Annotated in this window: 107 protein-coding genes and 1 pseudogene; 67 read left to right on the top strand and 41 right to left on the bottom strand. The window is 40.3% G+C overall.

The annotated features are described in order from the left end of the window. From IC572_RS05225 to IC572_RS05185, 9 genes are all read left to right on the top strand, one after another. A partial coding sequence (locus tag IC572_RS05225) for a hypothetical protein (protein ID WP_232263344.1) occupies positions 1-253 on the top strand: 253 nt, incomplete at its 5' end. Between the two features lie 110 nt (positions 254-363). Beyond that, positions 364-1,728 (top strand): S41 family peptidase, encoded by a 1,365-nt coding sequence (locus IC572_RS05220; RefSeq protein WP_164863311.1) that lies wholly within the window; start codon positions 364-366, stop codon positions 1,726-1,728. Between the two features lie 6 nt (positions 1,729-1,734). After that, positions 1,735-2,898: an SH3 domain-containing protein gene (locus IC572_RS05215; RefSeq protein WP_187855287.1), complete on the top strand. Its 1,164-nt coding sequence runs from the start codon at positions 1,735-1,737 to the stop codon at positions 2,896-2,898. After that, a complete protein-coding gene (locus tag IC572_RS05210; RefSeq protein WP_187855286.1) occupies positions 2,885-3,595 on the top strand; it encodes a 1-acyl-sn-glycerol-3-phosphate acyltransferase in 711 nt (236 codons plus the stop codon). The genes IC572_RS05215 and IC572_RS05210 overlap by 14 nt, the downstream gene beginning before the upstream one ends. Next, complete coding sequence (gene ung, locus IC572_RS05205; protein ID WP_187855285.1) at positions 3,592-4,293, top strand: uracil-DNA glycosylase; 702 nt, start codon at positions 3,592-3,594, stop codon at positions 4,291-4,293. Before IC572_RS05210 ends, ung begins: the two co-directional genes overlap by 4 nt. Positions 4,294-4,381: 88 nt before the next feature. Next, positions 4,382-5,374 carry a type I glyceraldehyde-3-phosphate dehydrogenase gene (gap, locus tag IC572_RS05200; protein ID WP_187855284.1) on the top strand — a complete coding sequence of 331 codons (993 nt, stop codon included), beginning with the start codon at positions 4,382-4,384 and terminating at the stop codon, positions 5,372-5,374. A 15-nt stretch (positions 5,375-5,389) separates the two neighbouring features. Further along, positions 5,390-6,598 carry a phosphoglycerate kinase gene (locus IC572_RS05195; RefSeq protein WP_187855283.1) on the top strand — a complete coding sequence of 403 codons (1,209 nt, stop codon included), beginning with the start codon at positions 5,390-5,392 and terminating at the stop codon, positions 6,596-6,598. A gap of 15 nt (positions 6,599-6,613) precedes the next feature. Then, positions 6,614-7,570: a magnesium/cobalt transporter CorA gene (gene corA / locus IC572_RS05190; RefSeq protein ID WP_000248511.1), complete on the top strand. Its 957-nt coding sequence runs from the start codon at positions 6,614-6,616 to the stop codon at positions 7,568-7,570. Positions 7,571-7,576: 6 nt separating this feature from the next. Next, entirely contained in the window at positions 7,577-8,305 is a 729-nt protein-coding gene (locus IC572_RS05185; protein ID WP_187855282.1) for a TerC family protein, read from the top strand. 143 nt (positions 8,306-8,448) lie between these two features. On the opposite strand, the gene sabA is transcribed toward IC572_RS05185, so the two are convergent. The 4 genes from sabA to exbB form a co-directional block, all read right to left on the bottom strand. Further along, a complete protein-coding gene (gene sabA / locus IC572_RS05180) occupies positions 8,449-10,530 on the bottom strand; it encodes a Hop family adhesin SabA/HopD (protein ID WP_232263343.1) in 2,082 nt (693 codons plus the stop codon). Between the two features lie 189 nt (positions 10,531-10,719). Further along, positions 10,720-11,577 carry an energy transducer TonB family protein gene (locus IC572_RS05175; RefSeq protein ID WP_187855281.1) on the bottom strand — a complete coding sequence of 286 codons (858 nt, stop codon included), beginning with the start codon at positions 11,575-11,577 and terminating at the stop codon, positions 10,720-10,722. Next, complete coding sequence (gene exbD, locus IC572_RS05170) at positions 11,543-11,932, bottom strand: TonB system transport protein ExbD (protein ID WP_000836377.1); 390 nt, start codon at positions 11,930-11,932, stop codon at positions 11,543-11,545. The genes IC572_RS05175 and exbD overlap by 35 nt, the downstream gene beginning before the upstream one ends. Continuing rightward, the gene (gene exbB, locus IC572_RS05165) at positions 11,929-12,366 is read right to left on the bottom strand and encodes a TonB-system energizer ExbB (protein WP_001862479.1); all 438 of its coding nucleotides are present in this window, start codon (positions 12,364-12,366) and stop codon (positions 11,929-11,931) included. The genes exbD and exbB overlap by 4 nt, the downstream gene beginning before the upstream one ends. A 324-nt stretch (positions 12,367-12,690) precedes the next feature. Between exbB and nikR the strand changes: the two genes are divergently transcribed. Further along, positions 12,691-13,137, top strand: a complete 447-nt coding sequence (nikR, locus tag IC572_RS05160; protein ID WP_000380787.1) for a nickel-responsive transcriptional regulator NikR — start codon at positions 12,691-12,693, stop codon at positions 13,135-13,137. Then, positions 13,130-13,645: a nicotinate (nicotinamide) nucleotide adenylyltransferase gene (gene nadD / locus IC572_RS05155; RefSeq protein ID WP_187855290.1), complete on the top strand. Its 516-nt coding sequence runs from the start codon at positions 13,130-13,132 to the stop codon at positions 13,643-13,645. Before nikR ends, nadD begins: the two co-directional genes overlap by 8 nt. Here the strand turns inward: nadD and IC572_RS05150 are convergent. Next, positions 13,642-14,403 (bottom strand): J domain-containing protein, encoded by a 762-nt coding sequence (locus IC572_RS05150; protein ID WP_187855280.1) that lies wholly within the window; start codon positions 14,401-14,403, stop codon positions 13,642-13,644. The two genes, nadD and IC572_RS05150, sit on opposite strands and share 4 nt — an antisense overlap. Before the next feature lie 138 nt (positions 14,404-14,541). Here IC572_RS05150 and mnmA point away from each other — a divergent pair, with 138 nt between their 5' ends. Continuing rightward, on the top strand, positions 14,542-15,570 hold the full coding sequence (gene mnmA, locus IC572_RS05145; RefSeq protein ID WP_187855279.1) for a tRNA 2-thiouridine(34) synthase MnmA: 1,029 nt from the start codon (positions 14,542-14,544) through the stop codon (positions 15,568-15,570). A gap of 42 nt (positions 15,571-15,612) precedes the next feature. Here the strand turns inward: mnmA and IC572_RS05140 are convergent, their stop codons facing one another. Continuing rightward, on the bottom strand, positions 15,613-16,755 hold the full coding sequence (locus IC572_RS05140; protein WP_187855278.1) for a hypothetical protein: 1,143 nt from the start codon (positions 16,753-16,755) through the stop codon (positions 15,613-15,615). 124 nt (positions 16,756-16,879) lie between these two features. On the opposite strand from IC572_RS05140, the gene dnaJ reads away from it, so the two are divergent. From dnaJ to IC572_RS05125, 3 genes are read left to right on the top strand one after another with little or no spacing between them, the layout of a single operon-like run. Next, complete coding sequence (gene dnaJ, locus IC572_RS05135; protein WP_187855277.1) at positions 16,880-17,989, top strand: molecular chaperone DnaJ; 1,110 nt, start codon at positions 16,880-16,882, stop codon at positions 17,987-17,989. Positions 17,990-17,999: 10 nt separating this feature from the next. Beyond that, positions 18,000-18,686: an azaleucine resistance protein AzlC gene (gene azlC, locus IC572_RS05130; protein WP_187855276.1), complete on the top strand. Its 687-nt coding sequence runs from the start codon at positions 18,000-18,002 to the stop codon at positions 18,684-18,686. Further along, positions 18,680-19,021, top strand: a complete 342-nt coding sequence (locus IC572_RS05125; protein WP_187855275.1) for a branched-chain amino acid transporter permease — start codon at positions 18,680-18,682, stop codon at positions 19,019-19,021. Before azlC ends, IC572_RS05125 begins: the two co-directional genes overlap by 7 nt. Here the strand turns inward: IC572_RS05125 and IC572_RS05120 are convergent. From IC572_RS05120 to crdA, 4 genes are read right to left on the bottom strand one after another with little or no spacing between them, the layout of a single operon-like run. Beyond that, positions 19,018-22,125, bottom strand: a complete 3,108-nt coding sequence (locus IC572_RS05120) for an efflux RND transporter permease subunit (protein WP_187855274.1) — start codon at positions 22,123-22,125, stop codon at positions 19,018-19,020. The genes IC572_RS05125 and IC572_RS05120 overlap by 4 nt on opposite strands. Before the next feature lie 2 nt (positions 22,126-22,127). Next, positions 22,128-23,153, bottom strand: coding sequence for an efflux RND transporter periplasmic adaptor subunit (locus tag IC572_RS05115; protein WP_187855273.1), 1,026 nt, complete (start codon positions 23,151-23,153; stop codon positions 22,128-22,130). Then, the gene (crdB, locus tag IC572_RS05110; RefSeq protein ID WP_187855272.1) at positions 23,150-24,388 is read right to left on the bottom strand and encodes a copper resistance outer membrane protein CrdB; all 1,239 of its coding nucleotides are present in this window, start codon (positions 24,386-24,388) and stop codon (positions 23,150-23,152) included. Before crdB ends, IC572_RS05115 begins: the two co-directional genes overlap by 4 nt. A gap of 4 nt (positions 24,389-24,392) precedes the next feature. Continuing rightward, the gene (gene crdA / locus IC572_RS05105) at positions 24,393-24,770 is read right to left on the bottom strand and encodes a copper resistance determinant CrdA (RefSeq protein ID WP_000731590.1); all 378 of its coding nucleotides are present in this window, start codon (positions 24,768-24,770) and stop codon (positions 24,393-24,395) included. A 173-nt stretch (positions 24,771-24,943) separates the two neighbouring features. On the opposite strand from crdA, the gene fumC reads away from it, so the two are divergent. The 3 genes and pseudogenes from fumC (at position 24,944) to IC572_RS05090 (ending at position 27,258) form a co-directional block, all read left to right on the top strand. Continuing rightward, on the top strand, positions 24,944-26,335 hold the full coding sequence (fumC, locus tag IC572_RS05100) for a class II fumarate hydratase (RefSeq protein WP_187855271.1): 1,392 nt from the start codon (positions 24,944-24,946) through the stop codon (positions 26,333-26,335). 22 nt (positions 26,336-26,357) lie between these two features. Next, positions 26,358-26,609: a hypothetical protein gene (locus tag IC572_RS05095; protein WP_187855270.1), complete on the top strand. Its 252-nt coding sequence runs from the start codon at positions 26,358-26,360 to the stop codon at positions 26,607-26,609. Between the two features lie 30 nt (positions 26,610-26,639). Then, positions 26,640-27,258 (top strand): annotated as a pseudogene (locus tag IC572_RS05090) (ribonuclease HII). Here IC572_RS05090 and IC572_RS05085 read toward each other — a convergent pair. After that, positions 27,232-27,810, bottom strand: coding sequence for a hypothetical protein (locus tag IC572_RS05085; RefSeq protein WP_187855269.1), 579 nt, complete (start codon positions 27,808-27,810; stop codon positions 27,232-27,234). The pseudogene IC572_RS05090 and the gene IC572_RS05085 sit on opposite strands and share 27 nt — an antisense overlap. Positions 27,811-28,130: 320 nt before the next feature. Continuing rightward, positions 28,131-29,162, bottom strand: coding sequence for an ATP-binding protein (locus IC572_RS05080; protein WP_332246575.1), 1,032 nt, complete (start codon positions 29,160-29,162; stop codon positions 28,131-28,133). A gap of 266 nt (positions 29,163-29,428) precedes the next feature. On the opposite strand from IC572_RS05080, the gene rpsJ reads away from it, so the two are divergent. From rpsJ to rplQ, 29 genes are all read left to right on the top strand, one after another. Continuing rightward, positions 29,429-29,743, top strand: coding sequence for a 30S ribosomal protein S10 (gene rpsJ / locus IC572_RS05075; protein ID WP_000411561.1), 315 nt, complete (start codon positions 29,429-29,431; stop codon positions 29,741-29,743). A gap of 36 nt (positions 29,744-29,779) precedes the next feature. Then, entirely contained in the window at positions 29,780-30,355 is a 576-nt protein-coding gene (gene rplC, locus IC572_RS05070) for a 50S ribosomal protein L3 (protein WP_000395323.1), read from the top strand. Positions 30,356-30,389: 34 nt separating this feature from the next. After that, a complete protein-coding gene (rplD, locus tag IC572_RS05065; protein WP_000030132.1) occupies positions 30,390-31,037 on the top strand; it encodes a 50S ribosomal protein L4 in 648 nt (215 codons plus the stop codon). A 3-nt stretch (positions 31,038-31,040) separates the two neighbouring features. After that, positions 31,041-31,322 carry a 50S ribosomal protein L23 gene (locus tag IC572_RS05060; protein ID WP_000763613.1) on the top strand — a complete coding sequence of 94 codons (282 nt, stop codon included), beginning with the start codon at positions 31,041-31,043 and terminating at the stop codon, positions 31,320-31,322. A 15-nt stretch (positions 31,323-31,337) separates the two neighbouring features. Continuing rightward, positions 31,338-32,168, top strand: coding sequence for a 50S ribosomal protein L2 (rplB, locus tag IC572_RS05055; RefSeq protein WP_000985818.1), 831 nt, complete (start codon positions 31,338-31,340; stop codon positions 32,166-32,168). Positions 32,169-32,179: 11 nt separating this feature from the next. After that, a complete protein-coding gene (rpsS, locus tag IC572_RS05050) occupies positions 32,180-32,461 on the top strand; it encodes a 30S ribosomal protein S19 (protein ID WP_000091385.1) in 282 nt (93 codons plus the stop codon). Positions 32,462-32,470: 9 nt separating this feature from the next. After that, positions 32,471-32,839, top strand: a complete 369-nt coding sequence (gene rplV, locus IC572_RS05045) for a 50S ribosomal protein L22 (protein ID WP_000030375.1) — start codon at positions 32,471-32,473, stop codon at positions 32,837-32,839. Positions 32,840-32,842: 3 nt separating this feature from the next. Beyond that, positions 32,843-33,547 carry a 30S ribosomal protein S3 gene (gene rpsC, locus IC572_RS05040; RefSeq protein WP_000529972.1) on the top strand — a complete coding sequence of 235 codons (705 nt, stop codon included), beginning with the start codon at positions 32,843-32,845 and terminating at the stop codon, positions 33,545-33,547. A gap of 2 nt (positions 33,548-33,549) precedes the next feature. Continuing rightward, positions 33,550-33,975 carry a 50S ribosomal protein L16 gene (gene rplP / locus IC572_RS05035; RefSeq protein ID WP_000928961.1) on the top strand — a complete coding sequence of 142 codons (426 nt, stop codon included), beginning with the start codon at positions 33,550-33,552 and terminating at the stop codon, positions 33,973-33,975. Continuing rightward, on the top strand, positions 33,962-34,162 hold the full coding sequence (rpmC, locus tag IC572_RS05030; RefSeq protein ID WP_000877877.1) for a 50S ribosomal protein L29: 201 nt from the start codon (positions 33,962-33,964) through the stop codon (positions 34,160-34,162). The genes rplP and rpmC overlap by 14 nt, the downstream gene beginning before the upstream one ends. A 13-nt stretch (positions 34,163-34,175) precedes the next feature. Then, complete coding sequence (gene rpsQ / locus IC572_RS05025) at positions 34,176-34,436, top strand: 30S ribosomal protein S17 (protein ID WP_001092746.1); 261 nt, start codon at positions 34,176-34,178, stop codon at positions 34,434-34,436. 2 nt (positions 34,437-34,438) lie between these two features. Then, positions 34,439-34,807, top strand: coding sequence for a 50S ribosomal protein L14 (gene rplN, locus IC572_RS05020; protein WP_077643097.1), 369 nt, complete (start codon positions 34,439-34,441; stop codon positions 34,805-34,807). Further along, on the top strand, positions 34,807-35,028 hold the full coding sequence (gene rplX, locus IC572_RS05015) for a 50S ribosomal protein L24 (RefSeq protein ID WP_000834238.1): 222 nt from the start codon (positions 34,807-34,809) through the stop codon (positions 35,026-35,028). The genes rplN and rplX overlap by 1 nt, the downstream gene beginning before the upstream one ends. A gap of 12 nt (positions 35,029-35,040) precedes the next feature. Continuing rightward, the gene (gene rplE, locus IC572_RS05010) at positions 35,041-35,586 is read left to right on the top strand and encodes a 50S ribosomal protein L5 (protein ID WP_000467354.1); all 546 of its coding nucleotides are present in this window, start codon (positions 35,041-35,043) and stop codon (positions 35,584-35,586) included. A gap of 9 nt (positions 35,587-35,595) precedes the next feature. Next, positions 35,596-35,781, top strand: a complete 186-nt coding sequence (locus tag IC572_RS05005) for a type Z 30S ribosomal protein S14 (protein ID WP_001085694.1) — start codon at positions 35,596-35,598, stop codon at positions 35,779-35,781. A gap of 9 nt (positions 35,782-35,790) precedes the next feature. Next, positions 35,791-36,186, top strand: a complete 396-nt coding sequence (rpsH, locus tag IC572_RS05000) for a 30S ribosomal protein S8 (RefSeq protein ID WP_000245805.1) — start codon at positions 35,791-35,793, stop codon at positions 36,184-36,186. 10 nt (positions 36,187-36,196) lie between these two features. Next, positions 36,197-36,733: a 50S ribosomal protein L6 gene (rplF, locus tag IC572_RS04995; protein WP_187855267.1), complete on the top strand. Its 537-nt coding sequence runs from the start codon at positions 36,197-36,199 to the stop codon at positions 36,731-36,733. A gap of 13 nt (positions 36,734-36,746) precedes the next feature. Next, positions 36,747-37,103 (top strand): 50S ribosomal protein L18, encoded by a 357-nt coding sequence (gene rplR / locus IC572_RS04990; protein ID WP_000991857.1) that lies wholly within the window; start codon positions 36,747-36,749, stop codon positions 37,101-37,103. A 14-nt stretch (positions 37,104-37,117) separates the two neighbouring features. Further along, positions 37,118-37,561, top strand: a complete 444-nt coding sequence (rpsE, locus tag IC572_RS04985; protein WP_001860543.1) for a 30S ribosomal protein S5 — start codon at positions 37,118-37,120, stop codon at positions 37,559-37,561. A gap of 17 nt (positions 37,562-37,578) precedes the next feature. Next, positions 37,579-37,980, top strand: coding sequence for a 50S ribosomal protein L15 (rplO, locus tag IC572_RS04980; protein WP_000522153.1), 402 nt, complete (start codon positions 37,579-37,581; stop codon positions 37,978-37,980). Between the two features lie 42 nt (positions 37,981-38,022). Continuing rightward, entirely contained in the window at positions 38,023-39,285 is a 1,263-nt protein-coding gene (gene secY, locus IC572_RS04975; protein WP_187855266.1) for a preprotein translocase subunit SecY, read from the top strand. After that, a complete protein-coding gene (gene map, locus IC572_RS04970) occupies positions 39,285-40,046 on the top strand; it encodes a type I methionyl aminopeptidase (RefSeq protein WP_039081851.1) in 762 nt (253 codons plus the stop codon). The genes secY and map overlap by 1 nt, the downstream gene beginning before the upstream one ends. Beyond that, positions 40,046-40,264: a translation initiation factor IF-1 gene (gene infA / locus IC572_RS04965; protein WP_000090248.1), complete on the top strand. Its 219-nt coding sequence runs from the start codon at positions 40,046-40,048 to the stop codon at positions 40,262-40,264. Before map ends, infA begins: the two co-directional genes overlap by 1 nt. Before the next feature lie 78 nt (positions 40,265-40,342). Next, positions 40,343-40,456, top strand: coding sequence for a 50S ribosomal protein L36 (gene rpmJ, locus IC572_RS04960; protein WP_000868339.1), 114 nt, complete (start codon positions 40,343-40,345; stop codon positions 40,454-40,456). 3 nt (positions 40,457-40,459) lie between these two features. After that, entirely contained in the window at positions 40,460-40,822 is a 363-nt protein-coding gene (gene rpsM, locus IC572_RS04955) for a 30S ribosomal protein S13 (protein ID WP_000090809.1), read from the top strand. Positions 40,823-40,844: 22 nt separating this feature from the next. Next, positions 40,845-41,240 (top strand): 30S ribosomal protein S11, encoded by a 396-nt coding sequence (gene rpsK, locus IC572_RS04950; protein ID WP_001129297.1) that lies wholly within the window; start codon positions 40,845-40,847, stop codon positions 41,238-41,240. Positions 41,241-41,249: 9 nt separating this feature from the next. After that, a complete protein-coding gene (gene rpsD / locus IC572_RS04945) occupies positions 41,250-41,876 on the top strand; it encodes a 30S ribosomal protein S4 (RefSeq protein WP_187855265.1) in 627 nt (208 codons plus the stop codon). A gap of 11 nt (positions 41,877-41,887) precedes the next feature. Continuing rightward, positions 41,888-42,922: a DNA-directed RNA polymerase subunit alpha gene (locus tag IC572_RS04940; protein WP_000864546.1), complete on the top strand. Its 1,035-nt coding sequence runs from the start codon at positions 41,888-41,890 to the stop codon at positions 42,920-42,922. Then, positions 42,922-43,272 (top strand): 50S ribosomal protein L17, encoded by a 351-nt coding sequence (gene rplQ, locus IC572_RS04935; RefSeq protein WP_001216119.1) that lies wholly within the window; start codon positions 42,922-42,924, stop codon positions 43,270-43,272. Before IC572_RS04940 ends, rplQ begins: the two co-directional genes overlap by 1 nt. Positions 43,273-43,961: 689 nt before the next feature. Here rplQ and IC572_RS04930 read toward each other — a convergent pair. The 4 genes from IC572_RS04930 to IC572_RS04915 form a co-directional block, all read right to left on the bottom strand. Then, positions 43,962-44,576: a thiamine diphosphokinase gene (locus IC572_RS04930; protein ID WP_187855264.1), complete on the bottom strand. Its 615-nt coding sequence runs from the start codon at positions 44,574-44,576 to the stop codon at positions 43,962-43,964. Further along, on the bottom strand, positions 44,564-45,226 hold the full coding sequence (pnuC, locus tag IC572_RS04925; RefSeq protein ID WP_120853992.1) for a nicotinamide riboside transporter PnuC: 663 nt from the start codon (positions 45,224-45,226) through the stop codon (positions 44,564-44,566). Before pnuC ends, IC572_RS04930 begins: the two co-directional genes overlap by 13 nt. A 186-nt stretch (positions 45,227-45,412) precedes the next feature. Beyond that, positions 45,413-45,883: a hypothetical protein gene (locus tag IC572_RS04920; protein WP_147746384.1), complete on the bottom strand. Its 471-nt coding sequence runs from the start codon at positions 45,881-45,883 to the stop codon at positions 45,413-45,415. A gap of 23 nt (positions 45,884-45,906) precedes the next feature. After that, positions 45,907-46,236, bottom strand: coding sequence for a pantothenate kinase (locus IC572_RS04915; RefSeq protein WP_187855263.1), 330 nt, complete (start codon positions 46,234-46,236; stop codon positions 45,907-45,909). A gap of 701 nt (positions 46,237-46,937) precedes the next feature. Between IC572_RS04915 and tenA the strand changes: the two genes are divergently transcribed. Then, positions 46,938-47,591, top strand: coding sequence for a thiaminase II (gene tenA, locus IC572_RS04910; protein ID WP_187855262.1), 654 nt, complete (start codon positions 46,938-46,940; stop codon positions 47,589-47,591). A 64-nt stretch (positions 47,592-47,655) separates the two neighbouring features. Here the strand turns inward: tenA and IC572_RS04905 are convergent, their stop codons facing one another. After that, complete coding sequence (locus IC572_RS04905; RefSeq protein WP_187855261.1) at positions 47,656-48,204, bottom strand: YceI family protein; 549 nt, start codon at positions 48,202-48,204, stop codon at positions 47,656-47,658. 123 nt (positions 48,205-48,327) lie between these two features. Here IC572_RS04905 and IC572_RS04900 point away from each other — a divergent pair, with 123 nt between their 5' ends. Both IC572_RS04900 and IC572_RS04895 read left to right on the top strand, forming a co-directional pair. After that, on the top strand, positions 48,328-49,065 hold the full coding sequence (locus tag IC572_RS04900; protein WP_025461113.1) for a 5'-nucleotidase, lipoprotein e(P4) family: 738 nt from the start codon (positions 48,328-48,330) through the stop codon (positions 49,063-49,065). Between the two features lie 67 nt (positions 49,066-49,132). Further along, positions 49,133-50,191: a glycosyltransferase family 9 protein gene (locus IC572_RS04895; RefSeq protein ID WP_187855260.1), complete on the top strand. Its 1,059-nt coding sequence runs from the start codon at positions 49,133-49,135 to the stop codon at positions 50,189-50,191. On the opposite strand, the gene IC572_RS04890 is transcribed toward IC572_RS04895, so the two are convergent. Then, positions 50,151-50,291, bottom strand: coding sequence for a hypothetical protein (locus IC572_RS04890; protein WP_162968290.1), 141 nt, complete (start codon positions 50,289-50,291; stop codon positions 50,151-50,153). The two genes, IC572_RS04895 and IC572_RS04890, sit on opposite strands and share 41 nt — an antisense overlap. Positions 50,292-50,423: 132 nt before the next feature. Here IC572_RS04890 and trpE point away from each other — a divergent pair, with 132 nt between their 5' ends. Genes trpE through trpA form a run of 6 tightly spaced genes read left to right on the top strand, consistent with a single transcriptional unit; the run spans position 50,424 to position 56,830 of the window. Continuing rightward, positions 50,424-51,926, top strand: coding sequence for an anthranilate synthase component I (trpE, locus tag IC572_RS04885; protein WP_187855259.1), 1,503 nt, complete (start codon positions 50,424-50,426; stop codon positions 51,924-51,926). After that, positions 51,923-52,507 carry an aminodeoxychorismate/anthranilate synthase component II gene (locus tag IC572_RS04880; protein ID WP_121013794.1) on the top strand — a complete coding sequence of 195 codons (585 nt, stop codon included), beginning with the start codon at positions 51,923-51,925 and terminating at the stop codon, positions 52,505-52,507. The genes trpE and IC572_RS04880 overlap by 4 nt, the downstream gene beginning before the upstream one ends. Next, a complete protein-coding gene (gene trpD / locus IC572_RS04875; protein ID WP_187855258.1) occupies positions 52,504-53,511 on the top strand; it encodes an anthranilate phosphoribosyltransferase in 1,008 nt (335 codons plus the stop codon). Before IC572_RS04880 ends, trpD begins: the two co-directional genes overlap by 4 nt. Continuing rightward, the gene (trpCF, locus tag IC572_RS04870; RefSeq protein WP_187855257.1) at positions 53,504-54,862 is read left to right on the top strand and encodes a bifunctional indole-3-glycerol-phosphate synthase TrpC/phosphoribosylanthranilate isomerase TrpF; all 1,359 of its coding nucleotides are present in this window, start codon (positions 53,504-53,506) and stop codon (positions 54,860-54,862) included. Before trpD ends, trpCF begins: the two co-directional genes overlap by 8 nt. A 1-nt stretch (position 54,863) precedes the next feature. Continuing rightward, a complete protein-coding gene (gene trpB / locus IC572_RS04865; RefSeq protein ID WP_187855256.1) occupies positions 54,864-56,045 on the top strand; it encodes a tryptophan synthase subunit beta in 1,182 nt (393 codons plus the stop codon). Beyond that, a complete protein-coding gene (gene trpA, locus IC572_RS04860; RefSeq protein WP_187855255.1) occupies positions 56,042-56,830 on the top strand; it encodes a tryptophan synthase subunit alpha in 789 nt (262 codons plus the stop codon). The genes trpB and trpA overlap by 4 nt, the downstream gene beginning before the upstream one ends. Before the next feature lie 253 nt (positions 56,831-57,083). Here the strand turns inward: trpA and IC572_RS04855 are convergent, their stop codons facing one another. The 22 genes from IC572_RS04855 to secG form a co-directional block, all read right to left on the bottom strand. Further along, the gene (locus IC572_RS04855; protein WP_187855254.1) at positions 57,084-57,371 is read right to left on the bottom strand and encodes a hypothetical protein; all 288 of its coding nucleotides are present in this window, start codon (positions 57,369-57,371) and stop codon (positions 57,084-57,086) included. A gap of 211 nt (positions 57,372-57,582) precedes the next feature. Further along, complete coding sequence (locus IC572_RS04850; protein WP_187855253.1) at positions 57,583-58,959, bottom strand: phosphomannomutase/phosphoglucomutase; 1,377 nt, start codon at positions 58,957-58,959, stop codon at positions 57,583-57,585. After that, on the bottom strand, positions 58,960-61,365 hold the full coding sequence (locus tag IC572_RS04845; RefSeq protein ID WP_187855252.1) for a DUF7494 domain-containing protein: 2,406 nt from the start codon (positions 61,363-61,365) through the stop codon (positions 58,960-58,962). It abuts the gene before it with no gap. After that, positions 61,355-62,833 carry an NADH-quinone oxidoreductase subunit NuoN gene (gene nuoN / locus IC572_RS04840; protein ID WP_187855251.1) on the bottom strand — a complete coding sequence of 493 codons (1,479 nt, stop codon included), beginning with the start codon at positions 62,831-62,833 and terminating at the stop codon, positions 61,355-61,357. The genes IC572_RS04845 and nuoN overlap by 11 nt, the downstream gene beginning before the upstream one ends. Then, entirely contained in the window at positions 62,820-64,358 is a 1,539-nt protein-coding gene (locus IC572_RS04835) for an NADH-quinone oxidoreductase subunit M (protein ID WP_187855250.1), read from the bottom strand. Before IC572_RS04835 ends, nuoN begins: the two co-directional genes overlap by 14 nt. Positions 64,359-64,361: 3 nt before the next feature. Continuing rightward, positions 64,362-66,200, bottom strand: a complete 1,839-nt coding sequence (gene nuoL, locus IC572_RS04830) for an NADH-quinone oxidoreductase subunit L (protein ID WP_187855249.1) — start codon at positions 66,198-66,200, stop codon at positions 64,362-64,364. Positions 66,201-66,202: 2 nt separating this feature from the next. Then, complete coding sequence (gene nuoK, locus IC572_RS04825; RefSeq protein WP_000579767.1) at positions 66,203-66,505, bottom strand: NADH-quinone oxidoreductase subunit NuoK; 303 nt, start codon at positions 66,503-66,505, stop codon at positions 66,203-66,205. Then, positions 66,502-67,050 (bottom strand): NADH-quinone oxidoreductase subunit J, encoded by a 549-nt coding sequence (locus tag IC572_RS04820; RefSeq protein WP_000464198.1) that lies wholly within the window; start codon positions 67,048-67,050, stop codon positions 66,502-66,504. Before IC572_RS04820 ends, nuoK begins: the two co-directional genes overlap by 4 nt. Then, complete coding sequence (gene nuoI, locus IC572_RS04815; protein ID WP_024118641.1) at positions 67,043-67,705, bottom strand: NADH-quinone oxidoreductase subunit NuoI; 663 nt, start codon at positions 67,703-67,705, stop codon at positions 67,043-67,045. Before nuoI ends, IC572_RS04820 begins: the two co-directional genes overlap by 8 nt. Before the next feature lie 10 nt (positions 67,706-67,715). Further along, complete coding sequence (nuoH, locus tag IC572_RS04810) at positions 67,716-68,705, bottom strand: NADH-quinone oxidoreductase subunit NuoH (RefSeq protein ID WP_001277305.1); 990 nt, start codon at positions 68,703-68,705, stop codon at positions 67,716-67,718. Next, positions 68,702-71,266 (bottom strand): NADH-quinone oxidoreductase subunit G, encoded by a 2,565-nt coding sequence (locus tag IC572_RS04805; protein ID WP_187855248.1) that lies wholly within the window; start codon positions 71,264-71,266, stop codon positions 68,702-68,704. The genes nuoH and IC572_RS04805 overlap by 4 nt, the downstream gene beginning before the upstream one ends. Further along, the gene (locus IC572_RS04800) at positions 71,263-72,249 is read right to left on the bottom strand and encodes a hypothetical protein (RefSeq protein ID WP_187855289.1); all 987 of its coding nucleotides are present in this window, start codon (positions 72,247-72,249) and stop codon (positions 71,263-71,265) included. The genes IC572_RS04805 and IC572_RS04800 overlap by 4 nt, the downstream gene beginning before the upstream one ends. A 2-nt stretch (positions 72,250-72,251) precedes the next feature. Further along, positions 72,252-72,482: an NADH-ubiquinone oxidoreductase subunit E family protein gene (locus tag IC572_RS04795; RefSeq protein WP_000819164.1), complete on the bottom strand. Its 231-nt coding sequence runs from the start codon at positions 72,480-72,482 to the stop codon at positions 72,252-72,254. After that, positions 72,479-73,708, bottom strand: a complete 1,230-nt coding sequence (gene nuoD, locus IC572_RS04790) for an NADH dehydrogenase (quinone) subunit D (protein ID WP_000068229.1) — start codon at positions 73,706-73,708, stop codon at positions 72,479-72,481. Before nuoD ends, IC572_RS04795 begins: the two co-directional genes overlap by 4 nt. A gap of 1 nt (position 73,709) precedes the next feature. Then, complete coding sequence (locus IC572_RS04785; RefSeq protein WP_187855247.1) at positions 73,710-74,507, bottom strand: NADH-quinone oxidoreductase subunit C; 798 nt, start codon at positions 74,505-74,507, stop codon at positions 73,710-73,712. Beyond that, positions 74,507-74,986 (bottom strand): NuoB/complex I 20 kDa subunit family protein, encoded by a 480-nt coding sequence (locus IC572_RS04780; RefSeq protein ID WP_001183508.1) that lies wholly within the window; start codon positions 74,984-74,986, stop codon positions 74,507-74,509. Before IC572_RS04780 ends, IC572_RS04785 begins: the two co-directional genes overlap by 1 nt. Next, positions 74,986-75,387, bottom strand: coding sequence for an NAD(P)H-quinone oxidoreductase subunit 3 (locus IC572_RS04775; protein ID WP_120881473.1), 402 nt, complete (start codon positions 75,385-75,387; stop codon positions 74,986-74,988). The genes IC572_RS04780 and IC572_RS04775 overlap by 1 nt, the downstream gene beginning before the upstream one ends. 107 nt (positions 75,388-75,494) lie before the next feature. After that, positions 75,495-76,184 carry an SIR2 family NAD-dependent protein deacylase gene (locus tag IC572_RS04770; protein WP_120901701.1) on the bottom strand — a complete coding sequence of 230 codons (690 nt, stop codon included), beginning with the start codon at positions 76,182-76,184 and terminating at the stop codon, positions 75,495-75,497. After that, entirely contained in the window at positions 76,181-76,645 is a 465-nt protein-coding gene (locus IC572_RS04765; RefSeq protein ID WP_187855246.1) for an RDD family protein, read from the bottom strand. The genes IC572_RS04770 and IC572_RS04765 overlap by 4 nt, the downstream gene beginning before the upstream one ends. Continuing rightward, positions 76,635-77,240, bottom strand: a complete 606-nt coding sequence (gene pyrE / locus IC572_RS04760) for an orotate phosphoribosyltransferase (protein WP_187855245.1) — start codon at positions 77,238-77,240, stop codon at positions 76,635-76,637. Before pyrE ends, IC572_RS04765 begins: the two co-directional genes overlap by 11 nt. 3 nt (positions 77,241-77,243) lie before the next feature. Next, positions 77,244-77,801, bottom strand: coding sequence for a ribosome recycling factor (frr, locus tag IC572_RS04755; protein WP_187855244.1), 558 nt, complete (start codon positions 77,799-77,801; stop codon positions 77,244-77,246). A 5-nt stretch (positions 77,802-77,806) separates the two neighbouring features. Continuing rightward, complete coding sequence (gene secG / locus IC572_RS04750; protein WP_187855243.1) at positions 77,807-78,391, bottom strand: preprotein translocase subunit SecG; 585 nt, start codon at positions 78,389-78,391, stop codon at positions 77,807-77,809. Positions 78,392-78,514: 123 nt separating this feature from the next. Here secG and IC572_RS04745 point away from each other — a divergent pair, with 123 nt between their 5' ends. The 8 genes from IC572_RS04745 to holA all read left to right on the top strand — a co-directional run bounded on the left by IC572_RS04745 (position 78,515) and on the right by holA (position 87,454). Next, on the top strand, positions 78,515-79,237 hold the full coding sequence (locus IC572_RS04745; RefSeq protein WP_187855242.1) for a methyltransferase: 723 nt from the start codon (positions 78,515-78,517) through the stop codon (positions 79,235-79,237). A 70-nt stretch (positions 79,238-79,307) separates the two neighbouring features. Next, positions 79,308-80,288, top strand: a complete 981-nt coding sequence (gene trpS, locus IC572_RS04740) for a tryptophan--tRNA ligase (protein ID WP_187855241.1) — start codon at positions 79,308-79,310, stop codon at positions 80,286-80,288. After that, on the top strand, positions 80,289-82,070 hold the full coding sequence (locus IC572_RS04735) for an extracellular solute-binding protein (protein WP_187855240.1): 1,782 nt from the start codon (positions 80,289-80,291) through the stop codon (positions 82,068-82,070). It begins immediately after the preceding gene. Then, positions 82,067-83,113, top strand: coding sequence for a microcin C ABC transporter permease YejB (locus IC572_RS04730; protein WP_127938181.1), 1,047 nt, complete (start codon positions 82,067-82,069; stop codon positions 83,111-83,113). The genes IC572_RS04735 and IC572_RS04730 overlap by 4 nt, the downstream gene beginning before the upstream one ends. An 8-nt stretch (positions 83,114-83,121) precedes the next feature. Next, a complete protein-coding gene (locus tag IC572_RS04725) occupies positions 83,122-83,709 on the top strand; it encodes an SH3 domain-containing protein (protein ID WP_187855239.1) in 588 nt (195 codons plus the stop codon). A 7-nt stretch (positions 83,710-83,716) separates the two neighbouring features. Continuing rightward, entirely contained in the window at positions 83,717-84,508 is a 792-nt protein-coding gene (locus IC572_RS04720) for a shikimate dehydrogenase (RefSeq protein WP_187855238.1), read from the top strand. Continuing rightward, positions 84,508-86,442 carry an RNB domain-containing ribonuclease gene (locus tag IC572_RS04715; protein WP_187855237.1) on the top strand — a complete coding sequence of 645 codons (1,935 nt, stop codon included), beginning with the start codon at positions 84,508-84,510 and terminating at the stop codon, positions 86,440-86,442. Before IC572_RS04720 ends, IC572_RS04715 begins: the two co-directional genes overlap by 1 nt. Continuing rightward, a complete protein-coding gene (gene holA, locus IC572_RS04710) occupies positions 86,432-87,454 on the top strand; it encodes a DNA polymerase III subunit delta (RefSeq protein WP_187855236.1) in 1,023 nt (340 codons plus the stop codon). Before IC572_RS04715 ends, holA begins: the two co-directional genes overlap by 11 nt. Here the strand turns inward: holA and IC572_RS07930 are convergent. Then, entirely contained in the window at positions 87,433-87,615 is a 183-nt protein-coding gene (locus IC572_RS07930) for a hypothetical protein (protein WP_001120514.1), read from the bottom strand. The two genes, holA and IC572_RS07930, sit on opposite strands and share 22 nt — an antisense overlap. On the opposite strand from IC572_RS07930, the gene rpsF reads away from it, so the two are divergent. The 3 genes from rpsF to rpsR are packed head-to-tail and all read left to right on the top strand — an operon-like array spanning position 87,607 to position 88,870. Further along, entirely contained in the window at positions 87,607-88,035 is a 429-nt protein-coding gene (rpsF, locus tag IC572_RS04705) for a 30S ribosomal protein S6 (RefSeq protein ID WP_001216748.1), read from the top strand. The two genes, IC572_RS07930 and rpsF, sit on opposite strands and share 9 nt — an antisense overlap. A 9-nt stretch (positions 88,036-88,044) precedes the next feature. Then, entirely contained in the window at positions 88,045-88,590 is a 546-nt protein-coding gene (locus tag IC572_RS04700) for a single-stranded DNA-binding protein (RefSeq protein WP_077652170.1), read from the top strand. 22 nt (positions 88,591-88,612) lie between these two features. Next, complete coding sequence (rpsR, locus tag IC572_RS04695; RefSeq protein ID WP_000440196.1) at positions 88,613-88,870, top strand: 30S ribosomal protein S18; 258 nt, start codon at positions 88,613-88,615, stop codon at positions 88,868-88,870. Positions 88,871-89,547 lie beyond the last annotated feature (677 nt).

The following is an 89,547-nucleotide window of genomic DNA, read 5'->3' as shown; positions in this document are numbered from 1 at the left end:
GCCAAAGCCATCGGAGATTTTGACTTTAATGCCGCATTCATCAGCAAAGAAGCGAGCGATCTCAACATCTACCGCAGAAGCGGAGGTTCAGCCTTCCCTTTATTCTGCCTTGCCTAATCTCGCTCTAGTTTGCGATAGAGGCTCTAAAATAAGCCCCATTTCTAATGTTTTTGTAACGGGCATGCTTTGCGATTTGCATGTGAATGGATCGGGGAGTTATGCGTTTTTGTTGTATCGTTTAGGCTCAAAATGAGTGAATGAATGGGCATGTTATCTAAATTTTAGATAGAATAAACGCAAAAAATTGAATAAAACCTTAAAGGTGATTCTTTCTAATCTCAAAAATGGGTGGTGCTATTAACAATGACAAAACGACTTTTTAAAGGGTTGTTAGCGATTTCTCTTGCTGTGAGTTTGCATGGTGGTGAAGTTAAGGAAAAAAAGCCGGTCAAGCCGGTTAAAGAAGATCCGCAAGAATTAGCGGCTAAAAGGGTGGAAGCGTTCAGTCGTTTCTCTAATGTGGTTTCAGAAATTGAAAAAAAGTATGTGGATAAAATCAGTATTTCTGAGATCATGACTAAAGCGATTGAAGGCTTGCTCTCTAATTTGGACGCGCATTCAGCGTATTTGAATGAAAAGAAGTTTAAGGAATTTCAAGCCCAAACCGAGGGCGAATTTGGGGGGCTTGGGATCACGGTGGGCATGCGCGATGGCGTTTTGACCGTGATCGCTCCTTTAGAAGGCACTCCCGCTTACAAGGCTGGGGTTAAATCAGGCGATAACATTTTAAAAATCAATAACGAAAGCACGCTGAGCATGAGCATTGATGATGCGATCAATCTCATGAGAGGCAAGCCAAAGACCCCTATTCAGATCACCGTTGTGAGAAAAAACGAGCCAAAACCCTTGGTGTTTAACATCATTAGAGACATCATTAAACTCCCCTCTGTCTATGTGAAAAAGATTGAAAAAACCCCTTATCTGTATGTGAGAGTGAGTGGTTTTGACAAGAATGTTACCAAATCGGTTTTAGAAGGCTTAAAAGCTAACCCTAAGGCTAAGGGGATCGTGTTGGATTTAAGGGGGAATCCTGGAGGGTTGTTAAACCAAGCGGTGGGCTTGTCTAATCTCTTTATTAAAGAGGGGGTTTTAGTCTCTCAAAAAGGCAAAAATAAAGAAGAAAATTTAGAATACAAGGCTAACGGCAGAGCCCCTTATACCAATTTGCCTATTGCGGTGTTAGTCAATGGCGGTTCAGCGAGCGCGAGCGAGATCGTAGCAGGAGCTTTACAAGATCATAAGCGAGCCGTGATTATCGGTGAAAAAACCTTTGGTAAGGGAAGCGTGCAGATGCTGCTCCCTGTCAATAAAGATGAAGCCATTAAAATCACGACCGCACGCTACTATTTGCCGAGCGGGCGCACCATTCAAGCTAAGGGGATCACGCCTGATATTGTGATTTATCCGGGTAAAGCGCCAGAAAATGAAAATAAATTCAGCTTGAAAGAAGCGGATCTAAAACACCATTTAGAGCAAGAGCTTAAAAAACTTGATGATAAAACCCCTAATTCCAAAGAAGCTGATAAAGACAAGAAAAATGAAGAGGAAAAAGAGGTTACTCCTAAAATGATCAATGATGATATTCAGCTAAAAACCGCTATTGACAGCTTGAAAACCTGGTCTATCGTTGATGAGAAAATGGATGAAAAAGCGCCTAAGAAGAAATAAAAACTCATGGGGTTTTTATTTGAAAAATCGTTAATGAGTTTTTTCGCTCATCCAATCAAAATCCTTAAAATCATCAGTTTGATTTTAAGCTTTTTGATAAGCTTTTTGGTTGCCGAGAACGCTAATGAGCCAGAAGAGATCAAGGCTAAAGTGGCTTATGTGAAAATCCCCCAATTAGAAGATTTGGAAAACAATCCGGTTTATATCGGTCAAATTATAGGCGTAACTTATGATTTATTGTTGTTTGACGCTGAGTTTTTGGAAGCCAAAATCAAAGATGGGTTGGATAAAACCCAAATTGAGCTTTTAAGCAAAATGCCTAAATGGAAAAAGGTGGAAAAAGAGCTTTTCAGAGCGACTTATTATTACAAGATTAAGGGCGTAAAAGCGAGTATCCCGTCCTTAGAAGTGAGCGCGTTTTCCAATAAAGACAAATACATCGATCATTCCATAGCCCCAAAAGTTGCCTTGCAAGTAACGGATTTGTCAAAAAACCCTCGTTACGCAAAAATCATGGCTAAAGATTTACAAGTTGTGCAATACAAAACCAAAGATTATGACGATAAAAACAATATTTTGGTGATGGAAATAGCGTTCAAAGAAGCCACTTGGGAAGATTTTCACATCAAAGAAGCGATCAAACAAGGGTTTGATAACGCCTCTTTAAACCAGATCAAGGCTAAAGAAGGGAGCGTTTTTTATTATTGCGTGTTGCCTAAGACTATTCAAAACCTTTCTTTTGATTATTTCTCGCTTTCAAATAAGCAATTTAAGACCTTATCTTTTTCAGCCATTCCCACTCAAGACACTACCGGTATTCAAAGCGATCTCATCCCTAAAAACAATTTTTTAGTCTTTTCTAATGTGGCGCTGCTCGCTTTGTGCGTGTTTTTCTTGGCGCTGTTCTTCATTTTTGGGCGCAAACTCATTTTTTTAGGGCTTGGGATTTTGTGCTTAGGGTTTGTTTTGTATCACCTTTTATTCACGCAAAAATCAGCCATTTTGCTCGCTCATAAAAAAATCCGCATTCTGCCCACGCAAAATTCCACCATTTTAGGGCTTTCTAAAAATGAAATGCCGATTAAAATCTTAGGTTCGCATGATGATTATTACAAAATCCTAACGCCGCATGAACAAATAGGATGGGTCAAAAAAAATGAAGTCAAATAGTTTAAGAGCGATTTATAGAGCTTTAGTGATCGCTATAGGACTAGCTGTTATCATTGTTTTCAATTATTTTAACCGCAAAAACAATAACGCGCGCTCTAGCCGTAAAACTTGCGCGTGTTTTTTCACGCTCACTGGGGTTCATTTAGAAAAAATAGGCGCTTTTGATACGGACGCTAAACTCATTGTCTTAAACCACCAAAGCTTACTAGACATCATTTATTTAGAAGCCTACCACCCTAGTAATATTTGCTGGATTGCTAAAAAAGAGCTGGGTGAAATCCCCTTTTATGGGCATGCCTTAACCGATACCGGAATGATTTTAATTGACAGAGAGGATAAAAAGGGGATTGTGAGCCTTTTGAAAGCGTGTAAAGAAAAGTTAGATCAAAACCGCCCCTTAGTGATTTTCCCTGAAGGCACTAGAGGCAAAGGAGGAGAAAAATTCCTCCCTTTCAAGCAAGGGGCTAAAATCATCGCTGAAAAATTCCAGCTCAAAATCCAGCCCATGGTGTTAATCAATTCCATTAAAATCTTTAATTCCAAACCCCTAGAAGCCTATAAAGCGCGCACCCGTTTAGTCATGCTAGAAAGCTATACGCCTGATTTTAACTCGCCCACCTGGTATGAAGAATTAGAAGAACGCATGCAAAAAGAGTATTTAAAACACTATCATGAATTAAACCCTAGCGAACAATGAAGCTTTTTGACTACGCTCCTTTGAGTTTAGCTTGGCGGGAGTTTTTGCAAAGCGAATTTAAAAAGCCTTATTTTTTAGAAATAGAAAAACGCTACTTAGAAGCCCTAAAAAGCCCTAAAACCATTTTCCCTAGAAGCTCTAATCTGTTTTATGCACTCAATCTAACGCCCCCTAGCGCGGTTAAAATCATCCTTTTAGGGCAAGACCCCTACCATTCCACCTACCTAGACAATGAGCAAGAATTGCCGGTGGCGATGGGCTTGAGCTTTAGCGTGGAAAAAAACGCCCCCATCCCCCCAAGCTTAAAAAATATTTTTAAAGAATTGCATGCGAATTTAGGCGTGCCTGTGCCTTGTTGCGGGGATTTGAGCGCGTGGGCTAAAAGGGGTGTGCTGCTATTGAACGCCATTTTAAGCGTGGAAAAAAATAAGGCCGCTTCGCACAAATATATTGGCTGGGAAGCTTTTAGCGATCAAATACTGATACGCCTTTTTGAAACGATCTCCCCTTTAATCGTGGTGTTATTAGGGAAAGTCGCCCAAAAAAAGATCGCGCTAATTCCCAAAAACAAGCACATCATCATCACAGCTCCTCACCCAAGCCCATTATCTAGGGGGTTTTTAGGGAGTGGGGTTTTTTCAAGCGTTCAAAAAGCTTACCGAGAGGTTTATCGCAAGAATTTTGATTTCAGTTTGTGATTGATATTTAATGAGGCAGAACCCCTTGAGAATGCCTTGATTTAAAAGCATTTGTGATAAAATATCAATTTTTAAATAAAGGGAAAACATGCCAATTAGAATCGCTATCAATGGGACTGGGCGCATTGGTTTGTGCGCTATAAGAGTCGCTAGCCAAAGAAAGGATATAGAAATTGTCGCCATCAATTCTACCGCTGAATTAGAAACTCTTTTGCATTTGATCCGCCATGACAGCGTGCATGGGTATTTTGAAGCCCAATTAAACGCCAATAGAACCCTAAATATCGGGCATAGTAAAAATATTTTAGTGTTGAGCGAGCGAGATATTAACAAGCTTGATTTTTCTGTCGCTAACGCAGAAATCATCATAGAATGCACGGGGAAATTCAATTCCTTAGAAGCTTCAAGCGCTCATCTTAAAAACAGCGTGAAAAAAGTCATCATCTCCGCCCCCACACAAAACGCCCCCACCTTTGTCTATGGGGTGAATCACACTAATTACCATAATGAAAGCGTGATTTCTAACGCCTCTTGCACGACTAATGCTAGCGCTCCTTTATTAAAAATCTTAGATGAAGCCTTTAAAGTAGAAAATGCGCTTTTAACCACCATCCACAGCTACACTAACGATCAAAACCTTTTAGACACCAAGCACAAAGACATCCGCCGCGCTAGAGCGGCCGGCCTTAATCTCATCCCCACAAGCACCGGCGTGAGCAAAGCCATTTCGCTAGTCTTACCGCATTTAGGCCCTAAAGTTACAGGCCTTGCGATTAGAGTGCCTACCCCCAATGTGAGTTTGGTGGATCTATCTTTAAATTTTAAAAAAGTTGTGAGTAAAGCAAGCGTTCAGCATGCACTTAAAGACGCTTGTAAGCATGCCTTTAAAGGGGTTGTAAGCATTGATGAAGAAAGGCTCGTTTCAAGCGATTTTATTTCTTCGCCTTTTAGCGCGATCGTGATTGATGATCAAATCATGACAATAGGCGAAAAAAATGCTAAAGTATTGGCATGGTATGATAATGAGATGGGTTATAGCGAGCGCTTGATAGACATGGCGCAATATATAGCGCAAAATTAAAAGAAAGGATTTTTCATGTTAGCTAAAATGTCGTTTATGCAAAACGTTAAAAACATTCAAGAAGTGGAAGTGAGCCATAAAAGGGTGCTTATTAGAGTGGATTTTAATGTGCCTTTAGATGAAAATTTGAATATTACCGATGATACGCGCATTAGAGAGAGCTTGCCTACCATCCAATTTTGTATTGACAATAAGGCTAAAGATATTATTTTAGTGAGCCATTTGGGCCGCCCTAAAGGGGTTGAAGAAAAATTGAGCTTGAAACCCTTTTTAAAACGCCTTGAAAGACTCTTAAATCATGAAGTGGTTTTTTCTCAAAATATCGCGCAACTCAAGCAAGCCCTAAGCGAAAACGCGCCCACAAGGATTTTTCTTTTAGAAAATATCCGCTTTTTAAAAGGCGAAGAAGAAAATGATGAAAATCTGGCTAAAGATTTAGCAAGCTTGTGCGATGTGTTTGTGAATGACGCTTTTGGCACGAGCCACAGAAAACATGCCAGCACTTATGGCACCGCACAATTCGCCCCTGTTAAAGTGAGTGGGTTTTTACTCAAAAAAGAAATTGATTCGTTTTATCAAGCGTTTAACCACCCTTTACGCCCTCTATTGTTGATTGTAGGGGGGGCTAAAGTCAGCTCCAAACTCACCCTATTAAAAAACATTTTAGATCTCATTGACAAGCTCATCATTGCCGGGGCGATGAGCAACACCTTCTTAAAAGCCTTAGGCTATGATGTGCAAGATTCTTCTGTAGAAGACGCTTTGATAAAAGATGCCTTAGAGTTATTGCAAAGCGCGAAAGAAAAAAAAGTCAAAGTCTATTTACCCATAGACGCTGTAACCACTGATGACATTCTTAACCCCAAACACATCAAAATTTCACCCGTCCAAGACATTGAACCTAAACACAAGATCGCTGATATAGGACCTGCGAGCCTGAAATTATTTTCTGAAGTCATAGAGAGCGCACCCACGATCCTATGGAATGGCCCCTTAGGCGTGCATGAAAAACAAGAATTTGCTAGAGGCACAACCTTTTTAGCCCATAAGATCGCTGACACTTACGCTTTCTCGCTCATTGGTGGGGGCGATACCATTGATGCGATCAACCGCGCGGGTGAAAAGGATAACATGAGTTTTATTTCTACCGGTGGGGGAGCGAGTTTGGAATTATTAGAGGGCAAAATTTTACCTTGTTTTGAAGTTTTGGACAAACGCCATTAACTCTAAGGATCGCTTATGGTGAACGTGTTTTTCAAACAGCAAAAATTTGTCATTAAAAAACGCTTTAATGATTTTAATGGTTTTGATATAGAAGAAAATGAAGTGTTGTGGTTTGAATTAATCAACCCTACGCCCAATGAATTAGCCACTCTAAGCCAAGAATACGCTATCCACTACAACACAGACCATTCCCAACGAGTCTCATCAGTTACCAAATATTGGGAAGACAGCTCCAGCGTTACGATCAACGCCTTTTTCACTAACCAGGATGAAAATGAGACTTTCCACACGGAAATGGCGACCTTTATTTTGTCTAATAACATTCTTTTCACGATTTATTATGGGACTTTAGAAATCTTTGATTCTATCCAAAAAAAGGTTTTGGCTAGCCCTAAAAAATTTGAAGACGGGTTTGATATTCTGACCAAAATCTTTGAAGTGTATTTTGAAAAAGGCGTGGAATGTTTGGAGTGGATCAACAAACAAACGAGCCTGTTGCGTAAAAACATCATTTTCAAAGAAACTTCTACGCATGATGATATTTTAGTGCGCTTGTCCAATTTGCAAGAATTTAATGTGGCTTTGAGGGATTCTTTTTTTGACAAACGGCGCATTATCACCGCTTTATTAAGGAGCAATAAAGTGGATAGCGATACTAAAAATAATTTAAATATCATTTTAACCGATTTTAGCTCTTTGGTGGAGTCTACAACGGTCAATCTCAACTCGCTTGATAACATTCAAAACCTGTTCGCTTCTCAAGTCAATGTGGAGCAAAATAAAATCATCAAGCTCTTCACTGTGGCGACTATGGCGATGATGCCCCCCACTTTGATTGGCACGATTTATGGCATGAATTTTAAATTCATGCCGGAGTTAGAATGGCAATACGGGTATCTTTTCGCGCTGATTGTCATGGCGATTTCTACGATTTTGCCTGTGCTCTATTTTAAAAAGAAAGGCTGGTTGTAGCCTTTTATGGAATTTTTATCCTCACTCTTAGACGCTCTTTCTACACCGCATGGCATAGTCTCCTTGGCTACGCTCACGCTTTTAGAGATTATTTTGGGGATTGATAATATCATTTTTATCACGGTGATGGTCTATAAACTCCCCAAACACCAGCAAAATAAGGCCATGATTTTAGGCTTGGGCTTAGCGATGATCGCTCGTATAGGGCTTTTAGGGAGCTTGTTTTTTATCAGCCATTTGCAAAAGCCTTTATTCACTATAGCGGGCATGAGCTTTTCATGGCGTGATGTGGTGCTGCTTGTAGGGGGGGCGTTTTTGGCTTTTAAAGCGTTAGTGGAATTAAAAGAGCAGATCTACCCTAAAGAAAAACACCAAGAAAAAGCGTTTGGCTTTTTCATCACTTTAATAGAAATCATGTTTTTAGACATTGTCTTTTCTTTAGACTCCGTGATCACGGCTATTGGGATCGCTAAACACCTAGAAGTCATGGCGCTTGCTATTATTTTATCTGTGATCGTGATGATGTTTTTTTCCAAAATCGTTGGCAATTTTATTGAAAAGCACTACCGCATCAAAACTTTAGCCTTTGTTTTTTTGCTCGTTGTGGGCGTGTTTTTGTTTTTAGAAGGATTGCATTTGCATGTTGATAAAAATTATTTGTATGCGGGTATTGGTTTTGCCTTGCTCATAGAATGCTTGAACATTTTCATAGAAAAGAAAATGAAAAAAAGTTAAAAAGCGTTTTTTAAAAACAAAATTAAAGGAGTTATTTGTAAAAGGCTTTCATGTTTTTATGAACAACTAAATTTTAATCAAAATTCATAAGTGCATAGGGGCATTTCGCAATGAAGCCCCCTTAAAAAGAGAATTTGTGCCATTTAGTAAGCAAAAACATAATTGAGATACACGCTATAGAGCCTTCTGTATTTGAGTTCAGCCCCCATGAAAGAGTAATAATCCGTGTTAATGGTAGGGATTTTCACGCCCAATTCCATGCCATGCTGAGCGGCATGATCGCTTTTCTTAGGCCTAGCGAGGTTCATTCTCAAGCCTAGATTGAATAAAAATTGGAAATTAGCCACATTCATCTTAGCGCTATAGATATTGCCCACCATGTTCAAATTCACGAATTCAGAATTAAGCCACGAAGTCCCGGCTAGCGCAAAACCACCAAAAAGCCCCACAGAAAGCTTGTTATTCTTGCCTAAGAAGTTGGTGTTTTTATCGTTGATGAAGTTATAAAGCGCATCCATTCCCACCCCATAAGTCCACACATCAGAAGCCGAGTTGAAGAAGTTGGATTTAATGAACGCATGGTTGTAATCAAAGAAACCATAATACCTTAACCCCCAATTCCTTTTTTTACCAAAGAATTGCTTATAGCCCACTTGCACGCCAATGCCGTTCATTGCGCCGTTATTGGTTTGAGAACTGATCATGCCAAAGCGCCTGAAAGGGTTTTTGCCTAGTTCTTGCGTGGTGGTTTGGAGCTGGTTGTATTTGTTGGTATCCAAAGAATAAGTGAGCAAACCTTCTGGGGAATTAGGGTTTTGAGTGGAATGCGTCATGTTTTGAAGAGGCTTGGCGTTAGGCAAGTGAGAGATACCATTATTGATCGCTGTTGAGTCTTTGTTTAGAGTGTTGAGAGCTTCTTTAAAGTTCAAAATGGTTTGAGCTAAAGCTTTCTCTTGATTGACCTGATTGCCATAATAAGCGGTGTGTTGCTCTAAGGAATTGAGAGTTTCTTTCACAAACGCGCAACCTGAACCATAAGTGTTGTCGTTAATCACACCAGCCGATCCTGCGGTGCATTCTTCTAGATCTTGTTGGATAGGCCCTTGAATGCTGTGGAAATTGTCCGCTACTTGCTTAGCTAAACCTAAAATCTCTGCTTGAGCGTTAGCTCTATTGAGCATTTCTTGAGCGAACCCTTTGTCTTCAGAAGTGTAGGGGTTGAAATTGTTTGGTTGCGTGATTTGGGTGTTTTCGTTAGCGTTAAGCTGTTTGGTTTTTGCTAGGGCTGTTTGAGCGTTTTTAATCATCTCATTAATTGCGTTAAAACTATCGCCAAAAATATCCATCACATTCCCGGTCTTGCCGCTAAACCCCCATGCCCCACCGCCACCATTCACATGCGGATTTTGAGTGGTAAGGACATTGATGATAGTAGCGGCTTGTTGCAAAAGGTTTTCAGCGTCATTGACGCTGCTAATCTTTAGCTGGATTGGGATTGATGAACCGCCTGAATAATAATTGCCATTCCCATCGGGGTAAGTGTATTCTGTTGTAGGGTTTCTTGTGAAAGTTTGATTGATATTGACTACCATATTTTTAGAGCTATTCAAGGCAGGCATCCCGCCTCCTTGGTTTTGGTTTAAAGCGGTTTGGATAGTTTGATAAGCTTGGTTGAGTTTTTGGTATTCGCTGCTAGATAGGATACCATTGGGCCCTACATTACTAGCCCCATTGCAAGTGGTGGTGGTCGTTCCGCTACCGGTGTTGTAGCTGTAGTTTGGCGTGTTGTCAAACGATCGAACGCCCCCATTTTCTAAATGTTCTGGGCCAAGATTGGGGCCAGGGCCGCAACTGATGCCAAAGGCTATGACTTGCCACATGCCCACAGCGGCATTGAGTGCTAAAGCCACAGCTTGATAGGCGGGGGAAGTGGTGGTAGCGCTAGTGAGGTTAATGGCGCTTGAGCTTAGATTGTCAATCGCACCCGTGATTGCGCTTGGTGTGCTGGCTAGATTGACTAAAGAGTTAAGGTAGTTGTATTGGTTTAAAAGGTTGCTTAAGTTATCGTATCTGTCTGCAAGGTTTTGCAACGCTCCTGTGTTTTTCACTTGTTGGACCGCTTCACCGATTTGATAGCCCACACTCGTATAAAATCCATCGTCTTCAGCCCTTGATAATGAGAGCATGAGAGAAAGAGAGAGCAAGAGGGATTTTTTGATTTTCATGTATTCTCCTTTTATTAGATTTTTCTTTGATACAAAGAAACTTCATATTATAAGCAATAAATGGAATTTTATGGCTAATTCTAGCTCTAAATTTTAGAGATTTTGTTTTTTTTTTTTTTGTAATTGCGAAAAATGGGGGGTTTGATTCAGCTTTTAAGGCTTAAAAACCGCCCTTAAAAGAAAGACTAGTTAGTCTTCTTTCAAGCTATAAGCGATAGGGATTTTTAGATGCACGGTTTCTTCTGGTTTAGGGAATAGATGCGTCGCGCTTTTAATGGCTTCTAAAGCCGCATGGTTTAAAATATCCGTCGTGTTGCTTTTGACCACTTTAATGTCTGTAACGCTCCCATCAGCATTGATCGTAAAGCTCACTAACACTTCGCCCTCAATGCCCCTAATTTGCGCCATTTTGGGATAGCGGTTCTTAGAAGAAATAGCGGTTTGGATCTTCATTAAAAATTCGTTGCTCACCCCTGGGTTATACGCTTGAGCTTCAGAAGTTGCACCCTCAGAGGTTTTGTTAGACTCTTCTTGCTTGTCTTTTTCTTTGACTATATCTTTAGTCGTTACTTGTTTAGGAGCGCTTTTTTCTTTAGCCTCCTCTTTAGCTTCTTCTTTTTTGGGTTCTTCTTTAGGCTCTTCTTTCTTAGGTTCTTCAACTTTAGGCTCAGGCTTAGGCTCTGGTTTTGGCTTGGGCTCGGGTTTGGGTTCAGGCTTGGGTTTTGGTTTTGGCTTGGGTTTGGGTTTAGGCTTAGGCTTTGTAACCTCTTTTTTGGGTTCTTCTTTTTTGGGTTCTTCTTTCTTGGGTTTTTCTTTAGGCTCTTCTTTGGGTTTAGCCGACTCAGCATTGGTCTTTGTATTGGAATTAGTGTTAATGCTGGCTAAACTCATGGTAACCTTAGTGGTCCCCGCTTGCGCTAAAGGCTCTGGGGCGTCTTCGCGCAGTAAAAAATAGCCAAACCCTATGGCGTATAGGGTAAAAGAGATTAAAAAGCTAACACTCGTTGAAACTTTACTGAGCTTGCGTGGAGATGGAGAAATTTTCATGATTATGCTCTTTTAAAATATCCATAATGCTGATAAAAGTTTCAAAACGAGAGCTTTTGTCGCTTTTTAAGTCTATAAGGGTTTTAGGGTCTGTTTGTTTGACTACAGCGCTCAAAGCTTCTAAATTCGTCGGTTTGTCATCTACGAAAATATTGTCATGCTCATCTACGGAGATGACCACCACTTTTTGATCGTTTGGCTGGGATTTTTCCGCATTTTTAGCGTTAGGGAGACTGACTTTAATCTTACCTTGCGCGATAAAAGTAGAAACGCTTAACACAATCGCTAACAAAACGAGCATAATATCAATGAAAGGGACAACATTCAGCCCATCGCCTCTTCTGATGCTTTTCATTTTTTCATGATCCTGAATTTTTCACTCAAAACATCGGATTTTCTCAACAAGCTATTGTAAGCGATCAAAGTAGGGATCGCCACAGCAAGCCCTAGAGCGGTCGCTTTTAAAGCCAAAGACAAACCTACCATGATCGTTTTAGCGTCCATCCCGCCGCTCACGCCCATGTCATAGAAAATCACCATGATCCCTAAAACCGTCCCTAATAAGCCCACATAAGGCGCGTTAGAAAAAATCACATAGAGAATGGTTAGATTCTTGGTTAAATCCAAATTCAGGGCATCTATATCGTCATAAGCCTTCAAATCGACTTTAGAATAAAAAATAACCCTTTCAATCGCAAACCACAAAGCTAAAAAACTGGCCACGCCAAGCACCGCAAAAACGAATATGTCCACATAATCTTTCAACATTCCCACTGAAAAACCGCCCATAAAAACTCCTTGTCTATGATAAAACAATTCCCTTAAGATTAAAGCAACATGCGATACAGACATACTCTAAAGAGCATGCACCCTTTAAGAAGCATTCGTTCGCATAAATGCTCCAAAATGATAAAAGAATGTTAGTTTGTTGATTATATTGTTTTAATAATAACAAGTCAATAATGATTAAGCTAATAATTACAATCAAATTCAAACGCTCTTATGGCCAACCATTTAAATCCAATCTGTATTATAATTGTTTATTTTAAATTAATTCAATCATACTAGCATGAGCGGCTTTTAACAAACTCATGCCAAAAAGGATTTTTCTCAATGGATACACCCAATAAAGACGATTCAATCATCCGCTTTTCGGTTTCTTTACAACAAAATTTATTAGACGAATTAGACAACCGCATCATTAAAAACGGCTATTCTTCTCGCTCAGAATTAGTGCGCGACATGATCAGAGAAAAATTAGTAGAAGACAATTGGGCAGAAGATAACCCTAATGATGAGAGCAAGATCGCCGTGCTTGTGGTGATTTATGACCACCACCAAAGGGAATTGAACCAGCGCATGATAGACATCCAGCATGCCAGCGGGACGCATGTTTTATGCACCACGCACATTCATATGGATGAGCATAATTGTTTGGAGACGATCATTTTACAAGGCAATTCGTTTGAAATCCAACGCTTGCAACTAGAAATTGGGGGGCTTAGGGGGGTTAAATTCGCTAAATTGACTAAGGCGTCTAGCTTTGAATACAATGAATAATGTCTTAAAATACAAAGAATTAGCGCTCTATGGAGGGAGTTTTGATCCCTTGCACAAGGCTCATTTAGCCATTATTGAGCAAACTTTAGAATTACTGCCCTTCGCTCAGCTGATTGTCTTGCCCGCTTATCAAAACCCTTTTAAAAAGCCATGTTTTTTGGACGCACAAACCCGTTTTAAGGAATTAGAAAGAGCTTTAAAGGGAATGCCTAGGGTGCTGTTGAGCGATTTTGAAATCAAGCAAGAAAGGGCTGTGCCTACGATAGAAAGCGTTCTTCATTTTCAAAAACTCTACCGCCCTAAAACGCTTTATTTAGTCATAGGAGCGGATTGCTTGAGGCATCTTTCTTCTTGGACTAATGCTACAGAGCTTTTAAAAAGGGTGGAATTAGTGGTTTTTGAAAGGATTGGCTATGAAGAGATCCAGTTTAAGGGACACTACCACCCTTTAAAGGGCATTGACGCGCCGATTTCTTCTAGCGCGATTAGGGCTGGTTTGGGGGTTTAAGCGTGTTTTTTAATGTGGCTATAGGCTTCTTGAATGATAGCGAAGCGTTTGGCATAAAGAGCCTTTTTTTCTTTCAGATCGCACAAATCAGGGTGGTAGGTTTTAGCCAACTCCAAATAGCGCTTTTTCACTTCGCTAAAATTTTCATGTTTGATAAACCCTAGCGTTTTATAGCATTCTTTTAATTTGCGTTCAGCCATAGTGGTGTAGCTGTCCTTGCCAAAGCCATTAGGGTAGATGAAATCTAAGCATGCGTTATGGACGATTCTATTTTCATTGAGCGTTACAATGAGTTCCCAAAAACGCTCTGAGTCGCCTCTTATATGCAATTCATCTTGGGTTTCTAAAAACACATAGCCGCTGAATTTTTGGCGTAAAAACCGCTTAGCGATAGGGTGCTTGGTGATAAAAAGCGCGTATTCTGCCCCAAAGGTTAAAACTTTCACTTCTATTTTTTCTAAAAGCGTGTTTTGATTGATGATTTTGATGCGTATGGGCAGGTGGCTTTTTTGTAAAACCTCTTCTAAAGAATGCACGCTAATATCTTTTTCATGCGCGCATTCAAGGGCATGATAAACCCAATTGAGCAAGTAGTTTTTTTTAAAACATTCCGTGTCGTTTAAAATGAGTAACGATGAAGAGAGCATGTGGCACTGGCTGAAATGCTTTTTGGCGTAGTGTAAAACTTTTTTCAACAAAGGGTGGCTGTTAGGGAGCGCGATTTGCGTGAATTTGGCTAACAATTCAATTTTGGCCATTACCCTTATTTCTCCATGCGTTTTGATGCGATTTTAAAAAATCTTTAGGTATTTTAGCATGCCAATGGTTAAAAAAAGGTGGTTATGAATGGTTTTTGCGCTAGACTACGAGCCATAACTCATAATGAAAGACTAAAAATGAAAATAGCGGTATTACTCAGTGGGGGGGTGGATAGCTCTTATAGCGCTTATAGCTTAAAAGAGCAAGGGCATGAATTGGTGGGGATTTATTTAAAACTCCATGCGAGTGAAAAAAAGCATGATTTATACATCAAAAACGCTCAAAAAGCATGCGAGTTTTTAGGCATTCCTTTAGAAGTGTTGGATTTTCAAAAGGATTTTAAAAGCGCGGTTTATGATGAATTTATCAGCGCGTATGAAGAGGGACAAACCCCTAACCCATGCGCGTTGTGCAACCCTTTAATGAAATTTGGGCTAGCTTTAGATCACGCTTTACAATTAGGGTGTGAAAAGATCGCTACCGGGCATTATGCGAGGGTCAAAGAAATTGACAAGGTAAGTTATATTCAAGAGGCTGTGGATAAAACTAAAGATCAGAGCTATTTTTTATACGCTTTAGAGCATGAAGTGATCGCTAAATTGGTGTTCCCTTTAGGGGATTTGTTAAAAAAAGACATTAAGCCTTTAGCCTTGAATGCGATGCCTTTTTTAGGCACTTTAGAGACTTATAAGGAATCTCAAGAAATTTGCTTTGTGGAAAAAAGCTACATTGACACTTTAAAAAAGCATGTTGAAGTGGAAAAAGAGGGCGTGGTGAAAAACCTACAAGGCGAAGTCATTGGCACGCATAAAGGTTATATGCAATACACGATTGGCAAACGCAAAGGCTTTAGTGTTAAAGGCGCGTTAGAGCCGCATTTTGTGGTGGGGATTGACGCTAAAAAGAACGAGTTGATTGTGGGCAAAAAAGAAGATCTCGCCACGCATTCGCTTAAGGCTAAAAACAAATCTTTAATGAAAGATTTTAAAAGCGGCGAATATTCTATCAAGGCTCGTTACAGGAGCGTACCTGTTAAAGCACATGTGAGCTTGAGAGACGAGATGATTGAAGTGGAATTTAAAGAGCCTTTTTACGGCGTGGCTAAAGGGCAAGCCTTAGTCGTTTATAAAGATGATATTTTGCTTGGCGGGGGCGTGATTGTTTAGGGCTTTTGCGCTTATAGCCTGATTGATCGCTTTTTTAAACACTCATTCTCGCTTAAAATTTTTAAAGCTAGGGAATCCATGCGGATCTAAGCGGATATTTTTAATAAGAGCTTTTCCACCGCTCAAATCACCGCTTAAACCACCGCTCACATTGAAGGGCTTTTTAGTCTGTTGTTGGGCTAAAAGGGCTAAAACTCGGGCGTTTAACGCCATGGTTTCATTCAAAAACGCCATTTGCTTATTTAATTCGCTTAAAAATTCTATATTCAAGGTTTTTAAAGTGTGTTCGTAATTGGCTAAGATTAAAGCATGCTTTTCTTTATTATCTTTAGCGTTTTTTAATTCTTTATCTCGCTCTATAAGGGCGTTTTGGTAGCGTTGGTGCAATTCTTTAGCGCATGATTTGAGATTTTCTTTATCGCATAAAAAATGCGTTTTTAAAGTTTCTAGGCGTTTTTCTAGAGGCAAAAAGGTTTTTAGGGCGTCTTCTTTGGCTTGGATTTGGCTTTGAATCTTGTTTTTAAATTTTTTCAAACGCATGGCTTTATAGGCTTGAAAATCATGGTTTTTAAGAGCGTTGTATTCTAGGGTTTTGTTATGGGATTGTTGATCCTGTATTTCATTTTCTAAAACCTGATCGCACAAGGCGTTTAAAGCGCTCATCAGATCCAATTGTGAGAGCAAATGGGCGAGTTTAGGCTCTTTGAGCAAGAAAAGGGCGTTGTTTTGCTCTTGAACTTCTAAAGCGTTTGAAGCCTCTTCTAAATTCTTAACACCGCTCAAATAAGGGCAATGTTCTTGCAAGAAAAGCGTTTGAGATTCTTTGATTAAGCGTTCATGCTCCATGCTCTCTTTTAAGCGTTTTTCTAAAGCTTGTAATTTTTCTAATTCCAAAGCGCTTTGTTTCAATAACGCATCAGTGTCCATAAGGCGGATCTGGCTGGCGTTAAAAAAACGCCTCTGGCTATTTAGGGTGCTGTTAGCTTTTTTGATTTCTTTGAGTTGATCCTGGTTGTTGGAAAGCACGCTTTGATAGATTCTTAAACTTTCATTGAGTTTGTAAAGCATGTCAGAAAGCTGTTCGTTAGAGCGTGAGAGTTTGGCGTTAGTTTGAGAATCAAAAGTCATCATTATCTGCGCGTTTGAAAAAGTTAGAAAAAATAAGAAAAAGCAAAAAAATCTCATGGGGTTATCTTTATTACTATAGTTTCATCGTGTTATTTTATCTAAGTTTTGGCATGCACTAAAACACGCAAAATTATCGCTTTTAAGATAAAATAAGCGTTTTGATGCCATTTTTGGAGCGATCGTGGAATTGAGTTATTATGAAATTTTAGAAGTGGAAAAACACAGCAACCAAGAGACCATTAAAAAGTCTTACAGAAAGCTGGCTTTAAAATACCACCCAGACAGAAACGCCGGCGATAAAGAAGCCGAAGAAAAATTCAAGCTCATCAATGAAGCTTATGGGGTGTTAAGCGATGAAAAGAAGCGGGCCTTATACGACAGGTATGGTAAAAAAGGCTTAAACCAAGCCGGCGCGAGCCAGAGCGATTTTTCTGATTTTTTTGAAGATTTAGGCTCGTTTTTTGAAGACGCTTTTGGGTTTGGCACTAGGGGGAGTAAAAGGCAAAAAAGCTCTATCGCACCGGATTATTTGCAAACCATTGAATTGAGTTTTAAAGAAGCGGTTTTTGGCTGTAAAAAAACCATTAAAGTCCAATACCAGAGCGTCTGTGAAAGTTGCGATGGCACGGGCGCCAAAGATAAAGCCCTAGAGACTTGCAAGCAGTGTAATGGGCAGGGGCAGGTGTTCATGCGTCAAGGTTTTATGAGTTTCGCGCAAACTTGTGGGGCGTGTCAAGGCAAGGGCAAAATCATTAAAACCCCATGTCAAGCGTGTAAGGGTAAAACCTACATTCTTAAAGATGAAGAAATTGATGCGATAATCCCTGAGGGCATTGATGATCAAAACCGCATGGTGCTTAAAAATAAAGGCAATGAATACGAGAAGGGGAAAAGAGGGGATTTGTATTTGGAAGCGCGAGTCAAAGAAGATGAGCATTTCAAGCGCGAAGGCTGTGATTTGTTCATTGAAGCGCCGGTGTTTTTCACCACTATCGCTTTAGGGCATACGATTAAAGTGCCGTCTTTAAGAGGAGGCGAATTGGAATTAAAAATCCCTAGAAACGCCAAAGATAGGCAAACTTTTGCGTTTAGAAACGAGGGCGTGAAGCACCCCGAAAGCTCTTATAGGGGGAGTTTGATCGTGGTGTTGCAAGTGATTTATCCTAAAAGCTTGAATAAAGAGCAGCAAGGGTTATTGGAAAAATTGCATGCGAGTTTTGGCTATGAGAGCGAACCGCATAAAAGCGTTTTAGAAACCTGTATTTCTAAAATTAAAGACTGGTTTAAATAAAAGGTTGTTGATGCATGATTTTCTAAAAGCCTTTAAAGACGCTTTCCCTCATACCATTTCTATCTTTTTAGGGTATTTGCTTATGGGAATGACTTTTGGAATGCTTTTAGTCCAGCATGGCTATGATTATAAAGTCGCCTTGTTCATGTCGTTATTCATCTATGCTGGGGCGGTGCAGTTTGTAGCGATCACGCTTTTAAGCGCGCAAGCGAGCTTGATAAATGTCGTTATTGTGAGCTTGTTAGTGAATGCGAGACAGACTTGTTATGCACTTTCTATGCTAGATCGATTTAAAAACACCCAATGGCGTTTGCCCTATTTAGCGCATGCGCTCACGGATGAAACCTTTGCACTATTGAATTTATACGCTCCTAAAGAGGGGGTGAGTGAAAAAGACTTCATTTTTAGTATTTCCTTACTCAACCATTCTTATTGGATTTTTGGCTCGTTAGTGGGTTCGTTGGTGGGTTCACATTTTTCTTTTGACACTCAAGGCATGGAATTTGTGATGACAGCGATTTTTATCGTGCTGTTTATGGAGCAATACAAACGAGACACGAATCATAAAAACGCATGGCTTGGGATCGTTATTGCGGTCGTTTGTTTGGCACTCTTTGGGACTGAATACTTTTTGCTCATCGCTTTGGTTTTAATGGTGCTTGCCCTCATTGTTTTTAGAAAGCAGTTAGAATGTTAACGCATTCTATACTCATTCTTTTAGTCATCATAATAACGACTTATTTCACGCGCATTTGGCCTTTTATGGTGTTTAACGCTAAAAACCCGCCTAACGACTTTGTGCGTTATTTGGGTAGGGCTTTATCATGCTCAGTGATAGGCATGCTCGTGATCTATTGTTTAAAAGACATTCACATTTTAAAACCCCCTTATGGGATCAATGAAATCACCGCTTTTTTATCCGTTATCCTTTTGCACCGCATTTTTAAAGTGTTTGTTTTAAGCATCACGCTCCCTACCATTCTTTATATGGTTTTAGTCCAAAGCCATGCGTTAGAAAAGGCTTTTTTTTAATATTCATGTTTCCTAACCCTAGCGTTTTTGATCACAAAATACGCCGTAGGGATAATAAAAAGCGTTAAAACAACGCTACTTATCATGCCCCCTAGCATGGGCGCGGCGATGGATTTCATGATTTCACTTCCTGTGCCATGGCTATACATGATAGGAATGAGTGAAGCTAAAATGCTAAAAAAGGTCATCAGCTTGGGCCTTACCCTAAGCACCGCCCCATGCATGATGGCTTCTTTTAAGGCGGCAGTCGTTCGCTCTTTTAAGGGGGTTTTGATGAATTTTTGAAACGCATCCTCTAAATAAATGATCATCACAATAGCCGTTTCGCTCGCTACCCCCAAAAGGGCTAAAAAGCCCACTAACGCCGCCACGCTCATGTTAAAGCCCATGAGATTCATAAAAATTAACCCCCCCAAAAACGCAAAAGGCAGAGTGAAAAAGCATAATAAGGAATTAGTGAGATTCTTTAAAGCAAAGACAATTAAAATAAAAATGATAAACACGCTCACCGGCACGATGTATTGTAAGGTTTTAAACGCTTCTTCTAAATACTGGCTTTCGCCGCTAAATTCATAATAATACCCGTTAGGCAATTGGATTTTTTCTAGCGTTTTTTGAGCCAGTTGCCTGTAAGTATCAGAGCTGATACCATTTTGCGGCACAATATAAATAAAATTCACGTTCAAGCCCTTTTCGCTCTTTAACACCGCCGGCGAGTTGTCGTAATACACATGGGCTAATTCCCTTAAGGGCATGTAATTGTAAGCGGTTTTGATGTAGAGGTTTTTTAATTTTTCAATGGTGTTTCTTTCGGTGTCTTCTAAGCGTAAAGAAATAGGGTAACTTTCTACGCCTTTAATCATGGTCGTGAGCGTGGCTCCTCCCAAAGCGAATTTAATCGCATCTAACACGGCGCTTTTATTGATGCCATAACGAGCCAGATTTTCATCGTTCAAATCCAGCGTGATGTAGTAACCATTATTAGATCGCTCGGCAAAGACGGATAAACTCTCTTTTAGGGTTTTGAGCTGTTGTTCCATAAGGATCGCTAATTCTTGCAATTTATCCGTGTCGTTACCATAGAGCTTGATGCCTAGGGGCGTTCTAATGCCGGTTAAGAGCATGTCCGTCCTCCCACGAATGGGGTAAGTCCATGAATTAGTCAAGCCTTTTAATTGCAGGGTTTTTTCTAATTTATCCCTAACTTCCTTATAACTGAGCTTTTCTTTCCATTCGTTTTTTGGCTTTAATTCAATGTAGGTTTCTATCATTCCTAAACCGGCGGCATCGGTGCTGGTGTTAGCGCGCCCCACTTTACCAAAAACCTGTTTGACAAAATCCAATCGCTTGATAGCGGCATTACTTTTTTTCAAATATTCTAAAGCGGTGTCAATGCCCACGCCATTAAGCGTTACAGGCATATACATGATTACCCCTTCATTGATTTGAGGGATAAATTCCCAGTTGAGTTTTTTATACGCTACATACAAGCCCCCTAAACCTAAGACGCTCGCTATTAAAAAAGCGTATCTGAACTTAAGCACAAAATCCAAACTCGCACCATAAATTTTCATGAAAAAAGCGTTAATGGGGTTTTTAGACTCTTCTAAAATCCGCCCTTTAATGAGCCATACCATTAAAACAGGGACTATCGTAATAGAAAGCAGCGCTCCTACTAACATGGCAAAGGTTTTGGTGTAAGCTAAAGGGGCAAAAAGCTTTTCTTCTTGACCGGTGAGCGCAAAAATTGGCAAGAAAGAAACCACAATGATCATTAAAGCAAAAAATATCGCGCCCCCCACATGCTTAACCCCTTCTATAATGCCATTAACCCTTTGAATATTGTCTTTCGTATCAATGTGTTGCAAGTGCTTGTGAGCGTTCTCCACCATCACAATAGCCGCATCCACCATCGCCCCTATAGCGATCGCAATGCCCCCTAAACTCATGATACTCGCTTCAATATTGAAATAACGCATGAGCAAAAAACTGATGCACACGCTTAAAGGCAGAGTGATAATCACCACTAAAGCGCTCCTGAAATGCAGTAAGAAAATTGCAATAATGATTAACACAATGACGCTTTCTTCTATGAGCGTGTGGATCAAATTGTCAATGCCTTTTTCAATCAATTCGCTCCTGTCATACACGCTGGTGATTTTCACATCAGGGTTGCTCGCTTGTAGGGTAGCGATTTTTTCTTTAATGGCTTTAAGCACCTTATAAGTGTCAGCGTGATAGCGCACCATCACAATCCCGCCCACCACTTCCTTATCGCCATTGAGATTAGCTGCCCCTCTGCGTGGTTTTGGCGCTAGCCTAACGCTGGCTATATCTTTGATTTTTAAAGGGATAGCCCCTTCTTTTTTAACCACAATTTCTTCTAAATCCTTCAAAGATTGGATATAGCCATGCGATCTTATAATTTTTTCAAACCCGTTTTCTAAAATAACCCCCCCACCGGTATCGTTATTGGAATTTTTAATCGCGTTAGCGACTTGTTCCAAACTCAAGTTATAGCGGATCAGAGAATCGTTTTGAAGCGTTACTTCATAATCCTTCACAAAGCCCCCCACACTCGCAACCTCACTCACCCCATCAACCCCTAAAAGCGCATAGCGGTAATAAAAATCTTGCAAGACTTTCAAATCGCTTAAATTCTTGCTATCGCTAGATAAGGCGTATTGATACGCCCAACCAATAGAAGTGGAATCGCTCCCTATTTCCACTTTAGCATCTTTGGGTAGATTGCTCACTCGGTTTAATTGCTCTAAAACCCTATCCCTAGCCCAATACAGATTGACGCCGTCTTTAAAAATGATGTAAATCAAGCCGCTTTCATAGCTAGAAATCCCCCTAACCGTGTCAATGTTAGCGATACTCATGAAAGTAGAAACCAACGGGTAAGTAACCTGCTCTTGCACGATTTTAGGGCTTTGATTGGGGTAAGTGATTTGCACGACCACTTGAGCGGGGCTTAAATCCGGCAAAGCGTCTAAACGAACGCTTTTTACCGCCCACAAAGAGGCTAAAAAAATGAGTAGAGTGACTAAAGTGGTAAGGAGTTTGTTTTTAACGCTTAAATCAATGATTTTTTCTATCATTTTTAATAATCCCCATTGTTTTGAGCGTCAGCGTCTAGCACGAATAAAGCGTTATTAGCGACTTCTTCACCCGCTTCTAAACCCTCTAAAATTTCATAACTCCCATCGCTCAAGCGGACGGCTTTAATTTCTAACGGGCTTAAGCCAAAATCGTCTTTTTTAAACACGATAGCTTTCCCCCCCTTAATCAAAACCGCTTCTTTAGGCAAAATCTTCATTTTTTGTGGTTTGTGAAAGATTTCTACTTGAGCGAACATGTTAGGGTAATAAAGCAATTTAAGATTAGGCACATTGAAGCGCGCTTCTAGCATTTTATCTTGCGCATTTATGATGGGGTTGATGTTTTCAAGCGTGATTTCTTGCTTGCCTTTAACCCCTTCTACGAACAAAATCGCTTGATGCGTGTTTTTTAAAAACTCTAAATCCTCTTGATTGACTTTAACAAGCGCCCACAATTGGCTTAAATCTATGATCTGAAACAGCTCCTGCCCTTTTTTAATGAAACTCCCTTCATTTAAATCCGGGCTTTTTTTAAAAATAACGCCACTGAAACGAGAGTAAATAGTCATTGCATTTTGGACTTTATGGCTGCTAATGATTTTTTCAATGCTAAAGTTTTCTAGCCCTAGTAGTTTTAATTTTTCTTTAATCGCTCCCACTTGCTGGTTGAATTTCAATGACGATAACAATTCGCTTTGAACGCCCGCTAATTCAGGGGAATACACGCTCAATAACCTGTCGCCCTTTTTAATGGGGGTATAGGTTTTATTCGCATAAAGCTTTTCCACATAGCCATCAAAACGCAGGGTTTGAGAAAAAATCAGCGCTTCATTAGGCTCTAAAATCGCATAATAGCGCCGGCTTTGGGCGAATTCTTTTTCTATGACCTTAGTGGTGGAAATGTTAAAACGGGTTTGGCTTTTAGTTTCTTTAGTTTTTTTAGTCTCTTGAGTCTCTTTAATTTCTTGAGCGTTAGCGAATAAGAGGCTAAAAAAGAGGGCCAAGGCTAACAATAAAAGCCGTTTCATTCTAATCCTTTGAGGTTTTGTAAGGACAAATAAGCGCTATTTAGAGCGCTCAAGGTTTCAAGCTGGGTGATTTGCATGGTGATTTTGTCATTCAAGGCGTTGTAATAAGCGTTGTAATCGCCATTAGATTTCAAATCAAGCGCATAAATTTGTGCGATTTTTTCATTCTGTTTTACAATTTTATTGATCGATTCCAGGTTTTTTTGCAAGGTTTCTAATTTTTTAAGGAGTTTTAGGGCCAGGTGGTGGGTTTTGTTTTTGGTGTTTTCCACTTCGCTTTTAAACACTAAGCTTTCTTTTTTCTTTTGCTCCACTAATTTAGCCTGCTTGCCATAAAGAGGCAAGGGGATAGACAAAGCGACGCTAAACATGTCGTAGTTATAGTATTGTTTGGAGCGGAAATAATACACCCCAGTAACGTTTACGTCTTCTAAAAAGCTTTTTTTAGCCAAAGTGATGTCTTTTTGCGCTTTTTCTTCATCAAGCCTGGCGATCGCAATATCGTAATTAGTGGCGCTAATGTTATACAGCTCTTGCTCCTTATTAAATTCAAAATTTTTAGGGGCAATGCTTAAAAGCTCGTTTTCCTTAAAAGTCAATTCGCCCATGGAATAATGGCTGCTAGACAAGGCTTCTTCTAAATTGTTTTTTTTGATTTCTAATTGCGATTTTAAAATTTCTAACTTGGCGATCGCTATTAAATCGGGCGAACTGGAATGGTTGGCTTGATAGAGGGTGTTTTCTAAATTTTTAATCGCTGTGTTTAAAAGCTCTATTTCTTGTTGGTTTTTATAATTTTCAATGCCGTTTATCATTAAATTAATCACCAATTGCTGCTTGGTTTTTTTAAGCTCTAATATCTTTTTTTGTTTTTCTAAATTGATCATTTTAGATTGCGTGAGTTTTTTACCATTTAAATCCACTTTTTGAGACAAACCCAAGCTCATGTTTTGCATTAAAGTGCTATCCAGCCTGAAAAAATCGCTCACATTAGCGTTGTTATAGCCTAAATACAAAATGGGGTTATCCCATTTGCTAACGACTTTTTCTTGAGAACTTAAGGCGTCAATTTGCTCTTGTAGGGCTTGTATTTTTTGATTTTTAGAAAGGTATTTAGCCACAAAAGTTCGGATTTCTAAATCTTTAGCCAAACCCAAACTAAAGAGCAGTAAAAAAGCTGTTAGAAGGCGTATTGACACGCCCCCCTTATAGAACGCGCTTATAAAAGACAGCATGCGCTCATAAATCCAGGCTTGTTTTAGCGCGATAAACTTGGCCTTCTTTGGATTTAATATCCACCCTAACTTGCCATGTCCCGTTCATAGAAAGATTGGTTTTAGCTTCATAAAGGCCGTTTTTTTCACTCACTTGCGCCATTTCTTTCATCGCTGGCATGCCGGGCATTTCAGGCATCATAAACTGCACCCTAACGATAGCTTTTTCTAAAGCCTTACCTTTTAAAGTGGGGCTGAGAATGAAAGTGTTATCGCCTTTAATAGGGTTACCCACGGATTTGATTTTCACTTCCAAATCATTAGCTTTTAGGGTTTGCTCCCATGCGTTTAAACTCATAACCCCCAACACGCTTATTAAAAATAAAGCGGCTAGCTTTTTCATCGTTTTGACCTTTACAATAAGATAACAAGGAAATCCTTGTTGCGGACGAATGATAACCCTCTTTTGTGTAAAAATTGTGGAAATGGTGTTTAAAAAATTAAGGTTTTAAGTAGAAGGTATAAGAGTTTATGCTATTTTTTTAAGGTTTTAAAATCAAATTTCAAAGGATTAGTATGCAATTTAGGATTGAACATGACACGATGGGCGAAATCAAAGTAGATGATAGCCAATACTGGGGGGCTCAAACGCAACGCAGTCTTGAAAACTTTAAGATCGGCACTGAGAAAATGCCTAAAGAACTCATTGGTGCGTTTGCCAAACTCAAAAGGAGTCTGGCGGTAGTTAACCACAAGTTAGGGAAATTAAGCCTAGAAAAATCACAAGCCATTATCAAGGCGTGCGATTGCATTTTAAAAGGCGAGCTGTGCGGCGAATTCCCGTTGGCGATATGGCAAACAGGGAGCGGGACTCAAACGAACATGAATCTCAATGAAGTCATTGCCAATAAGGCTACCGAAATTTTAGGGGGTAATTTCAGAGAGAAAAAACTCATCCACCCTAACGATGATGTGAACATGTCTCAAAGCTCCAACGACACTTTCCCTACCGCAATGCACATTGTGAGCGTGCTAGAAATCACGCACAAGTTACTGCCCAGTTTAGAGAATTTGTTAAAGACCTTTAAAGACAAAAGCCAGCAATTTAAAGAGATTGTCAAAATTGGGCGCACGCATTTACAAGACGCCACGCCTTTAACTTTGGGGCAAGAATTTAGCGGGTATGCGAGCATGCTAGAGCATTCTAAACAACAAATTTTAGAGAGTTTGGAGCATTTAAGGGAATTAGCCATAGGCGGGACGGCCGTAGGCACAGGTCTAAACGCTCATAAAGAATTGAGCCAAAAAGTGGCTGAAGAATTGAGCCAGTTTAGCGGCGTGAAATTCGTCTCTGCGCCCAATAAATTCCACGCGCTCACTAGCCATGACGCTATCGCTTATGCGCATGGGGCTTTTAAGGCTTTAGCGGCGAATTTAATGAAAATCGCTAACGATATTAGATGGCTTGCGAGCGGGCCGCGCTGTGGTCTGGGCGAGCTTAATATCCCTGAAAACGAGCCGGGCAGTTCTATTATGCCCGGTAAAGTGAACCCCACGCAATGCGAAGCGATGACCATGGTGGCCGTGCAAGTGATGGGGAATGATACCGCTATTGGCATTGCGGCCAGTCAGGGTAATTTTGAATTGAACGTGTTCAAGCCGGTGATCATTTATAATTTCTTGCAGAGTTTGAGGCTACTAAGCGATAGCATGGAAAGTTTTAATATCCATTGCGCGAGCGGTATTGAGCCTAACAAAGAAAAGATTGATTATTACTTGCACCATTCTTTAATGCTAGTAACCGCCCTTAACCCGCATGTAGGCTATGAAAACGCCGCTAAAATCGCTAAAAACGCCCACAAAAAAGGCATTTCTTTAAAAGAAAGCGCGGTGGAATTGAAACTCTTGAGCGCTGAAGATTTTGACCAATTCGTGGTGCCTGAAAAGATGATCGGGCCTAAGGCTTGAAAACCTTGGGCGGGCGTGCGAGATGAATCCTGAAAAAGCCACTCATAGCAAAGAGATTCGTAAGATCTTAAAAGAAGCGTTGCATGACAATAAAGATTTGAATCTTTATTTGGAATCTGGAAGCAAGCATGCCAAGCTAACTAGTGGGGCGAATCATTTGACTATCCTCTCATCGCCAAGCGACAGAAAAAGCGTGAAAAACTTTGAAAAAGAATTGACAGAGTTTATTAAGAAATTAAGAGAAAACAGGATAGTGCATGGAGAGTGTGAGTAGGGATTTTGATACCGGTTTGGTTGCGTATCAATGGTTTTAGGCATTGATGAAGCGGGGAGGGGGTGTTTGGCCGGTTCGCTTTTTGTGGCTGGGGTGGTGTGCAGCGAAAAAACAGCCTTAGAATTTCTAAAAATGGGTCTTAAGGATAGCAAAAAGCTCAGCCAAAAAAAGCGCTTTTTCTTAGAAGATAAAATCAAAACGCATGGTGAGGTGGGGTTTTTCGTGGTTAAAAAAAGCGCGAATGAAATTGATAGCTTGGGCTTAGGGGCGTGTTTGAAACTCGCTATTCAAGAAATTTTAGAAAATAGTTGCTCTTTAGCCAATGAAATAAAAATAGACGGCAACACGGCGTTTGGCTTGAACAAACGCTACCCCAATATACAAACCATCATCAAGGGCGATGAAAAGATTGCTCAAATCGCTATGGCGTCTGTTTTAGCGAAAGCTTCTAAGGACAGAGAAATGCGACAATTGCACGCTTTGTTTAAGGAATACGGCTGGGATAAGAATTGCGGGTAATGGGACTAAACAGCATATAGAAGCGATCATTAAGCTAGGGGCTACGCCTTTTCATCGGCGTAGCTTCATGCTTAAAAACCGCTCATTATTTCAAACCAAACCCCTAGAGGTGGAACAACGCCTTATTTAAAATGGCGCTGAGATGGGTAGCGCTCGTTGAAGAAAGGTCGATGCGTTTGGCTTTAAAGTAAGCGATTAAGTCTTCAGGCTGAATGAAAGGGAATTGCACCATGACATACACACGATGGTTGGTGGTATCCACGAACCTTTTAGCCAAAATGGATTTAGACGTTAAAAAATCAACAAGCCCGAATAAATGGTTGATAGCGTTATTTTTAACTTGAAGCGCTTTAACAATGCGATTGTGCATTTTAGTGATTAAAACGCTTTCTAAAGTGCTGTAAGCGTTCATTCTGGCCCTTAAAAAAGCGATTTCTTCAGCGTTTTTTTCAGGGGGCAATTTGTCATCATAGGGGATGTAATTGGCGTAAAAATCGTTCCTTTTACCAGAAATAAAAGCCGATCCGACATATTGATTGGGCGGGTTCTTTTTGTCAAAAAGATTGATTTTAAGCCAATCAGGATAGTTGATCGTGTCTTTTAAACTATGAGCATGCGTTGTTTGAGCGAAGAGGCCTAGGGATAACAAGGCGCAGAAACTTAATTTTTTCAATGCGTTCATTATAGCTTCCTTTCTATAAAAAAAATATCCTACGCTTTTAGGGTAGGCGGTATTTCTCAAAAAGACGAAATACTGGGATAGCTTATAGCGAGTTAGCTTAAGAAAAAATAAAAAATATTAAATAATCAATTAAAAATTTTAGTAATAATATTAAATACATAAATACATAAATACATAAATACATAAATACATAAATACATAAATACATAAATACATAAATACATAAATACATAAATACATAAATACATAAATACATAAATACATAAATACATAAATACATAAATACATAAATACATAAATACATAAATACATAATAACTATTATATCAAAATAGATTGAATATCCAAAGAAAAATCAATGAAATTAAGGTGTTTGTAGGGGGGATTAGTTGCTGAAATGGGGGCGTTGATAGAAACCACCACGATATTTAAAAACCCATGCTCATGGCACCATAAAAGCTGTTTTTCTAAAAAATGGGGCGTGGGGAAAGCGTGGGCGATGAGGGCGAGCTTGTTGGTAGAATTTTTATGCAAGATAAAAATCCCGTTGTCATGGGAGTAAAGCTCGTAGTTTGGGAATTGCTTGTAAAGCTCTAAAAAAACCATGTTTTCAAAAACGTTTAAAAGCGAAGGGCTAGGAGTCAGGCTATAAGGCAGGGCAAAATCGCACAGATACAATTTGGTTTTATGGTTTTCAAAACTGGGGACTAAAAAAAGGATGCGCTGTTTTTCTAGCGCGTGTAACAATTTATAAAGGGTGTCTTTAGAGATTTTAAGCTCTTTTTTGAGCTGCGTATAAAGATAAAAAGCGCTCACAAACTTAGATTGATACGCGCAGATTTTAGCTATTAAGGGGGCGTAAGCTTGAAAGATTAATTGAATATTTTCTTGTTTTTTTAGGATTTTTTCTTGCCCATTTTCTGTAAAAAGCGAATCTAAAGCGTTGCCGTCTCTTAAAAAGCGGTTAAACAGGGTGTTTTTAGGGGTGTTGGGCTTGAAAAAGCTAGTGTATTCTTTAAAATCCAACCCTAACGCATAGCGCAAGCTAAAATCTTTTTCCGCTATGGGGCTTAAATAATTAGGGATAAGAACGATTTTAGAAAGCTTTGGCAGGCTGAAATCCAAGCGCTCTATATTGTCTAAAATGAGCAAATCCATTTTCTTTTCCAAATGCCATTTTAAAAGCCATGAGCTTAGAATGTTTTTACTCAAACGCATGTCATTGTAATTGATATACACAGGGTTTTTAAAATTTTTCGCTAGTTTGAGGGCGAAAGTGGTTTTACCGGATTTCATCGGCCCTAAAAGACAGATTTTATCGCTTGAAGGCGGGTTTGAAAGCGGGTTGTTCAAAGCCGGCTCTTTAGGGGTTTCAAAAGGCCCAAAAGGGTGCAAGCAAGAAAGGGGCATGAACTTCCTTTCAAATGGGATTGGATTAAGATAATCGTAGCGCATTTTTTTATATTTCCTTATAAAAAGGAAGTAAAAATCTCTAAAAAGCCCTAAAAATAGCAAAAGTTATTGACTAAATAGCGCATTTTGAGTAGTATTTCAGTTTTTATTTTATTGTTTTATTCTGTTTTGAGTAACGAATGAAACGAGTTCTTTTAGGAGAGTTTATGGAAAAAATCAGGTTGAAGCTCAAAGCTTATGACCATAGAGTGTTGGATCGCTCTGTTGTGGCTATCGTGGAAGCCGTAAAGCGCTCAGGTTCTGAAATTAGAGGGCCTATCCCTTTACCGACTAAGAATAAGCGTTACACCGTTTTGCGCTCCCCGCATGTCAATAAGGATTCAAGAGAGCAGTTTGAGATTAGGGTTTATAGCCGATTGATTGATATTATCTCGGCCACCCCAGAAACCGTGGATAGCTTGATGAAGTTGGATTTAGCTCCTGAAGTGGATGTAGAAGTAACTTCTATGGAAACGAAGTAGTCCTAACGCATTGAGATCATAAAATAAGGGTTAGATATGGAATTTTTAGTTCAAAAGATAGGCATGAGCCGCACGATTGACGCTAACAGCACGCCTGTAACCTTGCTTAAAGTCTTGCAAGCGAAAGTGTGCCAGCTAGAAAACGGGAAAGCTTTAGTGGCCTATGCGATGCATAAAAAACACAATAAGGCGATTGAAGGCCAGCAAAAAAAATACCAACTCAGCAAAGAGTTTAACCATTTCGCCACCTTAAAAGCTTCCCAACAACAAGAGTTGGGCGATTTGGATTTGAGCGCTTTAGAAACGCTTAAAAGGGTTAAAGCGAGCTTTAAAACGAAGGGGAGAGGCTTTGCGGGGGTGATGAAGCGTTGGAATTTCCAAGGTGGGCCTGCAGCGCATGGGAGCCGTTTCCATCGCCGTCCTGGCTCTATTGGTAACAGAGAATGGCCAGGAAGAGTGCAAAAGGGTAGGAAAATGGCAGGGCATTATGGCAATGAGCTAGTTACTTGCCAAAACGAGGTGCTCTCTTTTGATAAAGAAAGTATGGTGTTAGTGCTAAAGGGTTCAGTGGCCGGCTTTTCTGGGGCTTATGGACGCATTAGAGCGGTATAAAACCATACATTGAATATAATATAAAGGGTTTGATATGAGTAAGGCCATCGTTTTAGACAGCCATTTGAAAGAAAAGGGTAGCGTGGAGTTACCTAAAAGATATGAGGGTATCAACAGCCATAACCTCTATCTTTATGTGAAACATTATTTATCTTCTGCGCGCGCTAATACCGCTAAAAGTAAAAACCGCGCTGAAGTGAGCGGGGGCGGTAGGAAGCCTTGGGCGCAAAAAGGGGGCGGAAGAGCCAGAGCAGGGAGCATCACTTCGCCTGTGTTTGTGGGTGGGGGTGTCTCTCATGGGGCTACGAATAAGCGCAATTACAACCTTAAAATCAACAAAAAACAAAAACGCTTGGCTTTAGAATACGCTTTAGAAGAAAAAGCGCAAGCGAACAAGCTGTTTGTGGTGGAAAAAATCGCTATAAAGGGCGTGGTTGAAGACAATAAAAGGAAGCATTTGACTAAAGAAGCCAACCAAATGTTCCAGGCTTTAGAGCAACGAGACACTTTGTTTGTGTGTTTAAACATGGACGAATACACCGAGTTAGCCTTTAGTAACCTTAAAAAATGCCTCATTATTGATGTGAGCGAGTTAAACGCTTATCTTTTAGCGGCGTTTAGCTCTGTCGTGATGGAAGAAGCGGCGTTTCAGCATGCGGTGCAAGATAAGACAGAGGAGTAAAAAATGGCAGACATCATGGATATAAAGTCAATTCTTTACACTGAAAAGTCATTAGGATTGCAAGAAAAAGGTGTTTTAGTGGTCCAAACGGCTCAAAATGTAACCAAAAACCAGCTCAAAGAAGTGTTTAAAACTTACTTTGGCTTTGAGCCTTTGAAAATCAATTCTTTGAAACAAGAAGGTAAGGTGAAACGCTTTAGAGGGAAGCTTGGACAAAGAAAGTCGTTTAAGAAATTTTATGTGAAAGTTCCAGAGGGCGCTAGCATTGCCGCCCTTGGCGCGTAGAAAGGAGAAAGCGTTATGGCGATTAAAACTTATAAGCCCTACACCCCAAGCAGACGCTTCATGTCGGTGTTGGACTCTAAAGACATTACCGCAAAAAGCAGTGTCAAAGGCTTACTCACTAAGCTTAAAGCGACAGCAGGGAGGAACAATAACGGGCGAATCACCAGCCGCCACAAAGAGAGAGGGGCTAAAAAACTCTACCGCATTATTGATTTCAAGCGCAACAAATACAACATTGAAGGGAAAGTAGTTGCGATTGAGTATGATCCTTACAGAAACGCGCGCATCGCTCTTGTAGTCTATCCTGATGGGGACAAACGCTATATTTTACAGCCAAGCGGTTTGAAAGTGGGCGATAGCGTTATCGCTGCTGAAGGCGGTTTGGATATTAAAGTGGGCTTTGCGATGAAGTTAAAAAATATCCCCATAGGAACGGTGGTGCATAACATTGAAATGCATCCAGGGGCTGGTGGGCAATTAGCTAGAAGTGCAGGAATGAGCGCTCAAATCATGGGTAGAGAAAATAAATACACCATTATTAGGATGCCAAGCTCTGAAATGCGCTACATTCTAAGCGAATGCATGGCGAGTGTTGGCGTGGTAGGGAATGAGGATTTTATCAATGTCTCTATCGGTAAGGCAGGGCGTAACCGCCATAGAGGGATTCGCCCACAAACTCGTGGTAGCGCGATGAACCCAGTGGATCACCCGCATGGTGGGGGTGAGGGTAAAACAGGGACAAGCGGTCATCCTGTATCGCCTTGGGGCACTCCAGCTAAGGGCTATAAAACTAGAAAGAAAAAAGCTAGCGACAAGCTCATCATTTCCAGAAAGAAACATAAATAAAGGGTTAAAGAATGTCTAGGTCAATTAAAAAGGGTCCTTTTATAGACGACCACTTGATGAAAAAAACGCTCAAGGCAAAAGAGGGTAAGGATAACCGCCCGATTAAAACATGGTCTAGAAGAAGCACCATTTTGCCTGAAATGATTGGTTTTACTTATAATGTGCATAATGGCAGGGTTTTTGTCCCTGTGTATATCACAGAAAACCATGTGGGTTATAAGTTAGGGGAATTCGCTCCTACAAGAACTTTTAAAGGGCACAAAGGCAGTGTCCAAAAAAAGATTGGCAAGTAAGGGGGTAGAATGAGTAAAGCGTTATTAAGATTTGTGCGGTTATCTCCTACTAAAGCCAGATTGATTGCAAGACAGATCCAAGGCATGAACGCTGAATTAGCGATCGCTAGTTTGGAATTTACGCCCAATAAAGCGGCTAGAGTGCTTTCAAAAGTGGTGGCTTCTGCGGTCGCTAACGGCTCATTAGACGCCAAGAGCGCTCTGATTGTTTCTTGCAGAGTGGATGCTGGCCCTGTGCTTAGGCGTTCCATTCCAAGGGCTAAAGGCAGAGCCACAGCCATTAGAAAGCCAACATCTCATGTATTCGTAGAAGTAGCAGAAGGGAAAGAAATGAAATCTTCTAAAAGCCATAAAAAAAATCAAGCAGAAGGTAAGTAGGGCATGGGACAAAAAGTTAATCCGGTAGGTTTAAGATTAGGTATTAATAGGAATTGGACTTCCAGATGGTTCCCTAGCGCTCGCACCGCTCCAAGCAATATTGATGAAGACAATAAGATTAGGAAATTCCTTAAAAAAGAGCTTTATTATGCCGGCGTGAGCGAGATTGTGATTGAAAGAGCGGCTAAAAAACTGCGCGTTACGGTCGTAGCGGCTCGCCCAGGGCTTATCATTGGTAAAAAAGGCGTGGATATTGAAAAAGTCAAAGAAGGCCTAAAAACGCTCATTAAAAAAGAAGTCTCCATTAATATTAAAGAAGTCAAACGCCCCCAAGCTGACGCCCAATTAGCCGCAGAAAATGTAGCCACCCAACTAGAAAAAAGGGTCGCTTTCCGCCGCGCGATGAAAAAAGTCATGCAAGCGGCGTTAAAATCCGGCGCTAAAGGGATCAAGGTGCGCGTTTCTGGCCGTTTAGCAGGGGCTGAAATCGCTCGCACCGAATGGTATATGGAAGGGCGCGTGCCTTTACACACCTTAAGGGCTAAGATTGATTACGGCTTTGCTGAAGCGATGACGGTATATGGTATTATTGGCGTGAAAGTGTGGATTTTCAAAGGGGAAGTTTTGCAAAAAGGCATCCAATTTGAGAAAAAAGAAGAGGCTAAAGAAGAAAGAGAGCCTAGAAGAAGCAGAAGAGGGAGGCAATAATCATGTTAATGCCAAAAAGAACAAAATACAGAAAGCAAATGAAAGGGCGCAATCGTGGGAAAGCCCATCGTGGTAACTCCATTGCGTTTGGGGATATTGCGATTAAAGCCATAGAGCATGGGAGGATTGATTCACGCCAGATTGAATCCGCAAGGGTGGCCATGACAAGGCACATTAAAAGAGCGGGTAAGGTGTGGATTAGAGTGTTTCCTGATAAGCCTTTGACCGCTAAACCTTTAGAAACGAGAATGGGTAAAGGTAAAGGCTCTGTGGAAAAATGGGTGATGAATATCAAGCCGGGCAGAATCGTTTATGAAATGCTAGGCATTGAAGAAGGACTAGCGAGAGAAGCTTTAGCACTAGCTCAGAGCAAACTTCCTTTTAAAACCAAAATTGTAACTTGTGAGAGCGAAAATGAAATATACTGAATTGAAAGATAAGAGTATCAAGGAATTAGAAGAGTTGTTGCATGCTAAAAAAGCGGAGCTTTTTGAGTTGCGCATTAAGTTAAAGGCTATGCAATTGAGTAATCCTAACGAGATTAAGAAAGCCAGAAGAAATATCGCTCGCATTAACACGGCCATTAATGCGCATTATTCTTCTAGCGTTGAGTAAAAAAGGGTAAGCAATGAATACGAAAGAGCCGCATAAGAGGTTAGTGCAAGGCAAGGTTATCAGCAAGTTTGCTGAAAAAAGCGCTGTGATTCTTGTGGAAAGAAAAGTGGTGCATGAAAAATACCGCAAGATTGTTAAAAAGTTCAAAAAATACACCATCCATGATGAAAACAATCAGGTGAAAGTAGGGGATTTTGTGAGCGCGATTGAGTGCAGACCGCTTTCTAAAACCAAGTCCTTCACGCTTAAAGAAATTTTAGTAGTGGGAGTATAAGCATGATACAGAGTTTTACGAGATTGAATGTCGCTGACAATAGCGGCGCGAAAGAAATCATGTGCATTAAGGTGTTAGGAGGCAGTCACAAACGCTATGCGAGCGTGGGTAGCGTGATCGTGGCTTCCGTGAAAAAAGCTATCCCTAATGGTAAGGTGAAGCGTGGTCAAGTCGTCAAAGCCGTTGTGGTGAGAACGAAAAAAGAAATCCAAAGGAAAAATGGTTCTTTGGTGCGTTTTGATGACAATGCAGTGGTGATTTTGGACGCTAAAAAAGATCCTGTTGGCACAAGGATTTTTGGGCCAGTGAGCCGAGAAGTGCGTTACGCTAATTTCATGAAAATTATTTCTCTAGCACCGGAGGTTGTATAATGAAAAGCGAAATCAAAAAAAATGACATGGTGAAAGTCATTGCAGGAGACGATAAGGGCAAGGTCGCTAAGGTTTTAGCGGTGTTGCCTAAGACTTCTCAAGTGGTTGTTGAAGGGTGTAAGGTGGTGAAAAAAGCGATTAAACCTACTGATGATAACCCTAAAGGGGGCTTTATCCATAAAGAAAAGCCCATGCACATTTCCAATGTGAAGAAAGCCTAAGGAGTTGGATACATGTTTGGTTTGAAACAATTTTATCAAGATGAAGTGAGGGCAAAACTCGCTCAAGAATTAGACATCAAAAACCCCATGCTTTTACCCAAGCTAGAAAAAATCGTTATCAGCGTGGGCGCTGGGGCTCATGCAAAAGACATGAAAATCATGCAAAATATCGCGCAAACGATTTCTTTGATTGCAGGGCAAAAAGCCGTTATCACTAAAGCGAAAAAATCCGTTGCAGGCTTTAAGATCAGAGAAGGCATGGCGGTAGGGGCGAAAGTTACCTTAAGGAATAAACGCATGTATAATTTCTTAGAAAAGCTGATTGTGATTTCATTACCCAGAGTGAAAGACTTTAGAGGGATTTCACGAAATGGTTTTGATGGGCGTGGGAATTACACCTTTGGGATCAATGAGCAGTTGATTTTCCCGGAAGTGGTTTATGATGATATTATGGTCAGTCATGGCATGAACATCACTATGGTAACTTCTACGGACAACGATAAAGAAGCGTTCAAGTTGTTAGAATTGCTTGGATTGCCTTTTGCAAAAGTGAGATAAGGGATTAATATGGCTAAAAAATCAATGATAGCAAAGGCTCAGAGGAAACCAAAATTCCAAGTAAGGGCTTATACCAGATGCCGCATTTGTGGGAGACCTCATTCGGTTTATAGGGATTTTGGGCTTTGTAGGGTGTGCCTAAGAAAAATGGGCAGTGAGGGACTCATCCCAGGCTTGAGAAAAGCCAGTTGGTAAGGATAAGATATGGTAAATGATATAATTGCAGATTCATTAACTCGTTTGAGAAACGCTTCCATGCGCCGATTAGAATTCACACAGCTTTATTACGCAAAGATCGTGGTTTCTATTTTAGAGATTTTTAAAGAAAAAGGCTTCATTAAAGATTTCAATGTCAAAGATAAAGACAAGAAACAATCGGTTTATGTGCAATTGGCTTATGATGAAAAAGGGCATTCAAAAATCAGCGAAGTGAAGCGCTTAAGCAAGCCCGGTCGTCGTGTGTATAAGCAAAAAAACGAGTTGAAGCGCTTTAAAAATGGCTATGGCGTGATTGTGGTAAGCACTTCTAAAGGGGTGATCACTAACGAAGAAGCTTACAGACAGAATGTCGGTGGCGAAGTGCTTTGTAGCATTTGGTAAAGGATTGAAAATGTCAAGAATTGGGAAAAGAATCATTGAAATTCCAAGCTCTGTGCAAGCGAGCGTTGAAGGGAGCAAGCTTCTTTTTAAAAACAATAAAGAAAAGCATGAGTTAGAAACTCATAACCGAGTGAAAATCACGCTTGAAAACAACCAATTGAGCTTCCAGCCTGTGGGCGAAGACGCGCAGTCTAGGGCTTATTGGGGGACTTATGGGGCTTTAGCGAATAACATTGTAATAGGCTTAAGCACCGGTTTCAGTAAGACTTTAGAAGTCAATGGCGTGGGCTATAAGGTAGCTTTGGGTCATAAAACTTTGGATTTGAGCTTGGGTTTTAGCCACCCGGTGAAATACCCCATTCCAGCAGGGATTGAAATGGTGGTGGAAAAAAACACGATCACTATCAAAGGGAGCGATAAGCAAAAAGTAGGGCAAGTCGCCGCTGAAATCAGGAGCTTCAGACCCCCAGAGCCATACAAGGGCAAGGGCGTGAAATACAGCAATGAAGTCATTATTAGAAAAGCTGGTAAGACAGCTAAAAAATAAATAAGGTGGAGTGATGAACGCGAAAGCATTGTATAAAAAGAAAGCCTTAAGGGATCGCCGAAAATTAAGGATTAAAAGCAAGCTCTTGGGCGATGCGTTAAGGCCTAGGGTGAGCGTTTTTCGTTCGAATCGCTATTTCTATGCGCAAGCGATTGATGATGTTAAACAAAGCACCATAACGCATATTGATGGCAGGAAAATGGGCTTTAAAAACACGCAAGAAGACGCTAAAAAATTAGGTGTTCTCTTTGCTGAAGAATTGAAAAAAGCAGGGATTGAGCGAGCGGTTTATGACAGGAATGGTTACCTCTATCATGGCGTGGTGGCAGCGTTTGCTGAAAGCTTGAGAGAGAACGGGATCGCTCTATGACAGAAAGGAAAGGTATGGAAGAGATTAACAGAGAAGAGTTTCAAGAAGTCGTTGTGAATATTGGTCGTGTAACCAAAGTGGTTAAGGGCGGTAGGCGGTTTCGTTTTAACGCTTTAGTGGTTGTGGGCAATAAAAATGGGCTTGTAGGCTTTGGTTTGGGCAAGGCTAAAGAAGTCCCTGATGCGATTAAAAAAGCGGTAGATGATGCGTTTAAAAACCTAATTCATGTAACCATTAAAGGCACGACTATCGCTCATGATATTGAGCATAAATACAACGCAAGCCGTATTTTACTCAAACCGGCAAGTGAGGGAACGGGAGTGATTGCTGGGGGTTCAACGCGCCCTATCGTGGAATTAGCAGGCATTAAGGATATTCTAACCAAATCTTTAGGCTCCAACAACCCCTATAATGTGGTGCGCGCGACTTTTGACGCTTTAGCGAAAATCAAGGCGTAGTTAAAAAGGATATTGTAATGGGATTAGAAAATTTAAAACCGGCTAAAGGTAGCGTTAAGAAAATCAAACGAGTGGGCCGTGGTCAAGGAAGCGGCATGGGAAAAACTGCCACAAGGGGCGGTAAAGGCCAAACCGCAAGGACAGGCTATAAGGCTAAAAGAGGCTTTGAAGGAGGGCAGCAACCCTTACAACGCCGTTTGCCTAAAATAGGTTTTAGGGCTAAAGATTCTCATATCTATTCTATCAATGTGGAAAAGAATGAAGCGATTAAAAATTTAGAAGAGATTACTTTTTCAAGCTTGCGCGCCTTACACCATTTCCCCCTTTATATTGAAGGCGTGAAATTGATCGGTAAAGACGCTAAAAACCTAGCTTCTAAAATTAAAGATGAGAGAATCAAAACAAGCGGGCAGAAATAATGCCCCTATTGTATCAGCTTGATTTAAGAGGAATAAGTTATTATGAATAAAGCTATTGCTAGTAAGATACTCATCACTTTGGGTTTTTTATTTCTCTACAGAGTCTTAGCTTATATCCCCATTCCTGGCGTAGATTTAGCAGCGATCAAGGCTTTTTTTGACAGCAACTCCAACAACGCTTTGGGGTTGTTTAACATGTTTAGCGGGAATGCGGTTTCTCGCTTGAGCATCATCTCTTTGGGTATCATGCCCTATATCACTTCTTCCATTATCATGGAGCTTTTGAGCGCGACTTTCCCTAACCTGGCTAAAATGAAAAAAGAGCGAGACGGCATGCAAAAATACATGCAAATCGTGCGCTATTTGACCATTTTAATCACCCTAATCCAAGCGGTGAGCGTTTCAGTGGGCTTAAGGAGCATTAGCGGAGGAGCCAATGGGGCGATCATGATTGATATGCAAGTCTTTATGATCGTTTCAGCGTTTTCTATGCTTACAGGGACGATGTTGCTTATGTGGATAGGGGAGCAAATCACGCAAAGGGGCGTGGGGAATGGGATTAGCCTCATTATTTTTGCCGGGATTGTTTCAGGGATCCCATCAGCTATTTCAGGCACATTCAATTTGGTCAATACGGGCGTTATTAATATCTTAATGCTCATCGGTATTGTGCTGATTGTTTTGGCGACGATTTTTGCGATTATCTATGTGGAATTAGCTGAGCGCAGAATCCCTATTTCTTATGCGCGTAAAGTGGTGATGCAAAACCAAAACAAGCGTATCATGAATTACATTCCCATTAAGTTGAATTTAAGCGGGGTGATCCCCCCCATTTTCGCTTCAGCGTTGCTCGTGTTCCCTTCTACGATTTTACAGCAAGCCACAAGCAATAAGACTTTGCAAGCGATTGCGGATTTTTTAAGCCCGCAAGGGTATGCGTATAATATTTTGATGTTCTTACTCATCATCTTTTTTGCTTACTTTTATTCTTCTATCGTGTTCAATTCTAAGGATATTGCGGATAGTTTGAGGCGTAATGGCGGGTATATTCCAGGGCTTAGGCCTGGAGAGGGGACTTCATCGTTTTTGAATGCTGTAGCGAGCAAACTCACTTTGTGGGGTTCGTTGTATTTGGCGCTCATTTCTACCGTGCCTTGGATTTTGGTTAAGGCTATGGGCGTGCCTTTTTACTTTGGAGGCACGGCGGTGCTGATTGTGGTTCAAGTCGCTATTGACACCATGAAAAAGATTGAAGCGCAAATTTATATGAGCAAGTATAAAACTTTAAGCGCGGTAGGCTTTTAATGGCGATCTCTATTAAAAGCCCAAAAGAAATCAAAGCTCTAAGAAAAGCTGGGGAATTAACTGCGCAAGCGTTAGCCCTTTTAGAGCGAGAAGTAAGGCCTGGGGTTTCACTTTTAGAGCTGGATAAAATGGCTGAAGATTTTATTAAATCCTCTCATGCTAGGCCTGCTTTTAAGGGGCTCTATGGTTTCCCCAACTCGGTGTGCATGTCCTTAAATGAGGTGGTTATTCATGGCATTCCTACGGATTATGTTTTACAAGAAGGGGATATTATAGGCTTGGATTTGGGGGTGGAGGTGGATGGCTATTATGGCGATTCGGCTCTCACGCTTCCTATAGGCGCGATAAGCCCGCAAGATGAAAAATTGCTCGCTTGCTCTGAAGAGAGCTTGATGCATGCCATTAACTCCATTAGAGTGGGCATGCATTTTAAAGAGTTGAGTCAGATTTTAGAGGGCGCTATTGTAGAAAGGGGCTTTGTGCCTTTGAAAGGATTTTGTGGGCATGGCATTGGTAAAAAACCCCATGAAGAGCCAGAAATCCCCAACTACCTAGAAAAAGGCGTCAAGGCTAATAGCGGCCCTAAAATCAAAGAGGGCATGGTATTTTGCTTAGAGCCTATGGTGTGTCAAAAACAGGGCGAGCCTAAAATACTAGCGGATAAGTGGAGCGTGGTTTCAGTGGATGGGCTTAACACAAGCCACCATGAGCATACTATCGCCATAGTTGGCAATAAAGCAGTGATTCTTACGGAGCGTTAATGGCAAGAGATGATGTTATAGAAGTGGATGGGAAAGTGATTGAGGCGTTGCCTAACGCTACTTTTAAGGTGGAGTTAGACAATAAGCATGTGGTGTTGTGCCGTATTTCTGGAAAGATGCGCATGCACTATATTAGGATTGCTTTAGGCGATAGGGTCAAGCTAGAGCTTACGCCCTATAGCTTAGACAAGGGTCGGATAACTTTTAGATATAAATGAATTTAAGGGTTATTTCAATGAAAATATGTTAATATAAAAGTTTTTAGTAGTGCCTAATTTTTTCAAAGGAGAAAAATCATGAAAGTCAGGCCATCAGTGAAAAAGATGTGCGATAAGTGCAAAATCATTAAAAGAAGGGGCGTTATTAGAGTGATCTGCGCTACCCCTAAACACAAACAAAGACAAGGATAAAGCATGGCAAGGATTGCTGGTGTAGATTTACCAAAAAAGAAGAGAGTAGAGTATGCCCTTACCTATATTTATGGGATTGGGCTTAAGAGTTCCAGAGAGATTTTAGAAGCGGTGGGCATTTCTTTTGATAAGCGCGTGCATGAATTGAGCGAAGATGAAGTGTCTAGCATCGCTAAAAAAATCCAGCAAAGCTACTTAGTAGAGGGCGATTTGCGTAAAAAAGTTCAAATGGATATTAAATCCTTAATGGACTTAGGGAATTATCGTGGGATCAGGCACCGTAAGGGTCTTCCTGTGAGAGGCCAAACCACTAAAAATAACGCTAGGACTCGTAAGGGTAAGAAAAAAACCGTGGGCAGCAAGTAGCGGATAAGGAGATGATGATTTAATGGCTAAGAGAAATGTAGTGGCTAAAAAGAAAGTAGTCAAAAAGAATATTGCTAGAGGGGTTGTTTATATTTCAGCGACCTTTAATAATACCAACATCACTATCACTGATGAAATGGGCAATGTGATTTGCTGGAGCACGGCGGGCGGTTTAGGGTTTAAAGGCTCTAAAAAATCCACCCCTTATGCGGCCCAACAAGCTGTAGAAAGCGCTCTAAGCAAGGCTAAAGAGCATGGCGTTAAAGAAGTGGGCATTAAGGTTCAAGGGCCAGGCAGTGGGCGTGAGACCGCCATTAAGAGCGTGGGCGCGACAGAGGGCGTTAAAGTGCTTTGGATTAAAGACATCACCCCGCTCCCTCATAATGGTTGCAGACCCCCTAAAAGAAGAAGAGTGTAAGGAGGCTTTATGGCAAGATATAGAGGCGCAGTAGAAAGACTAGAAAGGCGTTTTGGGGTTTCTTTAGCCTTAAAAGGTGAAAGGCGATTGAGCGGGAAGAGCGCGCTAGATAGAAGGGCTTATGGGCCAGGTCAGCATGGGCAAAGACGCGCTAAGACTTCTGATTATGGGTTGCAGTTGAAAGAAAAGCAAAAAGCTAAAATGATGTATGGCATTTCTGAAAAGCAATTCAGGAGTATTTTTGTGGAAGCCAATCGCTTGGACGGCAATACGGGTGAAAACCTTATCCGCTTGATTGAGAGAAGATTGGATAATGTCGTTTATCGCATGGGGTTTGCGACCACTAGAAGCTCTGCTAGGCAATTGGTAACGCATGGGCATGTGCTTGTGGATGGTAAGCGTTTGGATATTCCCTCTTATTTCGTGCGTTCAGGGCAAAAAATTGAGATCAAAGAAAAAACCAAGAGCAACCCTCAAGTGGTGCGCGCGATGGAATTGACAGCTCAAACAGGGATTGTGCCATGGATTGATGTGGAAAAAGATAAAAAATACGGCATCTTCACCCGCTACCCTGAAAGAGAAGAAGTGGTTGTCCCTATTGAAGAAAGACTCATTGTGGAATTGTATTCTAAGTAAGGGGTTAGAGCATGAAAGTTATCAAAACAGCACCTTTGATCCCATCAGAAATTAAGGTGCTAGAGAAAGAGGGCAATCGGGTTAAGATTTCTCTGGCTCCATTTGAGTTTGGTTACGCTGTTACGCTCGCTCATCCTATTAGAAGGCTCTTGCTTTTAAGCTCTGTGGGGTATGCTCCTGTAGGTTTAAAGATTGAAGGCGTCCATCATGAGTTTGACTCATTAAGGGGGGTTACTGAAGACGTGTCGCTTTTTATCATGAATTTAAAGAATATCCGCTTTATAGCCAAGGCGTTAGTGGGGCAGGATAGTTCTTTAGAAAACCAATCGGTTGTGGTGGATTATTCTTTTAAAGGGCCTATGGAACTTAGGGCTAGGGATTTGAATTCTGAGCAGATAGAAATCGTCAATCCGGAAATGCCCCTAGCGACAATCAACGAAGACGCTCAATTGAATTTTTCGCTCATTATCTATAAAGGAATGGGGTATGTCCCAAGCGAAAACACAAGGGAATTGATGCCTGAGGGCTACATGCCGCTAGACGGATCTTTCACGCCGATTAAAAAGGTCGTTTATGAGATTGAAAATGTTCTGGTTGAGGGCGATCCCAACTATGAAAAAATCATTTTTGATATTGAAACAGACGGGCAGATTGACCCTTATAAAGCGTTTTTGTCAGCGGTGAAAGTGATGAGCAAGCAACTAGGCGTTTTTGGCGAAAGACCCATTGCTAACACGGAGTATTCAGGCGATTACGCTCAAAGAGATGACGCTAAAGATTTGAGCGCTAAAATTGAAAGCATGAATTTGAGTGCCAGGTGTTTTAATTGCTTGGATAAAATCGGCATCAAGTATGTGGGCGAACTCGTGTTGATGAGCGAAGAAGAGCTTAAGGGCGTGAAAAACATGGGTAAAAAATCCTATGATGAAATCGCTGAAAAATTGAATGATTTGGGCTATCCGGTAGGCACAGAATTAAGCCATGAACAAAGAGAGAGTTTAAAGAAAAGATTAGAAAAATTAGAAGATAAAGGAGGTAACGACTGATGAGACACAAACACGGATACCGCAAGCTTGGGAGAACCAGCTCGCACAGGAAGGCGTTATTAAAGAATTTAGCGATCGCTTTGATTGAGCATAACAAAATTGAAACAGGGATTTATAAAGCTAAGGAGTTGCGCAGTTACATTGAGAAATTAACAACAGCGGCTCGTGTGGGCGATTTTAATGCGCACCGCCATGTTTTTGCGTATTTGCAAAACAAAGAAGCCACCCACAAGCTTGTAACTGAAATCGCGCCCAAATACGCACAAAGGAATGGCGGATACACCAGAATCCAACGCACCACTTTTAGAAGAGGGGACGCTTCCACTCTAGCCACCATTGAATTTGTGTGAAATGTGATGGACTGCTAGCCAAGATTTAGTCTTGGTTGGTATTATCGCTTTGATTTATCTTATTTTAAAAGAAGTGCTCAAAAGCTTTGACTTTGTTTTATTGATCATGAAATCTAAAAAGCATTTTCTGTAATCAAAATATAAAAGAGCTTAGTTAAGCGATAACCTCCAAACTGCAAAAATAAAGTAACTAAAACCCTATTTTTTAAAAAATTAAAATAAACTCAAAACTCGCACTGGCTTTTATCCCACCCTTTAATGACCCTGTTGTATTCTTGAATCGCCTAAACTTCATCGTTCAAATAGATTTTTCTGTCTTTACTTGAGCGGTATTCCTTACATTTTTATTAAGATTTTTAATTGGTTTGATGATTTTAAGAAATCCAACTGCTGAAGATTAAGTTAGATGGATTGTTTTTTAGACATGCTAGATATTGGCTATTCCTCTATACTAAACTGCTTTGGATTTTAGCCGATATGAGTGATAGGTTGATTTGTTCGCTTTGTAGTGGTTTTGTTGAAAAAATATGAACTCCTATCATTGTGTCCGCCACACAATGCACATTAAAAACACTAAACCTACCATCTCCACGCAAAGCGAAACTGAATCAATCTTTCTCTACTTGCTTATTCAAATGCTCCTTAACCTGGTGCAATATACAGACAAAAATTTGCCTAGCAAAACCCGCTCATAAGAACTTTTGATACACCAACACCACCGATTTAGGTGTAGAGCTAAGGCTAAAAAAACTATTTGTGGCTTCATTGAGCGAGCCAGAAAAAAGGGTTTTTAAACGCAAGTTTTTTAAGGGGTATTTGAGGTTTTTAGAAGTGAATCGGGCTTTAAGATCCAAGCTAAAAAGCGAGATTTGCTCCCCTTTAAAACTAGGTAAAGTAAAAGGGGTTTCTAACACCCTAAAAAGACCATAGTCGCTTATGGCTTGGATTTTTTGGCAAAATTTAAAATACTCCAACAATAAAAAAGTGTTCGCTAAAGCGTGATCTTCTCGCTTGCCATTCAACCCTAAAAAAATAAAGTCATCAAAGCCTTTATTCAAAGCATAAAAAAAGGCTTTGGACAAATCGTTGCTGTCTTGTTCGCTCACGCATATAGGGTTATACAAGGCTTTCAAATGCGAATCAATGCTATCTAGATCGCCTATAACAACGCTGGGTTTGAATTGAAGCGCATGCAAGGACTGGACAGCCCCATCGCATGCGATTAAAAAGGGAGCGTTTTTTAAAAGGTCTAAGCATTTTTGAGATTTAGGAAACTCCCCATTCGCTAAAATCACTGCTTGCATGACTGGTTCCAGCGGTTAAAATAATACAAACCAATAAAAAGGTATAGGATCGTTGTGAAGAGTTGCACCAAGCTCTCTGTTGAAATTTGAAAAATACAAAACCACACGATAATGGACACGATATTCCCCAAAGTTACTAGTGCATAATTTTCTATATAGCGCAAAACCTGTAAAATAAAAGCAATAATAAAGATGACGAAATTAAAACTCTCTGCCCATAAAAAATTCGTTTTAATCTCTTTAAAAAACAAAGCGCTCACATAAGTTAAAACCCCTATGCCTAAAACGAGTATAAAACGCCAATTTTTGGGAAGTTTTTGAGCCTTGATAACGCCCTCATGCTGCTCTGTCTTTTTCCATGCGAACAGCCCATAAATCGTTACCGGCATATACAAAAAAAGGCATAAAATCACATCAGCGTTTAATTTCCACTGATAAGCGACATAAGCGTAACTCAAATTATAAACAAGACCAAACACAAAGCAAATCGTTTGCCTTTCTCCGGCAAAAAACGCATACAAAACCCCACTAAGCCCTGCTAAAAGATTGATAAACGAGCCTTTGACAAGGATGTTAGTGATGGTTAAAAACACGCAAGAAAGAATGAGCGTGGCGTAAAATCGTTTGGATAGTTGGGTGGTTATTAACATGCTATTTCCTTACGCAAGAATTACCTTGACAAGTTCTACGGGTTTGATCTCAGCCTTTTAAAAGCTTGAGCGTTTTAAAAAGCACCCCTTAAATGCTTCTCATTGTAACACAAATCAGTGAGAACGCGCTTTAAAGTTTCTTTAATTTTTTACTCCCCCCCTCCATTTAATGCTATTTGGGTTAAATCACCACCCTAATTTAGCACAAAGCCTAGAACAAATCCCAAAACACACAAGAAAGCCAAGCATAACCAAACCCTCTATAAGGAGATTGCTAGGATGCCCGCAATACGCTGAAATTTCATGGATAGCGGCAATAAAGGGCATCGTTAAAAGTGCCATATAAAAATCCCTCAGTCTTGCCCCTAACACAGCGTCATGAAACGCGCCAAAAAACCTAGCCTTAAAAATGGCTTTGAGAAACCTAGGGTATCTTACTTGGAAAGATTTATAACAATCCCTACCTCGTGGGTCAAATAAAAGGTTAGACAATAGGGTTGCTATTAAAAGCGTTAGCCATGCATAATAACTATCTTTAGGGCTAAAAAGTGGATCGACAACGCCTAGGCTATAAGGAATTGTGGATATGCATCCCGCATAGACTATGGCCACCGCCCATTGATATTCCCAGTCGCTCAAACGCTTTTTGATGTTCATGCTCTCTCCTTTCTTGCCCAAAGCTACCTATCATACACGAAATGACGATCATAGGTGGGTTCTCTTGGGGCTTGCGGTTCTCTATCAACGCCACGGATAAAATCTTCTACCCTATCGCCTATTTCAGACCCAATATATCCTCCTGCTGTGCTACCAAGAAATCTCCCTAATCCAATACCCACTGGACCTCCAGGAACCCCAATTGCTCCTCCAATTTTATCACCAACAAAACCCCCAACACCACCCCCTATAAGTTTGCCTAATTCACCCCTTGCCTCTATTTTAGGACCAGCTACAGCCGCATTAGCCATTGCACCGCATAAAACCACTACACAAGTTCTTAATCCACTCATAACAAATCCTTTCATAAAATTGAGATTCAAGGCATGTTTGGCACACCTTGATAAGAATATTTATACCACAATCGCATTAAGAGAATTGTTACAGATCAGCGAAATATCACAAGAAGCTCAATAAATGTTTTGTTTATACACAAACTACAAGATTAAAGTAAATGATTAGTTTTATGGTTTTAGAGCGTTAAGTTTCAAGCATTAAAGCCTTTAATTGCGTTTTTACACCAACCGCTTAAAAATTGAACGCCTATTTTGAATATATTAGACGCTTTTTTATTTTTATACTAAACTATTTTGAGTTTTGGTCGATATGACTTCATACAGAGGTTAAACCAATCATAAATAGTAGGGTTAATTCCATCTCGCTCTGTAATAGGTTTGAAACCATGCATCTAAGATTGACTCCTATCTTGTAAGTGCCATACTACAAGTTCCCATAATAAAAACTTCTAAAAATCAAAACCTACAGAGCGAGATGGAATTAACCTTTTGTGATTACAAAAGATAGCCAATCTTAAACAACCAATACAAGCCCTATAATATCATTAATCGCTATTCAAAATCACAGATATTTTAATACAGCGTTCAATTTTTGAAAGCAAGAGTCCACTCACAAATCTTTTAAAAACAAATTTTTATACCATATTTGCGAGCTTTTGTGTTAGAATGCGTATTGAATTGATTTTAGGAGTGTAAAAATGCAAGTTTCACAATATCTGTATCAAAACGCGCAATCTATTTGGGGGGATTGTATTTCCCATCCGTTTGTTCAAGGCATAGGGCGTGGGACTTTAGAAAGAGATAAATTCCGTTTTTATATTATTCAGGATTATTTGTTTCTTTTAGAATACGCTAAGGTGTTTGCTTTGGGCGTAGTTAAGGCTTGTGATGAAGCGGTGATGAGGGAGTTTTCTAACGCTATACAGGATATTTTGAATAACGAGATGAGTATCCATAACCATTACATTAGAGAACTTCAAATCACTCCAAAAGAATTGCAAAACGCACGCCCCACTCTAGCTAACCAATCCTATACAAGCTACATGCTCGCTGAAGGGTTTAAGGGCTCTATCAAAGAAGTTGCGGCGGCTGTTCTATCCTGTGGTTGGAGCTATTTAGCGATCGCGCAAAATTTAAGCCAAATCCCCAACGCCTTAGAACATGCCTTTTATGGGCATTGGATTAAGGGCTATAGTTCAAAAGAATTTCAAGCGTGCGTAAATTGGAATATCAATTTGCTTGATTCTCTCACTCACGCTTCTTCAAAACAAGAAATTGAAAAATTAAAGGAGATTTTTATCACTACAAGCGAATACGAATACCAATTTTGGGATATGGTGTATCAAAGTTAAAATAAAAGTTTTTGTGCCGTTAGAAAAACGCAAGAGAAGAAAACATCTACCTCTTGCAAAACGATTATTGAGCGTAAGCTTCTAGTTTGAGCTCAATTTTTACCTCATCCCCAACGACAGCGTCGCTAAAGGTTTTACCGATACCAAAATCCTTGCGGTTGATTTTGCCTTCAGCTTGTAACACCATGAATTCTTTTTTATTCATGGGGTTTTGTAAGGGGGCTTGGATTTTGGCTTCCAATACGATAGGCTTGGTTACGCCATGAAGGGTCAAATCTCCATGGATTTTACCATCTTCGTATTTGGTCATTTTAAAGCTCCCTTTGGGGTATTTCATGGCATCAAAAAACTCTGCTGTTTTTAGGTGGTCATCTCTTTTTTTGTTCCTAGTGTTAATGCTTTTAATATCAATTTTGCCTTCAAAAACATTGAGAGCCTTGGTATTAGGATCGGCATCAATTTTGCCATCAAAACTATCAAACACGCCTCTTGTTTCATTGAATTTGAAGTGTTTAACCTCAAACCACACGCTAGAGTTTGCCTTATCAATCATATAAGGTTTTGCAAACACCAAACTAACGCCCAAAAGGGTGAACGCTAACATTTTTTTCATTGTTTCCTCGCTTCATTTTGAATTAAAAACGCCAACTATACAACAAATTGGTTAATGGTAAAATACTCCTAATCGTCTGTTTTAAGGTATAATACAAAAAATCTCCATTAGGTAGGTGTTGTTATGATAAAAAAGACCCTTGCATCAGTTTTATTAGGATTGAGTTTGATGAGTGTTTTAAATGCTAAAGAATGCGTTTCGCCCCTAACAAGAAGCGTTAAGTATCATCAGCAAAGCGCTGAGATCAGAGCCTTGCAATTGCAAAGTTACAAAATGGCAAAAATGGCACTAGACAATAACCTTAAGCTCGTTAAAGACAAAAAGCCAGCCGTCATCTTGGATTTAGATGAAACCGTTTTAAACACTTTTGATTATGCGGGCTATTTAGTCAAAAATTGCATCAAATACACCCCAGAAACTTGGGATAAATTTGAAAAAGAAGGCTCTCTTACGCTCATTCCTGGAGCGCTAGACTTTTTAGAATACGCTAATTCTAAGGGCGTTAAGATTTTTTACATTTCTAACCGCACGCAAAAAAATAAGGCATTCACTTTAAAAACGCTCAAAAGTTTTAAACTCCCCCAAGTGAGTGAAGAATCCGTTTTATTGAAAGAAAAAGGCAAGCCTAAAGCCGTTAGGCGAGAATTAGTCGCTAAGGATTATGAGATTGTTTTACAAGTGGGCGACACTTTGCATGATTTTGACGCACTTTTTGCTAAAGACGCTAAAAACAGCCAAGAACAACGAGCTAAAGTCTTGCAAAACGCTCAAAAATTCGGCACAGAGTGGATCATTTTACCCAATTCTCTCTATGGCACATGGGAAGATGAGCCTATAAAAGCATGGCAGAATAAAAAATAAAATTTATCCATCGCATAAGAACGATTTTTGCTAACATGACAAAAAATTTGATCTCTTAGGCGGAGTCATGGATTTTGTAGGGTTTGAAGATTTAAAATGCAAAGATAAAGAAAACTCTCAAAAAGTTTTTGTGATCCGTAACGACAAGTTAGGCGATTTTATTTTAGCCATACCCGCTTTAATCGCTCTCAAGCATGCTTTTTTAGAAAAAGGCAAAGAAGTGTATTTGGGCGTGGTTGTGCCTAGCTATACCACCCCAATAGCCTTAGAATTCCCTTTCATTGATGAAGTCATTATAGAAGACAACCATTTGAGCGCCACTCTCAAAAGTAAATCCATTGACGCTCTTATCTTTTTATTTTCTAATTTTAAAAACGCTAAACTTGCTTTTAGTTTGAGGAAATTTATTCCTTATATCCTAGCCCCAAAGACTAAAATCTATTCTTGGCTTTATCAAAAGAGCGTGCGCCAAAGCCGATCGCTGTGTTTAAAAACCGAATACGAATACAATTTGGATCTCATCCATGTATTTTGTAAAGATCATAATCTTCCTAACGCTCAACTTAAAAAAATCGCATGGAAGCTTAAAGACAAATCCAAAGAGCGATCCCTCATCGCTTCAAAACTCAACGCTAATGTTGGTTTGTTGTGGATTGGCGTGCATATGCATAGCGGAGGCAGTTCGCCCGTATTGCCCGCTTCGCATTTCATTGAGTTGATTACAATCTTGCATGAAAAATTAAGTTGTGAGATCATTCTTATTTGCGGGCCAAGCGAGAGAAAAGCCACAGAAGAACTCCTTAAAAAAGTCCCTTTCGCCCATCTTTATGATACGAGCCATAGTTTAGTGGATTTGGCCAAATTGTGCGCGAATTTGTCCGTCTATATTGGGAACGCTTCAGGCCCTTTGCATGTGAACGCTTTGTTTGACAACCAATCTATTGGGTTTTACCCTAACGAACTCAGCGCCTCTATTACCAGATGGCGGCCTTTCAATGAACGATTTTTGGGCATCACCCCGCCCAATGGCTCAAACGATATGGGTTTGATTGACATCAAAAAAGAAAGCGAGAATATTATTGAATTTATCGCACCCAATCTTTCTTGCCGCACACAAGAAAGATAACGACAGCAAACACCACACAAGCAACCTTAACAACGCTCAAAATCTTAATCTGATTAAAGTGGTTTTTCGCATTCCTAATTAAAATTTCTAATTTCCTCATAAATTGATCCTTGAAAAATCCAATTTGAGTTTAAGTTAGATTAGCCCTTGCAGACTCTATAAGGCTATTAATTTATTGCCCATTTATCTATTTCTTGTAAAATACAAGTTTATTTTTAGCGTAAAGAAATTGATGATCAGTCTCATAGAAAAAGCCCCTTATATTCCCTACCCCCTAGCTCTTTATGAAAAATTAGAGCGCGAGCACACCTTGCTTTTTGAAAGCGCTGAGATTGAGAGCAAAGCGCACACCAAATCCCTATTAATGGCTAAAGCTTGTTTGAAGCTAATTTGCAACCACAATATCGTAACGATCACTAGCCTAACGCCTAATGGCGGGGCGTTTTTGCAAAAACTGAGTGCGTTTTTTAAAACGCCTATACAAGACAATGCCCTAATTTTAACCTACACCAAAAATAAAAAAACGCAAGATGAGTTTTTAAAACTCTTTGAGCCTAGCCCTTTTGACGCTTTAAGGGGGCTTTTTAAAAGCGTTAAAACAAAACCCAAACACCCTTTTATGCTTTTAAGCGCGGGTGTTTTTTCTTTTGAAATGCTCAATTTTTTTGAAGATTTACCTAACTTAAAAGCACAAGACAACACCGCGCATGACTTTATTTTTTATGTCGCGCAAAATTTGATCATCATAGACCATAAAGAAAAAAGCGCTGAAATTTTGGGGGCGTGTTTTGATGAACGCTTTAAAACAGAGATAGCTAAAGAATTACAGGATTTAAAAGAGTTGGCTAAAAACATCAAAAGCGATTTTATCCCTAAAAAAGCTAAGCAAAGCACGGAAGTTAGCGTTAGTTGTGATGATAGCGAGTTTGAAAAAAGAGTGCTATCCTTACAAGAAGAAATCAAAAAGGGCGAGATTTTTCAAGCGGTGTTGTCGCGTAGCTTTTATATGGAGTGCTTGGAGGGTTTGAGCGCGTATTACCATTTAAAGCTCTCTAACCCTAGCCCTTATATGTTTTATATTAAAGACAGCGATTTTATCCTTTTTGGGGCAAGCCCTGAGAGCGCTTTAAAATACAACGCCCTAATGAATACGGCTGAAATTTATCCCATTGCTGGCACTCGTTTAAGGGGCAAAGACAAGCAAGGGAATATTGATTACGATTTGGATAGTAAAATGGAATTTGATTTGCAACACGACTATAAAGAAAGGGCTGAACACATCATGCTAGTGGATTTAGCCAGAAACGACATGGCCAGAGTTTCAAAAAAGCGCTATTGCGACAAGCTTTTAAAAGTGGATAAGTATTCCAATGTCATGCATTTAGTCTCAAGGGTTGTGGGGGAATTGAAAAAAGGGTGCGATAGTTTGCATGCTTACAGGAGCTTTATGAACGCCGGCACGCTTAGCGGGGCGCCTAAAATTTCTGCGATCAAGCTCATTTACCAACTAGAAAAGCAAAGGAGAGGCTCTTATGGGGGGAGCGTGGGGTATTTAAATAGCGAGGGTTCTATGGATTCTTGCATCACTATCCGTTCATGTTTTGTCAAAAACAATAGGGCGCTGATCCAAGCAGGAGCCGGTATCGTGTTAGACAGCGTGCCGCAAAACGAAGCGAATGAAACAAGAGCCAAAGCGCAAGCCCTTATTGATGCGATCAGGAAAACCATCTCATGAAAATCTTTTTTATAGACAATTTTGATTCCTTCTCTTATAATTTGGTGTATGAGTTAGAGTGTTTGGGTTATGAAGTGGCCGTTTATCAAAACGATATTGAGCCTGATTACCTTATGGATTTGATGAAAAAAGAATCAAAAACCCCCTTATTGTTCATCTCGCCCGGGCCTGGTAACCCTAATAGTTCAGGCAATCTTTTAAAAATCATTGCAATGGCTAAAAAGAAATTCCCCATTTTAGGGGTTTGTTTGGGCTTGCAAGCTTTAGCGCAAAGCTATGGGGCTAAAATCATAAGGAGTAAAGAAATCGTGCATGGCAAAGCGACGACTATCGCGCTCAAAAAGCATGCCGTTTTTAAAGGTTTAGGGGAAAGCATGGTGGTGGGGCGTTACCATTCTTTAATGGCAAGCGGATTGCCTAAAAATTTAGAAGTGATCGCCGAACATGACAATATCCCTATGGCCATTATCAATGAAGAAGATAAAATTTTAGCCTATCAATTCCACCCTGAAAGCATCATGACTTTACAAGGGAGGGCGTTGTTAGAGCAAAGCGTGGGGTTTTTAAGAGAGTTATCATGAAAGAGATTTTAAACGCTCTTTATCATCAAAAAGACTTAAGCGATAAAGAAGTCCAAAAGTTATTCACTCTTATTGTCAACGAAAAAGTAAGCCCAGTGCAACTTGGGGCCATTTTATGCGCTTTAAAAATCAAGGGCGAGAGTTTTAAGGAGATTAGCGTTGCTGCAACCACGCTCTTAGAGCATGCCCCTAAGCCTTTTGATAGCGGCTTGGATTTAATAGACAATTGCGGCACAGGGGGCGATGGGTTAAAAACGATCAACATCAGCACGATTGCCGCGCTCATTGCCAGCTCTATGGGATTATCTATGGCCAAACACGGATCAAGGAGCGTTTCTAGTCATAGCGGGAGCGCGGATTTGTTGGAAAATTTAGGCGTGAATATTGAAATGAATCCCACGCAGTTAGAAAATTGTTTCAAACAAACGCATTTTGGGTTTTTATTCGCGCCTTTATACCATCAAAGTTTTAAAAAATCCGCCCCTTTAAGAAAAGAGCTTTTCACTAAAACGATTTTTAATTGCTTAGGGCCTTTAATCAACCCCTTAAGGCCAAAAATCCAGCTTTTAGGCGTGTATGACAAATCCTTGTGCAAGACTATGGCGCTAGCGTTAAAGGCTTTGGGCGTTAAAAGGGCGATGGTGGTTAATGGAGGGGGGACAGATGAAATCGTGTTGCATGACATTACGCATGCATGTGAATTGAAAAATAACGAAATTTTAGAGTATGACTTGAGCGCTAAAGATTTTGATTTACCCCCCTATGATTTGAAAGAATTACAGATTGAAAACGCCAAAGAAAGCGCTCAAGCATGTTTAGATATTTTAGAAAATAAAGGCAAAAATTCGCATACAATGGTGGTTGTGGCGAATGTGGCGAGTTTGTTGTATTTAAGCCATAAGGCTAAAGATTTAAAAGAGGGCGTGAGCATGACTTTAGAGCATTTAAAAACCAAAGCGCCTTATGCGCATTTGCAAAAAATCATAAGACTAAGCCATGCCTAGCGTGTTGGAAAACATCCTTAAAGACAAGCTCCTAGAAGTCTCTGATCTTAAAAAAAATCACACCTTGCCCGCAAACATAACTCCAAGCGATAGGGATTTTAAAAAAGCGTTATTGGAAAAAAGGACAAGCTTTATTTTAGAATGTAAAAAAGCATCGCCCTCTAAAGGTTTAATCAGAAAAGATTTTGATCTGTTAAAAATAGCCAAGACTTATGAAAAATTTGCCTCCTGTATTTCAGTTTTAGCTGATTCTAAATATTTTTTAGGCTCTTATGAAAACATTAAGATCGTTTCGCAGCATTCCACCAAGCCTATTTTGTGTAAAGATTTTATCATTGATGCTTTTCAAATCAAACTCGCTAGAATGATGGGGGCGAATGCGGTGCTTTTAATGTTAAGCGCGTTAGATGATAAAAATTATTTAGAGCTTTTCAACCTCGCCAAATCCTTAAACATGAGCGTGTTAACTGAAGTTTCCAACCAGCAAGAAATTGAGCGCTTGCTCAAACTCCAATACGACATTATAGGCATCAATAACAGGGATTTACACACCTTAAAAACCGATATTAACCACACGCTCAAATTACGCTCTCTCTTGCCTAAAGACGCGCTCGTGGTGAGTGAGTCCGGTATTCATTCGCACACACAAATCAAAGCCCTAGCCCCTTATGTGAATGGCTTTTTGGTGGGCAGCTCTTTAATGAAAGAAAAGGATTTGAAAAAAGCGTGCATTAAATTGATTTTAGGCGAAAATAAAGTGTGCGGGCTTACAAAAATTAAAGACGCTAAAGCCGTTTATAAAAACCATTTCATTTATGGGGGTTTGATTTTTGAAAAATCTTCGCCCCGATACATCAAGCCTAAAAAAGCCCTAAAAATCACAAAAGCGGTTAAAAAATTGGATTTTGTGGGCGTGTTTGTGAAAGATAAGATTAAAAAAATTCAAAAAATCGCTAAAAAGCTTGATTTAAAAGCGGTGCAGCTTTATGGCTATTCGCAAAAAGAAATCGCTCAATTAAAAAAATCGCTCCCTAAAACTTGTGCGATCTGGCAAGCAGTGAGCGTGATGAACGCTAAAGATTTAGCGCCTAAAGCTAAAGAGGCCTCTCTAATCTTATACGACACTAAGGGGGATAAAATGGGAGGCAATGGCGTGAGTTTTGATTGGGAAATTTTAGAAAATGCCAAAACGCCTTTCATGCTAGCTGGTGGGCTTAATTTGGATAATATTCAAAAAGCCTTGAAAGTTAAAGCGTTGGGTTTGGATTTCAATTCAGGTTTGGAAATAAGCCCTGGGATTAAAAATAAGGGTAAAATCAAGCAATTAGCCCGAATTTTAAGAGAGTATTAAGATGAATCAAAAAGCGTATTTTGGGGAGTTTGGAGGGAGTTTTGTGTCAGAGTTGTTAGTACCTGCATTAAGAGAGTTAGAACAGGCGTTTGATGCGTGTTTGAAAGATGAGGAATTTCAAAAAGAGTATTTTCGTCTTTTAAAGGATTTTGTGGGCCGTCCTAGCCCTTTAACCTTGTGTCAAAATATCGTTTCTAACCCTAAAGTCAAGCTTTATTTAAAACGAGAGGATTTAATCCATGGCGGGGCGCACAAGACTAATCAGGCCTTAGGGCAGGCTCTTTTAGCGAAAAAAATGGGGAAAACAAGGATTATTGCTGAAACGGGCGCTGGTCAGCATGGCGTTGCAACGGCTATCGCTTGCGCGTTATTGGACTTAAAGTGCGTGATTTTTATGGGAGGCAAAGACATCAAGCGCCAGGAAATGAATGTTTTTAGAATGCGCTTATTGGGCGCTGAAGTGAGAGAAGTTAATTCAGGGAGCGCAACGCTTAAAGACGCCGTGAATGAGGCCTTAAGAGATTGGGCGAGCAGTTACAAGGACACGCATTATTTGCTAGGCACAGCCGCTGGGCCGCACCCTTACCCCACAATGGTTAAAACCTTTCAAAAAATGATAGGCGATGAGGTTAAAAGCCAGATTTTAGAAAAAGAAAACCGCTTGCCTGATTATGTAATCGCATGCGTTGGAGGGGGGTCTAACGCTATAGGGATATTCAGCGCATTTTTAAATGATAAAGAGGTCAAACTCATAGGCGTAGAGCCAGCCGGTTTAGGGCTAGAGACTAATAAACATGGGGCGACTTTGAATAAGGGGCGTGTGGGGATTTTGCATGGGAATAAAACCTATCTTTTGCAAGATGATGAAGGCCAGATTGCAGAAAGCCACAGCATTAGCGCTGGGCTTGATTATCCAGGGGTGGGGCCAGAACACAGCTATTTAAAAGAAAGTGGGCGTGCGGTTTATGAAAGTGCAAGCGATATTGAAGCGCTAGAAGCCTTCAGGTTGTTGTGCCAAAAAGAAGGCATTATCCCGGCGCTAGAAAGCTCACACGCCTTAGCGTATGCTTTAAAACTCGCTCAAAAATGCGTGCAAGAAAAGATTATCGTAGTGAATTTAAGCGGTCGGGGGGATAAGGATTTAAACACCGTTTATAACGCTTTAAAAGGAGGTTTAAAATGAGGTATCAAAACATGTTTGAAACCTTAAAAAAACAAGAAAAAATGGCGTTTATCCCGTTTGTAACCTTGGGCGATCCCAATTATGAATGGAGTTTTGAAATCATTAAAACCCTAATTGATAGCGGTGTGAGTGCTTTAGAATTGGGCTTTGCTTTCTCAGACCCTGTAGCGGATGGCGTTACCATACAAGCGAGCCATTTAAGGGCGTTAAAACACGCTAGCATGGCTAAAAATTTCCAGCTTTTAAGGGCGCTCAGAGATTACAATCCCCACATTCCCATAGGGCTTTTAGCGTATGCGAATCTCATTTTTTCTTACGGCGTTGATGGCTTTTACGCTCAAATCAAAGAATGCGGCGTGGATAGCGTTTTAATAGCGGACATGCCCCTAATAGAAAAAGAATTAGTCATCAAATCCGCTCAAAAACACCAAATCAAACAAATCTTTATCGCCAGCCCTAATGCGAGTGATAAAGATTTAGAACAAGTCGCTACGCATTCGCAAGGCTATATCTACACTTTAGCCAGGAGTGGGGTTACAGGGGCGAGCCATACTTTAGAAAATGATGCAAGCGCTATTATTAAAACCTTAAAAACCTTTAGCCCTACCCCCGCCTTACTAGGCTTTGGCATTTCCAAAAAAGAACACATCAAAAACGCTAAAGGCATGGGTGCTGATGGCGTGATTTGCGGCTCAGCGTTAGTCAAAATCATAGAAGAAAATTTAAACAATGAAAACGCCATGCTAGAAAAAATTAAAGGGTTTATAGGAGGAATGATTTTTTAAGGCTTTTAGGCTTTGTTGCGTCAAAAAATTAAAGATTATAGACTAACAATCATCATCAGGTTTTATTGCATGCGCGTTATTATGGCGTTAGAGTAGAAAGTACCGCCATAAGCCTAACAATAATATAAAAGTAACCTTATAGTGTGGTTGATAGCGGCTTAAAATCGCAGGTATTTTGATAATAAAAAAGGCTAATTTTTATACATACCAAGCCATAAGCTTTTTATAATACTTCTAAAAAACTATTGATTGTTTAGTCCTTTTCGTCTTCGGATTCTATGTCTATTATGTTATTGTCATGGTTGATTGTTTTTAAAGCATTTACGATTTCATCCATCTTTTCTTTTGCTTCAAGTGCCTTTTTATATCCTTCAGCTGCTTGTTTATATCCTTCAGATTCTTCTTTAGCCACATAGTATAGTGCTTCCAAGATTGGTTGCATTTCAGCTTTTTCACTTGCTTTTGCAAGACCCCCATGTTCCTTTTTCATTTCGTGAGTGAGATGAGAAGCGTTTTTGTTGTTATTTTTGTTGTTATCCATTAAAATCCTTTACGATTAACTTAAAACTTTTCATTATAATAGGCTTAGGCTTAGCTTAAATAGCGTTCAATTTTTGGATAACTAGGGGGCTTACTCACAAATCTTTTTAGAAAGACATGGCTGTTAGCTTTAAGTTATTTTGATCTTTTTTAAAACTTAAAGCGTTTATTAAGCCAAATAAGACTTAATTGGTATTGACTGGTTTAGAGCCTTATTTCTCTAACAAACTGAGCAACGCCCTTTTATATTCTAACGCTGTTGTTTCATCCTTGCCTTCAAAGCGGCTGACTAAATACGGGGTGGTGTTGCTTGCACGAATAAGCCCAAAACCATGTTCAAAAACCACCCTCACGCCATCAATGCTGATGATTTCTTTGATTGTAGGGAAATGGCTTGGCGGGTTTTTAAGCGCTTTTTGTAGGTTATGAATGATTTCAAATTTTTCTTCTTCGCTCACGGCGATTTTTTCTTCAGGCGTGGTGTAGGAATAGGGGAGGTTTTTAATGGTGTTTTCCAAATCGCTTGGACTTTGTTCAAGCAATAATTCTAAAGCCCTTAAGCATGCATAAAGAGCGTCATCATAGCCAAAATAGCGCTCTTTAAAAAAGATATGCCCGCTCATTTCAGCCGCAAAATGCGCATGGGTTTCTTTGAGTTTGATTTTTAAATTGCTATGCCCGGTTTTATACATGAGCGTCTTACCAAAAGTATTAATCGTGTTATACATCACTTGAGAGCATTTGACTTCGCCTATCACAAAAGGGGTGATGCCTTGAGCATGCAAGCGTTTAGCGAATAAAATCGCTAATTCATCGCCCGCATAAATATGATGAGAACTTAGCATCGCAATCCTATCCGCATCGCCATCAAAAGCAAAGCCTATCAAAATAGCGTTTTCTTGCATGTGTTTTTCTAAATCTTTTAAGTTTTTCGCTTCGCTAGGGTCTGGGTGGTGGTTAGGGAAATTCCCATCAGGATCGCTATAAAGGCTGCTAAAATCAATGTTTAAAGCCTTTAAAATCGGCTCTAGCCCTAACGCTCCCACGCCATTACCAAAATCCAGGGCGATTTTGTATTTAAGGTTTTTTAAATGCTTAAAATCCTTGATCAAATAGCGCTGATACGCTTCTAGGGCATTGACTTTCTCTGGTGTTTCTTTTAGGGGTTTTATTTCATGCTTTGCGTTTAAAAGCGTGTCTTTTAAAGCTTGAATGTCCTTGCCATAAAACGGGTTTTGATTGAGCGTGATTTTAAAGCCGTTGTATTCTTTGGGGTTGTGAGAGCCAGTGATCATGATGGAATTAGGGCATTGGATATTGTCTATTTCATTAAAGACCGCAAAATACGCTACCGGTGTGGGGATTAGCCCTAAATCATACACTTTCAAGCCGCTTGATTGCAGCCCCGCGCTCAAAGCTTCAAACAAAAAGCGCCCATGCACCCTTGCGTCATGCCCTACAAACACGCTTTTATCGTATTCTCGCATGATTTTCCCCAACTCCACGCCGATACTAAAAGCCGTATTTTCATCTAAAGTGGTGGGGTAAATGCCTCTAATATCGTATTCTCTAAAAATGCTAATGTCCATTCATGACTCCTTGTTTTTGAATAAATTTAAACCCTGTTCGCATAAATTTTGCCATGCGTTTGTTTGATCTTTTTGTTTTAACTGAACGCATTTTTCTAAACTGGCTTTGGATTTTGCTTTTTGGTTGGTTAAATCCAATAAGCTGGATTGCAAGTATAAGGCTTTTTGGTGATCTTCTAAAGAAAGCCTGCGGTTTAAGAGTTTGTCTAGCGTTTCTAACGCTTTTGAATAGTCTTTGGTGGTTCTGTAAGCGTCAATGAGAGCAAATTCGCTAAAGGGCGTGTAAGAATAGTCCTTGTAAGCGTCTTGGAGTTTGAGCAAGCTTGTGGCATAAATTTTGACGCTTTTAGGATCTTTTTCATTTTCTAGCAATTTAAAATAAACCAACGCCATGCGTTTATCGTCTTTGAAATGCTTTTCTAAAAACGCATACAGATTGAGGGCCAATTCTTTTTCATTGTTTTGCATGTAATCTGAAAATAAAACAAAAGCAATATCATAAAATTCTTTTTTGTTTAAGCCTTGAGCGAGAGTTAAAGCGTCTTTAGAGACCAGAGTGGAATTTTTAAAATCCCCTAAGCGGTAGTAATTGCGCCCCAAACGATAAAGCCATATTAATTTCTCGCTAGGGGTTTTAGCTGTTTTTAAAGCGTTTAGGGCAATAATTTGCACTTTTTCTTTAAGCGATGCGAAATACAAGCAATCAAAGGCTTGGATTTCTTCTTTGGGGGTAAATTCAAAGGCTGTGATTTGGGATAAGTATTTTAAAGCTTCTTCGCAACGATGATCCTCTAATGGGGTTTTAGCAAGGATATTGAGCGTTTTTTGGATTAAAGGAGAATCTTTAGGCAAATTTTTTTGCATGCCTAACACTTCAGCATAGCGCTTATTGTCAAACAAGAGTTGGGCTTTCAATTCTAAAGCTTTTAGGGCTTCATTAGAATTAGGGAAATTTTGAATGATTTTATCGTAGTGGGCGATTTTTTCTTGCGTGTTCCCTTCCATGGAAAAAAGGGCTTTTTCATCGCGCGCTCTAACGACAGAAGCTTTATCCAATTCCGCATGATCTTGCAAATATTGCAGGTTGTAAAGGTGGGCGTTCTTAAAGTCCTTGATCCTTGCATACAACGCCCCTAAATCATAGAGCGCTTGCTCTTTAGCTTTCAAGTCATCGTCTTGATTGAGGAGCAAGTGAGCGATCTCAATCGCGCTTGCATTCATCTGGTTTTTTTTCAATAACTTGAGCAAGTCTAGGGCTGATTCGCTATGCGTAGAAATATAATCTGGGTTGGATTGAACCACCTTATCAATGAGGTATTTAGCGTTATTAAAGTTTTGATAGTTTATCTCTGCTTCAGCCCAATTAAGCGCGATTTCACTCGCGCTCTCTTTGTCTTTGGCGTTAGAAAAAGCTTCTTTGAAAAGCATGTTAGTGCTGCTCAAATCAGAGCCTTCAGCCGCTTCAATGGCTAAACGCATTTGGGCTAAAGGAGCGTAGCGGGAGTTTTTGTATTCTAAAAGGATTCGTTTGTAATAGCGCACGGCTTGTTTGTAATTATTATTTTCATCTAAAGCTTTGGCGACATAGTATAGCGCTTCAGGGATATTAGGATCAGTCGGGTAATTTTTAATCCATTGGGTGCCAATATCTATGAGTAAGGATTTTTTAATGCCTAATTGGCCTAATGCGATAATTTCTAATAAATACAAATCTTTTTTAAACATCGTTTGAGGGTAGTTTTTAAACGCGCGACTAATCGTTCGTAAAGCGTCAAAATAGGCTTGCGAATCCATTTGTTTTTTAGCCTCTAAATAAGCGTTTAAATCATAGCCCTTTGTGGTGAGTAGGGGTTTGTTATTCACATCCAGTTCTTGAATGATAGGGGTTTGAGCGTCTTTAATGATAATGGGGAAATTCAAGCCTTTTTGAGCGTTGTCTTTTTCGCTCAAAAAAGGGATATTTTGATCATAGCCTATGATTTGCCACATTTTGGCTTTAGGATCGTTTTCCACAAAAAGGGGGATCGCTTTTTTATAATCCCTGTCAAAAGAAAAAAGGGTGAGCCTTCGCATCACTTTGGGTTTGATGTGTAAAATGAATTGTTGTTGGCGCATAGAATAGGTGATATTGAAAAAAGCGTTTTCTAAAGGGGTAAAACCCTCCTTAGGAATGGAGTCTATCACGCATTCTATGGGGCGTTTAGCGTGTATAATGGATAGAGAGGCTTCAATCCCGCTTGGCGGTTTTTCATTGGTATAAAAACAAGAAAACGCCTTATTGTGTCGTAAGGTTAAAACCGAAAAATCTTCCCCCCCTTCTTTGCCTTGCGTGAGAGTGAGGCTTAAGGCGTTGAGCGAATGGGAGAGCAAGCCCATTAAAAGAAAGATTTTTGACTTAAGCCACAAACTCTAAAAGCCCTCGCATCATAAAAACAGAGAACAAGCACGCTAACGCCATAGCAATAATGACCGCATAAATGGGCATGGTAGCGTTTTGGGTGTAAATATCGTTTTGAGCGTAGCCTTGGGCTTGCAAGGGCTTATTGAAAAACATCGCCACGAGCCAACGGAAATAATAAAACGCGGCCACCGCGCTATTGACTAACATCACCACCGCTAAAAGAATGTGATTGCTCTCTAACGCGCTTTCAACGGCTAAAAATTTCCCCCAAAACACGCTAAAAGGTGGGATCCCTGCAAGCCCAAAAACAAAAATAGCGCCCAAGATCGCCACTAAAGGGTGGGTTTTGATAAGGCCGTTGAATTTGGAATAAGGGTGATCGTAGCGTTCATCCCATGTTTTTTCCCGGCTTTTTAAGAGCCATAAAAGGCCAAAAGCCCCAATGTAAGTGAAGGCGAACATGAACCAATAAACAAACATCGCTTGTTGGCTATCTTCAGTGTGGATAAACACGCATGCTAAAGCGAACCCAGAATGCGAAATGGAACTGTAAGCGAGCATTCTTTTGACATCTTCTTGCCATAAAGCAATGAAATTAGGGATGGTGATAGTCATAAGAATCAAAACATAAAAAATGTCTTCTACCCAAGCGATGCGGGTGTCTATAAACGCCCCAAAAAGGCGAGTCGCTACCACAAAGCCAGCGATTTTAGGCACAATGGAAATATAGCTTGCAAAGACTGGGTTATTGCCCTCATACACATCAGGCATCCAGGTATGGAAAGGCACTAAAGAAACCTTAAAGCCAATCGCTCCAATCAAAAAAATAGCGCCCATCGCAAAGAGCATGGGGTTTGTAACGCCCTCAGTGTGCAAGTATAGGGTAATGACTTCAAGATTCAAGCTCCCTGTGAGCAAGTAAAAAGCCATCGCCCCCATAGCAAAAAACGCGCTCGCCATCGCTCCCATAGTGAAATATTTGATCCCTGCTTCCAAGCCGTAGCGTTTGTCGCTCAACGCCATTAACACACAAAGGGGTAAGGACGCTGTCTCTAACCCGATAAGGATTAACAACAAATGGTTGCTTGAAACCATGAACTGAAAGCCAGCAACAATAAACAAATATAAGGAATAAAATTCAGCGGTTTGAAATTCGTTGAAGCGTTCTTTTGAAAGGGCTAAGAAAATGAGCAAAAAGGCTGAAATCAAGACAATGCTTTGAGAGATGAGCGAGAGCGTATCCAAGCTCAAAAACCCAAAAAAGGCGTTTTCTTGTTCTTCTAACCCTAAAACCACCAAAAAATCCAAAACCAAAAAGAGCATGCATAAAAACACATTCAAATTGCGTGAAAACCTGGAAGTGAAAGCGTTGATTAAGAGCGTGAAAATCCCCCCACACACCAACACCAGCATGGGCAAAATGCTCTCAAAATTAAAGCTATCAAAAGAGATGTGGAGACTATCTATTAACATAAGAGACCTCTTTTATCTTAGTGTCCAATGAACCTAAAAAGGGGAGCGAGCGGATTTCTATCACCTCTAAAAGCTGCTTAGAGCCTTGCTCAATCGGTTTTAAAAGCATTTTAGGATAAATCCCTAAAATTAAAATCAAAGCTAAAATCACGCTTAAAACCCCTACCTCACGAGCGTTCAAATCTTCAAACACGCTGATTTGATTGTTCCCGGCTTTCAAATTACCAAAGAAAACATCTTTATATGAAGTGAGCATGTAAACCGCTGATAGAATGATGCTTGTTCCGGCAATGATAGCCAAAAGAGGGTAAGTGGCAAAAAACCCTAACAAACTTAAAAACTCTCCCACAAAGCCAATGCTTAAAGGCATGCCCACATTCGCCATTAAAACAATCATAAAAAAGGCGGCAAAAACAGGAGCGCTTTTAGCGATCGATCCAAAGCGAGCGATTTCTAAACTGCTGGTGCGTTCTTCTAAGATGCCAGCGAGCAAGAATAATCCCATGACGATAATACCATGCGCAAACATCATAAATACTGCCCCTGAAATCCCTTCAACATTGAAAGAAAAAACCCCAAGCACCACGACTCCCATGTGCGAGAACGAGCTATAAGCGATGAGGGTTTTTAAATCCTTTTGAGCGTAAGCTAAAAAACCTCCATAAATGATCATGCATAGTGCCACAATGGCTATAGGGGTTAAATAAATTTCTGAAAGCTCAGGAAAAAGCGGGAGCAAGAAGCGTAATAAGGCGTAAGTCCCCATTTTAGAAAGCAAGGCTGAAAGCATGACAGAGCCTAAAGTAGGAGCGTTAGAATACGCATAAGGCAACCATGTGTGTAAGGGAAAGAGTGGGATTTTAACCGCAATCCCTACTAAGAAAGCCACAAAGAGCCAGGTTTTAATCCCGCTAGAAAAATTCAACTGATACCAGTCTAAAACATCAAAACTCATCATGCCGTAATTATTGGCGTAGTCATACCCGATGTATAAAATGCCTAAAAGCATGCACAATGACGCTAAAAAGGTGTAGAGGAAAAACTTCATGCCAGAATAGATCTTATTATTACGGCCAAAACGACCGATGAGGTATAAAACCGGCAGGAGCGAGATTTCCCAAAAAGCGTAGAAAAAGATCACATTAAGAGAAGAAAACACGCCCATCAAAATCCCCTCTAGCAATAAAAGACAAATCGCAAAGTCTTTACGACGCTCTTTGACATAAATCACGGACAATAACACCACGATAGCGTTTAAGAGCAACAAAAAGAGCGCGATGCCATCAACACCCACATGATAATTCACGCCAATTTGATAGACTAATTCTTTCATTTCTTCAAACTGCATGCCGGCTGTTTGAATATCAAACCCATGCCACAACAACAAGATTAATAACAACTCAATCAAAGCGATGACAATCGCATACGCTCTGCTCGCTTGATCGCTCATAAAGAACGCTAATAGCGCGCTCAGCATGGGGAAAAAGATCACCACACTTAAAAGATGCGCATGTAAAAACTGCATTTCTTATCTCCCAAAAAAAGCTACAAACGCTAATAAGATTAAAACCCCAGCCACCATGAAGCGCAGCATGGAGGTTAAATTCCCGTCTTGACTGATCCTAAACACACGCCCTATAACAAAAACGCTTCTTCCTATAGTATCCACTATCGTATCAATGATCCTTAATTCCACGACCTGGTGCAAGAATGAAGCGATGGCGCTAAAAACTTTTGCAATCCCTTGATAGAGTTGCGGGATATAGTATTGGTTGAGCAAGAGCTTGTATAAAAAGCCCCCCTCTTTTTTGGAAGTGATACCATTTTTATATTTAAATATGGCATAGGCGATGCTCAATAATACCACTATGGTGGTGATACTGATTAAAAGAGCGAGCGGGACGGAATACTCTCCAACGCCAGGGATCACTTGAGAAATAAAATGAAAAAACGGCTCTTCAAAAAACCCGGCAATGACCGCTAAAACCCCTAACGGCAGCATGCTTAAAAGCATGAAATTTTTGGCCTCATGGGGGTGGTTGATTTCGTGCTGTTTGGGCGCAAAAAACACCAGCATGATGAGCCTGAAGCTATAAAAAGCGGTAAAGATCGCCCCAATTAGAAGAACAAACCATAAAATGTGGTGGTGCATCCCAAAAGCCACTTCTAAAATCTTGTCTTTGGAAAAGTATCCTGCGAAAGGGTAGATCCCGCACAAAGCCACTGAACCTATAATCATAAAGATCGCTGTGATTTTCATGGGCTTGTATAAAGCGCCCATTTTAGTAATATCCAAATTGTCTTCCATCGCATGCATGACATTCCCTGAGCCTAAGAAAAGGAGGGATTTGAAAAACGCATGCGTGAAGAGGTGGAAAAGCGCGATCGCATAAGCCCCAAGACCGGCTGCTACAAACATATAGCCTAATTGAGAAAGCGTGGAATAAGCCACAATGCGTTTCAAATCCTTATTGACTAAAGCCATGCTCGCCCCAAAAAGAGCCACAAACGCCCCTAAGCATGCGATGAAATAACCCACTTCAAACACCGCGCTATACAAAGGGTTGGCTCTAATGACTAGATACACCCCAGCGGTTACCATCGTCGCTGCATGGATGAGAGCGGACACAGGGGTAGGCCCCTCCATAGCGTTGGCTAACCATGTGTGCATAGGGAATTGTGCACTCTTGCCCATAGCGCCAATGAAAAGAAACACGCTAATGAAAAAGAGCATGGAATAATCGGCGTTATTGAGCATGCTAAAGACTTCTTTATACTGGAGGGTGCCAAAATTCCAAAAGATCAAAATAATCCCCATGAGCATGCCTAAATCCGTGATCCGATTCATCACAAAGGCTTCAATGGAAGCGTTGTTCGCACTTGTTTTATGATACCAAAAGCCAATGAGCAAGTAAGAGCATAGCCCTACCCCTTCCCAGCCAATGAAAAGCCCTAAAAAATTATCGCTCAACACCAACACCAACATGGAAAACACAAAGCCGCTGAGGTAGGAAAAATAGCGGTTAAACCCTGTATCATGCTCCATATAGCCTATAGAATACACATGCACTAAGAAAGAAACTAAAGTGACCACGACAATCATGACCGCATTGATATTATCCAGCATGAGAGAAAAGCCGACTTTAAAATTCCCTACCACGATCCAGTCAAATAAATATTTTTCATAGCTTTGATGATGCCATGCTTGAATGAAAAGAACCACCGCACCAATGAAAGAAACCAGCACGCACAAAGAATTGAAAACGCCCACATGCAACGCTTTAGCTTTAGCCCCAAACAGCCCCGCATAAACTGCGCCGATTAAAGGCAAAAACAACACCACTGACAGCAAAGAAGAATACTGCATGCTCAACCTTTCATAGCGTTTAGAGAATCAATATCTAAGCTCTTGTATTTCTTAAACCACAAAATCACCAAGCCCAAACCAATAGCCACCTCACTAGCGGCAATAGCGATAATAAAGAGCACGAACATCTGCCCGTCTAAATTGTGCGTGTATTTAGAGATCGCTACAAAACCGATATTGATCGCATTGAGCATGATTTCTGTAGAAAAAAAGAGCAACAGAATGTTTTTGCGTTTCAGCATGCCCGCTAAACCAATGCAAAAGAGCAACCCCGAAACAATCAAATAGTGGTTTAACCCTATCATAGAGATTCCTTTATAAATTGCGTGTGATTTTTCCCATGGATTTTTTGAATCCCTGTAGCGATGCCTCCAACCATAGCGACTAAAAGCATTAAAGCCGCCGCTTCAAAAGGGATGAGGTAATTGGTAAAAAGCACATAACCAATCGCTTTAATGTTAGGGATTTGTGCATCAATAGCGTTAGAATTGACTTGATTAGAAAGGTTTTCGCCAATGCTAGGAGCACTTAAAATCAAGGTGAGCAATACCGCCACGCCAAATGAAAGAACGCACAAGATTTTAGGGCTTTGCTTGCGTTCAATGACTTCTGCAGCGGAGTTGAAAAACATCATGCCAAATGCATACATCACAATGACCGCCCCCACATACACCGTGATTTGCACCACGCCCAAAAACTCAGCGTCTAGTAAAAAGAAAAAAGCGGAAATAAAAACCATGCTGCTAGCGAGAGCGGTAATGGCATAGAGAATATTCGTGGTGGTGATCACCACTAACGCCATGCTCAAAGTAAGGATCGCAAAGAAATAAAAGGCAATGGTTTCAAACATTTTCATCTCCCTTATGGCTTTCTGGGTTTGTTGGAGTTTCTTCTTGTGATTCTTCTTTTGAAGGCTCTTGGACATAATCTAAAGGGGTGGCTTGCATGCGTTCATTGTAATTAGGGCTTACCGCACCAAAGCCTAAAAACTCGGCATGCGAGCAGTTTTTAGCGTCTTGTTCGCTCGTTAAAAACTCGCTTTTAGAGCCGTATTGGGAGCGTTGGGTGCTGGCGTTTTCAAACCGATTCCCCATAACAATCGCTAATTCTGGGCAAACTTCCGCGCACAACCCGCAATAAATGCAACGCCCCAAATTGATCGTGTAAGAATCGATCTTTTTGCGGTTGTCTTCGCCCTTATGCGTGATGATCCTTATGCAATTGCTCGTGCAAATCTTTTCGCACAGCCCACAACCTATACACCTTTCAGAGCCTGAGTCTAAAAGCCGTTGCAGATTATGCACCGCGCGATAGCGTGGGCTTAAGGGGAGTTGCTCCATAGGGTAATGGATGGTTACGCTTGGGCTAAAAAATTCCTTGATTGTAAGCCCTAACCCTTTGAATAGATCCAAACCCAAGCTTGTTTTAACGGTGTCTTTAAACTGCTCGGTCGCGCTATGGACTTCGGATCGTTTAGGAAGTTGCTTGTATTCTTGTTTGGCCATAAAACCTCCTTTAAATTAAAATGATAATGCCTGTTAGCACGATGTTCAATAACGCTAAAGGCAGCATGATTTTCCAGCACATGTTCATCAACTGATCGGGCCTTACATGCGGATAAGTCGCTCTAACCCACATGGATAAAAAGACAAAAAAGCCCGCTTTAATCAAAATCGCTATGCCTCCAGGGATAAAGCCCCATGCGTTAAACCCACCAAAAAACACAATAGAAATCACAAAAGAAAAAGCGAATAAATGCGCGTATTCCGCTAAAAAGAACATGCCCCATTTCAAGCCACTGTATTCAGTGCAATACCCTGCCACGATCTCGGCTTCATGCTCTAACAAGTCAAAGGGGGTTCGATTCAATTCGGCATAACTTGCGATCAAAAACAAAATAAACGCTAGAGGCTGCTTAAACACAAGCCAGTCTAAAAACCCACCGCTTTGGTAATGATTGATTTCCACTAAAGAGAGCGATCCTACCACCATTAAGGGGGCTAGAATGGTTAAAGTGCTGACCACTTCAAAGCTGAGCAGTTGGATCGTCGCTCTCGCGGAGCCAATCAAAGAGTATTTGTTATTAGAGGCAAGCCCGGCTAAAATAGGCGCATAAATCCCTGCTGAACCCACGGCTAAGAAAAACAAAAAGCCAATGTTGATGTCAGAAATAAGGGGCTTGATCTCATAGCCAAACAGAGTGAAATTAGGGAAAAAGGGGATGGGTGCCATGGACACAAACGCGCTCACCATCGCAATAATGGGCGCTAGCGTGAAAATGAACTTATTCGCGCCTTGAGGGATAATGTCTTCTTTAGTGAAAAGCTTAATGCCGTCTGCTGCGACTTGCAAAAGCCCAAAAGGCCCCACATAACAAGGCCCTAAACGGCGTTGGAAATAGGCTAACACTTTCCTTTCAATATAAGTGGCAAAGCCTCCTAAAGCCGAAAAAACAGCGACTAAAATCAAAATTTTAATCAAGGTTTCAATGATATAAGCGCTCATGCTTGCTCCTTTAAATCCACGCTATCAAACACACCCTCTCTAAAAAAGCCAGAATGGTTTGTCAAAAGAGAAGGCGAAATGACAAACACCTCTTGATCCAAGCTCTCATCAAGATACAAAACGCCTGTTAATTCCTCTTCTTCTTTAAATAAAGTGATGCTTTGCCCCACTTCTTTATTCAATTTTTTTAAGAAAGCTTTAGACACATAGACACCGGCTCTTAATTGCAAATTCTCGCTTTTATTAGTAGCGTTATTGAATTGCGTTTCTGGGTATTTTAAATACGCGTTGAAAACGATTTTTTCTTTTAAGGGTTTGATAGGATCGCATTCTGTGGTTTCGCATTCTTTAGCGCTCTTTTCAAAATGGCTTGTTCCTAATAAATAGCCTCTGTGATTGACTCTGTCGTTAGTGAAATAGTTGGTTAGATAATCAAATTCTATGGCTTTAAAGCCCGCTTCTGTAGGGAGTTTGTGGGTGCATTCTATGAGATTTTCTTCCACAAAGCCAAAGCCTTGCATGATATCGCTCAAGTCATAGCCCTCAAACCTCAAAGCCGGTTTTAAGGGCAACACACGCCCTTCAACATTAGTGATCGTGCCTTCTAGCTGGTTGAGACTGGGTAAGATAAAATCCACTTTACTCACAGCGTCTTTCCCAAAAACCCTATCGTCGCTATTGATAGTGAAATCCCCTTGAGCGCGAATGCCTACGATTTTTTCATGTTCAAAAATTTCTTCGCTCAATTGACAAATAGAAGCGATGCCTAAAGCGTTCGCACTCGGGGGGATAAGAATGAGTTTAATAGCGCTTTTTTGGGCTAACAAACGCAACATTTTAGCGATGTTATGGGCTTGTTTATGGCTATAAATTTCTTCGCCAACCACCAGCAGGGTGTTATTTGATTTTTGCAAAAGAGCGAGAATTTTTTCATAAGTTTCTAAATTGATGCCCGCTTCTTCAAGCAACAAGTAAGTGGTTTTGGTAGGGACTTCAATTTTTTCTTCTTTAACCTCTGTCTTGTTTTCTTCTTGTTCTTCTTCTTTTGAGGTAGCCGCTTCTGTTTTATTTTCTTCTTTGTTTTCTTTTGAAGCAACTGCCTCTTCTTTATTTTCTTCTTTGTTTTCTCCAATACTGCACCCTTGCTCGGCTTGTTCTAAAGCCTTTTTTCGCTCTTCTTCTAAGGCTTTAAGAGCCGCTTCATCTACAATGCTTTGCTTGGAATCTTCTAAGCTTTTTAAAGCCGCGCTTTCAATGTTAAGCATTTTTAAAAGCATGCCTAAAAGGATTTCTTCAGCCCCCACTTCATGGGTGATGCAAAAAGAGCTTCGGCACAAATTCGCTAAAGCGTTATCTTTGATAGGGTGCATAGCGATCAAAGAAGCTTTATTGAGTTTGAGGGCGTTATTGATGGCATAGCGCACCAAAGGGTTTTCCGTTTTGATAGAAGATCCTATCGTAACGACCAAATTGGAAGTTTTAATCTCTTCAATGCTGGGGCGTTTAACTTCGCCCAATACTTTTAAGAATTGCTGGAAACGATACGCTTCTTGATTGTAGATTTTAAAATCAAGCTCTTTTCTTAAACGCTCTATTAAAAACGCCTCTTCATTCGTAATATCCCCACCTATTCGCACCGCTTCGCATTCTTTGAGGGCGTTTTGCGCTTCTTTAAGATTAGCACTGCCTTTAGGGCTAGAGCTCACATCAAAAGCGAAACGGCCTGCCCCACAAATAGGGTTATGGTAAAAATCATTAAGCACCCTAAAAATCTTAGATTCTTCGCCTAGAGTATCAAAATGGCGCACATCATAAGAAATCAAACACCCGGCTGAACAATGCGAACAAGTAGAATGGATCTTTTTGAGTTCCCATGCGTTAGCCGTGTAAGCGAAATCTTTATAGCTCAAAGCGCCCACAGGGCATACCGCAATGCATTCCCCGCAATCATAACAAGGCACACTGCCCACAAAAGAAATAATGCCTTTTTGCTTACGACTCCACACGCTAAAAGCGTCTTTGGACATGCTGTCTTTAAATTTATCCGGAGCATGCAAATCGGCTTTAGTGGCTTTGAGGTTGTTTTCGCCCACATTGTCCTTGCAAGTGGTTACGCACCTTTCGCACATGATGCACAAATTAGGATCATACAAGGCTTTTGCCCATGAATCTAGCGCTTTAAAATCATCAGCCACTGCATAAGGTTGGTGCTCCACGCCGGTTAAATGCGTCATGTCCTGCAATTCGCACTCCCCGCTCTTATCGCACACGCCACATTCTAGGGGGTGGTTGACATCATAAGTTTGCATGATGCTTTTTCTTTCATCCATGAGCGTGGGGGTGTTAGTGAGAATGGTGGCATTGTTTTTGGCTTTCGTGTTGCAACTATAAACCCGTTTGCCATCCATTTCAACCATGCACATTTTGCATGCGACTGTGGGCGAGCAACCGCTTAAATAACAAATAGTAGGGATGTAGATCCCAGCGCTCCTAGCGGCCTCTAAAACGCTTTGTCCCTCTTGGCATTCAATTATTTTGCCATTGATATTCATTGTGATCATGAAATTCCTTGAGAGTGGGATAAAATAGGGATATAAGGGTAAGCGTCAAAAAACGCCCCTTCTAAAATCGCAATCAAGCCCTTTAAATGGGGGCTTTCTTCTAACTCGCATTCTAGCGTTTGATTGGAGATTTGAAACTTTGCTTTAGAATGCTTAATCTTGTTAGCGATCTTAAATTGTTTGGAAAAAGATAATTTGGGGGTTTCAAGGCTCTTGTAAGAAACATAGACAAACGAGCCGTTAGCCTCACCCATTCGCTCTAAAAGTTCTAAATCTTTTGATTGGAGTTGCGATTTAAAAGGCAAAATACCCTCTTTAAAGGCTGTTTCTAGCAATAATTCTTGATCTTTAAAATCATAAAAAGCGGTCGTTGCGCTTGAATCATTGCAAGGGATGTGTAAAATTTCTAGGTAGTTTTGCAACCCGCTTAAAAGGGTGTATAAAAAGGCGTTATTAGCATGCTTAGTGATTTCTCTATTTAAAACAAGCACCCTTTTTTTTGCTTTAACAATAAGCGCGATAAGTTCTTGTAATTCTTCTTCACTCATGTTCGCTTCAGAGCTTAAATACCCCACATCTATATTTTCCAAAACATGCCCTTTTAATCGGGAAGTTTGTTCCAAAATACCCCTTAAAATCAAGGCCAAAATCGCCGCTTCCGTGTGGATTTCATAAGACGCAAAAAGGCAATTTTCTTGCAAGTCTCTTGTATCTTGTAAGGGTCTTAACAAGGCGTAGGGGCGTTTTGATTGGTTGATGCTTCCTAAAATCAATCGTTCATTTTCATTCAAACAAGCGTTTGAAAACCCCCCAAACAAAACGCACAAATCGCTTTTTTCTAAAAGGTTTAAGCTATCTTCGCTCAATTTGTAATTGATCTTAAACCCTTTTTGAAGAGATAATTTTTCTAAATAATAGGCTTCTTTCAAGCTAATTGAAGAGCTTGCGCTTAAGGGAGAATTTAAGGGGTTAAAGCCGCTCAAAATCAAGCCTTCTTTCTCACGACAATCGTCCAATCCGCTTGATTGAAACGCAAAGAATTGAGAAGCTCATGCCCTTTAGATTGGATAAATTCAGCGCTCTTAGGGATGTTAGAAAAATCCCCCACTTCAAACATGAAAATAGCGACTTCATTAGGTTGCATTTCTTTTTCAATCAATTCTTCTAAGCGTTCAAAAATATCTGCTTTCAAGGGGCGTAAATCAAAGCGTTTCATCTATCCACCTCGCCAAACACCGCATTGGTTGAGCCAATCACAGTTACCGCATCCGCTAAATATTGCCCCACTAAAATATCGCTCAAAGCCCCAATGTGATAAAAGCTAGGGGCTCTGATTTTTAATCTGTGAGGGTATGGCTCGCCCTCTGAATGGATAAAAAACCCTAATTCCCCTTTAGGGCTTTCTGTGGGGGCATACACTTCCCCAACGGGCGGGCGCATGCCTTGAGCCACTAAAACAAAATGCTGCATCAAGGCGTAGTTTTGCGTCATTATATCTTCTTTTGGGGCGGAAATGTAATGCGGGTTTTGGGCCATGATAGGCGTATCGGTTTTAGCATACATGGGAATGAGTTGCTCAATGATGCGAATGCTTTCATCAATTTCTAGCATATACAAACAATACCGATCATAGCTATCGCCATAATTGCCCACCGGCACATCAAAATCAAGCTCTTTATAAAGCTCATAAGGTTCTTCTTTCCTAATATCATAAGCGATCCCAGTCCCTCTTAACATGATACCGCTCATGCCCCAACTTTGTGCCATTTTTGGCGTTACAACGCCCACATTTTCCAAACGCATCCGCCAAATGCGATTCTTATCCAATAGGCCTTGAATGAGTTTTTTGCATTCCCTCATTTCGCCTAAAAACTTTTTCAAGCCCTCTAACCAATTAGGGGGTAAATCTAAAGGCACGCCCCCAATCCTTATAGCGTTATGCGTGAGCCTGGCCCCGCAATAATCCTCCATCAAATCCAACCCGTATTCCCTCGTTTTAAACGCATACAAGAACACGCTCATCGCCCCCACATCTAAAGCATGCACGCTGATAAAAAAGATGTGTGAAATCATGCGGTTAAGCTCTAGTAAAATCGTGCGGATCACTTGCGCTCGGCGCGGGATTTCTAAATTGAGCAAGGTCTCTACCGCATAAGCGTAAGCGTAATTATTGCTGGTAGAAGAAGTGTAATCCAACCTGTCGGTAGTGGGCATGTATTCGTTATAGGTCATGTTTTCGCCTAACTTTTCACAGCCTCTATGCAAGTAGCCAATTTCAGGGGTAGCCTTAATGATTTTTTCGCCCTCCAATTCCAAAATCAAGCGCAATTGCCCATGGCTACTGGGGTGTTGAGGGCCAAAGTTTAAAATCATTTGGTTATCGTCATGTTCAAAAATGATGTTTTCAAACTGGGGGTTGAGTTTCGTGAAATTTTGAGCCATTTTATAGCCTCTTTTTTAAGATAGTGGGGGCGATTTTGTGCAAATCTTTGACAAAAGGGATTTTCTTAAACGCATGCTTTTCTTCTACTTCTTTTAATTCTTCGCCCTTGCCCTGCTCATAGCCAATTTTGGCGAAATTGAAAGTGTCTTTTTCATCCACTCTCGCGCTGTCTCTCTGCTCTTTACCCACCACTTCTCGGTATTCTTTGCCAAAAATTTTATCCACTTCATACCATTGGGCGAATTCATCGCCTTTGAGCGGGTAAGAGCGCAACAAGGGGTGGCCTACCCAATCATGCGGCATGATAAGGCGCTTCAAATAAGGGTGTTTGTCAAACACAATACCAAGCAAATCATACGCTTCCCTTTCGCTCCAATTAGCCGATCGGTATAAAAAACTCAAAGAATCCACGCTCTCATTAGGCAACAAAACGCATTTCACGCGTACCCTACGGCGGTTTTTGCAACTATCGCTAAAACCCACGAATTGATAAAACAATTCAAAATACCCTTTTTTAGCGCACAAATCTATCGCGCTCATTTCGCTCAGACACTCATAACCCAAATGCCTTAAAATCGTAGCGACAGAAAAAATATCGTCTTTTTTGATCCAAAACACAGCCGTGTTCGTTTCTATGTATTTGTCTAAAATCTCATGCTTGTAAGAAAGGTGGTTGTAAATGATCTCATAAGCGCTGCCCTCTAAATATTTTTTAGGGGTGGGTTCTATGATTTTATAGGGGTCATGCTGGCGCGATTGTTTTTGCACATCTTCATAGGGGGATTGTTTTCTTACCATCACACTAACCTTTTGGGAGCGTCTTGTTTGATCGCTTTAGAGCGTCTGATTTTATCTTGCAAAACCATAAGAGCGTATTGTAAAGTTTCTGGGCGTGGCGCGCAACCGGGCAAGTAAATATCCACAGGAACGATCCTGTCCGCTCCTTGAACGGTCGCATAAGTGTTGAACATCCCGCCCGTGTTAGCGCAACTCCCCATAGAAATCACCCATTTAGGCTCAGGCATTTGATCATAGAGTCTGCGCATGAATTCGGCATGCTTTTTAGTGAGCGTGCCAGCGATGATCATCACATCCGATTGCCTAGGACTCGCTCTAAAAATCGTGCCGAATCTGTCAAAATCAAACCTTGAACCCCCTGTTGCCATCATCTCAATCGCGCAACACGCCAAACCATAAGTTAAGGGCCAGAGCGAATTAGAACGCCCCCAATTCAATAATTTATCCAAAGTGCTTAGAACAACCGGTGCTTGTTGCATTATTTCACCTCTAATTTTTGCCAGCTCAAAGCGTTTCGCTTTAAAGCGTAAATAAAACCAATGGCTAAAAAGAAGACAAAGCCTAGCATTTCAATAAGCCCAAACAAACCTAATTTTTTAAAATCAATCGCCCAAGGGAACATGAAAACGATTTCTACATCAAATAAAATAAAAAGCATGGCCATGATATAGAAATGGTGCGACACTCTATTAGGCTGTTTGAGAGCCACAGGCCCGCATTCATAGGGAGCGAGCTTGAGCTTTTCGCCCTTTTTTTGAGCCATTTTACGGCTTAAAAACCTTTGGATCCTTAAGGTTAAGTTAAACACCCAAAAGGTGAATACCAACAAAACAAAAACGCCAAAATAGGGGTGATTCAATGCTTCTGTGGCTTGTTGCATTAGGCTCTCAGACTCCTTTAATTATTACTTTCAGCAAATGATGAAGCCAATTAAACCATGTTTTTGCTAATCGTTAGCTGAAAAAATAAAAATTATTTTAACATCTCTTAAGAGGCCATTTCTATGAGTTTGGGCATTAAATCTTGCATGGCATGCACTGCGCTTTCATTAATGCATTGGATATTCTGGGGCAAACGGGCGTTTTTAGCCTTAGGGTCAATGTAATAAATGAGGGCGTCTTTATGCGCATGCGTGTAGAGGCTAGCGGCCGGATAGACTTGCAAAGAAGTGCCAATGATGATTAAAAGATGCGCTTGTTTGACTAAAGAAATCGCTTCTTTAAGCAAAGGCACCGCTTCGCCAAACCACACAATATCAGGGCGTAATTGCGATTTGTCTTTAGCCAAGTCGCCTAAATTCAAGTCCTTTTCCCACCTATAAATTAAATTAGGATCTTTTTCGCTGCGAACGCTCAATAATTCCCCATGCAAGTGCAAAATGCGAGAAGAACCCGCCCTTTCATGCAAATCATCTACATTTTGGGTGATGATATTGACTTGATAGTGTTTTTCCAATTCCGCTAAAGCCTTATGGGCTTTGTTAGGATAAACTTCAAAAAGCTGTCGGCGCCTTTGGTTGTAAAAATCCAACACCTTTTGCGGGTTCTTTTTCCAGCCATAAGGCGAAGCGACTTCCATGATGTCATGCCCTTCCCACAAGCCATCAGCGTCTCTAAAGGTTTTAATCCCGCTTTCTGCTGAAATGCCAGCCCCGCTTAAAATCACTAAATTTTTCATGTTTCCTCCTTGATGATCTCAATACGAGTGCCGCTGAGTTTGTCATGCAAAAAAAACTTAAAAATAAAAGGTGCAACAAACCCTATGAGTAACCCCATGCTCAACACCCACAAAACAAAGCGCCACAACGCTAAAAAAAAGCCCACTTTTTCGCCATTATTTTTGACCAATTTAAACTGAGCGTAACGCATGCCAGGGCTCTGGGATTTAAAAGCGATAAAAAAGCTGTGCGTTAGGGCGTAAAAAAGCAGGCATAAAAAAATCGCACTCTGGTTTTCCCTAAAATCCTTCGCGCTCCCTAAAATCGCATAAGTCATTATGTAAAGCATGGGGGTGTAAATCATAAAAATATCGGTGATGAAAGCCTTTAAGCGTAAAGAGAGATACAGCCCTTTTAAAGGGCTTTCTAAAGCGCGTTTTTTTTCTAAGATTTTATTTCTTTTGGTTTTTTTAGTTGCCACGACTTCCCGGTTTGATAGCAACGCTACTAGCGCATAAAGGGCAAGAGCTAGGCTTGTGCATGTCAAAAACAAAATCTTCTAAAGCAAATAAGGGCAAATGGCTGGGCAAACATGCACCCTCTTGGGCTTTCAAGTGAGAATGGGTGCGTTTGCAAATACCCCGATTAGCTAGAGCGCCAAAAGCCACGATTTGAGCGCCCTTTTCTTCTAAAACTTTAGCGCATTCCATGGCGGATTTTCCCGTAGTGATAATGTCCTCACACACTAAAATTTTTTCGTTTTTTTTGACTTCAAAGCCACGCCTTAACGCCATGGTATTATCCACCCTTTCAGTGAAGATGAAACGCACGCCCAAAGCCCTTGCAAGCTCATACCCAGCCAAGATCCCCCCAATAGCAGGCGAGCACACGCATTCAATATTCAAATGGGCTTCTTGGATCTGTTTGGCTAATTCTAGCGCTAATTGTTCGGCTAGTTTGGGATCTTCTAAAACTTTAGCGGATTGCAAATAATAATTAGAATGAAACCCGCTACTGAGCAAGAAATGCCCCTCTAATAGCGCTTTAGCGTTTTGATAACATGCCTTAATATCCATGGTTTAGACCTTTAAAATCGCGTCTTCTTTGTTTTTCACGCTTTCATCAATTTTTTTAATGGCTTCATCGGTGGTTTTTTGGATCTGCTCTTGGGCTTTCTTGCTTTCATCTTCGCTGATTTCTTTGTCTTTTTCTAATTTTTTTATCTTGTTGTTAGCGTCTTGGCGGATATTCCTCACAGCCACTTTAGCCTTTTCGCCCATCGCTTTGGCGTCTTTTGCGATGAGTTTCCTTTGCTCACTTGTCATGGGTGGGAAAAAAAGCTTGATCGTTTCGCCGTCGTTATTAGGATTGACGCCGATATTGGCTTCTTGAATGGATCGTTCAATTTCTTTGAGCAGGTTTTTTTCCCATGGGTTGATTTGAAGGGTGGTCGCATCCAAGCTCATCACGGAGCCGACTTGGTTTAAGGCGGTGGGCGTGCCGTAATAATCCACTTTGATGTGATCTAAAATATTGACTGAAACTTTCGCACTCCTTAGAGTGGAAAAATCTCTGTTTAAAGCTTGAACGCTTTTTTGCATCAAATCTTTGGTTTCGTTATAAATGGCTTGTAACATTATTTTTAATCCTTTTTTTGGTTTGTGTGGGCGTTGGTTTGCGCATGCGTTTTAGGCTTTTGGTGGGTGGTTGGGGGCGTTTTGGCGTTCTCTTTGGTTTTTTCAACACCCTTTATACCATTCTCTTTGGCGTCATTTTTTTCATTTTTTTCATTCTGTTTGGGGTTTTCAACAGAAGACGCTTTGGCTGGCTCTTTAGGGAGTTCGTTAGGCGTTTGTGTAGGCATTAAAGGGTTAGCGGGGGCTTGCTCTAAAGGGTTGAGCGTTGGGTTTAATGTGGGATTGAGCGTAGGGTTAAGCGTGCCGGTGGCGGGGACTAAGGGTGAAAGCTTAGTTTTAGTTTCATCTAAAACGCTTTTGCCGTATTCTTTGTTGTAAAAATAGCCCAAAGCGATGGTGTTGATGACAAATAACAGCCCTAAAAACATGGTCAATTTCGCCATAAAGCTTGCGGGCCCTTTAGCGCCAAATAAAGACTCGTTGCTCCCGCTATAAGCCCCTAAGCCGATGCTAGAACTTTTTTGCAACAAAACCACCACCACAATCAATACCGCTAAAACAATTTGTAAGCCTAACAGAGCACTCGTCATAAACACCGATCCCTTAAATCCCTAAAATTTAGAAAAAATTACGCTTGATCTTATCTAAAATTTGCTAAGAATACACTAAAATTTAGTTTTAATTTCAAGCGTGGCGTATTAAAGGCGGTGGTGTTGGACTCTTTTTATTCATTCAATCAGCATGCATTCAATAAGCATGCCAAAACTTATCACCTCTTTGCCCATATCCAGCAACAAATCGCTATTCATCTTGTCCAATTTTTAAAACAAAAACATTACGCTAAAGTTTTGGATCTCGGATCAGGGAGTGGGGCTGTTTTTAACGCTTTAGAGCGGCAAAATATTGTGATTGAAAATTTTATCGCTTTGGATAATTCCATGAACATGCTCAAATTACACCCTACGCATTCTCTTAACATTCAAAAAATCTCTTTAGAGCATGCGGATTTTGAAGAACATGTTTTTTGCACTTATGATCTGGTTGTGTCCTCTTCATCTTTGCAATGGGCAAGGGATTTAAAAAGCGTTTTAGAAAAAATCGCTCTTTTTAGTCAAGAGGTGGCTTTAGCTATCCATACGGATTTTAGTTTGCATGAAGTGCATGAGTTTTTAGGCACGCTTTCGCCTTTAAGGGATCTCAAAACGCTCAAATCTTTGATTAAAAACGCTTTTAAACATTTTCAAATAGAATTAGAAAACAAGCGCTTCGCTCTTTATTTCAACCGCAAACAAGATTGCTTGAATTACCTTAAAAAATGCGGTCTTTTGGGGGGTTCAACGCTGAGTTTCAAGCAAAAAAAACATTTTTTCCAAAACATGGCGTTTGAAAAATTGAGCTATGAAGTGTTACTCTTTTCTGGGATCAAGCGTTCTTAAAAACCAAGATAAATTAAAATATTAAAATTAGGTGGTTACAATAACACTAACTAAACCAACGAGAAACAACATGCAAAAAAAACGAGTCTTTTCAGGCATCCAACCTACCGGGCAAATCCACTTGGGCAACTATCTAGGAGCGATCAAGCATTGGGTAGAATTGCAAGATGAGTATGAAAACCTTTTTTGTATCGTCAATTCGCATGCGATCACCCTCCCCATAGAGCCTATATTTTTAAAATCCCAAACCTATGAGTTGGTTAAATTGCTTTTAGCTTGCGGGATTGATCCTAGTCAATCGGGGTTATTCATTCAAAGTGAAGTGGATGAGCACCCGGCCTTAGCATGGCTACTAGATTGCCAGGTGTCTATGGGGGAAATGCAACGAATGACGCAATTCAAAGACAAGTCTTTAAAAAACCCTAAAAGCGTGAACGTGGGGCTTTTCAATTACCCTATTTTAATGGCGTCAGATATTTTATTATACCAAAGCGATTTAGTGCCAGTGGGCGAAGATCAAAAACAGCATTTAGAGCTCACGCGAAACGTTGCAGAAAAATTTAACAGGGATTTTGGAGACTGCTTTAAAGTGCCAGAGCCTTTGATCGCTAAAGTGGGGGCAAGGGTTATGGGGCTAGATGATCCAAAAGTGAAAATGAGTAAATCGCATCAAGGGGCTAACCATGCGATTTTTCTTTTAGATGAGCCGGACATTATTGTGAAAAAAATCAAAAAAGCGGCCACGGATTCTATGGGCGTTATTGCATTTGATGAAAAAAGAGAGGGCATTTTTAACCTTTTGAATATCTACATGCTTTTAAGCGATGAAAGCCCAGAAAAGATAGAGGAGCGTTTCAAAAATAAGGGCTATGGGGATTTTAAAAAGGAATTAGCTGAAGTAATGATCCAGGCTTTAAAACCCATCCAAGAAAGATACAGAGAAATCAGCGATGATGAAGTGAAAGCCGTTTTAAATTGCGGCGCTAAAAAAGCCAGGCCTTTAGCGAGAGCGACTTACCAAAAGGCTAAAGAATTGATGGGGTTGGTTTAGATGAAAATTTTAGGTTTATGGTTAGGGGCGTTTTGTTTCCTTAAGGCTACGCCTTATTTATACTTGGGCGAAGAGCCTAAATATAAAGACAATTTCACACATTTTGAATACGCTAACCCTAACGCCAGAAAAGGCGGTGTCTTAAGAAATGACGCCATAGGGACTTTTGATAGCCTTAACCCTTTTGCGCTCAAAGGCACTAAAGCCGAAGGTTTGGATCTCATTTATGACACTTTAATGGTGCAAAGTTTAGACGAACCTTTTGCCGAATACCCTTTGATCGCTAAAGACGCAGAAGTGGCTAAAGACAATAGCTATGTGATTTTTACGATAGATAAAAGAGCGAGATTTAGCAATAACGCTCCCATTTTAGCGAGCGATGTGAAGTTTAGTTTTGATACGATCATGAAATTAGGATCGCCTATTTATAGGCAGTATTACCAAGATGTTAAAAAGGCGGTTATCTTAGACAAACACCATGTTAAATTCATTTTCAAAACCACTGAAAATAAAGAGTTGCCTCTCATTTTAGGGCAGTTGCAAATCTTTTCCAAAAAAGCGTTTCAAAAGGATTATTTTGAAAAAAACCCCTTACTCATTCCTGTTTCTAGCGGCCCTTATGTGATCGCTTCTTTTGATGTGGGCAAGAAAATCACCTACCAAAGAAACCCTAACTATTGGGCGAGGAATTTGCCCAGCAGAAAGGGGCAATTCAATTTTGATGAGATCAAATTTGAGTATTACAAAGATGAAACCGTTGCCTTACAGGCTTTTTTAAGCGGGGCGTATGATTGGCGCCTTGAAAGCACGGCTAAAATTTGGGCTAGGGGCTATGTGGGGAAAGCTATGGATAATAAAAAAATCACTAAATACCTCATAGCCCACAAAATGCCAAGCGGCATGCAAGGGTTTTTCTTCAACACGCGCCGGGAAATTTTTAAGGATAAAAGGGTGCGTGAAGCCTTATTTTATGCGTTTGATTTTGAATGGGCGAATAAAAATTTGTTTTTTTCGCAATACAAGCGCACCACCAGTTTTTTCAGTAACTCTATTTATGCGTCCCCTCCTCTCCCAAGCCCTGAAGAAAAAGCCCTGCTAGCCCCTTATGAAAAGAGTTTAGATGAAAGGGTTTTTAAAGAGCCTTATATCGTGCCTAGAACCGATGGGGTTGATGTTTTAGGCTATAATTTGAGGGAAAATTTAAAATACGCCCAAAAGCTTTTAGAGAGCGCGGGCTTTTCCTACAAAAACATGCGTTTGGTGGATAAAAATAACAAGCCTTTCAGTTTCACTTTGCTTTTAAACAGCCCAGCCTTTGAAAGATTGGCCCTAGCTTTTGCTAAAAATTTAAGGGTGTTAGGGATTGAAATGAAAATCCAAAGAGTGGATTTAAGCCAGTATGTCAATCGGATCAAAAGCTATGATTTTGACATGATTGTAGGAGTGATTGGCCAATCGTCTTTCCCAGGTAATGAGCAGCGCTTTTATTTTGGCTCTTTGAGCGCGAAAGAAAAAGGCACAAGGAATTATGCGGGAATCTCTAGTAAAGCGGTAGATGGTTTGATTGAAAAAATCATTAACGCTAAAGATTACAAGGAACAATTGGCCGCCATTCAAGCGATGGATAGAGTGCTGTTGTGGGGGTTTTATGTGATACCGCATTTTTATTTGCCTAATTACAGGATCGCAGCGTATAATTACGTCGGCATGCCTGAAATCAGCCCTAGCTATGGATTTTCGCCGTATTTATGGTGGATAAAAAAAGAAAGGGGTCCTAAATGATTGCTTACATCCTCAAACGCTTGCTTTTGATTATCCCTACTTTATTAGCTATCATGACTATTAATTTCTTTCTGATCCAATCAGCCCCGGGAGGCCCCATAGAGCAGATGATGGCTAAAATCAATAACACGCAATCCAAAGAAACCCAAGGTCTTGTTAAAGAGCGTTCGTATAGGGCGTCTCAAGGGTTGGAGAGCGATTTGTTAGAAAATTTAAAAAAGCTCTATGGTTTTGATAAGCCTATAGGGGAGCGCTATTTTCTCATGCTCAAAAAATATCTGCAATTTGATTTTGGGGAGAGCTTTTATCGCCAGATTAAAGTGATAGATTTGATTAAGGAAAAATTGCCGGTATCCATTTCGTTAGGGCTTTTTAGCACGCTTTTGATCTATCTTATTTCTATCCCTTTAGGGATTTTTAAAGCCAAACGCAATAACGAGCCTTTAGACGTGTTAAGCAGCGTGGTGATCATTGTCGCTAACGCTATCCCGGCCTTTTTGTTTGCGGTGGTGTTGATCGTGTTTTTTGCTGGAGGGAATTATTGGCATTGGTTCCCTTTAAAGGGGCTAGTGAGCGATAATTTTGAAAGTTTGAGCGCATTAGGCAAAATCAAGGATTATTTATGGCATATCACCTTACCCGTTCTTTGCATTTCTTTGGGGGGTTTTGCAAGCCTCACGCTTTTGGTGAAAAACTCTTTTTTAGATGAAATGGGCAAGCTTTATGTGGTGAGCGCTAAGGCTAAGGGCTGTTCAGTGGGGCGTATTTTTTATGCGCATGTGTTCCGCAATGCGATTTTATTAGTGGTGGCGGGTTTCCCGCAGGCTTTTTTGGGCATGTTTTTTAGCTCAAGTTTGTTGATAGAGATTGTTTTCAGTTTAGACGGGTTAGGGCTTTTAGGGTATGAAAGCATTGTGAGTAGGGATTATCCTGTTGTGTTTGGTTCGCTTTATATTTTCACGCTTTTAGGTTTGGTGGCGAGTTTGATAAGCGATTTGCTCTGCGTGGTGATTGACCCTAGGATTGATTTTGAAAAGCGTTGAGGGTAGGAATGAAAACTGAGATGAAATCTTCTTTAAAACTTTTTATGCGGCCTTTTTTGGTGGTTTTGGCGTTCATGTTGTTGTATGCTTTAACGCATGCTGCGCTTGGTTTTTATGCGAAAAAAGACAGCGCTCCAATAAGCCCAAATGCAGAAAAAACCGAGACAGAGCGTCAAAACAGCGCGCTTTCGCCTAAAGAAGAAGCCAACGCAACCACAACCGCCACAGAACAAAGCCCCACCAAAGACACAGCGCCACCTTTAGACACAGCCGCGCAAAAACAAGAAACTAAACAAGAGATTAAACAAGAGCAAGAAAAAGAAAACGAGTCTAAACAAGACAGCGTCTCGCCCATTCAAAACAACCAAAAAACCCCTACAACCCCCTTAATAGGAAAAAAACCTTTAGAGTATAAAGTCGCAGTCAGTGGCGTGAATGTGCGCGCTTTTCCTAGCACAAAAGGTAAAATCTTGGGATTGCTTGCAAAAAATAAAAGCGTGAAGGTTTTAGAAATCCAAAACGATTGGGCTGAAATTGAATTTTCTAACCAAACAAAGGGTTATGTGTTTTTAAAACTTTTAAAAAAGGCTGAATGAAAGAATAATGAAATTAAAATCTTTTGGGGTTTTTGGAAACCCCATTAAACATTCCAAATCGCCCCTAATCCATAACGCTTGTTTTTTAACTTTTCAAAAAGAATTAGGGTTTTTGGGGCATTACCACCCTATATTACTCCCTTTAGAAAGCCACATCAAAAACGAGTTCTTGCATTTGGGATTGAGTGGGGCTAATGTAACTTTACCCTTTAAAGAAAGGGCGTTTCAGGTTTGCGATAAAATCAAAGGTATCGCGCTTGAATGCGGAGCGGTCAATACGCTTGTTTTAGAAAATGATGAGCTTGTGGGTTACAATACTGACGCCTTGGGTTTTTGGCTCTCTTTGGGAGATGAGAGTTACCAGAGCGCTTTGATTTTAGGATCTGGGGGGAGCGCTAAGGCTTTAGCGTGCGAATTGAAAAAACAAGACTTAAAGGTGGGCGTGTTGAACCGCTCTGCTAGGGGATTGGATTTTTTCCAACGCTTGGGCTGTGATTGTTTCATGGAGCCTCCTAAAAGCGCTTTTGATTTGATCATTAACGCCACTTCAGCGAGTTTGCATCACGAATTGCCTTTGAATAAAGAGGTTTTGAAAGGGTATTTTAAAGAGGGCAAGCTCGCTTATGATTTGGCGTATGGGTTTTTAACGCCCTTTTTGTCTCTGGCTAAAGAGTTAGAAATCCCTTTTCAAGACGGGAAAGACATGCTCATCTATCAAGCCTCTTTAAGTTTTGAAAAGTTCAGCGCTTCTCAAATCCCTTATTCAAAAGCGTTTGAAGTCATGCGAAGTGTTTTTTGATGCAAGGGTTTTTAAGAAGCCTGTTTTTTGGGGTTAAAAAGATCCCTAAAAGATTCGCTCCTCTAATAGAAAAGGGCGTTTTAAAAGAAGCGCTTCAATCAAACAAGGATCGCTATTTTTTAAAAGAAGGCTTTGATATAGGCAAGATTGAATGGGCAGAAAATAAGGCGTTTTTCATTTCTTTAGCGAAAAATTACCCTAAAGACCCTTTAATCAAAAACTTACCCCCATCTTTTAAAACAGACGCTTTGATTTTATGCAAAATAGAATGTTCTAAAAAACGCCCCATAGCCTTTTTTAAAGCCACTCTTTTTGATGCGCAAGACACGATGATAGCTTACTTGGCTAAAGAAAATAACCAGATTGTGGCTATCCCTTTTAAAGAGCCTTTTAAAAAACCTATTTCTTTAAAGCACAGCCAAAAATCCTTACTAGAATTGCCCAGGCATTGCGTGATAAAGATCGATCTTAAAAAGCGTGAAATCAGCGAAATTTTAGGGGCTTTAGAAGACCCTTTAATAGATGAAAACCTTTCTTTAAGCCTTTTTGACAGGATTAAGGATTTTTCAAAAGATTGCTTGAATTTAGCCCAACATTACGCACAACTTAAAGCGAGCGATTTTAAAGACAGGATCAATTATTCTCATATCCCTTTTATCACCATTGATCCCAAAGACGCTAAAGACTTTGACGATGCGATTTTTTATGATCAAGAAAAAAGGGTTTTGTTTGTGGCGGTTGCTGATGTGAGCGAATTTGTGCCGAAACATTCCAGTTTGGATAAAGAAGCTAGGGTTAGGGGCTTTAGCGTGTATTTCCCTAACAGCGTCTATCCCATGCTGCCTTTGAGTTTGTCTCAAGGGGCATGCTCATTAAAAGCGTTTGAAAAACGCCTGGCTTTAGTGTATGAAATCCCTTTAGACGATTTGAAAAACGCCCGATTATCTCAAGGCGTCATTGAAGTTAGGGCTAATTGCGTTTATGAAGAAATCAATCATTTTTTAAGCGCTCAACAAAGCTCTTTAGATAAAGATTTGCAACAAAGCCTTTTGGGGTTTTTAGAAATGGCTTTAAAATTAAAAAAGGAGCGTTTAAAAAAGGGGTTTAATTTCAATTCCTTTGAAAACAAGCTGTATTTGAATAAAGAAGGTCGTATAGAAAAAATTGAAACAGAAAAAGAAAGCGATGCACACACCCTTGTAGAAGAAGCCATGCTCTTAGCCAATCAGTCTAGCGCGAAGTTATTAGATGAGCATTTTCAAAATAGGGGGATATACCGCACCCACAAAGAGCCAAGTTTGGAGCAGCAAAAACGCCTCTATGCCAAGCTTTTTGATTATGAGATTGTGCACCCTAAAAACATGGGCTTTTTTCCTTTTTTAGAGCATGCTTTAAAAATAGCCAAAGAAAAGAGTATAGAAAGAGAAGTTTCGCGCTTGATCATTAAGTCTCAAAATTTAGCCCTTTATAGCCCCATGCAAGAAAGCCATTTTGGTTTGGGGTTTGCTAGTTATACGCATTTCACTTCGCCCATTAGACGATACAGCGATCTAGCCTTACACAGGCTTTTAAAAGAATTATTATTCCATCAAGCTAAAGGCTGCTCGTATTTGTTAGAAGAAACGCCTGAATTATGCGCTGAATTGAACGCTTTACAAAAAAAGGCCGCTTTGATTGAAAGGGATTTTGTCAAACGCAAATTCGCCCGCTTGGCTTTAGAGTGTTTAGAAAAAGAGTTTTTGGGCGTGGTTTTAGAGGTTAAAGATTGGGTGGTGGTGGGGTTAAAAGAATTTATAGGGCTTAAAGTTTTAATCAAAACGAACAAGGTTTTTAAACCCTTAGAAAAGGTGCGCGTTACAATCACGCATGCGGATTTGATTTTAGGGCAAGTTAGAGGCGAAATCACAGAAAGGATTAAAGAGCATGTATCGTAAAGATTTGGACCATTATTTAAAACAGCATCTCCCTAAAGCGGTGTTTTTGTATGGGGAGTTTGATTTTTTCATCCATTATTATATTCAAACGATTAGCGCGCTTTTTAAGCTCAATAATCCTGACACAGAAATCTCGCTTTTTTATGCGAGCGATTATGAAAAAAGCCAGATTGCGACCCTTTTAGAGCAGGATTCTTTATTTGGAGGGAGCAGTTTAGTCATTTTAAAACTGGATTTTGCGCTGCATAAGAAATTTAAAGAAAACGATATCAATCTTTTTTTAAAAGCTTTAGAGCGGCCTAGCCATAACAGGCTTATCATAGGGCTTTATAATGCTAAAAGCGACACCACCAAATACAAATACACTAGCGAAATTATCGTTAAACTTTTCCAAAAAAGCCCCTTGAAAGATGAAGTTATTTGCGCACGCTTTTTTACCCCTAAAACTTGGGAGAGTTTGAAATTCTTACAAGAAAGGGCTAGTGTTTTACATTTAGACATCAGCAGCCATCTTTTAAACGCTCTTTTTGAAACCAATAACGAAGATTTAGGCATTTCGTTTAACGATTTAGACAAGCTAGCGGTTTTAAACGCGCCCATCACTTTAGAAGACATTCAAGAATTAAGCTCCAATGCGGGGGATATGGATTTGCAAAAGCTCATTTTAGGGCTTTTTTTGAAAAAAAGCGTGCTTGATATTTATGATTATTTGTTAAAAGAGGGCAAAAAGGATGCGGATATTTTAAGGGGGTTAGAGCGGTATTTTTACCAGCTTTTTTTATTTTTCGCCCACATTAAAACGACCGGTTTAATGGACGCTAAAGAGGTTTTAGGCTACGCTCCTCCTAAAGAGATTACCGAAAATTACGCTAAAAACGCCTTGCGTTTGAAAGAAGCCGGCTATAAGAGGGTTTTTGAAATTTTTAGGTTATGGCACATTCAAAGCATGCAAGGGCAAAAGGAATTGGGCTTTTTGTATTTGACCTCCATTCAAAAAATCATTAACCCTTGAAAAATGCCTAAGGCGTTTTTCGTTTTGAGCTTTAATATTCCAATAAAACTAAATTTAATCCAAAAACAAGCGAAAGCAAGGTATAATTGAAAGTTTTTTAGACCTTGCTCTTTTTTAGTAAAAAAAGGGCTATACAACCACAAGGAGAATGGATGAGGCATTATGAAACGATGTTTATTCTCAAACCTACTTTAGTAGAAGAAGAGATTAAATCCAAAATTGAATTTTATAGAGAAGTGATCACTAAGCATCACGGCGTGATTGAAACGAGCCTGGATATGGGCATGCGTAATTTGGCTTATGAAATCAAAAAGCACAAAAGAGGCTATTATTATGTGGCGTATTTCAAAGCGGAGCCGTCCATGATTTTAGAGCTTGAACGATTGTATCGCATCAATGAAGACGTGTTGCGTTTCATTGTGATCAAATACGAAAGCAAAAAAGAAGTGGAAGCGTGGCATGCGTTAGTGGATAGGGCTAATAAAAAGCCATCACACGCTAAAGAAAAACACGAAAAAACCGAACACACGCATTCTCACCACACAGAGGAAGCAGAAAGCGTAGGATCTCATAGCGAATAAGGGCTTATCATGTTTAATAAAGTGATTATGGTAGGGCGTTTGACTAGGAATGTGGAGTTGAAATATTTGCCTAGCGGTTCGGCTGCGGCTACAATAGGTTTAGCCACAAGCAGGCGTTTTAAGAAACAAGACGGCACGCTAGGCGAAGAGGTGTGCTTTATAGATGCGCGTTTGTTCGGGCGAACGGCTGAAATCGCTAACCAGTATTTGAGCAAGGGTTCAAGCGTTTTGATAGAAGGGCGTTTGACTTATGAGAGCTGGATGGATCAAACAGGCAAAAAAAATTCCCGCCACACTATCACAGCGGACTCGTTGCAATTTATGGATAAAAAGTCAGACAATCCCCAAGCAAACGCCATGCAAGATAGCATGACGCATGAGGGTTTCAACAACGCTTATCCCGCTAATCATAACGCTCCCAGCCAAGATCCTTTCAGCCAAGCCCCAAGTTATGCGCAAAACGCTTACGCTAAAGAGAATTTACAAGCACAGCCGTCCAAGTATCAAAACAGCGTGCCTGAAATCAATATTGATGAAGAAGAAATCCCCTTTTAAGGGTTAAAATTAAGGAGACATTATGGAAAGAAAACGCTATTCAAAACGCTATTGCAAATACACTGAAGCTAAAATCAGCTTTATTGACTATAAAGATTTAGACATGCTCAAGCACACGCTATCAGAGCGCTATAAAATCATGCCAAGGAGGTTGACAGGCAACAGCAAAAAGTGGCAAGAGAGAGTGGAAGTGGCGATCAAAAGAGCCCGCCACATGGCTTTAATCCCCTACATTGTGGATAGGAAAAAAGTCGTGGATAGCCCTTTTAAACAGCACTAAATGTTTGATTAGGGCTAATAGGGGGCATGCCCTTATTTAATCTTATTTAATCTTATTTAATCTTATTTAATCTTATTTAATCTTATTTAATCCTATTTAATTTTGGCTCTTTTTTCGTTGCGTTGGTAACAAAAACGATAAAAAGCCCCCTTAAAAACCACCCAAGCAGAAATCCCAAATATCTCTAGTGTTTGGGTGCTTCATGACAAAATGAAAAAGCTTGATTTTAGCGGTGGTTTCTTAAGCGTTATTAGAAATCTAGTGGGAGTGCTATTCCAAAATACCCCCTTAAGAGTCTTGCAGCCAAATCCAAAACGATCCCACCAAGCAACTAAACCCCCATCTTTATCGCTATCTTTGATTAAAACAAATTTTAAAACCTTTTTAATTATTGAGAATGGTTCCAAAACACCCCAAAAACCCTTTTTTTTTTTTTTGAAACAACAAAACGCCAAATTAGCGCAAAAATCTTATCAATCCATGCTACATTAACGAAATCTTGTGATAAGATCTTATTCTTTTAAAAGACTTACCTAACCATTTTAATTTCAAGGAGAAAAAACATGAAAAAACACATCCTTTCATTAACTTTAGGCTCGCTTTTAGTTTCCACTTTGAGCGCTGAAGACGACGGCTTTTACACAAGCGTAGGCTATCAAATCGGTGAAGCCGCTCAA

Source organism: Helicobacter pylori, assembly GCF_014496485.1.
In the GTDB taxonomy this organism is placed as follows: domain Bacteria; phylum Campylobacterota; class Campylobacteria; order Campylobacterales; family Helicobacteraceae; genus Helicobacter; species Helicobacter pylori_DD.
Note: the sequence above shows the minus strand (reverse complement) of the source record. Positions and strands in the feature narration are given on the sequence as shown.

Bases quoted from the DNA above. Each gene is read 5' to 3' on its own strand.
- exbB (WP_001862479.1), bottom strand. From the start codon at position 12,366: ATGGGCGGTTTTTCAGTGGGAATGTTGAAAGATTATGTGGACATATTC.
- IC572_RS04940 (WP_000864546.1), top strand. From the start codon at position 41,888: ATGAAAGTTATCAAAACAGCACCTTTGATCCCATCAGAAATTAAGGTG.
- rpsS (WP_000091385.1), top strand. From the start codon at position 32,180: ATGTCTAGGTCAATTAAAAAGGGTCCTTTTATAGACGACCACTTGATG.
- IC572_RS04700 (WP_077652170.1), top strand. From the start codon at position 88,045: ATGTTTAATAAAGTGATTATGGTAGGGCGTTTGACTAGGAATGTGGAG.
- IC572_RS05220 (WP_164863311.1), top strand. From the start codon at position 364: ATGACAAAACGACTTTTTAAAGGGTTGTTAGCGATTTCTCTTGCTGTG.
- IC572_RS05175 (WP_187855281.1), bottom strand. From the start codon at position 11,577: ATGAAAATTTCTCCATCTCCACGCAAGCTCAGTAAAGTTTCAACGAGT.
- rplE (WP_000467354.1), top strand. From the start codon at position 35,041: ATGTTTGGTTTGAAACAATTTTATCAAGATGAAGTGAGGGCAAAACTC.
- pnuC (WP_120853992.1), bottom strand. From the start codon at position 45,226: ATGTTAATAACCACCCAACTATCCAAACGATTTTACGCCACGCTCATT.
- infA (WP_000090248.1), top strand. From the start codon at position 40,046: ATGGCAAGAGATGATGTTATAGAAGTGGATGGGAAAGTGATTGAGGCG.
- trpB (WP_187855256.1), top strand. From the start codon at position 54,864: ATGAATCAAAAAGCGTATTTTGGGGAGTTTGGAGGGAGTTTTGTGTCA.
- IC572_RS04850 (WP_187855253.1), bottom strand. From the start codon at position 58,959: ATGGACATTAGCATTTTTAGAGAATACGATATTAGAGGCATTTACCCC.
- IC572_RS04780 (WP_001183508.1), bottom strand. From the start codon at position 74,986: ATGCAACAAGCACCGGTTGTTCTAAGCACTTTGGATAAATTATTGAAT.
- rplF (WP_187855267.1), top strand. From the start codon at position 36,197: ATGTCAAGAATTGGGAAAAGAATCATTGAAATTCCAAGCTCTGTGCAA.
- IC572_RS04895 (WP_187855260.1), top strand. From the start codon at position 49,133: ATGGATTTTGTAGGGTTTGAAGATTTAAAATGCAAAGATAAAGAAAAC.
- azlC (WP_187855276.1), top strand. From the start codon at position 18,000: ATGCATGATTTTCTAAAAGCCTTTAAAGACGCTTTCCCTCATACCATT.
- crdA (WP_000731590.1), bottom strand. From the start codon at position 24,770: ATGAAAAAGCTAGCCGCTTTATTTTTAATAAGCGTGTTGGGGGTTATG.
- IC572_RS05125 (WP_187855275.1), top strand. From the start codon at position 18,680: ATGTTAACGCATTCTATACTCATTCTTTTAGTCATCATAATAACGACT.
- rpsF (WP_001216748.1), top strand. From the start codon at position 87,607: ATGAGGCATTATGAAACGATGTTTATTCTCAAACCTACTTTAGTAGAA.
- IC572_RS04890 (WP_162968290.1), bottom strand. From the start codon at position 50,291: ATGAGGAAATTAGAAATTTTAATTAGGAATGCGAAAAACCACTTTAAT.
- rplQ (WP_001216119.1), top strand. From the start codon at position 42,922: ATGAGACACAAACACGGATACCGCAAGCTTGGGAGAACCAGCTCGCAC.
- nadD (WP_187855290.1), top strand. From the start codon at position 13,130: ATGAATAATGTCTTAAAATACAAAGAATTAGCGCTCTATGGAGGGAGT.
- rplX (WP_000834238.1), top strand. From the start codon at position 34,807: ATGAAAAGCGAAATCAAAAAAAATGACATGGTGAAAGTCATTGCAGGA.
- rplV (WP_000030375.1), top strand. From the start codon at position 32,471: ATGAGTAAAGCGTTATTAAGATTTGTGCGGTTATCTCCTACTAAAGCC.
- rplN (WP_077643097.1), top strand. From the start codon at position 34,439: ATGATACAGAGTTTTACGAGATTGAATGTCGCTGACAATAGCGGCGCG.
- nuoD (WP_000068229.1), bottom strand. From the start codon at position 73,708: ATGGCTCAAAATTTCACGAAACTCAACCCCCAGTTTGAAAACATCATT.
- rpsH (WP_000245805.1), top strand. From the start codon at position 35,791: ATGGTAAATGATATAATTGCAGATTCATTAACTCGTTTGAGAAACGCT.
- IC572_RS04880 (WP_121013794.1), top strand. From the start codon at position 51,923: ATGAAAATCTTTTTTATAGACAATTTTGATTCCTTCTCTTATAATTTG.
- IC572_RS04905 (WP_187855261.1), bottom strand. From the start codon at position 48,204: ATGAAAAAAATGTTAGCGTTCACCCTTTTGGGCGTTAGTTTGGTGTTT.
- IC572_RS07930 (WP_001120514.1), bottom strand. From the start codon at position 87,615: ATGCCTCATCCATTCTCCTTGTGGTTGTATAGCCCTTTTTTTACTAAA.
- IC572_RS05005 (WP_001085694.1), top strand. From the start codon at position 35,596: ATGGCTAAAAAATCAATGATAGCAAAGGCTCAGAGGAAACCAAAATTC.
- holA (WP_187855236.1), top strand. From the start codon at position 86,432: ATGTATCGTAAAGATTTGGACCATTATTTAAAACAGCATCTCCCTAAA.
- nuoI (WP_024118641.1), bottom strand. From the start codon at position 67,705: ATGGCCAAACAAGAATACAAGCAACTTCCTAAACGATCCGAAGTCCAT.
- map (WP_039081851.1), top strand. From the start codon at position 39,285: ATGGCGATCTCTATTAAAAGCCCAAAAGAAATCAAAGCTCTAAGAAAA.
- nuoH (WP_001277305.1), bottom strand. From the start codon at position 68,705: ATGAGCGCTTATATCATTGAAACCTTGATTAAAATTTTGATTTTAGTC.
- crdB (WP_187855272.1), bottom strand. From the start codon at position 24,388: ATGCTGTCTTTTATAAGCGCGTTCTATAAGGGGGGCGTGTCAATACGC.
- IC572_RS04805 (WP_187855248.1), bottom strand. From the start codon at position 71,266: ATGATCACAATGAATATCAATGGCAAAATAATTGAATGCCAAGAGGGA.
- sabA (WP_232263343.1), bottom strand. From the start codon at position 10,530: ATGAAAATCAAAAAATCCCTCTTGCTCTCTCTTTCTCTCATGCTCTCA.
- rpsR (WP_000440196.1), top strand. From the start codon at position 88,613: ATGGAAAGAAAACGCTATTCAAAACGCTATTGCAAATACACTGAAGCT.
- tenA (WP_187855262.1), top strand. From the start codon at position 46,938: ATGCAAGTTTCACAATATCTGTATCAAAACGCGCAATCTATTTGGGGG.
- IC572_RS04775 (WP_120881473.1), bottom strand. From the start codon at position 75,387: ATGCAACAAGCCACAGAAGCATTGAATCACCCCTATTTTGGCGTTTTT.
- IC572_RS05210 (WP_187855286.1), top strand. From the start codon at position 2,885: ATGAAGTCAAATAGTTTAAGAGCGATTTATAGAGCTTTAGTGATCGCT.
- secY (WP_187855266.1), top strand. From the start codon at position 38,023: ATGAATAAAGCTATTGCTAGTAAGATACTCATCACTTTGGGTTTTTTA.
- IC572_RS04785 (WP_187855247.1), bottom strand. From the start codon at position 74,507: ATGGTAAGAAAACAATCCCCCTATGAAGATGTGCAAAAACAATCGCGC.
- rplB (WP_000985818.1), top strand. From the start codon at position 31,338: ATGGCGATTAAAACTTATAAGCCCTACACCCCAAGCAGACGCTTCATG.
- rpsC (WP_000529972.1), top strand. From the start codon at position 32,843: ATGGGACAAAAAGTTAATCCGGTAGGTTTAAGATTAGGTATTAATAGG.
- IC572_RS05195 (WP_187855283.1), top strand. From the start codon at position 5,390: ATGTTAGCTAAAATGTCGTTTATGCAAAACGTTAAAAACATTCAAGAA.
- IC572_RS05120 (WP_187855274.1), bottom strand. From the start codon at position 22,125: ATGATAGAAAAAATCATTGATTTAAGCGTTAAAAACAAACTCCTTACC.
- IC572_RS04725 (WP_187855239.1), top strand. From the start codon at position 83,122: ATGAAAACTGAGATGAAATCTTCTTTAAAACTTTTTATGCGGCCTTTT.
- fumC (WP_187855271.1), top strand. From the start codon at position 24,944: ATGCAATTTAGGATTGAACATGACACGATGGGCGAAATCAAAGTAGAT.
- rplD (WP_000030132.1), top strand. From the start codon at position 30,390: ATGAGTAAGGCCATCGTTTTAGACAGCCATTTGAAAGAAAAGGGTAGC.
- rplO (WP_000522153.1), top strand. From the start codon at position 37,579: ATGGGATTAGAAAATTTAAAACCGGCTAAAGGTAGCGTTAAGAAAATC.
- IC572_RS05185 (WP_187855282.1), top strand. From the start codon at position 7,577: ATGGAATTTTTATCCTCACTCTTAGACGCTCTTTCTACACCGCATGGC.
- IC572_RS05095 (WP_187855270.1), top strand. From the start codon at position 26,358: ATGAATCCTGAAAAAGCCACTCATAGCAAAGAGATTCGTAAGATCTTA.
- IC572_RS05060 (WP_000763613.1), top strand. From the start codon at position 31,041: ATGGCAGACATCATGGATATAAAGTCAATTCTTTACACTGAAAAGTCA.
- IC572_RS04735 (WP_187855240.1), top strand. From the start codon at position 80,289: ATGAAAATTTTAGGTTTATGGTTAGGGGCGTTTTGTTTCCTTAAGGCT.
- pyrE (WP_187855245.1), bottom strand. From the start codon at position 77,240: ATGGATATTAAGGCATGTTATCAAAACGCTAAAGCGCTATTAGAGGGG.
- trpE (WP_187855259.1), top strand. From the start codon at position 50,424: ATGATCAGTCTCATAGAAAAAGCCCCTTATATTCCCTACCCCCTAGCT.
- IC572_RS04770 (WP_120901701.1), bottom strand. From the start codon at position 76,184: ATGAAAAATTTAGTGATTTTAAGCGGGGCTGGCATTTCAGCAGAAAGC.
- frr (WP_187855244.1), bottom strand. From the start codon at position 77,801: ATGTTACAAGCCATTTATAACGAAACCAAAGATTTGATGCAAAAAAGC.
- trpCF (WP_187855257.1), top strand. From the start codon at position 53,504: ATGCCTAGCGTGTTGGAAAACATCCTTAAAGACAAGCTCCTAGAAGTC.
- gap (WP_187855284.1), top strand. From the start codon at position 4,382: ATGCCAATTAGAATCGCTATCAATGGGACTGGGCGCATTGGTTTGTGC.
- IC572_RS04900 (WP_025461113.1), top strand. From the start codon at position 48,328: ATGATAAAAAAGACCCTTGCATCAGTTTTATTAGGATTGAGTTTGATG.
- trpS (WP_187855241.1), top strand. From the start codon at position 79,308: ATGCAAAAAAAACGAGTCTTTTCAGGCATCCAACCTACCGGGCAAATC.
- rpmC (WP_000877877.1), top strand. From the start codon at position 33,962: ATGAAATATACTGAATTGAAAGATAAGAGTATCAAGGAATTAGAAGAG.
- rpsQ (WP_001092746.1), top strand. From the start codon at position 34,176: ATGAATACGAAAGAGCCGCATAAGAGGTTAGTGCAAGGCAAGGTTATC.
- IC572_RS04795 (WP_000819164.1), bottom strand. From the start codon at position 72,482: ATGAAACGCTTTGATTTACGCCCCTTGAAAGCAGATATTTTTGAACGC.
- exbD (WP_000836377.1), bottom strand. From the start codon at position 11,932: ATGAAAAGCATCAGAAGAGGCGATGGGCTGAATGTTGTCCCTTTCATT.
- rpsE (WP_001860543.1), top strand. From the start codon at position 37,118: ATGGAAGAGATTAACAGAGAAGAGTTTCAAGAAGTCGTTGTGAATATT.
- IC572_RS05150 (WP_187855280.1), bottom strand. From the start codon at position 14,403: ATGGCCAAAATTGAATTGTTAGCCAAATTCACGCAAATCGCGCTCCCT.
- rpsK (WP_001129297.1), top strand. From the start codon at position 40,845: ATGGCTAAGAGAAATGTAGTGGCTAAAAAGAAAGTAGTCAAAAAGAAT.
- IC572_RS04715 (WP_187855237.1), top strand. From the start codon at position 84,508: ATGCAAGGGTTTTTAAGAAGCCTGTTTTTTGGGGTTAAAAAGATCCCT.
- nuoL (WP_187855249.1), bottom strand. From the start codon at position 66,200: ATGCAGTATTCTTCTTTGCTGTCAGTGGTGTTGTTTTTGCCTTTAATC.
- rpsJ (WP_000411561.1), top strand. From the start codon at position 29,429: ATGGAAAAAATCAGGTTGAAGCTCAAAGCTTATGACCATAGAGTGTTG.
- trpA (WP_187855255.1), top strand. From the start codon at position 56,042: ATGAGGTATCAAAACATGTTTGAAACCTTAAAAAAACAAGAAAAAATG.
- rpsM (WP_000090809.1), top strand. From the start codon at position 40,460: ATGGCAAGGATTGCTGGTGTAGATTTACCAAAAAAGAAGAGAGTAGAG.
- ung (WP_187855285.1), top strand. From the start codon at position 3,592: ATGAAGCTTTTTGACTACGCTCCTTTGAGTTTAGCTTGGCGGGAGTTT.
- rplC (WP_000395323.1), top strand. From the start codon at position 29,780: ATGGAATTTTTAGTTCAAAAGATAGGCATGAGCCGCACGATTGACGCT.
- corA (WP_000248511.1), top strand. From the start codon at position 6,614: ATGGTGAACGTGTTTTTCAAACAGCAAAAATTTGTCATTAAAAAACGC.
- IC572_RS05215 (WP_187855287.1), top strand. From the start codon at position 1,735: ATGGGGTTTTTATTTGAAAAATCGTTAATGAGTTTTTTCGCTCATCCA.
- rplR (WP_000991857.1), top strand. From the start codon at position 36,747: ATGAACGCGAAAGCATTGTATAAAAAGAAAGCCTTAAGGGATCGCCGA.
- secG (WP_187855243.1), bottom strand. From the start codon at position 78,391: ATGACGAGTGCTCTGTTAGGCTTACAAATTGTTTTAGCGGTATTGATT.
- IC572_RS05140 (WP_187855278.1), bottom strand. From the start codon at position 16,755: ATGAGATTTTTTTGCTTTTTCTTATTTTTTCTAACTTTTTCAAACGCG.
- nikR (WP_000380787.1), top strand. From the start codon at position 12,691: ATGGATACACCCAATAAAGACGATTCAATCATCCGCTTTTCGGTTTCT.
- IC572_RS04720 (WP_187855238.1), top strand. From the start codon at position 83,717: ATGAAATTAAAATCTTTTGGGGTTTTTGGAAACCCCATTAAACATTCC.
- rpsD (WP_187855265.1), top strand. From the start codon at position 41,250: ATGGCAAGATATAGAGGCGCAGTAGAAAGACTAGAAAGGCGTTTTGGG.
- nuoK (WP_000579767.1), bottom strand. From the start codon at position 66,505: ATGATAGGGTTAAACCACTATTTGATTGTTTCGGGGTTGCTCTTTTGC.
- trpD (WP_187855258.1), top strand. From the start codon at position 52,504: ATGAAAGAGATTTTAAACGCTCTTTATCATCAAAAAGACTTAAGCGAT.
- IC572_RS04820 (WP_000464198.1), bottom strand. From the start codon at position 67,050: ATGTTTGAAACCATTGCCTTTTATTTCTTTGCGATCCTTACTTTGAGC.
- IC572_RS04930 (WP_187855264.1), bottom strand. From the start codon at position 44,576: ATGCAAGCAGTGATTTTAGCGAATGGGGAGTTTCCTAAATCTCAAAAA.
- IC572_RS04920 (WP_147746384.1), bottom strand. From the start codon at position 45,883: ATGAACATCAAAAAGCGTTTGAGCGACTGGGAATATCAATGGGCGGTG.
- IC572_RS04730 (WP_127938181.1), top strand. From the start codon at position 82,067: ATGATTGCTTACATCCTCAAACGCTTGCTTTTGATTATCCCTACTTTA.
- IC572_RS05115 (WP_187855273.1), bottom strand. From the start codon at position 23,153: ATGAAACGGCTTTTATTGTTAGCCTTGGCCCTCTTTTTTAGCCTCTTA.
- rpmJ (WP_000868339.1), top strand. From the start codon at position 40,343: ATGAAAGTCAGGCCATCAGTGAAAAAGATGTGCGATAAGTGCAAAATC.
- rplP (WP_000928961.1), top strand. From the start codon at position 33,550: ATGTTAATGCCAAAAAGAACAAAATACAGAAAGCAAATGAAAGGGCGC.
- mnmA (WP_187855279.1), top strand. From the start codon at position 14,542: ATGAAAATAGCGGTATTACTCAGTGGGGGGGTGGATAGCTCTTATAGC.
- IC572_RS04915 (WP_187855263.1), bottom strand. From the start codon at position 46,236: ATGAGTGGATTAAGAACTTGTGTAGTGGTTTTATGCGGTGCAATGGCT.
- IC572_RS04835 (WP_187855250.1), bottom strand. From the start codon at position 64,358: ATGCAGTTTTTACATGCGCATCTTTTAAGTGTGGTGATCTTTTTCCCC.
- IC572_RS05085 (WP_187855269.1), bottom strand. From the start codon at position 27,810: ATGAACGCATTGAAAAAATTAAGTTTCTGCGCCTTGTTATCCCTAGGC.
- IC572_RS04855 (WP_187855254.1), bottom strand. From the start codon at position 57,371: ATGGATAACAACAAAAATAACAACAAAAACGCTTCTCATCTCACTCAC.
- nuoN (WP_187855251.1), bottom strand. From the start codon at position 62,833: ATGTTAATAGATAGTCTCCACATCTCTTTTGATAGCTTTAATTTTGAG.